The organism is Pantoea sp. E956-1 (assembly GCF_982223955.1).
Genome location: NZ_CEUYZP010000001.1, coordinates 687,475 through 797,193, shown reverse-complemented (window position 1 = coordinate 797,193; position 109,719 = coordinate 687,475). Strand labels below are relative to the sequence as shown.

Here is a 109,719-nt window from a genome sequence, read left to right as displayed (position 1 = left end):
ATAAATGGCCTTCCAGGCGTCGCTGTAACCATCCAGCGCCAGCTTCAGCATGCGGCGAATAACGCGCTGCTCGGTATGGGTAAACTCACGGCCTTCGACTTTTGTCGGAAAACGGCCGTCGCCACCAAACAGGTTGTCGACAGCGATAAACACCAGGCTCGGTGAGAACACCACCAGCGCAGTGCCGCGCAGCGGCTTCAGGTGGATCAGGTTCAGGTTAGTTGGCACCGGCAGATTGCGGGCAAACTCGTGATACGGCTGAATCTTGATCGCCCCGACGCTGATATCCGGGCTACGGCGCAGCAGGTTAAACAGCGCCATACGGAAACTACGGGCAAAACGCTCATTAATAATCTCCAGCGCCTGCAAACGCTCGCGAACCACACGGCGCTGGGTGTTCGGATCGTAAGGACGAATATCGCCTTCCGGTCCGTTTTGTTTCTTTTCTTCTTCCGCACTGCCGCTGTCGCCGTTTAAAAGGGCGTCAATTTCAGCCTGGGAGAGAATGCTATCGCCCATTGATTCACCTCAAAATGAAGGCAGTAAACAGCACATCGTTTACAGCCTGCGGAGGTTGACCTTTTACCAGCGGGGGTGTCAGCGCCTGTTTGATTTGTTCAACAAGCGCCTGCTTTCCTTGCTCTGTCGCCAGCGCCGCAGCGTTCTGACGCGAGAGCAGCAGCAGCAAACGGCTGCGCACCTCAGGCAGATAGTCATTCATCCGATGTCGGGTATCCTCATCGGCCAGACGCAGGGTAAAGCCTACGTAAAGCACGCGGTCAGGATCGTTGTCGGGATTGACCAGGTTAACCGTAAATGTATCAAGTGCAAAAAAGACCGGAGCGGGAGGCGGTTCAACTTTCGCCACCTCAGGCTTATCGCCCTCATGTTTGTTCATCATTCGCCAGACTGCATAGCCTGCCACGCTGCAAGCGGCCAGCGTCAAAATGAGCAACACTGGTATTAAGAGTTTACGTTTGCTGCCTTTTTTTGCTTTCGCGTTATCAGACATGGTGCAGTTACTTCCTGTGAATTATGGGCAAGCCTCTCGGCTCACGAGACAGATTATCCGCGTCTTAAGTCAAACCAATGGGTAGAAAAGACGCGGGTTTTACGCTTACCTTCAGCGTTTGCCGCTGTCAGGCGAAAGTGTCGACGGCGCTGTTGCCGCTAACGCGAGCCTGAAGGGCGGCGGGAACGGCGATCGGCGTAATGTCGGTGTCACTGTCCTGGGTGAGGGAGAAGCGGCCATGTTGTCCATCGCGGCGCGCCTCCTGCTGCTGCTGGAATTGCTGGCCCTGCGCGGAACTGTCACTGCTCACCTGACTCTCGCCCAGGTTGATACCGCTCTCTGCCAGCGCGCTGCGCAACTGCGGTATCGCGGCTTCCAGGGCCGATCTGACGTGGCTATGGCTGGAAACCAGACTAATTTGTGCCTGGTCGTTATCCAGTTTCAGGCTGATCTGGATAGCGCCAAGGTCTTCCGGATGTAACCGCAACTCCGCGTTCTGCTGACCGTTGCGGCTGAACATCACAATCTGCTGACTCAGCGCCTGCTGCCACTCGTCGCTGCCCAGCTGTGAGTTCAGCGTCGGCGTTGACGGGGTGCTGATGGTCGCGGAGGCGGTCACCGGCGCGGGCAGGCTGCTGGCGGTGGCGATTGGCATCGCGTTGATCGCGTTATCGCTGGCGCTGACTTTAATTGCGCCCTGGTCATCCTGCTTAACCATATTGCTCAGCGCCTGCTGGAAACTGCTGTCGAGCGTCAGGCTGCTGCTGGTCGCACTCTGCGCGGCGGTGTTGCTCTGGCTGGCGGCAGTGGTAAGGGCCGGTTTGCTCTGTGCGTCGCTTCTGACGTCAGACTTATCATCTTCACCCGGTGCGTGGCTCTGCTGCGCGCTGTTCAGCAGTTGCGTCAGCGAGGTCTGGCTTTTCCGACCGGTATCGCTCTGGACGATCATCTCGCCCGCTTCACTGCTGACAGGGTTCGATGTGGTGGCTGTGACAGCCGCCGCACCCGGTAACATGGCGAACAGCGCCTGCATATTCTGCATATCGCTGGCGCTTAAGGGTGCAACGTCCGGCTTGTCTTTATCATCGGCTGATTTTGACCCACCTTTAATATTTTCCGGTTTAAACAGGGCGGTCAGCGCAGCAGGATTATCCAGCGCCGCCATCAGTGCATTCAGCGGTGCCTTCGGGCGGGCGTCATCGGCCGTTTCTGCTTTGGCATCAGCAGATTGCGCCGCTTTTCCCTGTTGTTTAGCCAGGCCGAGTAACTGGTTTCCCAGTGCGGTCAGAAAGTCCTGCGGCAGGGCATCGGCACCCGTAGCAAGGTCAGTTGAGACTGAGGGTTCTGCGTCGGTTTTTACCGTCGCTTTCATAGCAATGTTTGGCAGCGTAATCATTCACCTCTCCTCGATGCGGCCCGTTGGGCAAATTCGTCCATCCGTTTCTGATCGAGACGGTTTTCCTGTCGTAATGCATTTTCCGCTGCGCGCGTAATCAGCGTCTGATAGGCGTTCAGCCGTTGCTGTTTGTCACGCCAGTTGATCAGCGCCTGTTCCAGCCGCTGATTCCAGTTATTGAGCTGGTTGCGGTGCTGCTCAATCGCTTTTTCCAGCGTCTGAATAAACTGGTGATAGTTAGTCCAGCGGGTGCTGGCAATACCCGACGACATGTCATCGTTGAGCTTGTTGCGATATTCGTCCTGATAATCGAGCAGCATCGTCAGCTGCTCGTTAGCGGCGTGCTGGCCGCGACGCATATCGCCTAAATAGATGGCAGCGCGTTCGAGATCCTGCTCCGCTAAGTCGCGCAGCGTATCAATGGCATTTGCAGTTTTCATTGCCGTTACCTCGCGTTAATTCGTGTGACTAGCCAAACAGCGCATGAAGATGCAGGCTGGCGTCGTCGTAATCACTGCGCTCAAAGATGCCCTGTTGCAGGAAGGCTTCCATCTGCGGATAGAGCGTGATCGCTTTATCAAGCATCGGATCACTGCCTGCGGCATAGGCACCGACGCTGACCAGATCGCGGTTACGCTGGAAGCTGGAGAGCAACTGCTTAAACTGGCGCACCCGCGCATAGTGGTTCTCATCGATCAGCGAGGTCATCGCTCGGCTGATCGAGGCTTCTATATCAATGGCCGGATAGTGACCCGCTTCGCCCAGCCGACGCGACAGCACAATGTGTCCGTCGAGAATGGCGCGCGCCGAGTCGGCGATCGGGTCCTGCTGATCGTCGCCTTCGGTCAGGACGGTATAGAAGGCGGTGATCGACCCGCCGCCGTCGATGCCGTTACCGGCACGCTCAACCAGCGCAGGCAGTTTGGCGAACACGGAAGGCGGATAGCCTTTGGTGGCCGGCGGCTCACCAATCGCCAGCGCGATCTCACGCTGCGCCATGGCGTAGCGGGTCAGGGAATCCATAATCAGCAGCACATGCTTGCCGCGGTCGCGAAAATCTTCAGCGATACGAGTGGCGTAAGCGGCACCCTGCATACGCAGCAGCGGCGAAACGTCGGCCGGAGCGGCGATCACTACCGAACGGGCGCGGCCTTCAGCGCCGAGAATGTTCTCGATAAAATCTTTTACTTCACGGCCACGTTCGCCAATCAGACCGACCACGATGACATCCGCTTTGGTGTAGCGCGCCATCATGCCAAGCAGCACGCTTTTACCCACGCCTGAACCAGCGAACAGGCCCATACGCTGCCCGCGACCGACCGTCAGCAGGGCGTTAATGGCCCGTACGCCGGTATCCAGTACGTCGGTGATCGGCGTACGCTGCAGCGGGTTAAACGGCGGGGTGTTCAGCGGCGCGCGATAGCCGGTCTCCGGAGAGGGCAGGCCGTCCAGCGGTCGCCCGCTGCCATCGAGTACGCGGCCCAGCAGTTCCGGCCCCAGCATCATCTGTTTGCCCGCCTGCGGGTTCTCTCCGTTCTGGCGCGCATAGACCCGCGCACCCGGTAAAATGCCGTCCACTTCTTCCAGTGGCATCATCAGCAGCTTCTGGCCGTTGAATCCCACCACTTCGCTTTCGATTTCACTGATGGTTTTGCCATCGTTGCGTTCGATTACGCAGGTCGCACCCAGCGGCAGCTGTAAGCCAGTCGCTTCCAGCACCAGGCCGGTAGCGCGGGTCAGACGGCCATAACGGCGCACCGGCTGCACCTGAGCAATGCGTTTCTCAAAGGCATCGAGCGAACCGAGCCAGCGATTCAGACGAGTGGTCATTACAGTTCTCCCGGTGCGGCAAGACGGCAGAGTTCCTGCCAGCGCGTCGCGACGCTGGCATCCAGATCGCCATCTTCTGCGCTGAGTTTGCAGCCGCCAGGATGCAGGGTGCTGTCAGCGATCAGCCGCCAGCCGTGCAGATCCAGCGTCGGCCCCAGGGTCTGCTCAATGCGTTGTAAGTCATCCGGGTGAACACGCAGTTGCGGTTTGCCGCTGAACATCGGCTCCTGCTGCAGTAAACCCTGAATCTGGCGCAGCAGGGCAGTGCCATCCACCGTGGTCGCCTGACCAATCACCGAACGTGCGGCTTCCAGCGCCAGCTGCATCAGACGGGCCGCAATCACGCTGTCCAGCGATTCCAGCGTGTTCTGGAACTCCGTTACCAGCTGCTGCATCCGCGCCTGAAGTGGCGCCTGCTGCTGCTGGGCGTCGGCCAGACCCTGCTGAAAACCGGCGTCGTAACCGGCTTTCTGGCCTTCGGTCACACCCTGCTGATAGCCTTCGTTGTAACCCTGGCCCTGTGCCTCTTTGCGCATCTGCTGCTGCAGGCGTTCGAGCTGCTGTTGCTGCTCATCAACGCCATCTTCAGCTTCGTAAATTTCTGGCTGCAGCTCCGCTTCAGCAGGCTCATCGAAACGGCCTAAATCAGTGGGCTGCCACAGCTGCCAGGGGCGCGCAGAAAATGCATCAGACATATGTTTCCTCGCCACCACCAATCACCATCTCGCCTGATTCGGCGAGGCGGCGTACCACCAGCAGGATCGCTTTCTGTTCGTTTTCCACTGCGGACATACGCACCGGACCACGGTTGGCCAGATCGTCGCGCAGGATATCGGCCGCACGGGCTGACATGTTTTTGAGGAACTTCTCGCGCAGTGGCTGTTCGGCCCCTTTCAGTGCAACCAGCAGCTGCTCGGACTCCACTTCCTGCAACAGACGCTGGATGCTGCGGTCGTCCACTGCCACCAGGTTTTCGAACAGGAACATCTCGTCGATAATTTTCTGCGCCAGTTCGCCATCGAAGTCGCGTACGGCTTCGATAACCGCCTCTTCCTGCTGCGTTTTCATCAGGTTGATAATCTCGGCTGCGGTTCTCACGCCGCCCATCTTCGCACGCTTGAGGTTGGTGCCATCCAGCAGGCCGTTCAGCACTTCGGTCAGTTCGGCCAGCGCGGCTGGCTGGACACCACCGAAAGTGGCGATACGCAGCATCACGTCGTGACGCAGACGCTCGTCGAACAGCGCCACAATATCGGCAGCCTGGGCACGCTTGAGGTGGACCAGGATGGTGGCGATGATCTGTGGATGCTCGTCGCGAATAAGGTCGGCAGCAGCCTGCGGCTCCATAAAGTTGAGCGTTTCCATACCGCTGGTGGTTTCGCGCGTTTCGAGAATGTCCTCCAGCAGGCTGGAGGCGCGCTCTTCGCCCAGCGCCCGGGTCAGCACCGAACGCAGGTATTCGTTGGAGTTGAGGCTCAGCGCCGCGAACTGCTCAGCATCCGCTTCGAACTCACGCAGCACTTCAGTCAGCTGCTTATGTGACACCTGACGCATATTGGCCATCGCGCCGCTCAGGTGCTGGACCTCACGCTGGTTCAGGTGTTTGAAAACTTCCGCGGCGCGCTCTTCGCCAATGGTCATCATCAGGATGGCGCTTTTTTCGGTTCCGGTCAGACTCATAGCTCTTTACTCATCCATTCGCGAATTACCAGCGCAACAACGCGCGGATCGTTTTCTGACATGTCGCGGATGCGCTGACTCAGCACTTCTGCACTCATGCGGTTGTTAGACTTACGTTCCTGATCCAGCTCATCTTTGCTGAGCTGCACATTAAAGGCTTCTTCTTCCGGCTGTTCAGTCGCACGGGCGGCAACGGCTTCCGCGGCGGCTTTCTCTGCGGCCTGCTTGCGAACCAGATGCGGACGAACCAGTTTGCGGTAGAGGATGAAGGCGACCAGGGCAATCAACAGCCACTTACCGGCATTCATCAGCTGATCAAAGAACGACTGCTGTTGCCAGAAGGGCAGATCGGTGGTCACCGGTTCAGTGGTGTTGAACTGCGAGTTCACCACGTTGATGCTGTCGCCCCGGTTCTGGGAGTAGCCCATCGCTTCGCGGGTCAGATCTTCAATCTGCTTCAGTTGCTGTTCGTTCAGCGCAACCGCTTTGCCTTTATCATCTGCACGGAAGTTCACCACGACCGCAACCGACAGACGCTGTACGTCGCCAACGTTGACTTTGGTATGACGAATGGTGCGATCCAGCTCGTAGTTCACCGTGTCGTCACGACGCGAGTTGGTCGGTCCGGCACTGGCCGCTGCGGTGCTGGTGGTCTGGTTAGCGTTATTCGCCGCGTTGTTCTGACCGTTAGCATTCTGACCATTGGCGTTCTGGCCATTGGCGGCAGTGTTGTTCGGCGTCGTCACCGGCGCAGTGTTAGCTGGCGCAGGCTGGTTAGAGAGCGCACCCGGTACGCCGCCCGGATAAGGGCTGCCTGACTGGTCGCTGGTGCTGGTCTGACGCGAACGGATTGCTGAGTTCGACGGGTTAGCGTTAGGCTGATATTTCTCGTCGGTCTGCTCGGCGGTGTCGAAGTTAATCTGCGCGGTAACCTGCGCATGCACATTGCCCTGACCGAGAATCGGATTCAGGATCGCTTCGATACGTTGCTGGTAGCGTGCTTCAACTTCAGAGGCATACTTGAGCTGCGCATCATTCAGGTCGCGACCGGCGGAATCAGAGCGGGTCAGCAGGCGACCGGTCTGATCGACCACGGTGACGTTGCCCGGCGGTAAACCGGCGACGCTGCTTGAGACCATGTGGGCGATGGCCTGAATCTGGCCTTCATCCAGCGCACGGCCAGGCTGCAGGGTTAAGGTGACAGAAGCGGATGGCGCTTTCTGCTCACGCACAAATAAGGTTGGTTTTGGCATCGCCAGATGAACACGGGCGCTTTTAACCGGGCCGAGTGATTCGATGGTACGAGCCAGTTCGCCTTCCAGCGCGCGCTGGTAGTTAACCTGCTCGCTGAACTGGCTGATACCGAACTTCTCTTTATCGAGCAGCTCAAAACCCACCGAGCCGCCTTTCGGCAGACCCTGCTGAGCCAGACGCAGACGCAGCTCATGCACGTTCGCTTCAGGCACCATCAGCGCGCCGCCATTTTCGGCGAAGCGATAAGGGATGTTCATCTGCGTCAGCTGCGTGACGATGGCACCGCCATCTTCATCTGTAAGGTTGTTATAAAGGACGCTATAGCTGGGCTGCTTCGCCCAGAGCACCATCGCGATCACTATCGCTACAACGGCGGCGGCAGCGACGATTAAAGGAATACGCGGATTTGCGCGCAGGCGAGCGAGCAGGTCACCGAAGCCTTTCTTTTCTTGTTCTGTTGTGGCGGCTGTACTCGCATTCATGACCGATTCCTGCCTGACGTAATTGACCGGGTAAGTTGAGATGGCAAAACAGACTCCCTGACCTGCGTAGATAAAATTTCCACTTCAATGCCAGGCATTATTAGGTGATAAGGAAAATTCGATGGCTGGATAAGGTAGGTTTTTTGCTGTCATTTAGCGGCTTTGTCTCATTGACAACGTGCTAACTTTTCCCCACAGAAAAAATATCATCCTCCTTTATAAGGTATCGTTCATGTCCATTCAGGCAATTGACGGCGTACTGCAGCAGCTTCAGGCGACCTCACTGCAGGCCAGCAACCGCAGCAGTGAGGCCCCTAATCAGATCGATTTCGGTGCAACTATGAAAGCGGCGCTGGATAAGATCAGCGAGACGCAGACCACCGCCCGCACCCAGGCGCAGGATTTTGAGATGGGGAAACCCGGTATCGCGCTTAATGATGTGATGGTCGATCTGCAGAAATCGTCAATCTCAATGCAGATGGGTATTCAGGTCAGGAACAAGCTAGTGTCGGCGTATAGCGAAATTATGAATATGCAGGTTTAGTGAGCTGATTCCGCTGAACAAGGCACGCCTGCGTGGAGGCGATGAGGGAGCCAGCATCAACGCCGATCACTTTGCTGAGTCTATGACCCTGTACTGGCGATAATGCAGGTGTCAATGACTATACTGCTCTTTATTACGAGCCGTGCAGCAGGGAACTCACTCTTCGGTGCAGGCGACCCGACCCCTCATCACCCATCAGCAGGACGCCAGCCCAATGCTAAAAAAACTTATCCTTATCGCATCGTTAATCAGCTTATCTCTCCCAGCCTTTGCTGCCACGCAGTGCGGGCCGTTCTCTCTTAAACCTGATAAGAGCGGCTGGTTCTCGGTGAATGGAGAACGCGCTAAAACGCAGAAAGTCACCTTTGCGAAAGAGAAGGGCGATTACGACAACGCGACGGTCAAACTGCTGGTGAAAAACAGCAAAGCGCCAGGGATGGTGGATATGGAGCTGACGAACCGTGAGGGCAAAGGGCTGTTAAGAGCTGAAATCGTCCGCACCAGCCAGAGTCAGATCCGCATACGAGGTGCCTATGATTGCGAACCGGCTAAATAGGCTGATATCTGGCTGCACACTCGTGAGCATGTCGCAGCCCTGAAACGGGCCTGATAAAAGCCTTTTGAAAGAAGAGTGAGAAAGATTGTCAGGCAAGCGCTTGTGCTCTGGCTGGCCTGACAACGTATGCCGTCTCCTGATCATCCGACCTGCATCACGCACAAGCCGACACTGCATTTAACGTGATGTTTTGCACCGCGCGATCATTGCTGAAACTGCTGTGCTGATATCTGATGCTTTTGGATCATAGTAAAATGTCGCACTGGTCTGATGATGGCTGAACTTTGCAATTTCAACCCAGGCCACGGTTTCATCATCCTGCTCAAGGTTATATCGCCTTGTGCCATCCGGCAGAGGCTCATCCTGCTCCAGATAGAGTCTATGATCCTGTGCCGCTACGCTAAGGCAGGATTCAACCTGAAAAGGATGACCGTCGAAATAAGCGGTTTTTGTTGTCGGGTGTAATCCAACCCGTCCCATATCTACGCATCCGCCCAACATACTTATGCTCAGGGCAATAATGATCTTCTTCATTAACTAAACCATCATGGTTATTTTGTAGACCAATAATATCCGGATATTGATCGTATCGCTCATTTTATTCAAAAATCTGCGCTTAATATTGCTGGCGTTACGGACTAAATGTAACATTCTGCGCAACGCATTATGATGTTAGCAACGGACAGGAACTTAGTAGCCCGCATCAGGTGACTCATGCTGCCTGCTGGTGTTAACCGTTGTCAGATGAATGTCAGGTAAATTATCATTCTAAACCGTTGCTCATTATATCTTTAGTCTGCTTTGAGACGGATGCCCGAAAATCATTGCCTGAAGCGTTTGTTAGCCAGCTTATTATAAACACGGAAAGTTTTACGCAGTATATTACACACACATCAGGTTCACTTAAAACCGGCCCAATAAAAGGCGTTATACCTCGGTTGTGTTAGGCATGTTGAGGTGTCCTGATGAAATACTTACTACTTAAGTGCCTCTGAATACTATGATTTATGACTGTTTTTTATACTACGATGAAGATATCTTGCTTGAGATGCGTCTGAACACACTTGAGCATGTTGTTGATCGGTTTGTCATTGTGGAATCACGCTATACCTTTACCGGTAGACGCCGGGAAAAGCTTCATTTTGATATTGAGAAGTTCGAACGTTTCCGCGATAAAATTATTTATATCGTTAACGATATTGCGCCCAGATTTTATCAGCAAGCCTTTAAATCGAATAGTTCTGTGGTTAATGCGGGGGAGACAGATCCCTGGGAAAATGAAGCCACTGCACGTAATCAGATTATGCAAGGGCTGGCCGGTGCGCAGGATGATGATATTGTTATTGTGTCAGACGTCGATGAAATTCCCCGACCCGAGGCGATAAAAGCATTCAGTCATCAACATCTTTGCACGACGCTACATCAGCAATATTTCAATTTTAAATTTAATGTCCGGGTTTTAAATGACGACGGCACACCGCGCTGTGCCACACTGGCTAAAATGGTGACCTGTAAAACGCTGCGAGACTTTTTTAGGGGGCAACCGGAATTGCTTCGCAATGTTAAGCGTCGTGGTACACCGATACGCGAGAACTGGTGGCGCTGGAAGTGGCTAAATTTCCGGACAAAAACCGTTAAGAATGCAGGGTGGCATTTTTCCTGGGTAATGAGCGATGAGCGCATCAGTAAAAAAATGTCTTCGATTTCTCATACCGAACGTAACTGCCCCGAATTTAACAATCCGGATCATATACGGCGCTGCGTTGAGAACAATATTGATATCTGGAACCGTCCGCGAAGGATGGAGATAGTGCCGGTGACATCCGAACATTTTCCAGCCTGGCTGGTTGAAAATCAGCACCAGCTTGCCGATCTCATTAAATCATAACGCTGATCAGCGCGCCCATCGATCGGGCGCGCCTCTCGCACATCAGCTTGCTTTATACGGATCTTTTTTATCATCCTGGCTGTCATCATTTTTGCGCGGCACTTCGCCATGATCTTTCGGCGCATCCGTGGCAGGATGATCATCTTCCTCGTAAGCATTACCAGCGTTTGGCGCGGCTTCCGGCAGGCTTTTGCTGACATCACCTTCTTTCTTACGTTCTTCATTCGTATTGTGCTTAAACATAACTCACTCCTTTTATTCCAGTCTCTTAAGTTTAGACCAGCACTGACATCCCGCATGCGAAGCGGATTAAAGATGAAAAAAAAGCCCGCCAGAGGCGGGCTAATCGGAGTTTCTCTCATACTGAACACGTCATTTTTCGATGTTTGGGTGTGTACAGCAGGTTCATGCTAACCGGGAATCCCTGATGCAGTAATGGACAAACCTGTCATGTCGCTTGCGGCAGGTCACATTCCCGTCGATAAACAGATCGATAAATAAATTCGATTGAACGGATTAACAAAAGGCATATAGTGGCCTGCGTTACCAGGAGATAGAAATTATGTTAAGAGACTATTTAAAGATTGAAGCTGAAGATCAGTTAATCGAGCAACGCTCGCTGAGCCTGAAAAATCGTGGTCAGGAAGAGGTTACCGAATGGATTATTGTAAACCGCCAGGGTGTTAAAAAAGGCGGCGTAACCCTGTTCGATAAACTCAGTACCCGCCGCTCATGGCCCGTCAATTACCGCATTATGCAGACCGATCTGCAGGGCAATGTGGTGGTGGATCAACTGACCGATGCTCTGTAGTTGCCCGGCTATAATCTCAGCCACCGTTGTACGATGAAAAGTGAACCCGCGCCAGGCGGGTTTTTTTATGGCTGGCGGTAGCGTCGCAGTTCCACCAGCGTACCAATCAGCTTCAGGCTGTCCCGGCTGGAATGCAGCTCAGGGAAGTTGATATTGACCGGTGCCAGTTCAAACTGCATGACGCCATTTTCACTGCCGCGCTGACGCCAGGTGCGTAGCAGCACGGCCTGTTGCTGCAATGCCAGTATGCAGTCGCCGGGCTGAGGTGACTGCGTGGGATCGATGATTACCACATCATTCCGCAGAATCGCGGGCGTCATCGCCTGTTCTTCCACCCGGAAGGCAAAGCTCTGCTGCGAAAGCGCCATGTCATTGTGCATCAGCAGTTCATGCCGGACGGAACCGGCCTCGCTCAGCCATTGCGGCACGTCGCGCTGTGCAAGCAGTGGGATCTGGTGCAGACCACTCCAGGCGCTTTCGCTGAAAACAGGACCATCCCCATCTATCAGAAAAGCTGGTGCGCAGCCCAGCGCTTCAGCGAGCCGCAGCAGGTTCTCACCGCGCGGCAGCGTCTCCTCTTTTTCCCATTGCGAAATCGCTACATGGGACACTTTTACCTGTTGCGCCAATTGCTTCTGCGTTAACTGCAGCGATTTACGTCGGAGTCGGATGCGGTCACCCAGCGTTTCGTTTTTCATAAGCTTGACTTTTTGGTTGAGAGTGACTTAAGTATACTTAAGCCTGGTATTTAAGCAATCTTAAATTTCATGCGGGGGACGTGGCTAAGCAGCACGCAGTAAGTTCCAGAGACCTTACCGTACAAAGGGGTGTGGCATGGAAAGTAGTCTGATTACCAGTATGGGTGCGTTAGTTCTGGGTGGGGGGGCAGCAGCACTGTTCTGGAAACCGTTATTGGCGGGAATTGCGTCAATCGTAACCAGTAATCGAGCCGGCGGCGAAATTATTACCAGCTACAAAGAGCAGGTGGTGTTGCTGAAAGAGAGCAACGTGCTGATACGGGAGGAGAACGATGAATTACGCGAACGGCACGACAGGAATCTGCGGCGTATCTCGACACTCGAAACGGATCTTCGGTTAATCAAGAATGCGGTAGGGATTTTACTGGCAATGACCGAAACCGATCAGAACGACAAATTTCGTAATGAGATTGATCGGCTTATCTCAACTCTGGAGGATCGCAGTGATGGCCACGATTAATAGCACTAAGGCACCGATGTCTTACCAGCGCAAAGTTATCCTCGGCTGCGTATTGCTAAGCTGTTCGATGATTTGCATCCTGATGACGATCATCTTTCTCTACGTCAGTAACACCGCAAACAAACGGGTCGAGGAGATCCGGGCGGATTATCGCTTAATTGCGGCGCGGCGTGATGACAGAGTGGAGCTGCTGACCGATCAGGTTGCAGCAATACAGCACAAGCTGGATGCAATACCGGATCGCATAGCCGACAAAACGGTCATAAAAGTCAAAGAGGTCGTCACTGAGAGTGAGGTACCAACCGGGAAATCCGGTCATAAACCATAACTTCCGATTATTCTTAATGCGGCTTCGCTATTATCGACTAGTTTTAAATCTCCGGGCAACATTTTGTACCTGAATGCAGGCCCGCTGATTGGCCGGTTGATGAACCGCTAAGCCTACTCACTTTGGATAAATGACCAGAAGGAAATTTAGCATGAGCGATTCAACAGAAACCAAGACCAAAACTGAATATCTGCGTGACGTGACTTCTCAGCTAAAAGAGATGCGTCACTATGCTCAGACCAACACCGAAACCCTTTCCAGCCAATGGTTAGCGTTTGACGCCGGTGAGTATAAAGACAAGACCAACGCCGACAGAATCGATGCGCTGCTAAATAAGCAGGGCAAACTGCTGGAAGATCTGGATGCCGCTATTCAGGACGTCGAGATTGAAATTAATCATAGCGAGCAGGAGAGCTAAGTCATCTCCCGCTAACTGATGTGGTGGCCGTTAAGGGATTAATCGGCCACCAGCCACATTTCCGCTTCGTCGAACATCTCTTCAACAATCCGCGCAACCGTCGCTTTATCGTTCTTACTCAAATCAGTATCAATCGCGTTACGTTCCATCGGCTTAACCTTAACTTCAATGTCAGGAAACACCCGATGCACCCGCTTTTCCAGCTCCTCACGAATCATCTCGCGGGCACCTGGTAAACCGGCAACGTTGCGCTTGTCATAAATCAACTCAACAAACATGATGGCAATCCATTCAGGGCAAAATCGCTGACATATAATACTGTAAATAAAAACAGTAGCAAGGCGGCGTGCCCGATTTCGCGTAAATTTTTATGTCGCATAAACCTCAATCTTCGACTAGCAAAATGCGCACGCATCGCGACATAATGACGGCTTACTTTTAGGAGGTCCGCGATGCGACAACTGGTAATTGATATTCTGCTAAAACTGGCAAAGATGGACGTCGATGCAAAAGAGTTGACGGCGCAACTTGAAGCGCAGTCCCTGCTTGTTGCAGCGCTGCTGGTGCAGGCGAAACAGGATAACTCGCTGACCATTTCAGAAACGGTGCAGGATGCCATTATTACTGCTTCGAAATCTTCGACCGATTTTCTGCAGTCTGATGTGGATCTGCTGCTGACGCATATTAATCGTCTGCTGGCGGTAGCAAGTTATGTTGAAGTAAAGGGTAAAGCGACAGAAGGTGAGGGGTAGGGGCGGATAAAAAATTCGCCTCTGGAGGTGGAATTGAGACAACACCTGCAGAGGCAGTGCATAAGCACTATTCGTTAAAGGACAATCACGACCTTAGTCGCACGCCGAAGTTATACACTTTCCCCCGGTTAGTACAACGTTATCTGCAGCGCCTGAACTGGTTGGAGGTGTTTTCAAAATGCAACTTCAACGCAGCCCTGATTACAGTTCGTTTTTGATGCAAAACTCTTCCCAGCTCATCCCCAGCGACTCAGCATGAGATTTGAGATAAGTCTCGATAGCCTCAGCCGCCACTGCTTTATCTGGCTCAGCGAGCTGAATAGAAAAGATCATCCCATCCAGATTCTTCTGCCGCAAAAAGGCCGCATAGATGCGTTCGGCGTGCCATTCGCGAAGCTGTCGTAGTGACAGATTAGCAGCGCGGGCGTCGCTCTCCGTTAATTCATCAAGTGCAGACTGAAAGTCGGGATGCGCGGTAAAAAACATCTCGCGCGCCTGGGCGTAGTAGGCTTCTGGCGTTTTCATATTCATATTCCTGAAAGTCTGTTGCAGCGCGTCAGTGTAGCGGGTTGTCTTCCGCTTGTCAGGCGTGACACAGGCGGGACTCAGTATCAGCTCAGCCTGTGAACTGCTCGCCAAAAACCTGACCATTGACCCCTCTGCCGGTTAAATTCTCCCGCAATCCGGGTCTGCGTGGTGTTTGAACTTCCAGATACCTTGCGTAACGCGGTGGAAAAATTATAACGTAGCCGCCATTGACGCGATCTTAGGGATTAAACATGAAAAAGTGGATGCTGATTGCCACGCTGGCACTGGGTGGCTGTGCGCAAATTAACGATTATGAAAACGCAGTACAAACGCCGGCACCCGCTGATCTGAAGGGGAACTGGCAAACCGTCGGCCCGCAGAGCAGCCTGATCAGCGATCAGGCGATAGCCAGTGTGATCATCAATGCAGATGGCAGCACACTGGATTGCCGTCAATGGCAGCGGGTAATTGCGAAGCCAGGCAAACTGACCCGGTTAAGCGGCGATTATGTCAACGTGACGCGTAAGATGCGGGTGATGCCGCTGGTAGTGAATAACGGCGAACTGAAATATGACGGTCTGACCCTGCGTAAAGTGGCGCGTCCGACTGTAGAGTGTCAGCAGGCGCTGGAAGAAGTGGCGAAGCAGCCGAAAGTCGCGGTGATTCAGAACATCGAACCGCAACTGCTGCGTACGCCGATTACAGAAAACAACGCGAAATCGTAACAGCCGATCCATAACAAAACCGCCCCGACGGGCAGAGCGCACTTCACGCTTCTGCCTGCCGGGGCGATTTTTTTACGAAGTAACTTAGTCAGCCACTGCCTTATTCTGCAACCACCCAGACGCTGACACTGCCACCGTTACAGACAAAGACCGCTGTGCCGTGCTCGTCGGCGGTAACGGTCTCTTCACGGTTACCCAGATGATCGCGCCAGACCTTGCCGGCAAAACTTTCTCCCATTGGCACACTTTTCTCACCGGCATCGCCGTTCGACATGATCACCACACAGCCTGGCTGTGTTTCGGTGCCGCTGCGGCTGAAGGCCACGCAGTTTGGGTGATCAAAATAGTCGGTCTGCACGCCCCAGCCATACTGCTGACGCGCCCGGATCAATCCTTCCAGTTCAGGGATCACCGGCATCTCGATTTTGTACTTCTCGCCGTCGCCGCCTTCATCTTCATAGGTCGCTCCGAACAGGTCGGGATAGAAAATGGTGGGCACACCCTGCTCACGCAACAGGATCAGCGCATAGGCCAGCGGTTTAAACCAGGCTTCTACCGGTGCTTCCAGCGACTGCAGCGGTTGAGTGTCGTGGTTAGCCACGATCGTCACGGCATGCCACGGATCAGCGACCACCAGCGAGTTAGTAAATATCTGGCTCATGTCGTAGGCGCTGCCTGCGGTTGAGGCCTGGTGGAAGTTCATGTGCAGTGGCGCATCAAACAGCATGGTTTTGCCTTCCACCTGATGCACATACTCCTGCAGCTTCTCCGTTTCAAACGACCAGTACTCCGCGACGATAAACATCGGCTCCTCAGCAACTTCCTGAATATGATCGATCCACTCTTTGTAGAACCATGCCGGGATATGTTTTACCGCATCGAGACGAAAGCCGGTGCAGGGCAGCTGTTCCATCACCCAGCGCGCCCAGTATTTGAGCTCTTCCCTGACCGCGTTGTTGCGGAAATCGATGTTGGCACCCATCAGATAGTCGAAATTACCCAGTTCGTTATCAACCTGGTCGTTCCAGCCTTCGGCGGTGTAGTCATTGATGATTTTGAATACGCCGTTTTCGTCCGGATTTTCGATGTGGTCTACGCCGCTAAAGCATTTGTGGTCCCAGACAAATTTTGAAAACTCCCCGGCGCGTGCCGGAAAAGTGAATTTTGTCCAGGCCTCGCACTCGACCACCTCGTCGTAGATTTCATCACGGTTATCGGGATTGACGCGGTTAACGCTGATCGCCTCTTTCTCGTCGGCACCCATTTTGTGGTTCAGCACCACATCCAGCAGCACCCCAACGTTGTGACTGCGAAGGGCTTCTGTTGCCGCCAGTAATTGCGTTTTGTCGCCATATTTGGTGGCAACACCCCCTTTCTGATCAAATTCCCCCAGGTCAAACAGATCGTAGCTGTCGTAACCGACAGAATAGCCCCCCGAACCCCCTTTGTAGCACGGTGGCAACCACGCCATGGTGATACCTATTTCGCTGAGCCAGGCCGCACGATCGGCGACTTCCGGCCACAGTTTGCTGCCATCCGGGTAATACCAATGGAAAAACTGTAATAACGTTGGGTTTTGCATGTACCACACTCCAGGGGATGATGAAAATCAAGTATGGAGTAAGCGGCAGAAAAGAGACGCCGCGCAGAAAAATAAATCTGGCGGCGTGACAGAGCAGGGGATCAGGAGAGGGTTTCGTGCGGCACCATAACAACGCCGCCTTGATTGCTATAAGCGGACATGACCGATTTCTGGCGGCTGTTCTGACCCACCAGTGAGGCCAGCTCATCCATCCTCGCCTGCAGCAGACGCTTCACTTCACTTTCGTTATCGAGAATACGGCGCAGCACCGGACGTAACTGCTCCTGAGTCTGTGCCGAGGGCGACACGGCTTCTGTCGATTGGGCTAAGTTCTGCACCGCACTGACATACTCCATCTCCCTGCTGATCAATTCATCCCATTCGCCTTGTGCTGCATGACGCAGCATTCCCTGGCTGAGATCGAGTAACTGTTGGTAAACGGTAATCAGATGCGGTGCAGTAGTCATTAAACGGCGTCCTGAATCAGGTTAGGTTGAACCACTTCTTTCCACGCGTCAGCAATGTTGCGCAGCAGGCCTTCGACCTCCTCAACCGCAGCAACATCATTGTTCAGGTTGGCATGCAACAGGCGACGCGTCATGTAGTTGTAAAGATCCAGCAGATTATCGGCCAGCTCATCACCACGGTTTTCAGTCAGGCCCTCTTTCAGGCCCGCTTCGATAATATTGATCGCTTTGGAAATGGAGCTGCCTTTGCCTGCAATATTGCCATCCTGCATAAACAGGCGGGCGCGGATTAACGCGCTCAGTGCACCGTCGAACAGCATCACAACCAGCTGCTGCTGGCTGGCGCTCATCACGGCGCTTTCTACGCCAATTTTTGCATAGGCTTTGGTGCCTGTAGCGCTGTACATGGTCACTCCTATGATTTATTAGAACTTGAGGTATCGAACTGCTGCGTCAGATACGTACTGGTCGAGTTGAGTTTACTGATGGCCAGATCCAGCTGGGTAAACTGTGTTTTATAACGTGCAATATCTGCATCAATACGATCGCTGGTCGTGTTGTAGAGGGTGGTTAAGTTGTTCAGTGTTTTACTGACGCCATCAGTAGCCGCCTGGACAATCCCTTTCGTTGCCAGCCAATCAGTCAGCTTGCTGTCGATTTTTGCTGCGATACCGGTTTTACCGTCACCAACAATCATCTCTTTCACGCCAGCCGCATCTTTGTCCAGAGCAGCAGTAACCTTGGTCGCATCCAGTTTCAATGAACCGGTTGTAGGATCAGAGGTGATGCCAATCTGACTCAGTGATTTGTAGGTGGACGAACTTTGTGCATTGGTTAGCATGCTCTTAAGCTGAGTCTGAATGGTTCGAAGCGTACTGTCACCCAAGAGCGCACCATTGCTGGAATCCTGTGAGGTTGTGTTGGTGTCAACCTTGGTATATTTAGTCAGGGTATTGAACTGATCCAGCAGCGTATTATAAGCATCGACCCAGGTGCTAAGAGCACTTGACGCTTTAGAGCTATCTTTAGTGATTGTCAGAGACTGGTCGCCCGTCGTCACTGCGGTAAGATTTAACGTTATTCCTTCCAGCGCATCACTGATCTTGTTGCTGCTGTTCTCAATATCAACGTTATTGACCGTGAGTTTGGCGTTCTGCGCCGTGACGCTTTGGGTCATCGCATTACTGCTGGCGCTGGCGTCATAGCCCACAATCCCCTGTAGCGTAGTATCGCCAGTGACAGCAATTTTCGACACCGCATTATCACTACCCGTTTCATTCGCGCTCACTGAAAGCCGGTAGCTGCCATCTGAAACTTTAATAACCGTGGCGGTCACGCCAGCATCAGCGTTATTGATAGCGTCACGCATCCCGGTCAGCGATGTCTGATCGCTGGTGAGCGTCACACTTTTACTGGTGCCATCTTTTAAGGTGATTGCAAGGCTACGGCTGGATACAGAGCTGTCACCCAACGCGGCGGTGTTGCTGCTCTGCACCGCCGAAGTAAGCACCTGCGCCTGTGCCAGCTGAGAGACGGTAATCGCATATTTACCCGCCACGGTAGTACCCGACGTGGTGGCGCTAAAGGCGCTGGAACTGCTGGTCGCGGTGGTGGCAGTAAAGAGATCGGCACTGTTCAGCTTGGTGTTAGCCGTCTGAAAGGTCGTCAGTGAACTCTTCAGCGTGGCATAGGCACTGAGCTTGGCAGTATAGGCCGTTTGCTGGGTGGATATCGGTGTGAGTGCCGTTTTTTCCGCCGTTTGCAGACTATCCAGAATGGTACTCAAATCGAGTCCTGAACCAATACCCAACGTTGAGATAGTAGCCATGTTAATTCCTTTATAAGGTCGACAGGGAAATTGATATCGGTGTTATCGGCCTTGTATAGGGAAAGTTTAACGTTATTTGCCTTAGGGTAATGAGGTAAATAAGCACTATAGAGAAGGGTAATTCAGTGACTAGAAAATTAATGAATCAGGTCTAAAGAAGTTCGGCAGGGTGGCGATAACTTAAAACGTGACAGGCTGAAACAGAAAAATTCGCCTGGTACTAAAAAAATTCTAAAGGTTGTTAAACGGCAGACGATAACAACTTTGACGGCGCTGAAGCCGGCGGGTTGAAGCCCACACCTTAACCGAAAGACTTGATTAACAGGAAAATTTATCATGGCCCAAGTCATTAATACCAACAGCCTCTCGCTGATCACTCAGAACAACATCAACAAGAACCAGTCAGCTCTGTCTACTTCAATGGAGCGTCTGTCTTCTGGTTTACGTATCAACAGCGCGAAAGATGACGCTGCTGGTCAGGCAATTGCCAACCGTTTTACCTCTAACATCAAAGGCCTGACTCAGGCTGCTCGTAACGCCAACGACGGTATCTCTGCTGCGCAGACGACTGAAGGCGCGCTGTCAGAAATCAACAACAACTTACAGCGTGTTCGTGAACTGACTGTACAGTCTCAGAACGGCACCAACTCTGATTCTGACCTGACTTCAATTCAGGATGAAATCAAGTCCCGTCTGGACGAAATCGACCGCGTATCCGGTCAGACTCAGTTCAACGGCGTGAATGTGCTGGCTCAGAACGGCACCATGAAAATCCAGGTTGGGGCAAACGACGGCGAAACCATCAGTATCGACCTGAAGAAGATTGACTCTTCAACTCTGGGTCTGAGTGGTTTTGGCGTGGATAAGAACACGCTGAAAACCAGCGATGCAATCACTCAGGTTGGCGCAAGCGGCTCACTGAAGGATGTTGACCTCTCTTCCGTCGCTACTGCACTGAAAGTCGATGCAAGCACCCTGTCACTGAAAAACGTGCAGACGTCAGCTGGCGCAGCAACCTCTACCTATGTGGTTTCTTCTGGTAGCGACAACTATGCTGTCTCTGTTGACGATGCAAGCGGCAAAGTCACGCTGAACACGACTGACATCAGCTATTCAGACAGCGACAACGGTGTGACCGCGGGTTCAATGACCGGCAAATACATCAAAGTTGGTGCTGATTCAACGGGTGCAGCTGTAGGTTACGTCACTGTACAGGGTAAAGACTATAAAACTGCTGCTGGTGCACTGACTAACACCAATGACACCACAGGTTCTCAGAACGTCGCGAGTGCTATTGGTGATATCGCATCCTCAACCAACACCAACGTTTTCACCGGTTCAGCAACAGCTGACCCACTGGCTCTGCTGGACAAAGCTATCGCCTCTGTCGATACCTTCCGTTCAAGCCTGGGTGCAGTACAGAACCGTCTGAACTCAGCGGTGACTAACCTGAACAACACGACGACAAACCTGTCATCAGCACAGTCTCGTATTCAGGATGCTGACTACGCAACTGAAGTTTCCAACATGTCTAAAGCACAGATCGTGCAGCAGGCTGGTAACTCAGTATTGTCTAAAGCGAACCAGGTTCCACAGCAGGTTCTGTCTCTGCTGCAGGGCTAATCGCCTTCGACCCCCATTCAAAACCCCGCCTCGGCGGGGTTTTTTTTATGCGTACGATTAACCTGGTTTTTAATCTTTTCTCTGCCAATCAATTTCCTCACTTTAATTTATCCTGACACTCACCCTCTTGCTTTTTAGCACCCTGGTTGAGCAGGTAAAAATGAAAAATATTACTGTTGTGGAACCGCTGTTTGTCACTGCCTTTAAATGTATTGGCAGTGAGTGTCGCGATCACTGCTGTAAAGGCTGGGATATCAATCTGGATAAGCCCACGGTCCGGCGCTATTTAAAATCCTCTCAGATTGAAATCAAAACCCTGGCGACCGAAAACATCGTCATTACCGGAAAAAGCGTCGCCAACTGGGGCACCATGAAGCTGAATTCATCTGGCAACTGTGCTTTTATGGGTGAAGACCTCCTGTGCAAAGTGCACGCCAGTCTGGGCGCTGAGGCATTGAGTCAGACCTGCTCTACCTATCCCCGTTCAGCCAGGACGTTTAAATATGAGCGGCAAAAGACGCTAGTGCTCTCCTGCCCGGAAGCCACCCGGCAGTTATTAGCCTCACCCGATGCAATGCTCTTCGAACAGACCATTCAGACCCAGCCAGAAGCCAATAAAGCCAAAGATCTTGATCAGCATAAGAAGCTGCTCAATCTGATGTGTCTCAATATTATTAAAATGAGTGGTGAGAAGCTGGATGAAGCGCTGTACGCACTGGCTACCTTTTTGCTGGCTGCTGAAAGAGTGAGTCCTGAGGAGGATTGGCTGGAAAAGATGGAGCGTCATTTTTCTGACGTGCTTGATAATCTGGCACAGGGCGAAATCAGGCGGCAGCTTGACCAGATTAACCCTGACTATAATCTGCAATGGTCTTTACTGTTGAGATTACAGACCTGGTTCGGCGCAAAGACATACAGGCGTGCCTTCCCCACCCTGGATCACTATCTGAATAAGCTAATTTATATTTTGTCTGAAGGGGCCAAAACCGATGACGTCAGTCAGCCAATGATCCGGCTGGACAACGTCTGGCAGAAGCAGGTTATGCCCTGGTTTGCTGAACGGCCGTGGATAATGAATAACTATATTCAGTACCGCATTTATGATGATTTCTTCCCTAATAACGAGAGTCGCAGCCCGTTACTGAGCCTGTATCTTCTCACGGCAGAATGGTTCCAGCTTAAGTCATTGATAGCCGCCAGCGTTGAGTTGGTCGGAACGATTGATGAAGAGGATATTATCAATATCATCTACAGCTACCACTCAATAACAAAACACAGTTCACAGTCGGTGAGTGCGTTTCTGGCAGAGATTAACAAGGTTAAGGTCAATGACGATTTGTCGCCGATATACCTGCTTAAATGAATAAAGGCTCCGCAGTGGCGGAGCCTTTATTCATTACATTCCTGAATGAGACCAGATTTTCATCGCTGGTCTGGGTTTAGCGCTCTTTTGACGCATTCCGGGTTATGCCATGGGCAGTATGCTGGTCGTTTAAGGCATATTACCTATCCGGAATACAAACCCAGCATGGAAACTTTTATCATCAATCTCGCCTCATCAACTGAGCGTCGCGCCATTATGGCGGCGCAGTGCGATGCCGCCGGTCTCGATTATGAATTTATTCAGGCCGTGAATGGCAGCCTGTTAACGGAGGCGGAGATTGCGCAGCACACCCGCACCGTTAATTATGCATTCAAGCCGGGCGAAATAGGCTGTGCGTTAAGTCACCTAACTATTTATCGCAAAATGGTGAATGAAAACATTACTCAGGCATTGATTCTGGAAGATGACGCGCTATTAACTCCGGCGCTTTCAGCGGTATTATCCAGTACGGCACTGCAGTTGCCCGATAACAGTCCGACCGTAGTGCTGTTATCTCGCGTGAATAAATATGTCAATAACGTCATTGCGGCGGTGACGGATACGGCCGCTCTCTATCCTGTCTACAGCGCCACTACCGCACATGCCTATGTGATAAATCAGCAGGCGGCTAAGCGACTTCTCAGTCTGCTCTATCCGGTCTGGATGGCAGCTGATAAATGGTGTCTGTTTCAGGAGTACGGCGCGATAAAGCTACTGGCGGTGCATCCTGCCCCGGTGTTGCTGCATGAGGTGGCGAAGCAGACCACAATCCAGCAGATCAACGATATTGCACGGCACAACCAGCGGAAACGCGACATCTGGTCTGGTTTAATGGCAGCCCGACCGATTAGCGTCAGAGTGCGTCATCGCTATCGTCGGGCTGTGGTGCCGCTGCTTCACCGCATCGTCGAGGTCAGCGCCAGTACAGACCGTTAGATGTAGCGCAGACCGCCCAGCATTGCAGTGACCGGGGCAGGGTGAGACGGATATGAGCCTGTACCCTGTCGTCCTGCCCGACTCCTGAGTTCGCACCCCGGTTACAGTTCCCCCCCGGACTGCCGATAACTCCTCACAGAACAACATCATTTTTGATTTTAACTTTGTGGAGTGTCTATGCGCTTCAATTATGACCTGTTACCGGGTGAGCGGCTGACCTTTGAAGAGATCGCCCGGCGTTATGCTCTGCAATACCCTGATGATAAAGAGCTGACGGCGCGCGCCTTGCTGAGTCCGTCAACCGGACTGCGCACGCTGAAAATCCGCGCGGTGTTCGCGCAGGAAGAGAGCAACAGTCCGCTGGAGGATCTGCTGTTCATCTCCCATGACAACGAACGTAAAAATTACCTGCGTCGCTTTGAGCACTACCTTAAGCAGAATCTCTCCTTCCTCTATTTCCGTCGCAGCGATAGCGAGAAGCGCGACAACCTGTGGAAAGTGATGGGCAGCAGCCAGGTCTTCGCGATGATCGATCCGCAATCCGCCACGGCACAGAATCTGCTGAACAGTCGCGGCTATAAACTGGTCCTGATGCATCAGGATGATGAAGACGCTTACTGGCAGCTTTTCAATCCACAGGCGGATCCCTGTTTTCCGCAGTCGCAGCGCATTCAGTTCATCGTGGTGCTGAGTACGCCGCAGCATAAAGTCCCGGCGGCAGTGATGCCGGGAACTGAGGTCGGGCGTCGTGTCAAAGCCCGGGTGCTGCAGCGCGCCAGCCAGGCGGAATTCAGCGCCGGTGTCAAAGCCCGCTACGGCGCCTGTGTGATGACCGGCACCGAGCTGACCGAACGGCATAACTGGCCGTGGGTGGAAGCCTGTCATATCGACACGCAGGAAGGGGATGACGGTGTACTGGCAGATAACAGCATCGATAACGGCCTGTTTTTACGCAGTGATTTGCAGCGGCTGTTTATTAATCGACTGATTAGCATTGATGGTGAATCGGGCGAGATTCAGGTGCATCCTGGCGAGGAGGCGCAGCAGCATCTTGCGCCCTGGTATCAGGAACTGGAAGGTCGCGTCTGCAGCCTGTGGGCTGCAGTGCCGCCCGCCACCCGGCAACGTCTGCGCGCCCGTCGTTAATCCCTGCTGAAGAGTGCAGAAGGATCTGCACTCTGACGTAACAAAAATGAAATAGCCTCGTTTTACCCCGCCTATTCAGCCAATCGAAAACGCTACAGAATTGGATAATCATGCCGATAACTTCATTAACGCAGGGTAGTCAACGTGAACGATTTCTATACCGCCGAAGGCGTGATGGACAAGCATTCGCTCTGGCAGCGCTACGTGCCGCTGGTGCGCCATGAAGCGTTGCGTCTGCAGGTTCGCCTGCCGGCCAGTGTTGAGCTTGACGACTTGCTGCAGGCGGGTGGGATAGGGCTGTTAAATGCCGTAGAGCGTTATGACGCGCTTCAGGGTACAGCCTTTACCACCTATGCCGTGCAGCGTATTCGTGGCGCCATGCTCGACGAGCTTCGTAGTCGGGACTGGGCACCGCGCAGTGTGCGTCGTAATGCACGCGAGGTGGCCGGAGCAATGCACAGAGTGGAACAGTCGCTGGGGCGTTCTGCCTCTGAGCAGGAAGTGGCGCAGCAGCTGAATGTTTCCATGGAGGAGTACCGGCAGATCCTGCTGGACACCAACAACAGTCAACTTTTCTCCTACGACGAGTATCGGGAAGAGCACGGCGACAGCGCGGAGCTGGTGACGGAAGGCCACGAAGAGGCTAATCCGCTTCATCAGTTGCTTGAAGGGAGTCTGCGTGAGCGCGTCATTGAAGCGATCGAAGCATTACCCGATCGTGAAAAGATGGTGCTGACACTGTACTACCAGGAAGAACTGAACCTGAAAGAGATTGGGGCGGTGCTTGATGTGGGTGAATCCCGTGTCAGCCAGCTGCACAGTCAGGCGATTAAACGCCTGCGTGCCCGACTTGCGGGAGCGCGCTAGCAGTATCAGTTCCTGGCGATTCAAAATTATAAAAAACCGGGGACTCAGTAATGGGAGCCAAGACCAAGGCCAGACCGTTAAGTCGTTATCTTAAAGACTATAAACACAGCCAGAGCAACTGTTCACACTGTGGCAAGGTATTAGATCGAATGGCGCTCGTTTTTCGTGGCCAGATCATCAATAAAGAGGCCATCGCTCGGATGGACCAGATGATTGATGAGCAGCTGTGGCTGAAACTTCAGCCCGAACTGACCGCGCTTTGTCGTTTTTGCAGTGATATTTTTTGTAATACCCATCCTAATTACTTCGACATAATGGCGTTTAAACAGTATCTGTTTGAACAGACAGAGATGAGCCCCAGCACGATTCGTGAATATGTGGTGCGGCTGCGTCGTCTGGATGAGATGCTGAAAGCCAGAAATTTCCCGGCCGACAGGCTTAAAGGAAATAGCTGGCATCAGTGTCTGGAAAGCGATCTGCCCGATGCCGGTAATAACAATTACCGCATCGCGCTGCGCAAGTACGATCAGTTCTTAGGCTGGCAGCAGGGTTAACCCTGATCTGCACCGATTGCTCCCCCGCGTGCCTGCGGCACGTTCCCTTTTGCCCGCCAGCCGGGTAGAAGGGAAGGGGGAGCACGGCGCTTCTTTCTCCTGTATCTTTCATTGCGCATCTGTCTCACCGCATCTGCTGACACCTGAATCAGGGTGATCCTTTTCGCATCTTCTGCAACACTGTAAGGATAAATTGAATGCCCGAACGGAGGCAGCATTGTCTTTACATCTGTTACACCAATTCCCGCGTCTTGAACTGCTGGGCGCACCCACGCCGTTAGAACATCTGCCACGGCTCTCTGACTATCTGGGTCGCGATATTTTTATTAAACGCGATGATTTCACGCCGGTGGCGATGGGCGGCAACAAGCTGCGCAAGCTGGAATTTCTGGCGGCGGACGCGCTGCGTGAAGGCGCCGATGTGCTGCTGACCGCGGGCGCAATCCAGTCTAATCATGTGCGTCAGACGGCGGCAGTCGCTGCCCGGCTTGGCCTGAAGTGCGTGGCATTGCTGGAAAACCCGATTGGCACCCACGCTGAAAATTACCTGAGCAACGGCAACCGTCTGTTACTGGATCTGATGGACGCTGAAGTGATCATGGTGGATGCGCTGAATAACCCTGCGGAACAGCTGGCTGAACAGGCCACGCGTCTGGAAGCCCAGGGTTATCGTCCTTACATCGTGCCGGTCGGCGGCTCAAATGCGCTGGGTGCACTAGGCTATGTAGAGTGCGCGCAGGAGATTGCTCATCAGAGCGAAGGTGTGATCGATTTCGCCGCCGTGGCCGTGGCCTCGGGCAGTGCCGGCACCCATGCCGGGCTGGCGGTGGGTCTGGAGCATCTGCTGCCGGAGACCGAGCTGGTGGGCGTCACCGTTTCACGCCAGGTTGAGGCGCAGTTGCCGCTGGTGGAGCGGCTGCGTCAGTCGCTGGCAGAGACGCTGGAAGTGCAGGCTAAGGCACCGATTACCCTGTGGGATGACTACTTTGCGCCACGCTACGGCGAACCCAATGATGAAGGCATGGCTGCGGTGAAACTGCTGGCGCGGCTGGAAGGGATTCTGCTGGACCCGGTTTACACCGGCAAGGCGATGGCCGGACTGCTGGATGGCGTGGGCCAGAATCGTTTCCGCCGTGAAGGTCCGTTGCTGTTTATTCATACGGGTGGCGCACCGGCGTTATTTGCTTATCATCCTTCGGTCTGAGACAAGCGAATAAAACAGTTTATACTCCGTGGGTTATCCTTCCGGACTGGCAGCGACAAGCCGTGCTGCCCTTATAAAAACACACACACAATACTGTCAATAATGGGGTGAATATGTCCTTTTCTCGTGCAGGTCGTCAGATGGTGATGGGCGTCATGGCCGTGGCGCTGATTGCTGGCGTCAACGTTAAAACCTTTGCTGCGGAAAATCTGCTGAACAAAATTAAAGAGCGCGGCACGCTGCTGGTGGGTCTGGAAGGCACCTATCCGCCATTCAGCTTCCAGGATGAAAAGGGCAAGCTGACAGGCTTTGAAGTGGAATTCGCGGAACAGCTGGCACAGCATATGGGCGTCAAGGCGAGCCTGAAACCGACCAAGTGGGATGGCATGCTGGCCTCACTCGACGCGAAGCGCATCGATGTGGTCATCAACCAGGTCACCATCTCTGATGAGCGTAAGAAGAAGTATGACTTCTACACGCCATACACGGTTTCCGGCATTCAGGCGCTGACCATGAAAGCCAATGCGAACACCATCACCAAACCTGCTGACCTGGCCGGTAAAAAGGTGGGCGTCGGTCTGGGCACCAACTACGAGCAGTGGCTGCGTGAGAATGTGAAGGGCGTGGACATCCGTACCTATGATGATGACCCGACTAAATATCAGGATCTGCGCTCTGGCCGTCTGAATGCCATTCTGGTTGACCGTCTGGCTGCGCTGGATCTGGTGAAGAAAACGGGCAATACCATGGCGGTCGCGGGTGATGCGTTCTCCCGTCAGGAATCAGGTGTGGCGGTACGAAAAGGCAACGACGACCTGCTGAAAGCGATCGACCAGGCCATTGCTGACATGCAGAAAGATGGCTCGCTGAGCAAGCTGTCTCAGAAATGGTTTGGCGCGGACGTGACGAAATAATGCAGGAAAGTCTTCAACTGGTGCTGGATTCAGCACCTTTTTTATTAAAAGGCGCGTTGTTTACGCTGCAGCTCAGCATCGGCGGCATGTTCTTTGGCCTGCTGCTGGGCTTTATTCTGGCGCTGATGCGTCTGTCGCGCTTCTGGCCGGTTCGCTGGCTGGCGCGGATCTATGTTTCGATTTTCCGTGGCACGCCGCTGATCGCCCAGCTGTTTATGATCTATTACGGTCTGCCGCAGTTTGGCATTGAACTGGATCCGATCCCCTCCGCGATGATAGGTCTTTCCCTGAATACCGCGGCTTACGCCTCAGAGTCACTGCGTGGTGCGATTTCATCGATTGAGCGCGGGCAGTGGGAAGCGGCGGCAAGTATCGGCATGACGCGCTGGCAAACCCTGCGCCGGGTGATCCTGCCCCAGGCAGCCCGCACCGCGCTGCCCCCGCTGGGCAACAGCTTTATCAGCCTGGTGAAAGATACCTCGCTGGCGGCGACCATTCAGGTGCCGGAGCTGTTCCGTCAGGCGCAGTTGATCACCTCACGCACGCTGGAAGTCTTTACCATGTATCTGGCAGCGTCGCTGATCTACTGGGTGATGGCAACGGTGTTATCTGCGTTGCAGAACCGGCTGGAACAGCATGTTAATCGTCAGGATTCGGAGTCGAAATGAGCGCCATCGAAGTCAGAAAGCTGGTGAAGTCTTTTAACGGCCAGACGGTGCTGCACGACATCGACCTTGATGTGGCCGCCGGTGAAGTGGTGGCCATTATCGGCCCCAGTGGATCAGGCAAAACCACGCTGCTGCGCAGTATCAATCTGCTGGAAGTGCCGGATAGCGGCACCATCCGGGTGGGAGAGATTACCGTTGATGCGGCGCTGGCACAGAGTAAGCAGAAAGAGCAGGTGCGTCGTCTGCGTCAGCAGGTCGGGTTTGTCTTCCAGAACTTCAATCTGTTTCCGCATCGTTCAGTGATGGAGAACATTATTGAAGGACCGGTTATCGTCAAAGGCGAAGCAAAAGCGGATGCGGTAGCCCGCGCCCGCACGCTGCTGGAGAAGGTCGGGCTGCACGGTAAAGAAGAGAGCTATCCGCGCCGTCTGTCGGGCGGGCAGCAACAGCGCGTGGCGATTGCGCGTGCGCTAGCGATGCGGCCGGAAGTGATCCTGTTCGATGAACCGACCTCGGCGCTGGATCCGGAGCTGGTAGGCGAGGTGCTTAGCACCATTCGCGCGCTGGCCGAAGAGAAACGCACCATGGTCATCGTCACGCATGAGATGAGCTTTGCCCGTGATGTGGCTGACCGCGCCATTTTTATGGATCAGGGACGGATTGTGGAGCAGGGCGAAGCGAAAGCGTTGTTCAGTAACCCTCAGCAGCCGCGTACCCGTCAATTCCTGGATAAATTTCTGAATCAGTAATCTACACTGCCTTCCCCGGAAGGCAGTTTTAACCCATTTAAAATCCTCATTTTTTAAGCTGCCACTGGCCCGGGTCACGCTAATAGCGGGTGCAGTATCATAAATAACGCTGCCGCTGTTAAACCTTTTGGCACATCTGACAAATCTTTTCTTTTCATCGGGGATATATTGGCTTTTCCCGTTGCCACTTTCTCTTAATTATATTTTCCGTATTATGAAGCAATGTTATCCTTTCCAATGGCTGCGGCACTGCTAATTAGCGCATTGCGTCGATATTAATAAGTGTAAGGAAACGTTCTGCTGAGTAAATAACTGTGGTAACAGGGCCACGCAGCGGCTTTTAAGAGTTTCGCTACATTCATCGCTGGTTCAATGGCGAATAATTGCCGGATAATCATAAAAGCAATACTGATTCCCTCGCTTTTACTTTCCAGCATTCTGACCTACACAGCAGGAGTCATTGAATGAACCAGACTAAGTCAGATCAGATATTGTGGGTCGATACCCTGAAGGGCGCCTGCATATTACTGGTGGTCCTGTACCACACGGTTTTACCCGGCTTTGAGGGGACGATGAAATATCTCTCTGCCGGATGGATCCCCGCCGAAATATGGATACAGTTTAATACGGTACTGTCGCCGCTGCGTATGCCCGCCTTTTTCTTTGTCTCGGGATTACTGGCGACCAATGGCATTCTGAACCGACCCTGGAAGCAGGTCTTTACCAGTCGCATCACCAATCTTTTTTATCTCTATATTCTGTGGGGATTTATTCAGTGGTGGTCAATTATCGGTATCTCCACTGAAATTACTGGCCAGCGTATTTCGCAGAATCTTAATGCCGCCTATGCGGGGTCGCTATTCGAGTTTCTTAAGCTGACCTTTATGGCCATGAGTACCTCGTGGTATTTGTATGGGCTGGGTCTCTATTTCCTCTGTGCCAAAGTTTTCCGTCAATATAAGCTGGTCCTGGTGGCAGTGGCGATCCTGCTGAATTATCTGGCGGCAGAAAAAGTGATCCCGTTCTGGGGACCACAGAGCCTGGCCCAATATTTTGTTTTCTTCCTGTTAGGGGCATTCTGGAGCCAGACGATGCTGCACCTGAGTGAATGGCGGCGTGAGAATCTGATGCCCTGGGCGCTACTGGCGGCAGCCGCCGGGATTCATGTGCTATTCGGTCTGGATAAGAGTCTGTTCCTGTGTGTACTGGCGGTGTTATTCAGTATCGCGGCCTGTCGCTGGCTGAATCAGCACTTCAGCATGCGCTATCTCAACTGGGTTGGCCGCAATACGCTGCAGATTTACGTTATCCACCGTATTTTTATCGAGTTTTTTGGTATGTCTGCGATTCTGTTCGCACAGCGGCATCATCTGTTCGAGCAGGCGTGGTTTTCGTTTCTCTGGGCCTGCTTCTATCCGGTGGCTATCGTGGGGCTTTGCTCGCTCTGTTCAGTGGCAATCTGGTCGCTGACCAATCGCGGTGTGGGGCAGTCGCTGTTTGTGTTCCCGACGTTAATGAAAAGGGCGCCTGGCGGCGGATGAGTATCGCTTTGCAGCAGGGGCAGCTGGCGGTACGGTTATCGCCGTAATACGCTGGCCCTGCGTAATGAAGGGCATGTAATAAACCATAAAACGGTCCGTAAGCTCATGCGGGAACAACAGCTCTCGTCAAATCTGAGAGCTTAAAAGTAAGGCAGACATGACGGAGTTCAAGGTGGGTGCCAGGAGCGGTACCTTTCTCCCGTTATAGATCTTAACAACAGCGAGATTATTGCCTGGAATATGGTGAGTATCCCGACATCGGTCTCGTGGCAAAAATGCTGGATGATGCGCTGGTCGGGCTGAGGTCTGCTGATGGCCTGATGCTTCACTCAGTTCAGGGCTGCCCATAACGAATAGCTGTGTATCAGGAAATTAAATGGCCTGAGTCCGGTACAGTACCGAACTCAGGGATCATCAACCGCCCCACAAGAAAGTGTCCAACAAATGGAGTTCACTTCATTAGCGGGTGGCTTTTTCGTTTACAGGACGTGAGATTATGCTCGATAGAAAGGATTTCAAGCAGATCATTTATCATGTGCTAAAGGTTCCGTGTAGGGACTTCGGTATAAATCGACAAAAACTTCATTTGAAGAAGGAAACGTAGCAATTGAAATAACATCATTATTTTTATAACTTCGCCAACATACAGCCTCAACATGACACGTTTTCTGAAGCTTATATCCCTTAGTTTTTAAGTAATTTTGGATCTCGATGCTATCAGATGATCCATGAAAATTTACTGAAAAAACATATGACTGCGGCCCGCTAATGTTGTTATAGCTGAATTCATAATTATTGGATATACGTGGCATTTTTTTAAGAAGTTCAGGCGTGTAATACTCGTACTCCGGTTTATCTCTCTCTGTATAATACGCACTGCTGGCAAATCCAATTTTTAGATACGGCCAGCCAAAAGCCAGTGCCACGCCAACAAGCCCCAGCACGACAGATACGGTTATAAATTTCTTCACAGTCCCATCCTGCCATTTCCTGCACCAAGAACAACAAACGTTTTGTCATGTCGGGGTAGTATTATATTCCCGGACAGAAAATCGTTGTAGGGGACAACTGTCCGCATAAATGGCGGTAGCCCCCCTTTGTATGGACGAGAGGACGGAAATTTTTTTGGATCGGGGAACAGCAAGGGCTGAAATGTATCGTTTTTCCAGCTACCAATTTTGCCGTAGTAGTCCCATCGTTTCAGGGCTTCTTCTTTACTTACAGGGCGAAGCATTCCGAAAGGGTTCTGAGCCGACACCACCCGGTAAAAACCCAGCAAATCTGAAACCAGATCTTCACCGCTTAAGCCACTGTCAGTCACCAGATTATTGGGAAATGAATCCTGAAAAGTTTCAAACTTTCGCGCCATACTCATCATCATGGCGAGTGCAATGCTCTTCTGCTCCCGGTAAGGCCGTCCGCGCCGAATACGCCACGTTATCACTTTTCCTGACCGGACCTGACCCCAGATTCCGGTCATCCCCTGAGAGTACCGAACGTCATAAAATTCCTTTTCTGAGGCTTCTCCCTGCATTATCTGAGACAGCAGATTTCTGATATCCGTTCCCTGTGCATGACCTAAGTCTACCCAGCCAAGTACCTCCGTATAAACCAATCCCCTCGGTCTGGAAGCCGCATATTGCCCATCAATAATATCTAACCGCTTACTCATCCTGAATATCCCATCCTTTTTGATTCACCGCGATTGAACATAACCCCCTTTCACAGCACCGCCTCAGACGCTCTGATCGCGCTTTTCTAATCCCCTGTTTCTCCCTTCAATCCCACCAGAAACGCGTACGAAATTTAAGCCCCATGCATGGCTATGCTCGTCATTGAATAGCTGACCGTTTCCTGCCCCTTATACCTAAAAAGCACATGAACAAAAAGTGACTTTAACGGCCCTGCACCCCTGAGCCAGGCAACTTAAGGCATAACATGAAGGTGATAGGGCATTTCCGGACGCCCGTGCCATGCCGACCTTCTGCAGTCCGATTATGCCATAGCAACAGTAAATCCGGCAGCCTGAGGAGTGCATTCAGCGGCTGGAGCGGAATAAAGAAATACTTAAAAAGCTACAGTATTGCTGATGTCGGACGCCATAAAAGCCTGACACTTATCAATCTATTAAGTCGACTATACAGTGTAAAAGAACTCTGCTCAGTACCGGGAGTGTACCGCAGCCTGTTTTTTTACCGCAAAAAATGTCGAACCTCGGTAAACCGGGAACGTAGAAGCCTGCGCACAGGAATAAAAGAACTTCATCGGGCATGCCGCAGTTCTGCCGGGGTCCGGTCGCTGGTAACCCTGATGTGTCATGAGGGTAAAGGGGTGGGACGCTATAAAGCCGGAAGACTGATGAAATGAGCCAGACTGGTCAGCAGGCCGCCAGGAATAGCGGATGAGGGATTTCAGGACGAGCGACAGGGATGTCCCGCCGTTCCGTGAGAAATCCTGAAATAGCGAAGGAACCGCGAAGCGGCGGTGAAGCAGGCCGGAGCCCGGGGGCAAGGGGGCGCGGCGAGTGGCGCCCCCTTGTCGGTCGCCTGCAGAGGCGAATCTGAAACTGCCCGGCTAACCAGGCGAACGAAACCTTCTCATAGCCCGTTCGCGCAGCGAACAACCCCCTTAAGCTTCAGCGTTACCCTATGGTCATCAGGCTCGCATTACCGCCTGCCGCAGCGGTATTTACACTCAGCGAACGCTCAATCAGCAGACGCTCCAGCAGCAGATTGGTCTCGCCGCGGGCAAAGCCCTGCACCGAGACAATCGCGCCTTCACGTGCGGCAATCTGTTCACACAGGGTACGCAGCTGATCGGCATCACCGTGATAGATGACCGCATCAAACTCTGCCGCTAACGGATCACGCGCCAGCGTGATGCGCGCTTTCACTGCATCCGGTAGCGAAGCCAGCAGGGCGCGATGCAGCTCATCATCCTGCCACAGTGCTTTACTGCCGACGCTGGTCACCGCGGCCAGCTGGATTAACGCATCCTGCTCGTTATCAGCCAGACAGAGCACCTGATCACGCGGCAACAGTGAGAAGGTATTGCGCTCGCCTGTCGGGCCTGGCAGCAGACGGACCACGCCCGCCTGGGCCAGATCGCCATAGTGCTGGCAGAGTTCAGCCAGTTCAGGCTTATCCTTAGCCCAGTTGCTGAGGGCCTGATGCGGTGCCAGCAGTGACTGACGCAGCGTGCTGTCTGCCGGGCGTTCTGCATCCTGACGATCAAAAGTCAGACGCAGTGCACTATCCGGGCGATGCGCCAGCAAGCGGTAAAGATAGAGCGGACCGCCGGCTTTCGGACCGGTGCCGGATAAGCCCTCGCCGCCAAACGGCTGTACGCCGACCACCGCGCCCACCATATTGCGGTTGACGTAGAGGTTACCGACTCGGGCGTTCGCCGTAACCTGTGCAATCGTTTCATCAATGCGGGTATGTACGCCCAGCGTCAGGCCATAGCCGGACGCATTGATCTGCTCAACCAGCTGCGGCAGGTTATTGCGGGTGAAACGCACCACGTGCAGTACCGGGCCAAAAATCTCTTTATCCAGATCGCTGACCTGACCCAGCTCAATCAGTGTCGGTTTAACAAAGGTGCCGCTATTCCACTCTTTGCTGTCCTGCGGGATATCCTGCACCGCCTGATAGACCGTGAAGCCTTTATTACGCATCGCCTGAATATGGCGATCGATATTGGCTTTCGCTTCGGCATCAATGACCGGGCCGATGTCGGTTGACAGGCGTTCAGGATTGCCCATGCGGCACTCCGCCATCGCGCCACGCAGCATCTTCAGGGTATGGTCGGCGACATCCTCCTGAATGCAGAGCAGGCGCAGGGCAGAACAGCGCTGTCCGGCACTGTCGAAGGCAGAGGCGACGATATCGATCACAACCTGCTCAGTCAGCGCAGAAGAGTCGACGATCATCGCATTCATCCCGCCGGTCTCAGCAATCAGCGGCACAGGACGACCATGCTGGTCAAGGCGACCTGCCAGATTACGCTGCAGCAGTGTCGCCACCGCCGTCGAACCGGTAAACATCACGCCACGGACCCGAACGTCACCGGTCAGCTGTGCACCAACGGTTTCACCCTGGCCAGGCAGCAGTTGCAGCACGCCTGGCGGCACACCCGCATCCAGCAGGATCTGAACCGCCTGTGCGGCGATCAGCGGTGTCTGCTCGGCCGGTTTGGCCAGCACGCTGTTGCCCGCGGCTAATGCAGCCGCAATCTGACCGGTAAAGATCGCCAGCGGGAAGTTCCATGGACTGATGCAGACCACCGGGCCCAGCGGACGATGGGTTTCGTTGTCGAAATCGTCACGCACCATTCCGGCGTAGTAATAGAGGAAATCAACCGCTTCGCGCACTTCCGCGATGGCGTTATTGTAAGTTTTGCCTGCTTCACGCACCAGGATGCCGAGCAGCTGCTGCATCTGGCCTTCCATGATCTGTGCGGCGCGTTCCAGAATGGCGGCACGCTCCTGCGGCGGTGTTGCAAACCAGATCGGCCCGCTGTTCACCGCGGCATCCAGCGCCACAGAAACGTCCTGCTCTGTGGCTTCACGGACCTGACCTACACGGTCGCCAGGCGCTGCCGGGTTCAGAATGTCGCGCAACTCGCCGGCACCCGCTTCACCGTCGATTATCGGCTCGGCCAGACAGGGCTGTGCGGCGCTGCTCAGCAGGGCGCTGGAGAGTGAGGCAAGACGATGTTCATTGGCCATATCCAGACCCGCAGAGTTAACGCGGTTATCGCCATACAGCTCGCGCGGCAGGGGGATTTTCGGATGCGGCAGACCAATGGCGCCTTCGCTGGCACCCAGCTTTTCGACGGCAGTCACCGGATCGGCCACCAGTTCATCAATCGGCAGCGAGGTGTCGGCAATGCGGTTAACAAAGGAGGTGTTGGCCCCGTTCTCCAGCAGGCGGCGCACCAGATAGGCCAGCAGGGTTTCATGGGTGCCGACCGGCGCATAGATACGGCAGGGACGGTTAAGCTTGCCGTCTGCCACTTTGCCGACCACCTGCTCATACAGCGGTTCGCCCATGCCGTGCAGGCACTGGAACTCATACTGACCCGGATAGTAGTTGTTGCCCGCCAGCTGATAAATCGCCGCCAGGGTGTGGGCGTTATGGGTGGCGAACTGCGGATAGATCAGGCTGGGCACGGCCAGCAGTTTGCGGGCGCAGGCCAGGTAAGAGATATCGGTGTAAACCTTGCGGGTGTAGACCGGATAGCCTTCCAGTCCTTCCATCTGGGCGCGTTTGATTTCGCTGTCCCAGTACGCGCCTTTCACCAGACGAATCATCAGGCGACGGCGGCTGCGCTGCGCCAGATCGATCAGCTCATCAATCACAAACGGACAGCGTTTCATGTAGGCCTGAATAACGAAACCGATGCCGTTCCAGCCTTCCAGCTCTGGCTCGAAACAGAGTTTCTCCAGCATATCCAGCGACAGTTCCAGCCGGTCCGCCTCTTCTGCATCGATGTTGATGCCGATGTCATAGGAGCGGGCCAGCAGCGTCAGCGATTTCAGAATAGGGTAGAGCTCTTCCATCACGCGCTCATACTGCGCGCGGCTGTAGCGGGGATGCAGTGCTGAGAGCTTGATGGAGATGCCGGGACCTTCATAGATGCCACGACCATTCGACGCTTTGCCAATGGCATGGATCGCCTGCTGATAAGAGAGCAGATAGGCTTTGGCATCGCCTGCGGTCAGGGCCGCTTCGCCCAGCATGTCATAGGAGTAGCGAAAGCCTTTCTCTTCCAGCTTGCGGGCGTTAGCCAGCGCTTCGGCAATGGTTTCACCGGTGACGAACTGCTCGCCCATCAGACGCATCGCCATATCCACGCCTTTGCGGATCAGCGGTTCGCCACCCTTACCGATGATGCGGTTAAGCGAGCTTGAGAGATTCGACTCGTTGTGGGTCGAGACCAGACGGCCGGTAAACAGCAGGCCCCAGGTCGCCGCGTTGACAAACAGTGACGGGCTGCGTCCCAGATGTGACTGCCAGTTGCCGTTACTGATTTTGTCACGGATCAGCGCATCGCGCGTTGGCTTATCGGGAATACGCAGCAACGCTTCGGCCAGACACATCAGCGCTACACCTTCATGGGAGGAGAGAGAGAACTCCTGCAGCAGGCTTTGCACCATGCCAGCGCGTCCGGTTGCCCCTTTCTGGTGCCGTAGCTTGTCGGCGAGCTGGTAAGCCAGCTGATGGGTTTTCTCTGCCAGCGCCGCCGGTAAGCGTGCCTGTTCCAGCATCATTGGCACCGCATCGGTCTCCGGACGACGCCATGCGGCGGTCACCGCTGAACGGGTCACTGACTGAGGTAAAATCTGCTCTGCAAAATCAAGGAACGGCTGGTGCGTCTCCTCGGGCTGGGTGTCGTCGGACTCCGCGGCTGCCTGGGCAGAAAGCGGGATCTCCGGCACGGTATCGCCGGTTTCCAGCTGGCCCAGGTAGTTAAAGATCGCCTGTTTAATCAGCCAGTGTGGCGTGCGATCAATGCGCTGCGCAGCCAGTTTGATGCGCTCGCGTGTCGCGTCATCCAGTTTTACACCCATGGTAGTTGTAGCCATGACTCCAGAGCTCCTTGATAGTGGTTCGATACGGCGTTGGCTGCACTATCACTTAAGTTGCAACTTTGTGCAACCGTGTTAAATGTGAGCCAGTTAACACCCTTTTAACGTCGACAATTGTTAAATCCCGCAATGCGGCACGGATATTGCTGCAAAATCCCCGCCAGGTTGGCAGGCCCGATGAAAAGCGGGTTTTCGACAGGTAATAGCGAGGTACAACCGGATAACTGTGAGCGAGTGCAACCTCTGAACACTTTTTCATAACCGGTTAGTGAAATCACTGTAACGCCTGTGTTAAATCCATTGTGCGCGCCACGCCTTTCCGGCAGGATACCGCGCCGCTGGGAAATGACTGACGCCCTGACGAAGAAAATCGGCCCGCTTTGCCCCGTTCCGGCAGGTGGGTAGCTGGCGATTTCTCTGGGATATCAAATAATAAGTGGAGAGACAGATGAGTGTAAGTACACCAATGCTGGTGACCTTTTTGGTTTATATTCTTGGGATGATATTAATCGGGTTTGTGGCCTGGCGCTCGACCAAAAACTTTGATGATTACATCCTCGGTGGCCGCAGTCTGGGTAGCGTGGTCACGGCACTCTCTGCCGGTGCATCAGACATGAGCGGCTGGCTGCTGATGGGCTTACCGGGTGCCATCTTTATCTCCGGTATCTCTGAAAGCTGGATTGCGATCGGTCTGACGATCGGTGCCTGGCTGAACTGGAAAATCGTGGCCGGTCGTCTGAGAGTGCAGACGGAGCACCACAACAACGCTCTGACCCTGCCGGACTTCTTCACCAGCCGCTTTGAAGACCACAGCAAAATCCTGCGCATTATCTCCGCCATTGTGATTCTGGTGTTCTTTACCATCTATTGCGCCTCGGGCGTGGTGGCCGGTGCACGTCTGTTTGAAAGCACCTTTGGTATGAGTTACCAGACCGCCCTGTGGGCGGGTGCAGCGGCGACCATTCTCTATACGCTGGTGGGCGGTTTCCTGGCGGTGAGCTGGACTGATACCGTTCAGGCGAGCCTGATGATTTTTGCGCTAATCCTGACGCCGGTGTTTGTGATTATCGCGGTCGGCGGCTGGTCTGATTCACTGGCGGTGATTGAAGCGAAAAGCCTGGAAAATCTCGACATGCTCAAGGGACTGAACTTCGTCGCGGTGATCTCCCTGCTTGGCTGGGGCCTTGGCTACTTTGGCCAGCCGCATATTCTGGCGCGCTTTATGGCAGCAGATTCGCACCGTTCAATTCGCACCGCATGTCGTATCGGTATGGCATGGATGATCCTCTGTCTGATTGGCGCGGTTGGGGTTGGCTTCTTCGGTATCGCCTACTTCCAGAACAACCCGACGCTGGCCGCAGGTGTAAATGACAATGCCGAGCGGGTCTTTATTGAGCTGGCGCGTATTCTGTTCAACCCATGGGTAGCCGGTATTCTGTTGTCAGCCATTCTGGCGGCGGTGATGTCCACGCTGAGCTGCCAGCTGCTGGTCTGTTCAAGTGCCCTGACCGAAGATCTCTATAAAGGGTTACTGCGTAAAAATGCCAGCCAGAAAGAGCTGGTATGGGTAGGGCGTCTGATGGTGTTGCTGGTGGCACTGATTGCAATCGCACTGGCGTCTGACCCGGAAAACCGGGTGCTCGGTCTGGTCAGTTACGCCTGGGCAGGTTTTGGCGCGGCCTTTGGTCCGGTGGTGCTGTTTGGTGTCTGCTGGAAGCGCATGAACCGCAACGGCGCGCTGGCGGGCATGATCATTGGCGCCTTAACGGTGCTGGTGTGGAAACAGTATGGCTGGCTGGGTCTGTACGAAATTATTCCAGGCTTCCTGTTTGCCAGCATCGCCATTGTCGTCTTCAGTCTGCTGGGACGTGAGCCCTCGGCCGAAGCGCAACAGCGCTTTGCTGCGGCAGAAGCGGAATTCCAGACGAAATAAATACCGCACGGTGTAAAAAAGCCCGCCTGCTAATCCCGGCGGGCTTTTTTGTTACAAAGATAAACCACTCAGATGCGAAATTATCTCATTCAGCAACTTGTTTTTTTCTCAGCGATAATGATAATCGGTATCGTTTACACTTTACCTGATTTTACTGTTTATTGACGCTGCTTAACATTCAAGAGGTTGGCGATGTTTGTTCCTTTTCTCATCATGCTGCGCGAAGGGCTCGAAGCCGCGCTGATAGTCAGCCTGATTGCCAGCTATCTCAAACGCACGCAGCGCACCCAATGGTTTCCCGCGATGTGGGCTGGCGTGTTTATCGCCGCCGGGCTCTGTCTGGGCCTGGGTCTGTTTATCAATGCCACCACCGGTGAGTTTCCGCAGAAAGAGCAGGAACTGTTTGAAGGCATTGTGGCGCTGATTGCTGTCGTTATCCTGACCTCAATGGTCTTCTGGATGCGCAAAGTCGCCCGCAACATCAGGGTCGAGCTTGAACAGGCGGTCGATCAGGCGCTGCAACGTTCAGGTCGCGGCGGTATGGCGCTGGTGCTGATGGTGTTTCTTGCTGTGGCACGCGAAGGGCTGGAGTCAGTGTTCTTCCTGCTGGCGGCCTTTACCCAGGATGTGGGTTATGCGCCGCCGATTGGTGCGGTGCTGGGTCTGGCAACCGCGGTCGTGCTGGGCATGTTGCTCTACTGGGGCGGCATCCGGCTTAACATGGCCCATTTCTTCCGCTGGACCAGCGTATTTATCCTGTTTGTCGCTGCGGGCCTGGCTGCAGGCGCCATTCGCGCCTTCCACGAAGCGGGCCTTTGGAATCGCTTTCAGGATGTCGCCTTCGATCTCAGCAATACCTTATCGACCCACTCGCTGTTCGGCACCCTGCTGGAAGGGATTCTGGGTTATCAGGAAGCCCCAAGCGTCAGTGAAGTGACCGTTTACTTTGCCTACCTGATCCCGGCGCTGATTTTGTTCTTTATGCCTGCGCGTCCTGCTGCGTCGGCCACGGTGTAATAAGACATTTAACGGGCGAATCTTACGCCTGCAACATGATAGGGAAAGAGAGATGACAATGCGTTTCCGCCGCAAGGCACTGCTGCTTCCTCTGCTGGCGATCTCCGCAACGGCGGCCGCGGCGGTTCCTCAGGTTACCGTCAGCGTCACCGACAAGCAGTGCGAGCCGATGAGCTTAACGGTCAAGGCCGGTAAGACCCAGTTCCTGATTAAAAACAACAGCCAGAAAGCGCTGGAGTGGGAGATTCTCAAAGGCGTGCTGGTGGTTGAAGAGCGTGAGAATATCGCGCCGGGCTTCAGTCAGAAGCTGACCGCTAATCTGGAAGCCGGCGAATATGAGATGACCTGCGGCCTGCTGAGCAATCCAAAAGGCAAGCTGATCGTGCAGGCCGGTGAGGGCGCGGCGAAAAGTGGCACCTCAGCGCGCCTGCAGCTCGAAGGCCCGATCACCGAATATAAAGCCTATGTGACCGACCAGGTGAACCAGCTGGCAAGTAACACCCAGGCCTTTACTGACGCAGTGAAAGCGGGTGACGTTGAAAAAGCCAAAGCGCTGTTTGCTCCGACCCGTCAGTATTACGAACGCATTGAACCGATTGCTGAACTTTTCTCTGATCTCGACGGCAGCATTGATGCCCGTGAAGATGACTATGAAAAGAAAGCGGCCGATCCTAAGTTCACCGGTTTCCACCGCCTGGAAAAAGCGCTGTTTGCTGATAACAGCACCAAAGGCATGGCGGACTACGCTGAGCAGCTGAATAAAGATGTGAAAGATTTGCAGGTGCGCATCAGCGAACTGGCCTTCCCGCCAGCTAAAGTGGTCGGCGGCGCAGCCGGTCTGATTGAAGAGGTCGCCTCCAGCAAAATTTCCGGTGAAGAAGATCGCTACAGCCGGACTGACCTGTGGGACTTCCAGGCAAATATTGATGGCGCGCAGAAAATCGTTGAGCTGCTGCGACCCATGGTAAGCAAAGCAAATCCGCAGTTGCTGGCAAAAGTTGACGCCAACTTCAAAAAAGTGGATGCGATCCTGAGTAAATACCGCACAAAAACCGGTTTTGAATCCTATGAGAAACTGACCAGCGCCGACCGTAACGCGCTGAAAGGACCGATTACCGCGCTGGCGGAAGATCTTTCATTACTTCGTGGCACCCTGGGTCTGGATTAATCATGAGTCGTAATAAAGATGACGCGCAGCCTGCGCGTCGTCGTTTACTAAAAGGACTGGGGCTGCTGGGCGGCGCGGCAGCGCTGGGCGGCGGTTGTCCGTTCCATGCTGCCGCTGACAGTTTTTCGCCGGGGACGGTTGCGCCGCAGGCCCGACAGCAGATGCAGCCGTTTTATGGTCAGCATCAGGCCGGTATCACGACGCCTCAGCAGGCATCGATGATGCTGGTGGCGTTTGACCTGCTCAGCAGCGATAAAACGGAGCTGGAGCGCCTGTTCCGGTTGCTGACCCAGCGTATCGCCTTTCTCACCACGGGCGGTCCGGCACCTGCGGTGACGAATCCGCAACTGCCGCCGATGGATTCCGGTATTCTTGGGGCAACTATCGCACCTGATAACCTGACAATTACCGTGTCGGTTGGCAATTCGCTGTTTGATGAACGCTTTGGTTTAGCGCCGCACAAACCGAAAAAATTGCAGCCGATGACGCGCTTCCCTAACGATTCGCTTGATGCCAGTCAGTGTCATGGCGATCTGCTGTTGCAGATCTGTGCCAACACGCAGGATACGGTGATTCATGCACTGCGGGATATCATCAAGCATACGCCTGACCTGCTTGGGGTGCGCTGGCGGCGCGAAGGCTTTATCTCTGATCACGCGGCACGCAGTCAGGGGCAGGAGACACCGATCAACCTGCTGGGCTTCAAAGATGGCACCGCCAATCCCGATACCCACAATCCTGCGCTAATGAATCAGCTACTGTGGGTGACCGCCGACCAGGGCGAACCGGCCTGGACGCGCAACGGCAGCTATCAGGCCGTACGGCTTATCCGCTTTCATGTGGAAATGTGGGACCGCACACCGCTGGGTGAGCAGCAGACCATCTTTGGGCGTGAGAAGCTGAGTGGCGCGCCACTGGGGATGCAGCATGAACATGATGTTCCGGATTACGCTCGTGACCCGGACGGCGATGTGATTGCACTGGATGCGCACATCCGTCTTGCTAATCCCCGCACGCCAGAGACCGCCAGCAGCCTGATGCTGCGACGCGGCTACAGTTACTCGGCGGGCATCTCTGCATCGGGACAGCTGGAGATGGGATTGCTGTTCGTCTGCTATCAGCACGATCTGGAACGCGGTTTCCTCACGGTGCAGCAGCGCCTGAACGGCGAAGCGCTGGAAGAATATATCCGACCTTTTGGCGGCGGTTACTTTTTCGTTTTGCCCGGTGTACCAGACGCCAGCCATTATTTAGCGCAGTCGTTGCTGGAGGCCTGATTAAATTTCAACCACGGTGGGCGTGCCTGTTCTGGTTGCCCACGTTTTACGGTTTTCGTGCTTTGCTGGCTGAGGTTAAACTGAGTTTTAGCGGTTTTTGATGTATATAAAATAAGCTAATGCGCTGTAATTAAACGCTTTTACATTTTGCCTTAAAAGAAATGCATACACGTGATTAGCAATTCTTTTGCCAGCAGGTAAAATTACTATTGCAAAGGCCCAACAAAATGGTGCACTTTATTAAACAGGCGTAATCGGATGTGTTGATGTATCACACTGGAGTTCGCGCATGGGTCGAGTCTTTAATGGAAAGCCACTGTCACTAAATAAATTGCGCCTGACCGCGAGGGCAATCCTGCCTCGTTATTTCATCCTTCCTTCAACCTATTCTTTCATCTTATCGCATCCTGATTTATCCGGTGTTCAGCAACGCTATTGTGCTGCTGCATACCCACTATCCTGTCCTGTCATGGCTCTAAAGGAAGCCAACTGAAACCTCTAAAGCGTTCACGTAATCGCAACGGGCCCACCGGCCTGACGCAGGAAATGAAACCAACTGAAAGGTGCCACTATGGGAAGACAGAAAGCAGTGATCAAAGCGCGTCGTGAAGCAAGAAGAGTGCTTCGTAGTGACTCAAGAAGTCATCGTCAGCGTGAAGAAGAGTCGGTCACTTCGCTGGTGCATATGAGTGGACTGGATGCCATTGGCATGGCGCGCGATACGCGTGACCGGTTGCCGATTGAAGCCCGTAATGAAGCTCAGGCGCACTATCTTAACGCCATAGAGAGAAAACAGCTGATCTTCGCAACCGGTGAGGCCGGGTGCGGTAAAACCTGGATCAGTGCCGCAAAAGCGGCTGAGGCCCTGATTAATAAGGATATCGACAGGATTATCGTTACGCGCCCGGTACTGCAGGCCGATGAGGATCTGGGATTCCTTCCCGGCGATATTTCTGAGAAATTCGCGCCTTATTTCCGCCCGGTTTATGACATTCTGGTTAAACGTCTTGGCGCATCCTTTATGCAGTATTGTCTGCGTCCTGAAATTGCCAAGGTAGAGATTGCACCGTTCGCCTATATGCGTGGGCGCACCTTCGAAAATGCTGTGGTAATTCTGGACGAGGCGCAGAACGTCACCGCCGCGCAGATGAAAATGTTCCTGACCCGACTGGGCGAAAACGTCACGGTCATTGTTAACGGCGATATTACCCAGTGCGATTTGCCCGCTGGGGTGCCTTCCGGTCTCGCAGACGCGCTGGCGCGTTTCGAAGAGGACGAGATGGTTGGCATTGTACGCTTCGGCAAAGAGGATTGTGTGCGTTCTGCGCTGTGTCAGCGCACCCTGCACGCGTATAGCTAGCGTTTGATTGAGTAGAAGTGTAGCGCCCAAACCCGGCTCCGGCCGGGTTTTCTTTTTATCTGGTCCGGTCTTACATTGTGCCTGAGCGGGTGTCAGATTTCAGCGTGATATTAGCAGGGCAGGTCATAAGCGACTTATGCATTGCTGACGCAGGCCAGGCAGATGATTTTGTCCCTGTCCCTACGCAAGAGGATCAATTATTTATATCTGGTTTTTACCATCTCACCACTTTCTTTCATTCGATATATTCCATCATCGGCCCAAAAAGCCATGCCTGTATTTTTACCATTTTTAACAAGCATGAAAGATTTTTTATCAATACAATTTTTTGGAGACTTCATCTCTTTGAAACAAAGCCGGTCGTAACCATCATTTTCTTTGTAACCATCTCCGAAATCCCAAAAAATGACAGTAAAAGATCCCTCTGAATTTGTTTTAGGGATACCATATTTTTCTTTTAACATATCCTTATTTTTCAGCCACCATTTTATCTTACCTTTATCAGTGAATGGAAAGGTTTTAACTAAAACAGAACTGAAGTTATCCTCCTCATGAACTGCGACGATTTCCACTGGGCGTATGTATATCCGGATAACGTAAGCGAGCGATGCACAGCAAACCAGAAGGAGGATAAAAAGCTTCTTTTTATTTCTGAACATCATTACTTTCCCCGGAAATTTCAATTGTAGCTTCAATATTCGTCATGAAAGGCTTGAAACTGAATATATTATATCTCTGGAGCAAAAACCATATACGAAAAAAACGGAACTGGCTAAACCTGAATTTTGAAATATCGTCAACGTCAAGGCCAAAGTGATCCTGAACTTTGTAATTTAAAACGGCACGGTAGCGATTGTTGTTAATCTGCAAGGATTTTATGGTGATATGCATCGCCCATGTATCGTGAACGGTTATCCCCATACCATTAAAGTTATCCTGCAGTCTGTCGAATTTTGGTAATTTACCCTGAAGGATAGCCGCTCTTATGGCAGCTTTTTCAATTGTTGGTATGTATTGCTGTTCCCAGTTAATGCTGTTTTTAAAAATATCTTCCAGCAAAAGACGAGTGCTATTTCTCGTCTTGTCATTAAGAATATGCTCCTTTAACGCCCGGTCCAACGCTGTATCACGGAAGGGTTTACCGTTACCGTTCTGCATATGTGTGATCATTTTTTCGATCAGGTGTCTATACGGCCCATATACCGAGAAAAGGCGGGATAACTGACGGAATTCATCAAACAGCATGGCGGTACACTGCTGACGGGTAATTTTCTCTCCTTCTCCACTGGAGCCGTAAAACATAGATTGGGGCTGATTAAACGGGGAGATTTTAGACAGAGTATAAGGATTGACCCTGGTTGAAACATCCACCAGGCCGTAATGAGATTTTAACTGTGCTTCGGTTAGATCGCCACAGCGCATATCACTGGCGCTGTAGTCGTCCATCCATTTTTGAGTTTTGAATATAGTACAGGGGAGCTGTAGTACGGCCATCGTGATACATTCCTTGTGTTAGCGTCCTTTGAGGTCTCCACAGGGAATAATACGCGGTGAAAGGTCAGAGTGTAAACGTTCTACGCCCCCGCCCGTAATTTTTCACCGCTTACGGGCAGGGGGATTGCGGATGCTCCACGCCCTCAGGCCATCATTAAAATGTCATGTGACACCTTTCAAATTGCCGTGATCTCTTGTGCAACAGGCAAAAAAAAGCCTGAACTTTCGTTCAGGCTCTTCTTAGAAGATGGCGGTGAGAGAGGGGTTCGAACCCTCGATACGTTGCCGTATACACACTTTCCAGGCGTGCTCCTTCAGCCACTCGGACACCTCACCAGATTTACTTCGCTGACCGCGATGGGTCAACGGGGCGGTACTATAGGGAGTCGGTTGAAAACGGTCAAGCACTATTTTTCTCTTTTGATCTATTCGCTTAAGCTCTGAACGAATCGATTTACTGCGGCATAAAACCCGCCGTTTTGTCGGCAACATCCCGCCATATTGATGAGCCCGGCAAGGTAAGTTTTATGGCAGCCAATAAACCGGGGCGGCGTTCTCACCCTCGTTACTGGTCAGACGCTGCCCCGACTGATACCGGAATCAGCTCTTCACTCTGTTAGCGAAACTTTTCCGCAGCTTCTGCAGTTTCGGTGGAATGACCGCCATGCAGTAGCCGTTGCGCTGGCCCGCACCTTCCCAGTAATCCTGATGATAAGCTTCAGCGGGATACCACTCTTTCAGCGGCTCAATGGTGGTCACCACCGGCACATCATGGTCAGCCTGAGCGCGGGCAATGGCGGCGCGTGCCTCCGCTTCCTGATCTGCATTGGCCGGGAAAATGGCGGAACGATACTGGGTGCCAATATCATTACCCTGACGGTTAAGCTGGGTCGGATCATGCGTCACAAAGCTGATATCCAGCAGATCGCCGTAGGTCACTTTCTCCGGGTCAAAGCCAATGCGGATCGCTTCTGCATGACCGGTCGCACCGCTGCAGACCTGCTCATAAGTCGGATTAGGACGGGCACCACCGGTATAACCGCTTTCCACCGACTCTACGCCGATCACATCCTTAAATACCGCTTCGGTACACCAGAAACAGCCGCCAGCGATAACTGCGTATTCGATTGCCATAATAATTTACTCCTGTCAGGTCGAAAGAGGTGAATGGGGGCGCGGAAGACCGCTTTCAACTAGATCAGCATCTCCGGTTTAAAATCGCCGCTCTTATCCAGTATTTTGTCGCTCATCACGCTGAACCGGCCTTCGCCAGTGTAGTGCAGGGTAGTGGGGTATTCCGGCTGCTCGGCAACATGCGCTTTAACAATCTCAAAAATAAACAGGTTATAGCTGGCAACCATCGAATCGTCATAAAGCTGACACTCAAAGCTGGCAAAACATTCGGCAATCATCGGCGCGCCAACCACCTGAGCCGGTTCCGGCGTCAGGCCAAATGCCTCAAACTTATCAATGCTGTCGCCGTGGCTGTTGCCGATTGCCACAACTTCGTCAATCAGCGAGGCAGAAGGAATATTCAGCACGCACTGACCGCTATTGCGGATCAGTTCATGGCTGTGGTTCATACCGGCAATCATGCAGCCGACCAGTGACGGAGAAAACTCCAGCACCGTGTGCCAGCCGAGCGTCATGATGTCATGTTGATCTTTATACTGCGAACTGAGCAGCAGCACCGGTCCGGGTTCAAGGTATTTGCGGGCTTTGCTGACCGGAAAAGCATATTTGTGCATGCGTTGGCTCATGGCGTAACTCCTGTAACGGAACGTAGCCATTAAGTGTAGAGCACCGGGCGGATGCAGCAGGCGTGTCAGCGGGCAGAAATGCGAGGTAGATGGCGGCGTCCGGCAGCGCAGACATTTTTAGCGGCAGTATCGCGAGCTTAAGGTTTCCTTAATATGCAATCGCGATACTGCCTGCTTTAACTGAGGATGATGCTATGAAAACTGCTCCTGTTGCTCTGCCTGTGACTGTTCCGCGTCCGATGAGTGAATATGCTGCACTGCTGATTGCCGCAGCCACGGTCGTTCTGTTCCTGTCAGCCTGGTTTGCTGCTTAAAACTTCACCACGGCACGGCAACCGCTTCGGTCGCGTCGGTTCTCTAAGAAAAACTGAAACCGGTGTAACTGGACGATACGGCTGACGATGCTCAGCCCGAGTCCGATACCGCCGTAGCGACTGTCCATGCGGATAAACGCTTTACTCAGCTCGCCACTTTTACTCTCATCAATTCCCGGACCCTGATCTTCCACCACCAGCATGGGCTGGGGAGTTAATACCAGCTGCACACTGATGGTGCTGTTATCCGGGCTGTAGCGATGGGCGTTCTCCACCAGGTTACGCAACAACATCTTCAGCAGCGTGGCATCACCGCGCACAAACTGCTCCTGCGGCAGATCGAGGAGCAGCATCTGCTGATGCGCCTCCAGCATGATACTCAGCTCTGCCTCCATCGGCAGGATCACATCTTCAATCAGCCCGACGTTCTGATAAGTGCCAGAGGTAAAGGACTGTCCGGCTCGCGCCAGATTCAGCAGTTGCGACACACTGTGCGTCATCTGATCCAGGCGCTGCACCAGCGGCTGAACTTTGACATCGCTGTTACGTTCGATTAACTCCAGATGCAGCCGTAATCCCGCCAGCGGCGTGCGCAGCTCATGCGCCACGTCAGCAGTGAACAATCGTTCACGCTCCAGACTGCTATTCAGACGCGCGACCAGCTGGTTTATCGCCTGCGTAACTGCATCGATCTCCTGGACCTGACTGTGGCAGGCGATGGGATCAAGATTTTCTTCGCTGCGACTCTCCAGTTCACGCTGCAGCTGATAAAGCGGCCGGGTAATCCATTTCACCGCCTGATAGCAAAGCAGCAGCGTCAGGGTGATCATCACCAGACTGGGCAACGCCAGGCTGGCTACCGCTTCATGCACTTCACGCTTCACGTGACTGTCCATGTTGCGCTTCTGCAACTGCGCTTCTACCAGAAACTGAATCTGCTCTTTGCTCTCATGCCATAGCCAGACCACGCTGATCACCTGGAAAACCAGCAGGATCAGACCAATGGTCAGGATAAGGCGAAAGCGCATACTGCGATGATCGAAACGTCTTATCATGTTGCCTCACGAACGCCATCCTGCGTCACCAGCGCATAGCCAAAACCGCGCACGGTGCGGATAGCGCTTTTACCAATCTTGTCGCGCAGATTATGGATATGCACCTCCAGAGTATTCGTAGAGGGCTCGGTCTCCCAGTTATAGATATCCTGGTAGAGAATTTCACGGTGGACCGGATTCCCGGCTTTGAGCATCAGCCGTGACAGAATCGCAAACTCTTTGGGTGTCAGCTCCAGCAGCACGTCGCTGAGCGTGATCTGGCGATGAGTCATATCCAGCGCCAGCGTACCCACTCTGACCTGGCTGTCGCCCTGATTGACGTGGCGGCGGATCAGCGCGCGGATCCGCGCCAGCAACTCATCCAGCGAGAACGGTTTGATCAGATAGTCGTCCGCGCCTGCGTCGAGTCCGGCAATGCGTTCGCTGATGGTGTCGCGCGCGGTCAGGATCAGCACCGGCGTCATCTTCTTCTGCCGCCGCAGTCGTATCAGAAAATGCAGTCCATCTTCGTCCGGCAGGCCAAGATCCAGCACCACCAGACTGTAGAGGCCGCTGGCAAAATGCGCTTCAGCGTCCCGCACCCGGGTGACGCCATCACAGACATAGCCTTCACCTTCCAGCGCCAGCATCAGACCCTGTAGCAGCAAGGCATCATCTTCAACAATCAGTATTTTCATTAGGGTTGGCTCCGACACGACGTCAAAATATCATCCGCAGGCACATATTCGTGGGTCGCCGTGCCGGCTAATCCCAGCATGGTTGAAAACAGATTATCCTGTGAAAAATCGTCTGTCGCCGCCAGTTTATTCAGGCACCCGCGATTAACCGCATAACGTTTCTGATAATCATCGGATAGCCAGATTAGCAACGGCACATGTTTCTGGGTGTCCGGCGCGATAGCATAGGGCAGGCCATGCAGGTAAGCACCATTTTCACCCAGCGATTCGCCGTGGTCAGACAGATAGACCAGGCTGGTGGTGAAGCGGTCCTGATGCGCACGCAGTACGTTAATGGCTTTATCAACGATGTGATCCACATTGACCAGTGTGTTGTCATAGGTGTTGATCAGCTGTTGTTGCGAACAGTCCTGAATCTGGTTGGTGTCGCAGGTTGGTTCAAACTGACGAAACTGTGGCGGATAACGATGGCTGTAAGTCGGACCATGACTGCCAATGGTGTGCAGCACAATCACCGCGTTGCCTTTTAACTGGTCGATGTAATCATCCAGCCCGTGGAACAGCACGTCATCATAACACTCACCATCAATACACATGCCGGGCAGGTTCAGGCTGGTCATGTCCTGATGCGGAACGCGATCGCAGGCACCTTTGCACCCCCCATCATTCTCATTCCACAACACGCTGATCCCGGCGCGCTGAATAATATCCAGCAACCCCTCCTGATGCGCGGCCAGCACATCATCATAGTGGGCGCGCGGCATATTGGAAAACATGCAGGGTACGGAAACTGCCGTCGCCGTGCCGCACGAAGTGGTGTGCGGGAAATAGATCACATCATCTTTCGCCAGCAAGGGATTGGTCAGACGACCGTAACCGCCCAGCGAGAAGTTTTGCGCACGTGAGGTTTCGCCCAGCACCAGAATCGTCAGATTCGGCTTGCCACCATTCCGGCTGGGCTGCAGGTGCGCATCTTCACCAATGCGTATCAGCGGCGCGTTCTGTAACTGCTCATGCTTATACCAGGAGAGCGTCGCCGCGATGCTGTTAGAGGGGCTGAGCGCTTTTACCAGCTCGCGGTTGTTGCGGAACAGCGAGGCGTAATCTTTATAGAAGAGCAGGGCAACCAGCGCAATCAGCGCTGCTGACAGCAATACGCTGAGCAGTCGCGCCAGCACGCCGCGCCACTGCTGCTTTTTGATTCGCGGCCAGAACAGCAGCAACGCCATCAGCACGCCCGAGGTGAGCAGGGTTACGAGCAGCTGTGGCGTAATCAGCGCAAAGGATTCCGAGGCGGTGGTATCCATCATGTTGGTGATCATTGAGCGATCGACCACGATGTTATAGGTGTGAATAAAAAACTGTGCCGAGGCGGAGAGCAGAATAAACAGCGCGGCCAGCAGCCGATCCAGCCAGATAAACGAGGCCAGCGTAATCACGATATTGATCACGCTAAAGGCGACCAGTGGCATCGATAAAAACACCAGCGTGGTGTGCAGGTCGTTCAGCGGCATTACCGCCAGCACCTGACGGTAATAAACAATATTAAGGAAAACCGCGATGTAAATCGCAGCCAGAATCAGCAACGTAAGGCGGCTAATCAGCGGCCTCTTCAGGGTAAGCGCCATGTGAGCAGGAACCAGAGTAATAAAAGTGTCATGAGAGTGCGCTTCCTATATTAGGAATACCTTAAGACGCTTAAGCTTTGGGAAGTGTTGACGGTATCGGGAGCGGTACCTGTGCGACTCCAGTCAACAGCGGATCGCATCCGGCCTGCTCATCTCAAGCACCGCAGAACGAAAGGGCGCTTTTCTGCTGACTTAACCGCAGCGGCTGGCATGAAAACTGCATCTTTCTGGCATAACCCGTGTTAATGACTACACTTATTGTGAAGATGTTCTCAGTTAGCCAGTATTGTCAGCAATGCGTTTGCAAGTTTGAGGAGAGTGGCCTATCCAGTTACCGCGTTTTATCCCTCAATCACCGCTTTATCAGAATTTCCCGCTTGCTGACCTGACCGTGTCAGGACATTCTTGTTTTAACTCAATGTATTATTAAAATTGGATTTTCAGGAGAAGTAACGTGACTCAAGCGGCAGATACCCATGCCAGGTACCCGACATTAAGCAGCGGGCAGTACGCCTTCTTTTTTGATGTCGACGGCACGCTGGCAGCGATACAGGCCCGTCCCGAAGCGGTATTTATTCCTGAGCAGGTCATTGCACAATTGCAACAGCTCTCTGCACTCTCTCAAGGCGCACTTGCGCTGGTTTCCGGCAGACCCATAGAACAACTTGATGCGCTGGCCGCTCCCTGGTGCGGCCCGGCTGCGGGCGTGCATGGAGCTGAGCGCCGCAATGCAGAAGGGAGTCTGCAATGCATCAGCCTGCCGGTTGAGGTGGAACAACCACTCAGAAGGGAATTGCAGGATGCCATGGCATCCTGGCCGGGCACCCAGCTGGAGGTAAAAGGCATGGCCTTTGCACTGCACTACCGCCAGGCGATGCAGCATGAGCAGGATGTGATGCGACTGGCCGAACAGTCAGTGAAGCGTTTCCCAGGTCTGGCGCTTCAGCCGGGAAAATGTGTGGTAGAGATTAAACCAGCAGGAATCGATAAAGGCGCCGCAATTGACGATTTTATGCAGCAGCCCCCTTTTGCCGGACGTACGCCAGTCTTTATTGGCGACGATTTGACGGATGAGAAGGGCTTTCTGGCCGTAAACGCACGTCAGGGCATCTCCATTAAAGTCGGGGAAGGTCCTACCCAGGCCCATTATCGGCTTCATGATGTCGATGCGGTTTACGGCTGGCTGGAAAGAACATTATTACTATCAGAACAAGACAACGTCGGTAAGGAGTTTAGGTTATGAGTCGTTTAGTGGTTGTATCTAACCGTGTCGCCATGCCAGATGGGTCTAAAACCAGCGCTGGCGGCCTGGCCGTCGGGATTCTCGATGCACTGAAAAGCACCGGTGGATTGTGGTTCGGCTGGAACGGGGAAATCAGCGAGTATACAGGCGAAGAGGTAGAAGACGTCACGGTTCAGGAACATGAAGGTATTGAGTATGCCTCGTTCCCGCTGAGCCAGAACGATTACGATCTTTATTATTGCCAGTTCTCAAACACCGTAATCTGGCCCGCCTTCCATTATCGCCTCGATCTGGTGCAGTTCCAGCGAGAAGCCTGGGAAGGGTATTGCGACGTTAATGATGCGGTAGCACAGCGTTTAAAACCGCTGATCAAGCCTGACGATATTGTCTGGATCCACGATTACCACTTTTTACCGTTTGCTGCCGCGTTACGTCGGGCAGGCATTAATAACCGTATCGGTTTCTTCCTGCATATTCCGTTCCCGACGCCTGAAATATTTAATGCGCTGCCGCCGCACAAAGAGTTGCTGGAAATGCTGTGCGAATATGACCTGCTGGGTTTCCAGACCGAATCGGATAGGGTGGCCTTCCTCGACAGCGTCAGCCAGCTTACGCAGCTGCAGAATAAGGGCGACAAAAAACATCGCGCCTTTGGCAACACCTTTATGACTGAGGTTTATCCCATCGGGATTGAGCCAGACAGTATTAAAGAGATGGCCGAAGGGCCGCTGCCGCCGAAAATGGCCGCCATGAAGAAAGAGCTGGGCGATGCACGCAATATTATTGCCTGCGAACGTCTCGACTATTCCAAAGGTCTGCCTGAGCGTTTTCTTGCTTATGAAGCACTGCTTGAAAACTTCCCGCAGCATCGCGGTAAAATCCGCTACTCGCAGATCGCGCCGACTTCGCGTGGCGATGTGCAGGCGTATCAGGATATCCGTCATCAGCTGGAGACGGAAGCAGGGCGCATCAACGGTAAATACGGTACGCTGGGCTGGACCCCGCTCTACTACCTTAACCAGCATTTTGATCGTCGCCTGCTGATGAAAATCTTCCGCCTGACCGATGTCGGTCTGGTGACGCCGTTGCGTGACGGTATGAACCTGGTGGCGAAAGAGTACGTGGCAGCACAGGACCCGGACGATCCGGGGGTACTGGTACTGTCGCGCTTTGCGGGTGCCGCTAACGAGCTTACCTCAGCGCTGATTGTGAATCCGTATGACCGTGATGAAGTGGCCGCTGCGCTGGATAAAGCGATTACCATGCCGCGTACCGAAAGGATTTCACGCTACAACGATATGATGGCGGTATTGCGCAAAAATGATATTACCGCCTGGCGTGAAGGCTTCCTGAAAGACCTGGAGCGCATTGATCCGCGTAGTGTTGACCATAACACCGCCAATAAGGTTGCGACCTTCCCAAAACTCGCCTGATCAGAGTTCCGGTCCAGGGATGAAAGCAGCGACACCCGAACAGGGGTATCGCTGCTTTTTTTTCGGCCCAGCTCACAGAAAACTCGCCTGCTATCTGTTAACGACCATGTCCTGAGATTCCTCGCTGAAAACATCGGTGGCCGCGCGTAGTGGCCCGATAAATGCAGGGAAGCCCGCCAGCCCCGTCAAATCAGCCCCTGCCGCTTTATTTACCTTCTTTACTCAAGTTTCTCTACAGACTGCCGATAGTCATAGTGCCCACGCATAACCTGTCGTTAATTCATTCAACTTTCTTATATAAATCCCTGTTACATCAGGTATCTGCATCTGAACACCTCGCGGTCACTGTTAACACGAGGTTGCAAGAAACCTTTCCTGCTGCCGTATAAATCTTAACGATTTCATTACTCACCCTCTGCGATACTTCCCCTAAGTAATTAATTTAACAGCAAATAACCACACCGGTTGGTAGCATAATATGCTGATAACCTTTATTCGGGTGGTTCTAAATAGTGTGTTAAAACGATTAACACCCGATATTCATTCCGGAACGCTCAAAGCGTCGAATAGCGATGCTTTTACCCCCTATTAAACCTTTCTCAGGACCAATTGGACTTAAAATTGCGCTATTTTGTTCAAAAAACGACCAGTCATTAAATAATGGTAAAGGGTTTCTGAAGAAATTTGCGTTAAAAGTGTGATCTGCGTCACACTTTATCTAAAATTTCACATGGCTGTCGTTGTATGTCGAAATCAGACGATATAGATTTGCGTTGTTTTCGGAATAGTCCTAAAAAATGTAAGAAGACGTCACGGAAGATGTCCAGAACTCGAAAATAGAATGGCATGGATTTTCGACCTTCAGTGGGTCTGAAACCCACACAAAAATGGAAGGCGAAAACGGTGACATTAAAGTTACGTGAAGTTTTTTTTGCCATCTTTTGATTTAATAAACAGCAGCTCGAACCGCAGAGTTTACTCTGCGATACAGTTACGTCGCATCTCTCAGGATGGAAAAATAATGGGCACCTCTGAAGTACTGAAACATATTTACGATCTCAACTTGTCTTATTTACTGCTTGCACAGCGTTTAATTAACCAGGATAAAGCTTCTGCAATGTTTCGCCTCGGAATTGACGAGAAAATGGCGAATGCATTATCTGAATTAACATTGCCTGAAATGGTAAAAATGGCGGAAACCAATCAACTGGTTTGCCAGTTTCGTTTTACCGACAGCGGTACTATTAATCGCCTGACGCAGGAATCACGCGTGGATGATTTACAGCAAATCCATACCGGTATTTTATTATCAAGCCGTTTACTGCGTAACGCGTCTAAAGATGATGTGCCTGCTAAAAAGAGAGCAATGTCATGAGTGAGAAAAGTATTGTTCAGGAAGCACGTGATATTCAACTCGCGATGGAGTTGATCACATTAGGTGCACGCTTACAGATGCTCGAGAGCGAAACTCAGCTGAGCCGCGGTCGTCTGATCAAGCTCTATAAAGAATTACGTGGCAGTCCGCCACCGAAAGGTATGCTGCCGTTCTCCACGGACTGGTTTATGACGTGGGAGCAAAACATTCATGCTTCTATGTTCTGTAACGCCTGGAAGTTTTTACTGAAAACCGGTTTATGCAGCGGCGTCGATGCCGTGATTAAAGCCTACCGCCTGTATCTTGAACAGTGTCCTCAATCGGACGAGGGCCCGCTGTTGGCGCTGACTCGTGCCTGGACCCTGGTCCGATTCGTTGATAGCGGCATGCTTGAACTGACAGATTGCAAAAGCTGCAACGGCAGCTTTATTAACCATGCGCATCAGCCTGTTGGTAGCTTTACCTGCAGCCTGTGCCAGCCACCATCACGTGCCGTAAAAAGACGTAAACTTTCTGCAGAACCTGCCGATATGTTTCCACAACTGCTGGATGAACAGGTTAAACACGCCGTTTAAGTTTGTTCGCACTGTGGAAGCCATCCAGCAGCGGTTAATACCGCTGCTTTTTTTTTGCTTGCGGTTCAGAAATAACAACTGCGGCTTTATGGCTTAACTTCCACCAACACGTTACGGACGTAAGGATTTTTTGTGCTGATAATTATAGGTTACCTGATTGTTTTAGGCTCCGTGTTGGGCGGATATGCGCTGGTAGGTGGCCATCTGGGCGCGCTTTATCAGCCAGCCGAATTATTAATGATCGGCGGTGCGGGTGCCGGTGCTTTTTTAGTCGGCAATAACGGTAAGTCGATTAAAAAAACGCTGAAGGCGCTGCCAAAGTTATTTCGCGGCTCCAAGTACAACAAAGCGGTTTACATGGATTTGATGGCGCTGCTTTATCGCCTGATGGCGAAGTCGCGTCAGCAGGGCATGTTATCGCTGGAACGCGATATTGAAGATCCCAGCCAGAGTGAAATTTTTGCTAATTATCCCCGCATTCTTGCCGATAAACAGTTAGTGGATTTTATTACTGACTATTTGCGCCTGATGGTCAGCGGCAACATGAACGCCTTTGAAATCGAAGCGTTGATGGATGAAGAGATTGAGACCTACGAACACGAGTGTGACGTACCAGCGCAAAGTATTGCTGCAGTGGGCGATGGTCTTCCTGCATTCGGTATCGTCGCCGCGGTAATGGGCGTGGTCCATGCACTGGCTTCGGCCGATCGACCGGCCGCTGAACTCGGTGCGCTGGTCGCACATGCCATGGTGGGCACCTTCCTGGGCATCTTGCTGGCGTACGGGTTTGTCTCTCCACTCTCGTCGGTACTGCGTCAGAAGTGTGCGGAAACCACCAAGATGATGCAGTGCATTAAGGTGACATTGCTGTCGAGCCTGAACGGATACGCGCCGCAGATTGCGGTGGAGTTTGGTCGTAAGACGCTCTATTCCGCCGAGCGTCCGTCGTTCAGCGAACTGGAAGAGCATGTACGTAACGCCAAGAACCCGGCTAAACAGACTTCAGACGAGGCTTCATGAAACACGGCAATCGCCCAATTGTGCTGATCAAAAAGCGCAAACATAAAGGCCATGAAGGCAGCCACGGATCGTGGAAGATTGCCTACGCCGACTTTATGACGGCGATGATGGCCTTTTTTATGGTGATGTGGCTGCTCTCAATCGCCAACCCGCAGGAGCTGGTGCAGATAGCAGACTACTTCAAAACACCGCTGAAGGTAGCGATTACCGGCGGGGCGCGCAGCAGCGACAGCGAGAGCCCGATCCCCGGCGGCGGTGATGATCCAACGAAAAAAATTGGCGAAGTGAACAAAGTCGTCGATATGGATGCCCAGAAACGCAAGCTGGATGAGATTCGCCTTAACCGTTTGCGTGAAAAGCTCGACCAGCTGATCGAAGCGGATCCGCGCCTGAAAGCGCTGCGCCCGCATCTGATCATCAACATGGTGGAAGAGGGGCTGCGTATTCAGATTATCGACAGCCAGAATCGCCCGATGTTTAAGACCGGTCGGGCCGAGGTCGAGCCCTACATGCGCGATATTCTGCGAGCAATAGCGCCAATCCTTAACGACATTCCGAACCGCATGAGCCTGGCCGGACATACCGATGATTTTCAGTATGCCAGCGGTGATAAAGGCTACAGCAACTGGGAATTGTCCACAGACCGTGCTAACGCCTCACGCCGTGAACTGGTGATGGGCGGCTTAGACAGCGGCAAAATTTTACGGGTGTTAGGTATGGCCGACACCATGCGCCTGAAAAATCGTGGCGGTAATGACGCCGTTAACCGCCGCATCAGCCTGCTGGTGTTGAACCACGATACCGAAGCGGCAATAGAAAAAGAGAACGCAGAAAGTGATGCCGTCCAGATCAGCGATCCGGCGGCCATTGAACAGATTACCGCACCTGCAACACCAGGCGGCGCGGTGAATACAGCAGCCCCCTCACAGCCGAGGTGATTCCCGTGAGTATGGACATCAGCGATTTTTACCAGACGTTTTTTGATGAAGCCGATGAGCTATTAGCGGATATGGAACAACACCTGTTGGGCTTAGACCCGCAGGAGCCAGATTCGGAACAGCTTAACGCCATCTTCCGTGCCGCTCACTCCATTAAGGGTGGGGCCGGAACCTTTGGTTTTACGGTATTACAGGAAACGACTCATATCCTGGAAAACATTCTGGATGGTGCTCGTCGCGGCGAGATGCAGCTCAGCACCGACATCATCAACCTGTTTTTGGAAACCAAAGATATTATGCAGGAACAGCTCGATGCTTATAAAACCGCGCAGGAGCCTAACGCGGAAAGCTTCAAATATATCTGTGAAGCGCTGCGCCAGCTGGCGCTAGAGGCCAAAGGTCTGCCGGTTGATGTTCCGGCCAGTGTTGCCACTGCCAGCGCAGAACCGGCCAGCACCAGCGGCCTGCGTGTACAGCTGATCGATCTCAAAGAGAAAGAGGTCGATCTGATGCTGGAAGAGATGAGTAATCTCGGCACCCTGACCAACGTACAGAAGGGCAGCACCACGCTGGATGTCTGCATTGATGGCGTCGGTAAAGATGACATCGTGGCGGTGCTCTGCTTCGTCATCGACGAAGCACAGATCCGCTTCCCGGCAGCTGACGAAATCGTTGTCGCGCCAGTTGCTGTTGCTGCCGAGGCCGCACCAGTAGCGGAAGACGTTCACACCGCCACCGTCACCGAACTGCCGGTGGCCGCAGTGAAGCGTGAAAGTAAGCGCGTCGCGGCACCTGCCAAATCGAGTGAATCCACCAGCATCCGTGTTGCGGTGGAGAAAGTCGATCAGCTGATTAACCTGGTGGGTGAACTGGTCATTACCCAGTCAATGCTCGCTCAGCGTTCCGGCGAACTCGATCCGGTCGCGCACGGCGACCTGCTGAATAGCATGGGTCAGCTGGAGCGTAACGCCCGCGATCTGCAGGAATCGGTGATGTCGATTCGTATGATGCCAATGGAATATGTCTTCAGCCGCTTCCCGCGTCTGGTGCGTGACCTGGCCAGTAAACTCGGTAAAGAGGTCGAACTGACGCTGCTGGGCAGCTCAACCGAACTCGATAAGAGCCTGATTGAACGCATCATCGATCCCTTAACGCACCTGGTGCGTAACAGTCTTGACCACGGTATCGAAACGCCAGAGAAACGTCTGGTGGCCGGTAAAGTGGCAACCGGTAACCTGACGCTTTCAGCTGAACATCAGGGCGGCAACATCTGCATCGAAGTGTCTGATGATGGTGCCGGTCTGAACCGTGAACGTATTCTGGCTAAAGCCCTCTCATCGGGCCTGCCGGTCCACGAGAACATGAGCGACGAAGAGGTCGGCATGCTGATCTTCGCACCAGGCTTCTCCACCGCAGAGCAGGTGACGGATGTTTCAGGACGCGGCGTCGGTATGGACGTGGTGAAACGAAATATTCAGGAGATGGGCGGTCACGTCGAAATCGCTTCGAAGCAGGGCAAAGGCACCACCATTCGTATCCTGCTGCCGCTGACGCTGGCCATCCTTGATGGGATGTCCGTTCGTGTGGCCGATGAAGTCTTTATTCTGCCGCTGAATGCGGTAATGGAATCGCTGCAACCGCGCGCCGAAGAGCTGAAACCGCTGGCCGGTGGCGAGTGCGTGCTGGAAGTGCGTGGCGAATATCTGCCTCTGGTCGAACTGTGGAACGTCTTTGATGTGCAGGATGCCAAAACCGAGGCCACTCAGGGCATCGTGGTGATCCTGCAAAGCGCGGGCAAACGCTACGCGCTACTGGTCGATCAGCTGATTGGCCAGCATCAGGTGGTGGTGAAGAACCTGGAAAGTAACTATCGCAAAGTGCCGGGCATCTCCGCCGCCACCATTCTTGGCGATGGTAGCGTGGCGCTGATTGTTGATGTTTCAGCACTGCAATCACTTAACCGTGAAAAACGTGTGGCTGGCGCTGCCGCCTGATTGATAACGAAAGGGTAAATAACATGAATGGAATGGCAACCGTGACAAAAATCGCTGGCGAAACTGTGGGTCAGGAGTTTCTGGTCTTCACGCTGGGCGACGAAGAGTACGGCATCGATATCCTCAAAGTTCAGGAAATTCGCGGGTACGATCAGGTAACACGTATCGCAAATACCCCTGAATTTATTCGCGGCGTCACTAACCTGCGCGGCGTGATCGTGCCGATTATCGATCTGCGCGTGAAGTTTGCGCAGCCCGATGTTGAGTACAATGAAAACACCGTGGTTATCGTGCTGAATCTGGAAAATCGTGTGGTCGGTATCGTGGTTGACGGCGTCTCTGATGTGCTGTCGCTGACCCAGGATCAGATCCGCCCTTCACCGGAGTTCGCAGTGACCATGTCTACCGAGTACCTGACCGGTCTGGGTGCGCTGGGCGATCGCATGCTGATTCTGGTCGACATTGAGAAGCTGCTGAGCAGCGACGAGATGGCGCTGGTCGATAACCTGCGTAGCGCGTAATTGAATCATCACGGGCCAGTTATCGCTGGCCCGTGATAGTTCATCGGCGTCACAATCCTTTTAAGTTCATATAATAAAGCTGCATTCCACTCTAATTTCCCGCTGCCATCTGCCGATAATCCCTCTGTCACTTTAATTACCTACTTTCTTCAGGGTTACTCATGTTAACGAAAATCCGTGTTGTCACCAGCCTGTTACTGGTGTTGCTGGTGTTTGGGCTGTTACAGGCCTTCTCCGGTTCTGTTTTCTACTCAGCATTAAGCCACGACAAGCAAAGCTTCGCTGTGGCGCAGCTGGCGACCCGGAATATCCAGGCGCTTAACGACGCTTATCTGAGCCTCAACCAGAGCCGTGTACTGCTGACCCGCATTCAACTGCGTCTTGCTACCAGCAAACTGGAGGGCAAAACGGCGGATGTCGCTGGGCTGTTTGATGAAAGCAAAGAGTTTCAGCAGGCGGCTGCGCAGTTTTATCAGACGTTCAGACAGATCCCTGACACACCTGGCCTGAATAAGCCGTTAAACGATCGGCTTGAACAGTTTTATGATGCCTATGCGCTGGCGCTAAACGATCTTCATTCCGCATTGCGGGCAAACGACGCCACTGCTGCCGGCAAGGCGCCGGTCGCCCCCAGCCAGAGTGCGTTTCTTAGCGTCTATGAGGAGTGGCGAGCCGATCAGAACCGGCTGACCAATCTTGGCGTTCAGGAAAACAGTTCTGCTTACAGCCGTATGATGTGGGTGCTGGGCGCTATTATGGCGGCAGTGGTTGCCGTGATCGTACTCTGCTGGTTTGGCCTGCGCAAAATCGTGATGACGCCCCTGAACAGCAGCATTAATCACATTCAGCATATCGCCCAGGGCGATTTAACCCAGCCAATCGTGGTGGAAGGGCGCAACGAGATGACTCAGCTGGCGGCCAGTCTGCATGACATGCAGCAGTCGCTGGTGCGCACGGTGACCCATGTGCGTGACGGATCGGATGCGATTTTCACCGGTGCCAGCGAGATCTCTGCCGGAAACAATGATCTTTCTGCCCGCACAGAACAGCAGGCGGCATCACTGGAGCAGACGGCGGCCAGCATGGAGCAGCTCACTGCCACGGTGAAACAGAACGCCGAAAATGCACGCCAGGCGTCACAGCTGGCACTCAGCGCCTCAGAAACCGCAGAAAAAGGTGGCAGCGTGGTGGCGGGTGTCGTGAAAACCATGAGCGAAATCGCCGGCAGCTCGAAGAAGATTGCCGATATCACCAGCGTGATTGATGGCATTGCTTTCCAGACCAATATTCTGGCGCTTAACGCCGCCGTTGAAGCGGCACGCGCCGGCGAGCAGGGACGCGGTTTTGCCGTGGTCGCGGGCGAGGTGCGTAATCTGGCACAGCGCAGCGCCCAGGCGGCAAAAGAGATCAAAGGACTGATCGATGACTCAGTAAGCCGGGTCAATGTCGGTTCGCAACTGGTCGGTACCGCCGGGGAAACCATGAGCGATATCGTCAGTGCGGTCACGCGCGTCACCGACATCATGGGCGAAATTGCCTCGGCGTCAGACGAGCAGAGTCGCGGTATCGATCAGGTCGGGCAGGCGGTCACCGAGATGGATCGTGTTACCCAGCAGAACGCCTCGCTGGTGGAAGAGTCCGCTGCGGCAGCCGCCTCGCTGGAAGATCAGGCCAGCCGGTTAAGTCAGTCAGTGTCGGTCTTCAAAATTCAACGCGGCGCGTTGCAGCAGACGCTGACAAAGCATCTGCCAATTGCTGCGCCTGCCACAACGGCTATGGCACCACGCAAAGCCCTGACAGCGCCGGTCAGTGATACTCACTGGGAAACCTTCTGATGTCACGCTGCGCATCCTGCGGGATGCGCAGCAACCCCCCTGCGATTCCTCTGCGTAAAGCCAAACTCAGCAGCTCATGCTGGTGAAAATAATTACAAAAGCCACTTCTCTCCTGAAAGCGCTGAAAAGCGTTAATTAATCCTGCCACATCGCCGATATAGCCGCTGCACCTAAATTAACCTGCAGGGGAACATGATGTTAAAAAAAATAAAAGTGGTGACCAGTTTAATCGCAGTCCTGGTTATCTTTGGCGCGCTCCAGTTAGTCGCTGGCAGCCTTTTCTGGTCAGCCCTAAATAAAGACAAAGAGTCCTTTGCGCTATCGCAGGTCTCTAATCGCAATGTCACTGAGATGACTGACGCCTATATTTCACTGAACAACAGCCGTACCACGCTGAACCGCGGCATGCTGCGCTTACAGACCAGCATGGCCTCGCAGATGAACGGCGGTCAGCTTGATGAGCTGATCAACAAAGCCAATAAGCAGTTAGTGGAAGCCGAGCGCCACTTTAAAATCTATAAACATCTGCCAACCACGGCAGGTCTTGACGAAACGATGGGCGACACGCTTGAAGCCGATTACGCTAACTACGAAAACGGCCTGAAAGCGATGGTAAAAAGTCTGCAGGCGCGTGACCTGGAAGGGATGTTCAAACAGAACATTGAGCAGAAACAGGTCGCGATGCAGGTGAGTTACAACAAATGGCGTGCGCGTCAGACCGAGCTTTCCGATCAGGGAATGGCGCAGAACCAGAAAGCCTTTAAACAGATGATGTGGCTGCTGGCCGCGATTGGTGTTGCGGTGCTTGCAGTGATTATTACCTGCTGGTTTGGCCTGCGGCAGGTGTTAATTCAGCCGCTGCAACAGCTGCTGGCACAGATTCGCGCTATCGCCTCCGGCGATTTGACCCAGCCGATTGTGGTTGAGGGGCGTAATGAGATGAGCCAGCTGGCAGCAGGCATCCATGAGATGCAGCAGTCGCTGGTGATGACGGTAGGGAATGTGCGTGACGGCTCTGATGCCATCTTTACCGGTGCCAGCGAAATCGCCGCCGGTAACAACGACCTGTCGGCCCGAACCGAAGAGCAGGCCGCTTCGCTGGAGCAGACCGCCGCCAGCATGGAGCAGCTCACCGCCACGGTGAAGCAGAATGCTGACAACGCCCGTCAGGCATCCCAGCTGGCGCTGACCGCCTCCGAAACCGCGCAGCAGGGCGGTAAAGTGGTGAATGGCGTGGTCACCACCATGAAAGAGATTGCCGGCAGCTCGAAGAAGATCGCAGACATCATCAGCGTGATCGACGGCATCGCCTTCCAGACCAACATCCTGGCGCTGAATGCGGCGGTTGAAGCGGCACGAGCCGGTGAACAGGGTCGCGGTTTTGCGGTAGTGGCCGGTGAAGTGCGCAGTCTGGCCCAGCGCAGCGCCCAGGCCGCGAAAGAGATTAAAGGCCTTATTGAAGACTCGGTGTCACGCGTCAAAAGCGGTTCACTGCAGGTTGAAAGCGCCGGCAGCACCATGAATGAGATCGTGGGAGCGGTGACCCGCGTGACTGACATCATGGGTGAAATCGCCTCGGCGTCCGATGAGCAGAGCCGCGGTATTGAACAGGTTGGTCTGGCCGTCACGGAGATGGATCGCGTGACCCAGCAGAACGCCTCGCTGGTTGAGGAGTCAGCCGCCGCGGCGGCCGCGCTGGAGCAGCAGGCCCGCGTCCTGACCCAGGCCGTCTCCGTTTTCAAAATTTCCCGCGCCTGATTTCCCGCCTTTCACCATGGCAGCGGCGTAAAGCCGCTGCCATGCATAAAGTTCCCCCCGACCCCGCCGATAAATAAACACGAATCGCCAACCAATGAGGTGTTTATGTTTAGTCGTGTACGAGTCGTTTCCGGCCTGCTATGTGTGCTGGCGCTGTTTGCGCTGCTGCAGCTGTTTTCCGGCGGAATGTTTTTCAAAACTGTCAGTTCAGATAAAGAGAATTTTGCCTACAACCAGCGCCTGAATACTTTGCAACAGGCGATGGGCACCTCATGGGTTTCGCTGGTTAAGGCGCGCAACACCCTTAACCGCGCCGGTATCCGTTTTCTGCAGGATGCACAGATGTCGGGATCGGGTGCCAGCGTGAAAGAGCTGGTCGCACTGGCGGGCGAGGAGCTGAAGCAGGCTGAAGTCAGCTATCAGATATTCAACGATAACCTGTCAGAGCAGGGTAAAACGGCCGAAAACGTCCTGGCATTACAGGCCAACTACAAGGCCTATCACGATGCGCTGGCGGAACTGATGGTCTTCTTTACCGCCGGCAACTTCAAAGGTTTCGTGGATCAGCCGACCCAGAGCTACCAGGACAAGTTCCAGAAAGATTACAGCGAGTGGCTTGAGCACAATAAAGCGCTGTCTCAGCAGGGTGTGGAAGCCAACCAGAAGGCTTATGACCGCTCCATCACGATTGTTATCGCCACGCTGGCAGTGACCTTGCTGATGATTATCCTGGTGTGGAATGTGATGCGCTCGGTGCTGATCCGTCCGCTGCGTCAGAGCATTGAGCATATCCAGCACATCGCACGGGGCGATCTGACCCAGCCAGTTGAGATTAGCGTGCGTAACGAAATCGGCGAGTTACTGACGTCGCTGCAGCACATGCAGCAGGAGCTGGTCCGTACCGTGCGTACCGTACGAGACGGCTCTGATGCCATCTATACCGGTGCCAGCGAAATCTCCATCGGCAATAACGATCTCTCTTCGCGTACCGAACAGCAGGCCGCTTCGCTGGAGCAGACCGCTGCCAGCATGGAGCAGCTCACCGCGACCGTGAAGCAGAATGCCGAAAACGCCCGTCAGGCGTCCAAGCTGGCGCTGACTGCCTCAGAAACCGCGCAGCAGGGCGGCAAAGTGGTGGATGGCGTGGTCACCACCATGAAAGAAATTGCGGGCAGTTCCAAGAAGATTGCCGATATCACCAGTGTGATTGATGGCATCGCCTTCCAGACCAACATTCTGGCGCTGAATGCGGCCGTTGAAGCGGCGCGTGCCGGTGAACAGGGTCGCGGCTTTGCGGTCGTTGCCGGTGAAGTGCGCAGCCTGGCGCAGCGCAGCGCCCAGGCCGCCAAAGAGATTAAAGGTCTGATTGAAGATTCGGTTAGCCGCGTTAATACCGGCTCGGTGCTGGTAGAGCGCGCCGGTGACACCATGAGCAACATCGTCAGCGCGGTCACCCGCGTCACCGACATCATGGGTGAGATCGCCTCAGCGTCGGACGAGCAGAGCCGTGGCATTGACCAGGTGGGCCTTGCGGTGACCGAGATGGATCGCGTCACCCAGCAGAACGCCTCACTGGTCGAAGAGTCAGCGGCAGCGGCTGCAGCGCTCGAAGATCAGGCAAGTCACTTAAAACAAGCGGTATCAGTGTTCAATATTGGTAAAGAATTTGTCGCTCAGGCCGTTAACAAGACAACGGCGATGAAAACTCTCCACTCAGATGCACCGTTAGCCGTTGGTCGTTCGCCTGCTACCCGCAGCGACGACAACTGGGAAACCTTTTAATCGCCCGTGGCCCGGCCGCTATTGAGCCGCCGGGCATCGCAGCAGACAGTTAATGTATTTAGTTCGGGCCAGGTGCAGAGATGAAAAAATCGACAATTTTAGATCAAAATGAGACGACAACGCTGCTGTCGCAGATGGTGCAGCGTTTACCGCTCTCCGATACGCATTTTCGTCGTATCAGCCAGCTGATCTATCAGCGTGCCGGTATCGTACTGGCCGATCACAAGCGTGAGATGGTTTACAACCGTCTGGTTCGTCGCCTGCGTACGCTGAACATCGATGATTTCGGTCGCTACCTGGCGCTGCTGGAATCCGATCCGAACAGTGCCGAGTGGCAGGCGTTTATCAATGCCCTGACCACTAACCTGACCGCGTTCTTCCGCGAAGCGCATCACTTCCCGATTCTGGCGGAGCATGCACGTAAGCGACAGGGCAACTTCAGCGTCTGGAGTACCGCAGCGTCAACCGGCGAAGAGCCTTATTCCATCGCCATGACGCTGGCGGAAGCACTGGGTACCGGACCGGGCAAGTTCCAGGTTCATGCCAGCGATATCGACACCCAGGTGCTGGAAAAAGCGGTGGCGGGTGTTTATCGCCAGGAGGAGCTGCGCACGCTGTCACCCGCGCAAATGCAGCGCTACTTCCTGCGCGGCACCGGTCCTCATGCCGGTATGGTGCGGGCGCGTCCCGAGCTGACCAATATGGTCACTTACGCGCAGCTTAACCTGCTGGCCAATGACTGGGCACTGCCGGGTCAGTTCGACGCTATTTTCTGTCGCAACGTGATGATCTATTTCGATAAAGAGACGCAGGAGAAGATTCTGCGTCGGTTTGTCCCGCTTCTGAAGCCGGGCGGCATTCTGTTCGCCGGTCACTCAGAAAACTTCAGTCAGATCAGTAAAGAGTTCTGGCTGCGCGGGCAAACCGTCTATGGACTGACGAAGGAAAGATGATGAGCAAAATCACCGTGATGTGCGTAGATGACTCTGCGCTGATGCGGCAGTTGATGACAGAAATCATCAACAGCCATCCGGATATGGAGATGGTCGCTACGGCGCCCGATCCGCTGGTCGCCCGCGATTTGATTAAGCAGTTCAATCCGCAGGTGCTGACGCTGGATGTGGAAATGCCGCGCATGGATGGCCTCGATTTCCTGGAAAAACTGATGCGGTTACGGCCAATGCCGGTGGTGATGGTTTCATCGCTGACCGGGAAAGGCTCTGAAATTACCCTGCGCGCGCTGGAGCTGGGAGCGGTGGATTTTGTCACCAAACCCCAGCTCGGTATCCGCGAAGGGATGCTGTCCTACAGCCAGATGATTGGCGACAAAATTCGTGCAGCCTCCCGTGCCCGACTGCACAACCGTGCAGCGATGCCGGTGCCGGCGACGCTGAAAGCGGGTCCGCTGCTGAGTAGTGAGAAGCTGATTGCGATTGGCTCCTCAACCGGCGGCACCGAGGCCATTCGCCATGTGCTGCAGCCGTTACCGGCCACCAGCCCGGCACTGCTGATTACCCAGCATATGCCGCCAGGCTTTACCCGCTCTTTTGCCGAACGTCTGAACAAGCTATGTCAGATCACGGTGAAAGAAGCTGAAGATGGTGAGCGTATTCTGCCGGGCCATGCCTACATCGCGCCAGGCGCAATGCACATGGAGCTGGCCCGAAGTGGCGCCAACTATGTGGTGAAACTGAATGAAGGGCCACCGGTTAACCGGCACAAACCCTCTGTGGATGTGCTGTTTAAATCGGTGGCAACTTATGCCGGACGAAATGCGGTGGGGGTCATCCTCACCGGCATGGGCAACGACGGTGCCGCCGGGATGCTGGAAATGCATCGGGCAGGCGCCTGGACTATCGCCCAGAACGAAGCCAGTTGTGTGGTATTTGGCATGCCGCGTGAGGCCATTGCCACAGGCGGTGTGAGCGAAGTCGTGGATTTAAGCAACATCAGCCAGCACATGCTGGCGAAAATTAGCGCCGGACAGGCATTGCGTATTTAACAGGCCCGTCCCGCCGGGCGAGACAACTCAGGAGTAGATATGGCTGATAAAAACATGCGCTTTTTGGTAGTAGACGACTTCAATACGATGCGTCGTATTGTGCGTAACCTGCTGAAAGAGCTGGGCTTCAATAACGTAGAAGAAGCGGAAGATGGTGTGGATGCCCTCGGCAAACTGAAAGCGGGTGGTTTCGACTTCGTGATTTCCGACTGGAACATGCCAAACATGGATGGCCTGCAGCTGCTGCAGACCATTCGTGCCGACGCGGCAATGAGTTCCCTGCCGGTGTTGATGGTGACCGCGGAAGCGAAGAAAGAGAACATTATCGCCGCCGCCCAGGCCGGTGCCAGCGGATACGTCGTGAAGCCATTCACTGCGGCAACCCTGGAAGAAAAGCTGGGTAAAATTTTCGAAAAACTGGGCATGTAAGGGGATGTGATGAGCGACTTTCCGAAACCAACTGAGGATGCCGCGGCACACGACATCATTTCACGTATTGGCTCTCTGACACGCATGCTGCGCGACAGCCTGCGCGAGCTGGGGCTGGATAAAGCCATAGCCGATGCGGCTGAAGCCATTCCTGATGCCCGCGACCGTCTGGATTATGTTGTGCAGATGACGGCGCAGGCCGCCGACCGTGCGTTGAACTGTGTTGAAGCAGCACAACCCCATCAGGATAAGATGGAAGCCGGGGCAACCCAGCTGAAAGGGCGTTGGGATGAGTGGTTTGAGAACCCGATTGAACTGGGTGATGCGCGGGAGTTGGTGACGGATACGCGCGCATTCCTCACCGCCGTGCCAGAGCATACCGCCTTTACCAACAAGCAGCTGCTTGAAATCATGATGGCGCAGGATTTCCAGGACCTGACCGGTCAGGTGATCAAGCGCATGATGGATGTGATCCAGGAAATTGAGCGCCAGCTGTTAATGGTGCTGCTGGAGAATATGCCAGAAGTCAGCGCTGAGAAGCGTCAGGAAGGCACCAGCCTGCTGAACGGGCCGCAGATTCACGCCGATGCACCGGGCGTGGTGGCGAACCAGGATCAGGTTGATGATCTGCTGGACAGCTTAGGGTTCTGACCCGGTTTCGTCCGCCAGCGGGCGGGCGAATCCGCTGCAGGTTATAATAAACAGGGTCACCTTCGGGTGGCCCCGTTCCGCATTGTCAGACCCATCCCCGAAAGAACGCCTGTTTTCTCCATCTTATCTCCGCTTTAACTTAAGCCAGATTTGGCATCCTATGCTCAGAATTCCTGCCAACCGAGGTTTGTCGTGGCTGAAGATAGCGACGAAGACAAAACAGAATCGCCCACGGCCCACCGACTTGAGAAAGCGCGTGAAGAGGGCCAGATTCCGCGTTCGCGCGAACTGACATCCGTACTGATGCTGCTGGCCGGCATCATGATCCTGTGGATGGGTGGCAACATGATGGCGCACCGGCTGGCGGCGATGGTCGCCACCGGACTCCGTTTTGATCACGGCATGGTCAGAGATGACAAAATTATCGTCAGCCACATCGGCAGCCTGATCACGCAGGCACTGATGGCGCTGCTGCCATTGATGGGCGGTCTGGTGCTGGTGGCAATCGCCGCGCCCATGCTGCTGGGCGGTATCGTTTTCAGCGGTAAATCGATCAAGTTCGACCTGAAGAAGATGAGCCCGATGGCTGGGTTCAAGCGAATGTTTGCGGCGCAGGCCTGGACGGAACTGTTTAAAGGCATCCTCAAGACCATCTTAGTAGGCTCGGTGGGCTGGTGGTACATCTGGAGCCACTGGCCCGAGATGCTGCGGCTGATCAGCGAAGCGCCCGTCACCGCGCTGATTCACGGCATGGAGATGATCGCGGTCTGCTGTTCACTGGTGATGCTGGGGCTGATCCCGATGGTCGGGTATGACGTCTTCTGGCAGCTGCACAGCCACTTTAAAAAGCTGAAGATGTCGATGCAGGAGATCCGCGACGAGCATAAGCAGCAGGAAGGCGACCCGCACGTTAAAGGGCGCATCCGCCAGCAGATGCGTGCCGCAGCACGACGCCGAATGATGGCGGATGTGCCGAAAGCCGATGTTATCGTCACTAACCCGACGCACTACTCGGTGGCACTGCAGTACAACGAGAAGAAGATGAGTGCGCCGAAAGTGGTGGCGAAAGGCGCAGGTGAGATCGCCCTGAGAATTCGTGAACTGGCTGCCGAACACCGCATCCCGGTTCTGGAAGCACCGCCGCTGGCGCGTGCGTTATACCGACATACTGAAATTGGTCAGCATATTCCTGGCGCGCTCTATGCCGCCGTGGCCGAGGTGCTGGCGTGGGTCTGGCAGTCGCGTCGCTGGAAGCGCGAAGGCGGCCTGATCCCAACCAAACCAAAAGACCTGCCGGTTCCGGCAGAGATGGACTTTGCAGGAGAGAGCAAAAACGATGGCTAATAACCTGGCCGCAAAACTACGTTTACCGGGCAACTTTAAAGATATGCAGTGGCAGGTGCTGGCCGGGCCGGTACTGATCCTGATGATCCTGTCGATGATGGTTCTGCCATTACCGCCGTTCATCCTTGATCTGCTGTTCACCTTTAACATTGCGCTGTCAATCATGGTCCTGCTGGTGGCAATGTTCACGCAGCGAACCCTGGAGTTTGCGGCGTTCCCGACCATTCTGCTGTTCTCTACCTTGCTACGTCTGGCGCTGAACGTGGCTTCAACCCGTATCATCCTGATGGAAGGACATACGGGTGCTGCCGCGGCAGGGCAGGTGGTTGAAGCGTTCGGTCACTTCCTGGTGGGCGGTAACTTCGCCATCGGTATCGTGGTGTTTATCATCCTCGTCATCATCAACTTTATGGTTATCACCAAAGGTGCCGGTCGTATCGCCGAAGTGGGCGCGCGCTTTGTGCTGGACGGGATGCCCGGTAAGCAGATGGCGATCGATGCCGACCTCAACGCCGGTCTGATCGGTGAAGATGACGCCAAACGTCGCCGTGCCGAAGTGACCCAGGAAGCGGACTTCTACGGTTCGATGGACGGTGCCAGTAAGTTCGTTCGTGGTGATGCCGTCGCCGGTATTATGATCATGGTGATCAACGTCATTGGCGGCCTGCTGGTGGGCGTGGTGCAGCACGGTATGGATGTGGGTCATGCCGCAGAGACCTATACGCTTCTGACCATCGGTGATGGTCTGGTCGCGCAGATTCCGGCGCTGGTTATCTCTACCGCAGCCGGTGTTATCGTGACGCGCGTTGCCACCGATCAGGATGTCGGCGAGCAGATGGTCACCCAGCTGTTCAAAGATCCGCGCGTGCTGATGCTCAGCGCCGGGGTGATTGGTCTGCTGGGTCTGGTGCCTGGCATGCCGAACTTCGTCTTCCTGCTGTTCACCGCCGCCTTACTGGGTCTGGCCTGGTGGCTGCGTGGCCGCGAAATGCAGCCGAAGAAGAAAGTGGAAGTCACAGGCGGCATCGCCAAAACGGCAGACACGCCAGCCGCCACCGAAGCGTCGTGGACCGATGTGCAGCTGGAAGATACGCTGGGCATGGAAGTGGGCTATCGTCTGATTCCGATGGTCGATCATCAGCAAAATGGTGAACTGCTGGGACGTATCCGCAGCATCCGTAAGAAAGTCGCTCAGGATGTCGGTTTCCTGCCGCCGGTGGTGCATATCCGCGACAACATGGAGCTGCCACCGGCACGCTATCGCATCCTGATGAAAGGGGTGGAGATTGGCAGCGGTGATGCTTATCCTGGCCGCTGGATGGCGATTAACCCGGGCACGGCTGCCGGAAGTCTGCCAGGCGAAGCGACCGTTGATCCCGCCTTTGGACTGGCAGCAGTCTGGATTGATAGTGCGCTGAAAGAGCAGGCACAGATTCAGGGCTTTACCGTGGTTGAAGCCAGTACCGTGGTAGCAACTCACCTTAACCATCTGATTGGCCAGTTCGCCAGCGAGCTGTTTGGTCGTCAGGAAGCGCAGCAGCTGCTGGATCGTGTGACTCAGGAGATGCCGAAGCTGACCGAAGATCTGGTGCCGGGTGTGATCTCGCTGACCACCCTGCACAAGGTGCTGCAGAACCTGCTGGTGGAGCGGGTGTCGATTCGCGATATGCGCACCATTATCGAAACGCTGGCGGAACATGCGCCGGTGCAGAGCGATCCGCAGGAGCTGACCAGCGTGGTGCGTGTGGCGCTGGGCCGTGCAATTACTCAGCAGTGGTTCCCGGGGAATGACGAAGTGCAGGTTATCGGGCTTGATTCCACGCTGGAGCGCCTGCTGTTACAGGCATTGCAGGGCGGTGGCGGACTGGAGCCGGGTCTGGCCGATCGGCTGTTAAGTCAGGCACAGGCGGCGTTGCAGCGTCAGGAGATGCTGGGCGCGCCGCCGGTGCTGCTGGTCAATCATCCGCTGCGTGCGCTGCTGGCGCGCTTCCTGCGCCGCAATCTGCCACAGCTGGTGGTGCTCTCTAATCTGGAGCTGAGCGACAACCGCCAGATCCGTATGACTGCCACCATCGGAGGCAAATAATGCGCTGGCTGGTGATGGCATTCGTGATGCTGCCACTGATGGCGCAGGCGGCCGGTGGTGCCTGGAGTGCTTCGGCCAATGGGCCGCTGCTGGCGAACCGAGGCAGCTGGCAACGGGCGCAGCCGCTGACGCCGCCCGCCGACATTGGCGGGGAGGTTAGCGTTGTTAACTGGCGTTATCAGCTGAGCAGACCGGCCCCGTCCGGCCTGCAGGTGCGGCTGTGCGGCGAACAGCGCTGCACTTCCCTGGAGGGGGCCAGCGGCACCACGCGCGGGCTGGCACATCTGAGCGCCGGTGAGACTTTGCACATGGTGTTTGGTTTTGCCGGGAGCGGGGCGCTACCACCCGGATTGCGGGTGGTGAGCAGTGAAGTGATGGTCAATTACGAGTAAGGGTATCGTTGCTGAATTGACTAGCGCACCGATGCACAGTGCGCAAGTGCATAGTTTGTGTTCAGGCGTTAACCCCCTTCATTCCCTCCTCAGAGTAGCGACCGCCTTTAACCTCAATCTGCTGATGCACAGCGTTCAGCATCCCGATATCGTCCTCTTCGAGCTCGATATCTGCGGCCTGCGCGTTTTCAGTAAGGTAAGCGATCTGTTTGGTGCCTGGTATCGGCACAATTTTTTCATACTGTGCCAGTAGCCAGGCCAGTGCAATCTGCCCGGTGGTGGCGTGATATTTCTCAGCCAGTGGTGTCACCGCGTTAAGAAGCTGCAGATTGTGATCGATATTTTCCTGCCGGAAACGGTCATTATTTTTGCGGAAATCACCCTCGGCAAAATCGCTGTTTTTACGGTATTTACCCGTCAGGAATCCTCTGCCCAGCGGCGAATAGGGCACCAGTCCGATACCGAGCTTTTTCACTGTCGGCAGAATTTCTTCTTCGATGTCACGCGTCCAGAGTGAATACTCCGTCTGCAGCGCGGCCAGCGGATGGATCGCCTGCGCCCGATTCAGCGTTGAAGCCGACGCTTCACACAGCCCAATCCGGGCGATCTTTCCCTCCTGTACCAGACGGCTGAGACACTGCATGCTCTCCTCAATCGGTGTCTCCGGACTGACCCGGTGCAGATAAAAGAGATCGATACGCTCCACACCCAGCCGTTTCAGTGATGCATGGCAGCAGCGGGTAATGTAGTCCGGCTGATTGTTGATGGTGCGGGCATAGGCCGCATCCGCCGGACGCTCAATGCCACATTTGGTGGCCACGGTGAACTTCAGCCGTTCGGCCCGATTAAGCCCGGCAAGAAACTGGCCTATCAACTGCTCGTTGTGACCGCGACCGTAAAGATCGGCGGTATCGATAAAGGTGATATCCAGATCGCGCAGCTGGCTGAGCAGTTGCAGGGAATGACGGTCATCGGTCTGACCATAAAATTCGCTGAGCCCCATCGCGCCATAGCCGATGGCGCTGACGTCCAGACCCTGAGTTAACGTTCGCTTTTTCATTGTCGCTCCTCGTATGTGAGACGCGATTGTTTCACTCCGCGTGAAAGCAATGAATTGCTCTTTCCGTCATGCAAAAAAGGTATCAGGCGAATGAAAGGGCTTCAGACATACATCCGGCATGTCGCTACAGTAAGCTCACAGCAGCAGGCTGAGCGGGGATTAAGAAAGAAGAAGAGGGGAGATGCTTCGCTGCGTTTCAGCGGCGCGGCATCATGCAGACGCTATCGCTTCTCCGGGATGAGAGAGTGCTCTCAGCGCATTGAGAACCGCCTCATTTTTTTCATCGGCGCGAACCGCCGCGTAAACATCAATCGCCAGCGGCTGTGTCGCATCTTCTGTCAGCGGGCGGTAACAGAGACCTGCCTGATTAAAGGTGCATTTTGACTGCGGCATCAGGGCGAACCCTTTTCCTCTGGCGATGTGCGACAGCATCAGCAGGGAATCGTCCGGCTCTCTCACCCGTTTCAGCGTGACGCTGAGTGTGGCAAAGTAGCGCTCGCATTTATCGTAAAACAGCGGATTGGCGCTGCGGGCAAACCAGAACAGCGGCAGATCGGCCAGCGCTTCCAGCGAGACCCGTTCCGCCACACTGGCAGGGTGCGCCGACGGTATGGCAATCAGCAGCGGCTCACGGTAAACCCAGGCGTACTGAACGGAGTCTTCCGCATCCGACCCCTTTTCGCCGGTGAGTATTAAATCCAGACTGTTTTTGGCCAGGCTTTGCAAAAGCTGAGGGGAGGTCAGGCGGGGCATCTCCATCTCGTCGCTGGCATGAAAAGCGGCGAGCTGCCGGTTAAGCGGCGCGATCAGTTCAAAATTCAGCGTGCGGGTGAGCCCGATACGTAGCCGGGCCGCGGCGGGCTGCGCATCCTGCTTCAGGACACTCAGCGCAGTCAGGATCGCTTCCGCTTTTGCGACCAGCGCACGGCCAGAATCGGTGAGCGCTACCTCATGGGTCGTGCGGCTGAACAGCGTGTGGCCCAGCAGATCTTCCAGACTCTGAATCTGACGGGTAAGCGGCGGTTGGGTCATGCTGAGACGTTCTGCGGCCCGGCGAAAATTAAGCTCGTGCGCAACAGCCAGGAAGCACTGCAACTGTTTTATGGTGGGAAGGTGGCTGCTGATGAGGTGCGCGGCTACAGACATAACACCATCCTGCTGCGAAGATTTGGGGGATCAGAGCGGATATACGAATTCATTAACGGAGAGGGAAACCCCTCTCCGTTTCAGAGATTACATGCGCTCGACGGTGTCGATGCCCAGCGTATCCAGACCCTGCTTCAGCGTTTTCGCGGTCAGCGCGGCCAGCTGCAGTCGGCTCAGACGGGTTGTGTCTGATTCTGCGGTGAGAATCGGGCAGTGTTCGTAGAAGCCGGAGAACAGCCCGGCCAGATCGTAGAGATAGGCACACATCACGTGTGGCGTGCCGTCACGAGCAACCTGCGTAATAACCTCTTCAAACTGCAGCAGACGGGTAGCCAGCTGCGCTTCACGCTCTTCACTGATCACAATCGCTGCATCCAGCGAATCGGCATCAATACCTGCCTTGCGGAACACGGAGAGTACGCGGGTGTAGGCATACTGCATGTAAGGCGCAGTGTTGCCTTCGAACGCCAGCATGTTGTCCCAGTCGAAGATGTAATCGGTGGTGCGGCTTTTTGACAGGTCGGCGTATTTTACCGCGCTGATGCCAACCACTTCCGCCAGCGTTTTCACTTCCGCTTCGCTCATCTCCGGGTTCTTCTCACGCACCAGCGTGTAAGCACGCTGATAGGCTTCATCCAGCAGATCGGAGAGCTTGATAGTGCCGCCGCTGCGGGTCTTGAACGGACGGCCATCTTTGCCCAGCATCATGCCGAACGCATGGTGCTCCAGTGGAACAGATTCCGGCACATAACCCGCTTTACGAACGATGGTCCAGGCCTGAACCAGATGCTGATGCTGACGTGAGTCGATGTAATAGAGCACGCGATCGGCTTTCAGCGTTTCGTAACGATATTTCGCACAGGCGATATCGGTGGTGGTGTAGAGGTAGCCGCCATCTTTTTTCTGGATGATGACGCCCATCGGTTCCCCCTCTTTGTTCTGGAATTCATCCAGGAACACCACGGTCGCGCCTTCACTCTCTACCGCTAAGCCTTTCTGTTTCAGATCGGAGACGATGCCAGGCAGCATATCGTTATAGAGACTTTCACCCATGACATCGTTGCGCGTCAGGGTGACGTTCATGCGGTCATAGATTTTCTGGTTCTGACTCATGGTGATGTCGACCAGCTTCTTCCACATCTGGCGGCAATAGTCATCGCCGCCCTGTAATTTCACCACATAACTGCGCGCGCGCTCGGCAAACTCAGGATCTTCATCATAGGTGCGCTTGGCTTCACGGTAGAAGGCTTCGAGATCGGCCAGCGCCATCTCTGCATGATCTTCATTCTGCTGCTTTTCCAGGAACGCGATCAGCATACCGAACTGCGTTCCCCAGTCGCCAACGTGGTTCGCACGGATCACGTTATGGCCGAGAAACTCCAGCGTACGCACCGCTGCATCACCAATGATGGTGGAGCGGACGTGGCCCACATGCATCTCTTTCGCAACGTTAGGCGCAGAGTAGTCAACCACGATAGTCTGGGGTTCGGCCAGCTGCACGCCGAGGCGCGGCAGACGCAGCGCTTCCCGTGCATGACTGGCCAGCCAGTTGTGGTCAAGGAAGATATTGATGAAGCCCGGCCCGGCAATTTCGACTTTGCTGGCGATGCCAGTCAGGTCGAGGTGCTGAATCACCGTTTCCGCTAATTGTCGCGGTGCCTGTCCCAGCTTTTTCGCCACGGCCATAATGCCGTTGGCCTGATAGTCTCCAAACTGAACCCGGGCAGATTGACGAACCTGAGGTTCGCAATCGGCGGGTGCGCCGGCTAAAACCATTGCCTGACTGACTTTTGCGGAAAGAAGTGCCTGAATATTCACCGAGTTACCTTCATGTGCTGAGCAACGCCCGGACCAAAAAGCCGGGCTGTCATCATCTTGCCTGAGCGCATCGCGTCACGGAGAGGCAGAAACGGATGGGGCAGACAAAACGGAAAAAAATGAGGGGAAAAGTATACGTGAAATGTCAGTGGGCGTCAGCAGTTGGATGAAGCGGGGAAACAGAGCTGAATAAGATGTTTCCCAGAGGCATTAACGACGTCGCAGATGACGGCGTGGGTTCTTTACGCTTTTATCTTCACGCACCTTCCAATGGCGGGAGATTGCAAATCCCATCAGTGCGATCAGGACAGCGACAACGATGAGCATAGACATAGAGCCATTCCTTTTGGTTGTGTTAGGTCAAATTTATAGGAAGGCGGGATGGGCTGCAATTGTTTACCCTTCAAATGAGAGTTATCTTATTGTATTAAAGAAGTTGATTAAAATCATTTAGTTAACATGCTTTCATCAAGGAACTCATGGACCTAAACAGGAGATAAATCCGAAATGAAAGATGTTATTATAAGGTTTTGCGTTAAATTTCGGGCCAAATAAGATGAATCTGATCATTATGTGATGCTCAGCACGCGGCGCGCAGTAAGCCAGGCGGGTTATAAATGCCAGACAAATTGAGAGGAATTGGGGTAGTGAAGAGATCTTTTCCGGCAGAATTGGATGATTTAAAGACAGATTTAGAACGTTTTGAAGAATCGTTGCAATATTTTGCGCAGCGGCTCGGTTTGCGCCTTAACGATCTGGAAATGGACCATATCGCGGTGCGTTGCCATCAGGACGCCACGGCGATGCGCTGGCAGCAAGGTTTGCAGCAGATGGGCACGCAGTTTTCCGCAGCGATGATCAACGGCAGGCAGATTTGCCTGTTTAAACTCCATGATCCGCTGGTTGTCGCAGGCAGGCTGATTGATGTGGTCGAACTGCCCTGGCCGGGTGAAAAGCGTTATCGCCATGAAGGCTGGGAGCATATTGAGGTAGTGCTTCGCGGCGATCATCAGACGCTGGGCGTGCGCGCGATGGCCTTGCTGTCAGATGAGGCACTGACGCAGCCGGGTATATCATTTAAAACCAGCTCACCGCAGGGCGAGAATGAGCGCCTGCCCAATCCGACCCTGGCGGTAACGGATGGGCAGACGACAATTAAGTTTCATCCATGGCGACTGGAGGAAATTGTCGCCAGCGAGCAGAACTAAAGGCGGGCGGCTAACGCACGCTTCAGGCGCGCAACGGCTTCATCCAGTAGCGCGCGGGTACAGCCGAAATTGAGCCGGACAAACTGGTCATTGCCGAACTCACGTCCGGCGGTTAAGCCCAGCCCGTGCTTTTCAAAATAGAGCGCCGGGCTGGCCACTCCCAGCGCGCTGGCGTCGATCCAGGCCAGGTAGGTCGCTTCCGGCGAGGCGAGTGACAGGCCGGCCATCTTGTTGACCTGTGACACCAGCCAGTCACGGTTACTGCGCAGATAGGCATTCTGCGCATTCAGCCAGGGCTCACCCTCGCGCCATGCCGCTGCGGCTGCGGTGAGTGCCAGAATGTCAACATCCGGCACAATGCCGCGGCGAAACCGGTTAAAGCGCGCGCGTAGCCCGGCATCAGGAATGATGGCGATGGAAGCCCCCAGACCGGCAATATTAAAGGACTTTGAGGGCGACATCAGCGTTACGCTACGCTGGGCTGCATCTTCGCTCAGTGAAGCAAAGGGGATGTGCTTAACGCCTGGCTCCAGCAGCAGATCGCTGTGGATCTCGTCGGAACAGACAATCAAATCGTGCTTCTGCGCAAATGCCAGCTGCGCCTGCAGTTCCTCGCGGCGGTAGACGGTGCCGCCCGGATTCTGCGGGTTGCACAGCATTAACAGCCGCGCTTTATCGTCCAGCTGACCTTCCGGCGCATCCAGATCCAGTAGCCAGCGTCCCTCTTGCAGCGTCAGCGGCAGCGTGATCTGACCGCGCTCTGCCAGTTTTGCTGCACCGCGAAACGGCGGATAGATGGGTGTTGGCGCAATCGTCAGCTCGTCAGGCGCGGTAAAAGCGCGCACTGCGAGATTCAGCCCGCTCACGACACCCGGTAAAACCACAATCCATTCCGGATTAACGTGCCACTGATAGCGTGAGGCGAGCCAGGCTATCGCGCTATCGATAAATTCAACCGGCGTGTCGCCATAGCCAAAAATCCCATGTTCGGCACGGGTTTTAATCGCATCGATGACGCAGTCAGGCGATCGGAAATCGGTATCTGCCACCCACATTGGCAGAATGTCCTGGTCCGCATATTTGTTCCATTTAAGGCTATCGCTGTGACGACGGTCTATCCGTTGGTCGAAATTGAATGCCATAGTTAACTTTCCCGGTAAACTCATTCCAGCAGCCAGACTAACTGATGAATCTGCCTTGAACCAGAGTCATGTAAAGGAGAAAAGAATGACCACACTGGAAATTTGCTGCTATGGCGTGGATTGCGCTGTGACCGCACAACAGGCCGGCGCCGATCGGGTTGAGCTCTGTGCCGCACCGCGTGAAGGCGGCCTGACCCCGTCGGCGGGGATGCTGAATGCCGCCCGGCAAGACGTTTCGATTCCGGTTCATCCTATTGTCCGGCCACGTGGTGGCGATTTTTGTTACACCGCACGCGAATTTGAAGCGATGAAATCGGATGTGGCGTTAATTCGTGAACTCGGTTTTCCCGGTCTGGTCATTGGGATGCTGGATGAAGATGCTCACATTCATCATGGTCAGATGCGGCAGGTTATGGCGCTGTGCGATGGCCTGGCCGTAACCTTTCATCGCGCCTTCGATCTCTGTCACAGCCCGAAGCGTGCGCTGGAAGAGTTAACGGATTTAGGCGTGGCACGCATCCTGACATCCGGTCAGCAGCAGAGCGCTGAAAACGGAATTGCATTACTCAGGGAACTAAATGAGGCCAGTACGGGTCCTATTATTATGGCGGGTGCCGGGGTACGCCTTAGCAACCTGCAAAAGTTTCTCGACCTGGGGATTGATGAAGTTCACAGCTCGGCCAGCCGCCTTGTCGCGTCGCCGATGCGCTACCGCAAAGCGGGGGTCTCCATGTGTTCAGAAGCCGAGACTGACGAGTTCAGCCGCTACTGTGTAGACGGCGATGTGGTTGAGGCGATGAAAAGCGTGATGCAGATGAGCACCGTTCGGGTCGCCTGAACAACAACAGATTTTGCCGCGCAGCACGCCGATCATTGACGTGGTGTTTGCAAGTACCAAACCCCAGTATGCTTGCTGGGGTTCTTTTTATCTAAAACAACAGCTTAAGCAGAAAAGGGATCCTCAGGGGTTCCCGAGCCATGCGAAAATAGCGCATGAATAGCGTGTAATCAACAGGTATGTGCATTCTTTGGTTGGGCGTATTAGCGAAAAGATAAGGGCCTTTCGGCCCTTTTTTGTTACTGATGAGAGTGTGAGGCGGCGTGTAGTTCCCGGCTGGCCTTGCGCTGGACATCAATGTAATCAGCCAGGTCTGCAATATGAACCATGCGCGGGGCTTTCTGGCTGTCTGCCGTTCTAAAGGTAGGGATAGGAAGTTTGTTATCCGCCGCCTTTCTTTCGGCTGTAGTGGCTTTCATCCCGAAATATTTTTCGCAAACCTGGCTTAGCGGCACGGTCGCGGTTTCGTACTCAGCCATCAACAAAAACATCGTGTTCATTTAACTGTCCCCTCATCGAATGCTGCTGCGTGAGATTTTTCACAGACGTTCACACCACCCATTACCATCAGATACACGATCATCGCTGCTCTTAGCGGATTTTTGTGACGAGCTGCTGCGCCGCTTTCGTGTCTCGCTTCCCACGTTGTTTTTGATGCCGGCACAATGGCGATCCGGTTACGGACGATAATCTGAAAGCCATCCTCAGCCTTGCTGACCGGAAAGAAGCCAAACTTGTGGCCGATGCTGCCAAAGCTCCGTGTGTACTGCGCACCCTTTGGGTTATGCGGGTGGATCTCCACTTCATACTTTGGATTTTCTAACCTGCAGACCAGCACACTAATTTCACCGTCTGTCAGCTTGCTGTAATTTCTTTGTGTTGGTTTCATCACACCGCTCCTATTGCCTGTTGCACCACCCGATGCCCGCGCTTGCGCAGCTTCTTTTTTGCCTCGATCTTCACTGGCGCCACTTTTGGTGCTGGCGGTCGGGCAGGGCTTAGCCCGTTACGCATATAGCGCTTCTGGTTCATCTGCCACACGATGCGCTGTGAGTGGTCGCACCCGTCATCGATTCTTACGCTGGCCTGCACCAGCGCGTCATTGAGGTCTGCCATGTCACGCTGCGTCATTGGTCACCACCTTCACGTATCCTGCTGCAAGCATCTCTATTGCAGCGCTGGCTGCCGTTGTTCCTTCTGACATTACTGCTTCGCAAACAAATTCGTTTAATTCCTCTTTGAGAACATCTCCATAATCTTTTGGCCATACTTCCCATGGCATATCAGCTCCGTGGCAGCCACTGACTATCGCAAGTGTCAGCTCAACTTCCTCTTCAACTGAACGGGCAGGACGACGATAACCAGCAGCCCATACAGCATCGGTAACCTCGCTAGGGTCGACGCCTGCCGCTTTAATAACCTGTGCCAGTGCGAATACATTTTGCTGAGTCATTTTGCAGCCTCGCTGGTGGCCGCGCGATATGCACGCAGCCCACGTTTAATCGGTCCGCTGATTACCGTTTTACGGATGAAGATGCCTGAAGTTCTTGCGGCCACATCAGCGGAGAGGAGCGCAGCATCTACTGCCCGATTGTGGCGGCGATACTCCAGCAGACTGCTGGTGATAGTCAGCGTTGCCACGGCGCCCTTATCGATAAATTCAAATTTCATCAACCAGCTCCTTTTTAATCATCGCATCAACCACATCCTGCCCGCCCAGAGCCTGGACCATTTCACCGTAGCGATTAAAGCAGGCATTCATCCACCGGATACCTCGCGGCTTAAGCTTTGGCACCGTTCCCCAGTCAACAAAATCGGAGTTTTTGCGTGCTGCATAAGTATCCATATCCAGTAGGGTGATATAGCGGTTGCGGCGCTCCCGGATAGTCATGCTTTTTTCAGCAAGGTGAGTATCAATAAAAGCCTGCACCGCGTGCTGGCTCAGCGAAATATCTCCAAACTGATGACGGTACACAGGGCGACGGTGCATACTTACCAGGTGAAACAGGTAAGCATCAGCCAGCCACTGCAAAGCCTGCTGGTGGCTTTGCTGCAGATTCTTGCTGTATGAGTGGGTTTCACGCTTTGGCACGGTTAACCTCCGGTGTATAGATCGCCTTGTCATGGCTGTACTCACCATTCCATGTTTTCTTCATAGGCAATTCGCCCTTCATATAAAGCTGATAAAGTCGGTGGCAACCGCCTTCCAGAAGGACAGGGGAAAAGCGAGTGAAAGTTTCCATGCCGTGCGGTGTGACTTGAGTTTTATCCTCGGTCAGATACTTATCCCGCGCATAGCTAGCCACGCGCCACCGAGGGTCTTTCTCTGGATCACGCTGCTCGCTGTAAACCCAGTCACGCCCAAACGCCCACCACATCATTTTGCTGACGTTGACGCCGTTAAGTCCTTTGCAGAACGCCGGGATCGTCATGCCTTTAGTGAAGTGCTTTTCAAGGCTGCCGACAGTGGCAGTAAGCAACTGGTTTTCACCGGTCAGGCGCTGATTATCCTCTGAGTAATTCATCAGAAGCCCGCGAAGTGTTGCTGGGTCGCTCAGCATTCGCATAGCATCAACAGGGGCAGGGCTCTGCATGTCCTCCAGTTTATCGACGAGGGAGCGACGCACAGCTTTTGACTCACGCGCGGCCACGCGAAGCGCCTGTTTAATTTGCATGTCGATAACTTCGGTCGGGCGCCCACCGTTTGTGCCTGAGGGTTTTACGAAAGTTTCGTAATACTCACCTTCCAGCTCATCTTTGATGCGAGCCACAAAGTCATTGTTACGGATCGGCTTCTCGCCATTTGACTCACGGGCATCATTCACCATTTGCAGCAGGTACTGACTGTCGATAGTCAGAGCAGAAGCAGGCGATACAGAGAGCGGCTGAGCCAGGGTGATTCCTTTTTTCATAGTCATCATTTTCCCTCAGTGCATAACCGGCATGGCAGGCATGCCATTCGTGTTCAATTCTTCAATAAAGTCATCGTGCAGCATGTTTAAACCTGTTCTACCCATTTCAGAGATTCTGAATCCGCGCTGAGGGCACATCGTCAACATTTGCTTGTACATCTGGAGTAACAGAGGCAGGCCTTTTTTAACGCCGTATTTCGCTACAGCTGGCATCTCCATGCTGGTGATAAGAGCAACGCGCACTGGACCAGGATAGATGCTCATGCTGCCTTTCACGCCCCGGTAAATGACCGCCTGATCAAAACCGCCATCCACGCTTTGAACGTCGACGGTGCCATTCTTCGCTTTCTCTTCAATGATGAAGGTGGCGACAACCAACCAGCGCCAGATGACGATCTCTTTTTCTACTGAAAGGCTCAACCAGCCTGCTGCCATGGCATCCTGAATGCAGGACAAAACATGAAGACCATCAGAGATAGGCTTGTCGTATTTCCCCGCGTCCAGATGCCTGATAGCTCCTGAAAACCCTATCGTTCTGTTGCCGAAACTCACGCCTGATGGCGTGGCAACTGCTGATGCGATATTTTGCATGGTCACTTCCTCAGTAGGGCTTCTGGTTGAGCAGGCTTGCGATTCTGCTGGTGGCTGCGTCATATCCTTTCTGCCACTTTGCGATTTCACGGCGGCGGGCCATCAGCTTCTGAACTCGGCGATAGGTGCGGTGATGTGCATTCCAGTAGCGCTCAGTCAGCTCACCATGCTTATGCGCCAGAACACCTTCATCTTCATTCCACACCTTCCGCATCTGTCCGTGCGTCGGAATGCCTGCCTTATCGAAGGTGCCGGTCACCATGAAATGCACCAGGTTGTTGAGAGCGGCGCTGCGACCAAGAAAGCGCCGGCGGCGTCCGTGACGTGTCACGACATACACAGTCGATTGCACCTGGCAGAATGCGGCATCAGCACCTGACAATCTTTTAGATACCTGAATCATTTTCCATCCTTAGCGGCGTTGTACCGCTCATGCGTCATTAACTGCCAGTCTTTGCCGCCGTTCTGCGAAAGCAGGCGCCAGCGAGGGTTAACCTTCAGGCTCAGATAGCCGGTGCCATGTATGCGGCAAGGGAAGATGCGGCGCTGGCGGTACTGCGCCAGCTTCCGCGCGGCCTGCTCTACAACCCATTCAGGGGTGCGGAGGGCAGTCAACGTCATTTCACACCCCGCTGACTGAATGCCTGTTCGACCAGGTTGGAAATCAGTTCCTCCATAAAACCCTCACCGATGTGCGATAGCTTTCCGGATTTAATCTTCACGCAGTCGCCATAGGTATCAGCTATTTCCCGGTCAGCAGCATCACCGGGGGTAACTTTTCTAACCGCCGATTCAAATAATTTAATCAGCGCTTTATTCAGGATTTCAGCATCCAGCTGGACGGTAGTAATTGAGCCGTCCGGTAATTTGGCGGTGGTCATCATCACGCCGGTTTTAGCAACTTTATTTGCCAGATAAATATTCACCAGACGGGTGCGGTTAATTTCAACGATGCTTGGCATTATTTATAGCCTCCATATCCTGACGTTTTTCTTCTTCATTAAGGAACAGGTGCAACTTGGCAGCCATGTTATATGTGAGACCAACCACGGGATCGTTTACAGGCAGACCACTTCCGGTACCGCGTTCGAATAACAATTCGAGTACTGCAGTAAGCTGACTGGCAAGCTCAGAGGCTTCACAAATAATTAGCTCATTACTTTTCATTACTTCACCCCGTAAGCAGCGTTGAGGAAGAGAATAGCCAGATGCCACTGGCCGCTGTCCCGCATCATCAAAGCCTGACGAAACTTTTCTTTATTAATTGAAGGAGACATCAGCGCCCAGCCTCGACGTTAACGGCAGTTCGCTCCACCATGAATGCCAGCTCCTGAATTAGGGAGTGGAAGCGACCTGCCACATTGGGATCTACCTGCGCCATAGGCTTGTAGAGCACGGCCATGAACTCCTGCTGAAGCTGATCTGCATAGCCAAGAGCGGCTTTTGATGTATCAGCTGCACTTGAAATACGTACGCCTGCGCTTTTTTCAGGATCTGCAACAGCGCCTTTAGGTAATGCCATCAATTTATTCATGCTCAGCCTCTAATCACTTTAAGGATGTGTTTAGCCCCAGCGCAGGCGCTGTAATTTATAATCAGATTGATTAATTCAGAAGGTAATGCAGTTTTGGATTTTCCTTAATGATCTGCATGGCTTGATCATTAATTTCATTTTTATTAGCCCAGGCGCAGACGAGGTAAGCAAGCTTCTCTTTGCGAAGATAAAGAGCATAGATAAAATCATTTATGCAATTGCACTGAACTTGAATATTAAAATCAGAATTAGTTTTAAAAAAACTTGGGAACAGGCCTTTGTTATCCACAATAGGAAAATCAAAGTATTTTCCAGGTGCAATGCGCACTGATGCTGACTCACAGTTAATAATTTCACTTGATGGTGTTTTCATCTCAAAGGCTCCGTTGTTTGCCGATGAGTTAAAGGTAATGCACTTTAGATGCACATGCAATACATAAAGTTATATTTTATTGCGTTCATGCATGATCTATATGATTTAAATAATAATTTTTCGAATTTATCTTATGCAATATTGCAATCTTGATCGAGGGGCGAAAAAAAACCAGGCTGAAAAGCCTGGCTTGTCTTTTGGGTCGCTGTCTCACCAAAGCGTGGAGGTCATAAACACCCGGCCAACCACATCGAATTCGCCTAGTTTTGCTTCTTCATCTGGGTGATTTGCGGTATTGAAACTTCTGATGCTTACCAGATCAGGTGATGTGCGGTAAAGCTGCCTGAGCCGTTTCCAACCATTTTGACTTATGACATAGATTTTGCCGTCAATTATTTTTTTATTATTACAGTCAATGAACACCCTTGAACCGTCTGGTATGAATGGATCCATACTATCTCCGGAATGCAAGAAGCATACGACTCCACTTCCATCAACCCTCGCGCCTGCCTGAGATAAGACATCCTTTTTTACGCGTAAAAACATGAAATTACTTTCGCCGTGACTGATTTTCCCATCATCAGGAACGGAGTCTATATCGTTTAAGTAAGGAACATCAGCTTCGCTTAAATCAAGGGGCTTGCTATGGTCCCATGGCTCCTGCTGGTTCAGGTTCTCATTTCTGGAGTCAAAGTATGTATCAGGATGATATACCGGCTCCCTCTCTTGTTGCATGCCGCCAACACCATCTACAAGCCACCCAGGACTTACCGAAAGAACTCGAGCAATATCGGTTATCTTTCGGCTGGAAGTAGTCTTGCCCGTAACCAATCGGTTAATCGCTGGTTGTGATACGTCAACAAGCTGAGCAAGCTGAGCCTGAGTAATTCCAGCGTTTTTCATAGCCTCTTTGAGGCGGTCTGCTAATGATTTCATACAAGCCAACATATACCTAAAGTTATAATCAGGCAAATACATTAAGTTATTGCACAAAGTTATACAAGTGATATTATCTGCACATCACGATATAACTTTTGGTAATTTCAATGCTTAATAAGCACATCAAGATTGCTGTTGAAGAAGTTGGAGGTCAGGCTGCGCTTGCCAGAGCGTGCGGCGTATCTCAGCCAGCAGTTTTCCGCTGGTTAAATGGGCGGCGAGTAAAGGCTGATTACGTCATGGACATTGTTAATGCCTCCAACGGAAAGGTTCAACCACATGAATTGCGTCCTGATCTCCCGACGCTGTTTCCGCACCCATCAGGTTCAGACAATGCAGCAGATTAACTCTTTTCAGCACATGGACCGCGCCTACCGTGATCCGCGAGGTGTTCTGGTGCATGTCACTGGCTACGACCGCGAGAATCAGCAAGTAATCTTCACCCGCCCCGGCTACGAGCATGAATGCATGCGACCAGTCTGGCAGTTCCAGCAGCTTTTCAGGAGGGTCTCAGAATGAGTATGGAGTTGATGGTTAAAGCCATGAAGCTCAAGGTCGGAAACCCGCTGCGTAAGCTGGTGCTGCTTAAGCTCGCTGACAATGCCAATGACCAAGGTGAATGCTGGCCTTCATATCAGCATATTGCTGACCAGTGTGAAATCGGAAGATCGACTGTTAAAGGTCATGTTCGTGCACTGGAGGAAATGGGGATGCTACGCCGGGAATATCGTCGCAAGGGCGAGCTGAATCAGTCCAATTTATTCCATTTGCGGCTTGATGAAAAAGAATACAAAGAGCCTTCAAAGGGTGGGGCAGGAGCTGACCTAGGTCAGCAGATGACTGAGGTGGGGCAGCAGGTGCCCGAGGGTGGGGCAGGAGCTGACCTAGGGGGTGGGGCAGGAGCTGACCCCAGAATCAGTCACTCCTTAGAACCAGTCATTGAACCAGTCAATGAACCTAAATCTATTGGCACATCGGCTAAAGCCGCTGAGCCGTCACATAATGCTAAGCAGGATTATTCACCTGAGTTTGAAGAAGCCTGGCAGGCATACCCTAAGCGTGCTGGTGGTAATCCCAAGCCATCTGCATGGAAAAGCTGGTCAGCGCGTATCCGTGAGGGCGTTAAACCCGCTGATATGCAGGCAGGCGTAAAACGTTATGCAAACTACGTCACTGCCACCGGTAAGGCCAACAGCGAATACGTGAAGCAGGCTGCGACGTTCTTTGGTCCTGATCACCACTTTGCCGAAAGCTGGGATGCACCTGCTAGCCAGCAGCGCAGCACACCAGCACAGAGTCGCCACAGCGGTTTCTCAGAACGCGACTACGGCACCACCATCACACCTTCCTGGGCTAAAGGAGCAGCAGAATGAGCCATCAGATTAATGGGCGTAACAGCCAGATTCAGTCACTGAGAACCACTATCTCCACGCTTCGGGAAGAGCTGAGATTTGCTGGTGGAACGGTCTCTCCAATGGATCGCTGCTTTGACCATCAAGAAGCCGTTGCAGGAACCTGTGAGACACACGGTAATTTTCATCAGCAGCGCATCTGGACTAAATACAGCGGTCGCGTGGCTGAAAAGTTTTCCCGCTGCCCTGACTGCATCACGGCAGAGATGGAAGCGGCACAGAACAGCCTGAACAGCATCCAGGCAGAAAAACTGACTGAAATGGCGAATATTCCTGAACGCTTTGCTGGCTGCAGCTTTGAAAACTACCAGGCCGTGAATAAAGCCGCTCAGAACAACCTGACTATTCTTCGCGGCTATGCCAGTGCTTGGCCCCAGATGTACGAAGCCGGGACCAGCCTGATTCTGACGGGTAGACCAGGTACCGGTAAGAACCACCTGGCGGTTGCGCTGGCGAAAAGCATTATCGAGAAACATCATGCATCGGTATTACTGACCTCTGTCATGCGCATCATCCGTGCCGTTCGGAGTACATGGGAGAAGGGAAGCGAACGCAGCGAAGAGGATGTCATCGCGCTTTATACCGGAATGGATCTGCTGATTATCGATGAGGTCGGGATTCAGTACGGTTCTGAGTCAGAGATGATCATCCTGTTCGACATCATGAACACCCGTTACGAACGCATGCTGCCAACGGTACTCATCAGCAATCTTTCGCTGCCTCAGATTTCCCTGGTTATCGGTGACCGCCTGACAGACCGCATGGTTGAGGGTGGCGGGGCAACGCTGGTATTTGACTGGCCCAGCTATCGCAGCCAGAAGGGAGCGCCAGCAGTATGAGTGATGCACAGTGGCGTGATCAGGACATGGAAGCGGCGGTGCTCGGGGCGATGTTTCTGCGTGGCGCTGAGGCTGAGGTGATGGAGGTTATCTCCTCGCTGCCGGACACGGCGTTTAACTTCCAGCAGTACCGTGAAATATACCGGGCGATCACCGCTCAGGCGCGCGGCAAAGGTGTTATCGACCCGATCCTGATTGGTGAGCAACTTCCTCAGCACCAGGCGCTTATCGATGAGACCGGACGCATTGCGTGGGCGAAGTCGTCACTCAAGTCATACTCACAGCAACTGGTTCGCAACGCAGCGCTTCGTGATGCTTTTCAGGCCCTAACTGGCGCTCTTAACAGCCTCCAGAAAGCACCTAACAGCGATGCGGGGATTCGCATTCTGGAAGAGGTGAAAGCAGCCGTGGGGGCGATACAGACGGAATCTGATGCCATCCGTCCCGTTTCAATCGACGAGCTGCTTCCGACCATCATCAACCGGATTGATGAGCGGATGGCGTCCGACAGTGCCGGCCGTTCGGTTATGACCGGGATCGCGGAACTGGATGAGGTTACTGGCGGCTTTGACCAGACTGACCTGATTCTGCTGGCGGCGCGGCCATCGATGGGGAAAACGGAAATGATTCTGGATATCACCGAAAACCTGACCGCCAGCGGCGCCGGGGTGCTGTTCTTCAGCATGGAAATGAGTGACATCCAGATCGCAGAGCGTCACGTTGCAGCGGCGGGCGGTATCTCAGCCTCACGCCTCAAATCACCGGACCAACTGAAAGACGAAGACTGGGCGAGAATAAGCAACGGCATCGGGCAGATGACCGGGCGCAATATCTGGATCGTCGACGCTAACAACCTGACCGTTGACCAGATACAACACATCGCAACTCGACACATTCAGCAGCACCCGGAGACTGCGCTGGTGGCTATCGACTATCTGCGCCTGATTAAGTTGCAGAGCGCCAGCCGTCACGATCTGGCTGTGGGCGAGGTATCAAAGGGACTGAAGTCGCTGGCTAAAGCTAACCGTGTGCCGGTGGTGGCACTCAGCCAGCTTTCTCGCAGCGTGGAGAGTCGCCCGAACAAACGCCCGGTAAACGCTGACCTTAAGGACTCAGGCGAAATCGAAGCCGACGCTGACATCATCATGATGTTGTACCGGGATGAGGTTTATAACCCGGAGTCGCCAGCCGCGGGCATTGCTGAAATCAACATCACCAAGAACCGTAACGGGCCACTGGGTACCGTTTATCGCCGGTTCTGGAACGGCCATTTCCACCATATCGACCAGGAAGAAGCCCGCGCCCGCAGCACGGAACGGGAAGAATCACACACTGGCAACAAGCGTTATTCGAAGGGGCGTGCAGCGTGAAAATTGAATCAGCATTGAAGTATTTCAATCCGAAAAGCCAGAGCTTCACCGACTCTTCGCGCGCAACAGGAAGCGAATCACTGACCGGAACCGATCTGATGGGTGCCATCGGCTTCTGCCAGTCAAAATCGCCTTTCGGCATTTCTGCAGTGATGGCAAAGACGGGCAACAGTGAGCAGGATACCATCAGGACGGTTCAGCAGCTGATGCAGTACGCTAACCGCACCGCGCCAAAGCTGCTCCGTAAAGCGGCTGGCTCAAAGCTGGGGAGCTGCCTGGTCATTCTGTCGAAGCTGGCATTTGATGAGTACGTCCGTTCAGCTGCCACCACTGAGTCGTGCGATCACTGCAACGGCACCGGCTTCATTGAATCAGAAACGGAAGTGGTTAAGTATGCCGGAAAATTCAACGAGTCAGGCGAGCAGGTGATTGCTCCACGCACTGAGAAGCAGATGGTCAGGACGAAGTGCCAGACTTGCGAAGGGAAGGGGCGCATTTCATCGCGCTGTCGTTGCAATGGAACGGGTCGGGTGCGTGATTTGGCGGAATCAACCCGCAGAGGCGCGCCGGTTGATAAAGAGTGTGAGCGCTGCACCGGTCGTGGTTATCGCCGCATGCCATCCAGCACAGCGTTCAGGGCGATTAACGTGCTGGTGCCGGACCTGACTCAGTCCTCATGGTCGCGTAACTGGAAGCCGTTTTTCGAAAAGCTAGTGGCGAAGTGTGAGATCGAAGAGAGTCACGCAGACGCAATGTTTAGAAACGTAACAAAATAATTGACTTTGCATAAAACTGGCGTATTCTAGCCAAATAGTGGCAGACCTCTAGCCATGCAACCACATCAAAATGAGCCTCAGCATTGCTGGGGCTTTTTTTATGGCAGCCGCATAAAGAGACTGCCTTAAATTTATTTTTTAAGCGCCATGAACCATGAGCGCCCCGCGGATTCAGTGACCAAAACCCTGACAGGTGATTTGACTGATTCAGCTAAAATTTTTGCCTCATTTCTTACTTCAGAAACTGTTAAATTTTTCTGTGTCACATATTCGGCATCAATTAATTTGAACATTTCTCCAGTATTGCTTTCGATTTCTCTTGAATAACCATGCGCTTCCATTTTCTCATGTAGATTTTCATAGTCGTTGCCATCTGCATTTCTTAGTTCAATTCTTACTGTAAAATCAGCCATGCACTCACTCCATTCATAAGTTGATTTAATACATTACCAGATTAATCTGAGTTTGGATCGTTGGTGCCTGACAAGATTTCAGGTAAGTAAAAATTAAAAATTCTCGAACTCGCTCCGGCGGGTTTTTTCATTTCAGCGCCCAATGGATTTCCTCACACTTCATCCTGTGTCTTTTACGCGGGCGCTCTTTTATTCCCACAGCACACGGCCGGTTCATCCGGGCAACGCCGGAGACGGCCATGAACAGCAGACACTTATCTTCATCACCTGACGGGCGAGGTCAGGCATGAATGAAAGCTTATTTACGAGCATTGGCGCATTACTTCTCGGTGGCGGTGCAGTAGCACTGTTCTGGAAGCCGCTTATTGCCGGTATCACCTCCATCGTTACCAACAATCGCGCCAGTGGCGACATCATCACCGGCTACAAAGAGCAGGTACAGCTTCTTAAGGAAAGTAACGCATTGCTCCGTGAAGAAAACGATGAGCTGCGTGACCGCCATGACCGGAACCTGCGCCGCATATCAACTCTTGAAACTGACCTGCGCCTGATTAAAAACGCGCTTGGCATTCTCCTGGCAATGTCGGAATCGAATGTTCCTTCAGGTGATGCGAGGTTCAGGACAGAAGTAAACAGGCTGATCGCCACACTGGAGGACGACAGCAATGGCTCAAAACAACGACAAGATTAAGCACAAGCGCAACATCATCATCGGGTCACTGATGCTGCTGATGAGCGTCCTGTGCATCGTAATGACCATCATGTTCATTTACGTGAGCAACAGCGCCAATGAGCGCATTGATGGCATTCGTGAGGATTACCGCAAAGTAGCTGACCGGCGAGACGCCAAAGTTGCCCGGCTGGCGCAACAGGTTTCAGAGCTTCAGGCTCAAATGGCTACGCTTCCAGAGAAGACCGCCCAGAAGACAGCTGACCAGGTTAACCAGGTAGTGAAAGAGGATGAGGGCAAATGACGAAAGACGAAATTTTTAGCGCCATCCTCGGCAAAGAAGGGGGTTACGTTAATAACCCAGCAGACAAAGGCGGCCCTACCAACTGGGGCATCACTCAGGCTGTCGCCAGGGCGCACGGTTACACCGGTGACATGAAAGACCTCACCCGTTCTCAGGCTCTGAATATTCTTGAATCAGATTACTGGGTCGGCCCGAGATTCGACCAGGTCTCTCAGGTCAATAATGCGATCGCTGTAGAGCTAACCGACACCGGCGTAAACATGGGGCCATCGGTTGCCGCAAAGTTTCTTCAGCGTTCCCTGAACGTGTTCAACAATCAGGGCAAGCTTTATCCCGATATCGTGGCAGACGGTCAGATTGGCCCGCGCACTATCACTGCACTGCGATCATTCCTTTCGGCCCGCAGCCGGGATGGTGAGAAGGTGATGCTAAAGGCGCTAAACAGCCTGCAGGGCGCTCGGTACATTGAGCTGGCAGAGTCCAGAGTAGCTAACGAGACGTTCGCATACGGCTGGTTTGAGAGGGTGGAAATCTGATGGCGCTGGCAGACATTGTTAAAAGCGTTGGCGACGGAAAGCAAAGCCTGAGTAAGTGGACGCAGCTGATCGCCTTCATTGTGAGTTCCGGCGTTATTGCATGGTACGGCTACAAGCTGGAACTGAGTGAATGGATGTTCACTGCTTACTTCGGTGTTGCCGTTGGTGCCAACATCATCAACAAGAAGATTGCCACCGACAAAGACATTCAGCAGCAGAAGCTGGATGCAGGAATTGACCCGGGAGCTAAGCCATGAGCATTGAATTCATCCTCGGCATTATCGGCGTCATTGCTGCAGCTATTATGACGGCATTCGGCATTGGCCACTCTAAAGGCAAGGCGAAAGCAGAAGTCTCAGCAACTGAGCGAGAAACCAAAGCCGCCATCGCGTCAGAGCAGGCAGTGGCTACCCGCCAGACCGAAACCGCCAAAGAGGCATCCGATGTTCAAAACACTGTTACCCGCATGTCTGATGGTGATGTTGATGACGAGTTGCGCAGAGAATGGATCAACAAGGGTTGAGGTAGTCGATACCGCCTGCGCCTGGGTGAAGCCCATTCTCGTTACCGAAGCCGACATTATGACGATGGATGACCGTACCAAGCGCGCCATCCTCGCGCATAACAAGACGTGGAAAGCCAACTGCGGAACGGTGACCCAATGAGTGGGTACTCAATCTACAACATCCTCTCTGGTGCCTGCATAGGCGCACTGGTAATGACGTGGATAGGCTTCTGGATTCACCAGCGGCAGGAGATAGGCACCTGCCACCACAACCTTTGAGCCACTGGCATTTGCTGGTGGTTTTTTATTTTGTGCTGAAAACTGCATTCACTGAGTTCAATTTTCAGCATAAACACAATGAATCATCGGTTGGCGGTCTCACCATTACCGAGGGTTAAACACGTCAAGCCAGCAGGAAACTCTAATGAGCCAAAAAATTATCATTCTATCGGGCGCAGCCAGCGATGTGCTCTATGCACTTTTCACTCGGGGCGCCCTCGCATCTGGTGACCTGCCATCGAAATCAGGAGCATCCGAACTCCGTGAGGCTGGACTAGCAGACACTCGTTCGGTTGCTGCTAAGCGCCAGGCCGAAGAGCACTTCACGTTCCTGACTGCGGAAGGGCAGAAGTTTGCCATCCAGCATCTGGTAGAAACAGACTTCGGTCGCAAGAGTATTAATTACCACGGTGCGATTAACTTGAGCATTAGTGTTGATGCAGACACCTTGCTGAAAGAGCTGAGCATCATTGTCGAAAGGCTTGAGAAAATTAATGATCCTGAACAATTGAGACAGCAGGTTCAGAAAACTATTGCAGAACGCCTGAATAAAGAGCTTAAGCCGGGTGGATTGCTTCACAAACGATAACCTCCTTCGGGAGGTTTTTTATTGGGGTCAATATGGACGTTATGATTGATGGTGTGCGGTACGCGCCGGTAACTGAGCGAGCTTCGAATATTGGTATCGCCATCAGCACACATAACCGCCATGACGTCATATCCGGCGCACTGGATCACCAACTGAAGTTTCTGCCAGCCGGTGCGCTGGTGGTCGTTATTGATGATGGTTCAGCAAAACCAGTGACAGCGCCTGAAGGTGTCCGGGTTATTCGGCATGACGTATCACGCGGTATCGTGGCCGCTAAGAATACCAGCCTTGAGATACTGATTGATGCCGGGTGTGAGCACCTCTTCTTGTGGGACGATGATGCCTGGCCGATTGCTGGTGGTTGGGAACGACCTTACATTGAATCGCCTGAGCCACACCTGGCTTACCAGTTTCAGGACTTTGCAACCGGACAAAAGCTTAACGACATTGCGGTGCTGTATCGGGATGACCGGCATGTAGCTTACACCGGCCAGCGTGGCGTAATGCTGTATTACCACCGCAGCGCGATTGAGACGGTCGGCGGTTTTGATCCCATCTACCAGCGAGGCATGTATGAGCACTCTGATTTGGCGCTGCGCATCCACAATGCAGGATTAACCAGCTGGGCGTTCGCTGATGTAGTCGGTTCTGAAAAACTTATTTACTCGCTCGATGAGCACCAGGCGGTTGAGCGGTCAGTTCCTAAGCCTGATCGTGAAGCACAGGTTAAGCGCAATGTGACCATCCACAACGAGCGCCGTAACAACGGGTACACCGGATATGCGGAATACCGGCAGCAGCGCAATGTGGTGATTACCACTTTACTAACAAGCCAGCCAGACCCGCAGCGCAGTACAAAGTTGGTGGCATCGCCTGAGCTACTGGATAAGTGGGCATCGTCTCTGAAAGGCAGCCATGGGATTGTGCTCACCGATGAGCTGACTACCGCACCTGCAGGGGCTTCGCTGGTAGCCGTCCCTGATGTGAACATGAACGTCTACTTCCGGCGTTGGCTACATATCTGGCAGCACCTTCGCGATCACCCTGAATATCACTTCGTCTGGTGTACCGATGGCACTGACGTTGAGATGCTGCGAGAGCCGTGGGGAGATATGGAAGATGGCAGGATTTACGCTGGCTCTGAACCGAAGACGTATGCTGACCCATGGGCCACACAGTCTCACCCTGAAGCTATCTATAGGGCGTTTATCACTGAGCATCGGAATGATGTGATGCTCAATGCCGGGTTGCTGGGAGGTTCGCGGGATGACGTTATGGCAATCGCGCATGGCATCGTACGCCTCTACTACCACATTGAATCGCTGCGCTTCTGGGGGCAGGAATCATCGGCCTCTGCTGTTGGTGACATGATGGCATTCGGTATCGTTGCCCACCGTTACAGCGACAGGCTGGTTACCGGCCCCAGCGTGCACACAGTATTTAAGTCAGATGGAATCGGTAAGGAGTTTGCCTGGTGGAAACACAAATAAAGTTTGTGGTGGTAGGGCACCACTCACGCAGGTATCAGGCAGAACAGTTGGCAAAGTCGCTTAACGCACACCGTCTCATGGATGAGGGGCAGCATGGTGCGAACTGGAACCATCGCCGGGCTATTGAGTGGGCCAGTCAGCAGCAATGCCGGGTAGTGATACTGGAGGATGATGCGGTTCTGGTTAACGGCTTCACTGAGAAGGTAACAGCCTGGCTCAGCCGGTTCCCCGATGAGTTGCTGTCTTTCTATCTGGGCACCGGCAGACCGCCTCAGTATCAGAACGAGATTGCCGGAATGCTGGTGGAAGCTGACCGAATAAACGGCGATTACATAGCCATGAGCAAGCTCATTCACGGCGTCTGCTATAGCCTGCCAGTGAATAAAGTGCAGCAGGTTTTAGGCAGATGGAATCAAGCGCTCGCTGCTGATTATGCAGTAGGTGATGCATATGGAAGCCGCGTTATCTATCCGTGTTACTCGCTGGTGGATCACGCTGACACGCCCACAGTTGAGCGACACCCGGACAATGAACCGAGGACAGAGCGTCGCAGGGCATGGAGGCTGGCATGATTAAAGAACCTCGCGTTTATGGCAGCAGATGGGATAAAGCACGCCTTAGATTCCTGCAGCAGCATCCGCTATGTGCGATGTGCGAGCAGCAGGGACGTATCACAGCGGCCACAGTTGTTGACCATATCGAACCCCACAAACTCAAAGATGCGCTGAAGTCTGGCAATCCGCTGGCGATATCGAAAGCACAGCACCTGTTCTGGAGTAAAGAGAACTGGCAGCCACTGTGCAAAGCGCATCACGACTCAACCAAACAGAGAATGGAGAAGAGCGGCACAGTCATTGGCTGCGATGCCAGCGGCTACCCACTCGACCCCGCATCTCACTGGAGCAGGTAATGACACAAGACCAACAGACGATCCTGATGTTCAAAGGACTCATTGCTTCATTGCCTGAAGAGAGTCAGGCGAAAGTTAAGCAGGCTGAAAAAGTAATTCGTCAGCTCCTGACAGACTACCCCGATGGAGAGGCGACGATTGCCCTTGGTCTGGTTGGTGCCGAATTGCAATGCGATGGCCCCGAACATGTAACCAAGTGAAACCATTTCAGTCGCAGCAACCTCAAATGATAATGGGTATCAATACCATCTCTCAAGTGAGAATGAATTTCATCTCGGCGGAATCAAACGAGAACCATTATCATCTTTGGGGTGGGGGGGGGGAGGGTAAATCTTCAGGCCCTTTCGCTTAAATGACCGCCGCCAAAGTTTGATTTTAACGCTAACCCGATTTTTTCAGTTTTAAAGGTGTTGACATATGGCACAAAAAAGAACCCGCTCCGACAGTTCGTCGGCAGCAGTTCAGGCCATGCAGAATGCAACCGAGGACACCATCCAGCCCCCGGTTCATGCGGGTCTGGAGAAAAAAGCCGAACCTTTCTGGCATGACAATATCCGTTCAAAAGCTTTGGACAGCTGGACGCCTGCAGACCTGCTGGCAGCCGCTGAGCTTGCCAATAATCAGCTCTATATCACCGTTTTACGCCGGGATTTGCGCAAAGAAGAGCGCATACGTGGCGAAGAGCGGAATGAGGGTCTGATAAAGGATTTGAGAAAGCAGATAACGGAACTGCAGCGCACCATTCTTGCGCAGCGCCGGGATTTGCAGATTCACTCTCATGCCACGAACGGGGAGAGCCGTGACCAGAAGAAACGTAATCAGAACGACCGCGCTGCCCGCAGCACCAAAACCGAACATGAAAATCAGGATGACAACCTGATCGCCTTCCCTAAGCACGGATAACAGCCTATGACGACGCGAGGTGAGCGTGTAATAGCGTTCATTGAGCGCTTTTGCATTGTGCCTGAAGGTAAGCTGCTTGGTCAGCCAATGAAGCTCGACCCTTTTCAAAAAGATTTCATCCTGGCGGTTTACGACAACATTGCCGGGACAGACATGGCGATCCTCAGCATTGCCCGTAAAAACGGTAAGACCGGTCTTATTGCCGGAATCCTGCTGGCTCATCTTGTCGGACCGGAGGCAGTGCAGAACACGCAGATTGTCAGTGGTGCATTAAGCCGTGAGCAGGCGGCCATTGTTTTTAACCTCGCCGTGAAGATGGTCAACCTGAATCCAAAACTTCAGGAAATCGTTCATATCACCCCGAGCGGTAAAAAGCTGATCGGGCTTCCCTGCAATGTCGAATACAAAGCGCTGTCCGCTGAGGGGAAAACTACGCACGGTCTGTCACCCATCCTGGCAATTCTCGATGAAACCGGACAGGTGCGTGGGCCGCAGGATGATTTTATAGATGCGATAACTACGGCGCAGGGTGCGCATGAAAGCCCGTTGCTGATTGTCATCAGTACGCAGGCGGCAAATGATGCTGATCTGCTGAGCATATGGATAGACGATGCGGTGAAATCGAAAGACCCGCATATCGTCTGCCACGTTTATGAAGCGCCAAAAGAGGCGGATATCAGTAAGCGCGAGAGCTGGCTTGCGGCAAACCCGGCGCTTGGAACCTTCAGGTCTGAAAAAGACATGTCGCGCCAGGCTGAAAAGGCCGGACGAATGCCCAGCTTTGAAAACACCTTCCGCAACCTGAACCTTAATCAGCGCGTATCAACGGTATCGCCATTTATTTCCCGTAACGTGTGGGAGTTGTGCGGAAACGAGCCGGTAAACACGCCGCGTAAATGGTATGCGGGGCTGGACCTGTCAGCGCGGAATGATTTAACCGCCTTCGTGGTGGCCGGTGAAGGTGAAGACGGAATCTGGGACTTTTTCCCGTTCTTCTGGACGCCAGAAAAAACACTCAGCGAACGAACCAAAACGGATCGCGCACCCTATGACGTATGGGTGCGTGAGGGACTATTGCGGACAACGCCAGGCGCATCGGTTGACTACGCCTTTGTGGTTAATGACATAGCCGAAATTATCGCGGATTTCGATCTCACCTCTCTTGCCTTCGACCGATGGCGTATTGACCAGTTCAGAAAAGATGCTGATGCCATTGGCCTTTCACTGCCACTGGTCGAGTTCGGTCAGGGATTCAAGGATATGGGGCCAGCGGTTGATACGCTGGAGTCTCTGATGCTGAACGGGCGCGTCAGGCACGGCATGCATCCGGTACTGACAATGTGCGCAGTGAATGCCGTTGTGGTGAAGGACGCTGCAGGTAACCGCAAGCTTGATAAATCCAAAGCAACAGGCCGCATTGATGGCATGGTCGCAATGACCATGTCCGTAGGTGCGGCAAACGGGGAGGTCACTGCGCAGGGTGGTGACTTTGAAGACTTTATTTTCAGACCGCTGAGCATGTGATGGAAGAACCCAAATATACGATTGACCTGCGGACCAACAACGGGCTGTGGGCAAAGCTACAGTCATGGTTCGTCGGCGGACGCTTAGTCACCCCCGGGCAGGGCTCGCAGTCGGGGCCGGTTTCCGCCTCCGGCCACCTGGGTGATTCTGCTGTTAACGATGAGCGAATTTTACAGATATCCACTGTATGGCGCTGTGTGAGCCTCATTTCCACGCTGACCGCCTGCCTGCCCCTTGATGTGTTTGAAACCGATAAAGAAAACAACCGCTCCAAGGTTGATATGACCAATCCTTTAGCACGACTGCTGAGGTATTCCCCTAACCAGTACATGACCGCTCAGGAGTTCAGAGAGGCCATGACCATGCAGCTTTGTTTTTACGGAAACGCCTATGCACTGGTTGAGAGGAATGGCGCGGGTGATGTCATCAGCCTGCTGCCCCTGCAGTCTGCCAACATGGATGTGCGGATGGATGGCAAAAGGCTGGTCTATCGCTATCAGCGTGACGGCAGCTACGCGGACTTTGCGCAAAAAGAAATCTTTCATCTTAAAGGGTTCGGCTTCACTGGCCTGACAGGGCTGTCACCTATCGCATTTGCCTGCAAATCTGCGGGCGTTGCGGTGGCGATGGAAGATCAGCAGCGCGATTTTTTCGCAAACGGGGCCAAATCACCTCAGATTCTATCAACCGGCGAAAAGGTTTTGACCGAAGCGCAGCGATCGCAGGTTGAAGAAAACTTCAGAGAGATAGCGGGTGGGCCCGTTAAAAAGCGCCTCTGGATTCTGGAGGCGGGTTTTTCAACATCGGCTATCGGTGTGACGCCCCAGGATGCCGAAATGATGGCTTCACGAAAGTTTCAGGTCAGCGAGCTGGCCCGCTTCTTTGGCGTGCCACCGCACCTTGTCGGAGATGTTGAGAAGTCAACGAGCTGGGGAACAGGCATTGAACAGCAGAACCTCGGTTTTCTTCAGTACACTCTTCAGCCCTATATCTCACGCTGGGAGAACAGCATACAGCGCTGGCTGATCCCCCCTGCCAATGTCGGCCGGTACCATGCTGAACACAACCTCGATGGACTCCTGCGCGGCGATTCCGCTTCCCGTGCTGCCTTTATGAAAGCAATGGGTGAGGCAGGGCTCAGAACGATTAACGAGATGCGGCGGACAGACAACATGCCGCCTCTGCCGGGTGGTGATGTGGCGATGCGCCAGGCGCAGTACGTGCCAATTACTGATTTAGGAACCAACAAAGAGTCCCGCGATGTCGGGGCTTAATTTTTATGGGGGCCGTGATGCCTGAGATCGTAAAAACGCTTTCGTTTGATGAAACGGAAATCAAGTTTACCGGCGACGGCAAGCAGGGGATTTTCGAGGGTTACGCGTCCGTTTTCAATAACACGGATTCAGACGGCGACATTATTCTGCCCGGCGCGTTTAAAAGTGCACTGTCCAGCCAGACGCGAAAAGTAGCCATGTTTTTCAATCATAAAACATGGGAACTGCCTGTCGGGAAGTGGGACAGCATTGCCGAAGATGAAAAAGGTCTGTATGTGCGGGGACAGCTTACGCCCGGTCACAGCGGTGCAACTGACCTTCGCGCGGCCATGCAGCATGGCACGGTGGAGGGGATGTCGGTTGGCTTCTCAGTCAATAAAGACGATTACTCGGTCGGTACCAGCGGTCGAATCTTCAAAAACATCCCGCTTCTGCGTGAAATCAGCGTCTGCACCTTCCCTGCCAATGAGCTTGCCGGTGTGGCAGCCATGAAAAGTGTGGACGGTATTGAAACCATTCGTGATGTGGAGAGCTGGCTGAGGGATTCAGTCGGCCTGACCAAATCACAGGCAGTAGGGTTTATATCCCGGTTTAAGTCAGCAATTCGGAGCGAGTCCGAGGATGACGCGAACAAAACGCAAATCAGTGCTCTTTTAGAGAGCATCAAATCATTCCCCTCTCATTTAGGTAAATAACATGTCCGAACTTGCACAAATTCAGAAAGCCATCGAAGACTCACAGTCAAAAATGACCCAGCTTTTCGATGCGCAGAAAGCAGAAATCGAAAGCACCGGTAAAGTGTCAAAGCAGCTGCAGGATGACCTGGCGAAGGTAAACGAAGAGCTGCAGAAATCCGGCACCCGTCTCTTCGATCTGGAGCAGAAACTGGCCTCCGGCGCGGAAAATCCGGGCGAGAAAAAATCGTTCTCCGAGCGTGCTGCTGAAGAGCTGCAGAAGTCCTGGAACGGCAGCAAAGGCAGTTTTGAGGCTAAAACCTTTAATAAATCGCTGGGCAGCGATGCAGGTTCTGCCGGTAGCCTGATCCAGCCGATGCAGGTGCCTGGCATCATCATGCCGGGCCTGCGCCGCCTGACCATTCGTGACCTGCTGGCGCAGGGCCGCATCTCCAGTAACTCACTGGAGTATGTGCGTGAAGAGGTGTTCACCAACAATGCTGATATCGTGGCAGAGAAGGCGCTGAAGCCTGAGTCTGATATCACCTTCAGCAAGCAGACAGCCAATGTTAAAACCATTGCGCACTGGGTACAGGCATCGCGTCAGGTGATGGATGATGCGCCAATGCTGCAGTCATACGTCAATAATCGCCTGATGTACGGTCTGGCGCTGAAAGAAGAAGGCCAGCTGCTGAACGGCGACGGCTCAGGCGATAACTTGGAAGGCCTGAACAAAGTAGCATCGGCGTATGACACCTCGCTTAATGCCAGTGGCGACACACGCGCTGACATCATCGCGCACGCCATCTATCAGGTGACTGAGTCAGAGTTCAGCGCGTCAGGCATCGTGCTTAACCCGCGTGACTGGCACAACATCGCGCTGCTCAAGGATGGCGAAGGCCGCTATATCTTTGGTGGTCCGCAGGCATTTACCAGCAACATCATGTGGGGTCTGCCGGTTGTGCCAACCAAAGCGCAGGCTGCCGGCACCTTCACGGTGGGCGGCTTCGACATGGCCTCTCAGGTCTGGGATCGCATGGATGCAACGGTGGAAGTCAGCCGTGAGGACCGCGATAACTTCGTGAAAAACATGCTGACAATCCTGTGTGAAGAGCGTCTGGCTCTGGCTCACTATCGCCCGACAGCGATCATCAAAGGCAGCTTTGCTGCAGGCTCATGATAAGGGGGAGCGGGGAAACCCGCTCTTTTAACGTATGGCGATTGATGTTCTTCAGGTTGTGAGCTTAAACCTGCTAAAGCAGCAGGTTGAATTTGATGGTGATGACCGTGACGAGCTGATCACGCTTTATGCTCAGTCAGCCTTTGATTACTGTGTGCGCTGGTGCGATGAGCCGTCCTGGAAGGTGCCGTCAGATATTCCTGCAGCTATTAAGGGGGCCATTCTGCTGGTGTTCGCTGATATGTTCGAACACCGAACAGCACAGGGTGAAGTTCAGCTTTATGAAAACGCTGCAGCTGAGCGAATGATGTTCATTCACCGAAACTGGCGCGGAAAAGAGGATGCCGATCCTCAAAGGGGTAGCTGATGGAACCCGGTCGATTAAGGCACCGTGTGCGCATTGAGGTAAAAAGCGCCGACCGGGATGATCACGGGCAGCCGGTAGGGTGGAAAGAAGTTGCGCAAAATGTGCCTGCTGATATTCGTTCAGTTACCGGACGTGACTTTATCAGCGGTAATGCTGAGCGGTCATCTGTCACGACCAAAATCTACATGCGCTACCGCGAAGATATCCGGGCAACGACAACAAGGATTGTGGAGGTAACCGGCAGAGGAAAAGGCCGGGTCTTTACAGTTACTGCACCGCTTCCGACGCGGGACCGTCGCAACATTGAGGTGCTGTGTACAGAGGATTTCAGCCATGTTCAGTGAACTGAAAAGCGAAATTGAAAATCTTCTGGGCATTAATGTTTATCCGCTGATAGGACCACAGACTGAAGCAGATTTCGTCACACTCCAGCTGGTCAGCGATCCGAATATTGAGTCCGGGACAATCCGCACACGGCTGGTTGCCGCACGCTTCCAGCTCAGCTTTATTTCATCTGCATATCGGAACAATGAGGAAAGGGATAACCGTTTATGGACGCTGTGGCGTGATATCACCCACGGCTCCGTTGGCGGCTACCCCGTTCAGTATGTTGAACGGGGCGGCCTGTCCGAAAGTTTTGATGCGGATGACGGCGGGAAGTACCGCCGTGCGCGTGACTATATTTTTTACTGCCCGGAGGTCGCAACATGATCAGGATGGAGGTTACCGGGCTTGATGAGCTTGAGCGCCAGCTTATTGCCCTGGGCGAAAAGGCCGGGACAAAGGTTCTGCGCGAGGCTGGCAGGGCTGCGCTTGAAATCGTGGAACAGGATATGAAAGAGCATGCGGGTTATGACGCGTCAGCGAAAGGGCCGCATATGCGTGACTCTATCAAAATCCGTTCAACAACCCGGACTACAGGTAACGCCGTTGTCGTGCTGCGGGTCGGTCCGAGTAAGCAGCATTACATCAAGGCACTGGCTCAGGAGTTCGGAACGGTTAAGCAGATTCCTGATCCCTTCATTCGTCCGGCGCTGGATTACAACAAATCCCGCGTTCTCCGAATCCTCGCGGTAGAAATACGGGACCGCATTCAAAACAACGGGTAGCAGTCGCTACCAACTTCAAAGAGAGAGAAAGTCATGGCTGATAAAACTTCGCCAGAATACGCGATGCTGCCTGCAGGAACCGTAGTGAAATGGGGGCCATCCGGTGCCGCTGTCTCAGCGATGAAGCCGCTGATTAACTGTAAGGCGCTGGGCGCTACCGGCCAGACCGGCAGCTTCGTGGACTGCACCACGCTGATTGATAAGAGCAAACAGTTTATTTCTGACCTGCCGGAAGGCCCGGAAAAATCGCTGGGCTTCATTGATGATCCTGCTAATACCGATTTTGCAGACTTCCTGAATGCCGCGCAAAACCGCCAGACGGTCCAGTTCTACGTTGAACTGCCCAACGGGCGCACAGCCAACATGGTACTGGCGCTGTCCGGCTGGCAGATGAATGAAATCACCGCGCCAGCAAGTGAGGTAATTCAGATTACCGTTCAGGGTAAACAGAACAACATCGAGTGGGGCGTAGTCGCAGGCTCCTGATTTCCATCAGCCACGCCGTCTGAATGGCGGCTTTTACCACCTTGCGGGATCAAATAATGTCCGAGAAAAAATTCAGTGCGGCCACGTTAAAGTCAGTTCTGCTACAGCCTAAGTCTACCGCCATCAAAACAGAACTGCTGGGCGCTCAGGTATACATCCGCCGCCGTACTGCCGGTGAGCTTATCCGCTACGAGGAAGAGCTTGATGCGGCGCAGGCGTCCGGCAGTATCCGTGCAATTTCAGAAATGAGCGTCCAGCTGGTTCTCGACAGCCTAGTTAATCCTGATGGTTCAGCCATCAAGCCTGAACTGCTTCCGACTGCAGCAGAGCTGCTGGATGCTCACGATAACCCGGCGCTGATGTCCGCCATTGAACGCGTCAAAACGCATGCCATTGGTAAACTGGACGCCGCCGAAAAAAACTGACCGGCTCGTCATGGCTTCAGCTGATCTTCTGGCTGGCTGACAGGTGGGGTGAGCCTGACCCGTCAGTCATAGCCGCATTACCGTGCGATACGCTGAACCACTGGCGAGCTTACTTTCTTCAGCAGGGCATCCTGACCCGCTCCGAAGCACAATCCGCAAACTCCGCAAACGACACCAGGCAGAGCACACCCACGCACAGCGTGGATCAGCAGTGTGACGCCGTAATGAGGGCGTTAATGTAATGGCTGACGTAGCATCGCTGGCGGTAGGGTTACACCTCAACGCCGCAAATTTTAAAAGCCAGCTCGTCGGCGCCTACGGCGATGCCGGTAAACAGTCCCGCCAGTTCAACAGACAGGCGCAGGATGATGCGAAAAAAACGGAAGAGGCTTACGGGCGCGTAAATTCTGCCGTTCGCGGACTGGCCGGGCGGATCGCCGGGCTGGCTGGCGTAGGGCTGTCACTGGGTACGATTATCCAGACATCGCGGCAGTATTCTCAGGCGCTGTCTGACCTGTCATCCATTACCGGCGCAACCGGTAATAAGTTGCGTGATCTGGATGCAGCGGCTCAGCAGATGGGGCGCACTACCGAGTACAGCGCCAGCCAGGCTGTTGAGGCGCTGAAGCTGATGGCGTCAGCAAAACCGGAGTTGCTTGATACGGCTGATGGTTTGCAAAAGGCGACCAATAGCGCACTGCTGCTGGCTCAGGCGGGCGGCAGCACGCTGCCGGATGCCACCAGAACGCTGGCGCTGTCACTGAATCAGTTCGGTGCCGGTGCTGAGCAGGCCGACCGTTATATAAACGTCCTGGCAGCCGGTGCAAAATTTGGTGCATCCGAAATTAACGATACTGCCGCCGCGATTAAAAATGGTGGCGTGGCCGCAGCACAGGCTGGTATCGGGTTTGAAACGCTGAATGCCGCCATTCAGGTGCTGGCGTCGCGTGAAATTAAAGGGGGTGAAGCGGGCACGGCGCTGCGCAACATCATCCTCAGCCTTGAAAAAGGCACAGATAAAACGCTCAAACCGTCCGTTGTAGGGCTCAGTAAGGCGCTGGAAAATCTGGCGGGAAAAAACCTTTCAACCGCGCAGGCCGTAAAACTGTTTGGCGTTGAGAACATCAACGCCGCGTCTATCCTGACGGGCAATCGCGGCAAAATTGATGATCTGACCAAATCCCTTACCGGAACGCAGACGGCGCATGAACAGGCGGCGATAAGGGTGAACAACCTGAACGGCGATCTTATGGGGCTGACCAGCGCCTTTGAAGGACTGATCCTCAAAGTGGGTCAGTCTGGCAATGGCCCTTTGCGTTCCGGTGTTCAGACTATTACGGAGTCGGTTAACGCACTAGCCGACAACTTCAATACCGTTGCCTCAGTCGCGCTCTATACGCTGATTCCGGTTATCTCAACCAAACTGACAGCCGGGCTCAGGGAAAGCGTGACATCCTGGACTGCTAACGAAATGGCAGTCAGGAGAAACGCATTACAGCAGGCCGAAATTGCCAAGCAGACTATTGCAGCGGCACAGGCCACGCGGTCACAGGCTCAGGAAGAGGCCCGTTATCTTGGTACGCGCACAGCGGCAAACGCGGCAGCGGGCATTAATGTTGGCTATCAGAAAGAGCAGGTTGCGCTAAGTCGCACAATCAGAGAGTCGAGAATCGCTGAAGCAGCGGCCACTGAGCGGCTTGCCGCGGCTAATTCACAACTTTCCCTCAGTGCGAGGGCGGCATCGGTTGCTTCCGGGCTGGCGCGTGGCGCACTCTCACTCATTGGTGGTCCCGTAGGTGCAGCCATGCTGGCAGGTTCTGCTGTGCTTTATTTCCATGAGCAGGCCAAGCAGGCCCGGCAGTCAGCTCTGGATCTGAAAGGCGCGGTAGTTGAGACCACAGCGGCATTGATGCAGCTCTCAGATGTGAAATTGTCGGTTAAATTAGACGATTACACTGAGCAGTTGAACAACATCAACACGCAGCGTGAAAAAGTGAAAGATGAGCTGTCACGTTACAGCGACACGCGGATCAGCCTTGCTAAAAGCCGTGAAGGTTCATCGCTTGGATTTCTTTTCCCCTCTGCTGAAACTCTTGAAAAAGAAAAGCGTCAGCTAAAGGGACAGCTCGAAGACCTTGATTCAGCGGCATCAACAGCCAGAGATAACATCACTAACGCAACTAATGCCCGTTTCCTTGTGAAAACAGGCGTTGCTGACCGGGCTAAAAATCTTCAAAGCGATATTCAGGCGGCGACAGCTGCAGCAGCTGAGGCCGGTAAAGGCGCATCGCCGTGGGGCGGAGAGGACCCGGCTAAAGCTGACAAGAAAGGCGCTCAGGCGCTGAAGCAGTTTACTGCGCTGCGTAACGAGATTGAACAGGCGCATGCCTCAAGCCTGGAAAAAATCAATCTTCAGGAAAAAGTATCGCAGGAAAAAATCCTGAAGGATGCCAAAGCTGCTGGTGTGAGTCAGGCGGAGGTGCAGCGTGTACTGACACTGAATGCGGCTAATTATCAGCGCCAGCGTCAGGAACTGGCCGAGCAGTACTCACCCGCTAAAGCCATTATCCGTCAGGAGTCCGAAGCCAGCCGCAACCTGAAAGAGCTGTATGACGCCCGCCTGGTCACTGAGCAGGAGTACCAGTCAGCCCGCATTACGCTGGCAAACGATTCAGCTCAGAAGATGATTCAGGCGCAGGCCAGCCAGGCTGCCGCGCCAAAGATCAACATAGCCGGAGAAGTTGATCCGGTTGCGCAGCTTCAGAATCAGCTGGTGCAGCAGCAGAGCCTTTATACTGCTTACTATGAAAATAGCAGGCTGAATAAGGATCAGTATGAAGCGCTGATGCAGAAGTCATCACGGGATTCGGCAGACGCTCAGTATCAGGCTGCGCTCAATCTGTATGCCGGGCAGAGCACACTGAATAAAGGGATCGTGAGCCTGGCTGAAACGGCGGCGGAGAGAACGACTAACTCCCTGACCGGTTTGCTTACCGGCACGCAGTCTTTCCGGGAAAGCATTTCAAATCTGTTTGCCTCGCTGGCGCAGAGCGTTATCAAAAGCCTGATTGAAATGACCGCGCAGGCACTGCTGACTAAAACAGTGCTGTCATCCTTTATGAGTTTTGGCGGTGCTGCAGTCGGCGCTGCCGGAGCAGCGGGAGCCGGTGCCGCCGCGTCTGCCGGGAGTACCGGCGCAATGGGGATGAGTACCAGCTTTCAGGCATACGATGGCGGCGGATTCACCGGGACCGGTGGCAAATATGACCCGGCTGGCGTGGTTCACAAGGGTGAGTTCGTCTTTACCAAAGAGGCCACCGAGCGTATTGGCGTTGAAAATCTTTACGGGATGATGCGCGGGTATGCCAGCGGCGGGCTGGTCGACACCCCCACGGAGCGACCCGCTGCGCTGCCCGGCAGTGGCCGCGCGGGTGGCAATACCATTATTCAGGTAGATGCCCCGGTAACGATCATGCAGGAAAGCGGGGCCGGTGACGCATCCGCTACGGGAACCTCGGCGGCAGCCTCACAGCTCAAATCTATCGTGCAGCAGACGATAACGGACAGGCTGAAGAAGGAAATCTCACCGGGCGGAATTCTTTATAGCGGTCGGAGCTGATTATGGCGACAGATACATTTACCTGGGCGACGCGCATTCAGGCGAGCGAACAGCTCAGCGTTTCCACCATTCAGGCGCAGTACGGCGATGGTTACAAGCAGGTTGCCGGGAAAGGGATCAACGATGCTGCTGAAAGCTGGTCGCTGAGCTGTAACGGTCAGGTCCCCGTTATGGCGTCTGTCCGGGCGTTCCTGAAAACCCACGTCACCACCTCATTCTGGTGGACAAATCCATGGGGCGAGAAAAAACTGTATCGGGTGAAAGCAGATTCGATTAATCCGAAGTTTATCAACGGCGAATTTGCCGAGATCAGCTTTACCTTCGAACAGGCTTTCGCACCGTGACATGTCACGACAGCAACAGGGCGCTTATGCGCCCTTTTTTATTGGGTGAAAAATGAGTTTCAACCAGGACATTCAGGCGCTGGAGCCGGGGAGTCTGGTCCAGCTGATAGAGATTGACGGTGCCGCATTCGGTCTGGATACCGTGCTGCGCTTTCATGCCTACAACCTTCCGACCGAAGGCTGGAAGTCTTTTGCAGCGGAAAACCTGCCATCAATCATCTGGCAGGGCAATGAGTACGATCCTCACCCGTATGAGTTGACCGGCATGGAGATGAGCAGTACGGGTTCACAGCCGACGCCAAAGCTTTCAGTCGGCAACGTAGGCAACTATGTCACGGCACTCTGCCTGCAGTTTGACGACATGGTTAAGGCGAAGGTCCGTATTCATACCACGCTGGCAAAGTATCTTGATGAGGCAAACTGGACGGCAGGCAACCCCAACGCCAATCCGCAGGAAGAGCGGGTACAGCTGTTTTATGTGAATGCGAAAACGTCCGAGACACGCGCGCAGGTGGATTTTGAACTCTGCTCTCCCTTTGACATTCAGAGTCTGCAGCTGCCTTCACGTCAGATTACGCCGGTATGCACTTGGTGCATGCGTGGCTGGTATCGCACCGGCACCGGGTGTGATTACGCGGGCAACCGGTACTTTGCGAAAGATGGCACGCCCACGAATGACCCATCTAAAGATGTTTGTGGTGGGCGAATGGCAGACTGCAAAGCACGCTTTGGTGACGATCAGCCACTGCCTTTTGGCGGGTTCCCGGCTGCAAACCTTCAGGGCAAATAACCATGCGCAAAAAAATTCTTGAGGCAATCCGTGAGCACGTTGCCGCCGAATACCCGAAAGAAGCTTGCGGTCTGGTCATCCAGTCTGGCCGGACGCAGAACTACATCCCCTGCAGGAATATCGCTGAAACGCCCACAGAGCATTTCACGCTGTCGCCGGAGGATAAGCGGGCAGCGGAAGCGCAGGGTGACATTCTGATGGTCATCCATTCTCACCCGGACGTGCCGCAGCTTATCCCGTCAGAACGTGACCGGGTTCAGTGCGACTTTTCCGGCGTGGAGTGGGGGATCATGTCGTGGCCGGATGGCGACTTCTGCACTATCAGCCCGCGCATTGATCGCGACTATACAGGCCGCCCCTGGCTGATTGGCGGTAATGACTGCTGGACACTCATCATGGACTACTACCAGCGTGAGCACGGCATCACTCTGAAAAACTGGTCTGTTGATTATGAGTGGTGGGTGGACGGCAAAGAAAATCTGTATGACGACAACTGGCAGTCAGAGGGGTTTGTGGAGATTGAACCAGCGGAAATGCGTGAAGGTGACATGATCATGATGCGCATCAGCGCCCCGGTAACGAACCACGCCGCAATCTATCTGGGTAACAATATCATTCTTCATCATAACGCCGGGAGCCTGTCTACGCGGGTACCTTATGGCGAATACTGGCGTAACCGTACTGTGCGCATCGTGCGCCGAAAGGAGCTGATGGATGCTTAAAACCATGCGACTTAAAGGCCGGATGGCAAAAATGTTTGGTCAGGCTCACCAGTTTCACGTCGCTGATTTGCGGGAGCTGCTGCGTGCGATGTGCTCACAGGTGCCGGGGTTCAAAAAGTATGTGTCGAATG

126 protein-coding genes, 1 tRNA gene and 1 pseudogene (2 of these 128 cut by a window edge) are annotated in these 109,719 nt (G+C 53.7%); 78 read left to right on the top strand and 50 right to left on the bottom strand.

Features of this window, described 5'->3' with window-relative positions:
- From fliM to fliF, 8 genes are all read right to left on the bottom strand, one after another.
- Positions 1–519 carry the 5' portion of a flagellar motor switch protein FliM gene (gene fliM / locus AC0T7J_RS04010; RefSeq protein WP_003854473.1) on the bottom strand. The gene continues 489 nt to the left of window position 1, outside the view, so the window shows 519 of its 1,008 coding nt (coding positions 1–519); the start codon lies at positions 517–519; the stop codon falls past the left edge of the window.
- Between the two features lie 4 nt (positions 520–523).
- The gene (fliL, locus tag AC0T7J_RS04005; protein ID WP_473792308.1) at positions 524–1,012 is read right to left on the bottom strand and encodes a flagellar basal body-associated protein FliL; all 489 of its coding nucleotides are present in this window, start codon (positions 1,010–1,012) and stop codon (positions 524–526) included.
- A gap of 127 nt (positions 1,013–1,139) precedes the next feature.
- Positions 1,140–2,408, bottom strand: coding sequence for a flagellar hook-length control protein FliK (locus AC0T7J_RS04000; protein WP_473792306.1), 1,269 nt, complete (start codon positions 2,406–2,408; stop codon positions 1,140–1,142).
- Entirely contained in the window at positions 2,405–2,848 is a 444-nt protein-coding gene (gene fliJ / locus AC0T7J_RS03995) for a flagellar export protein FliJ (protein WP_003854478.1), read from the bottom strand. Before fliJ ends, AC0T7J_RS04000 begins: the two co-directional genes overlap by 4 nt.
- 28 nt (positions 2,849–2,876) lie before the next feature.
- A complete protein-coding gene (gene fliI / locus AC0T7J_RS03990) occupies positions 2,877–4,238 on the bottom strand; it encodes a flagellar protein export ATPase FliI (RefSeq protein WP_473792304.1) in 1,362 nt (453 codons plus the stop codon).
- Positions 4,238–4,933: a flagellar assembly protein FliH gene (gene fliH, locus AC0T7J_RS03985; protein WP_473792302.1), complete on the bottom strand. Its 696-nt coding sequence runs from the start codon at positions 4,931–4,933 to the stop codon at positions 4,238–4,240. The genes fliI and fliH overlap by 1 nt, the downstream gene beginning before the upstream one ends.
- Positions 4,926–5,918 (bottom strand): flagellar motor switch protein FliG, encoded by a 993-nt coding sequence (gene fliG / locus AC0T7J_RS03980; protein WP_003854483.1) that lies wholly within the window; start codon positions 5,916–5,918, stop codon positions 4,926–4,928. Before fliG ends, fliH begins: the two co-directional genes overlap by 8 nt.
- Positions 5,915–7,654, bottom strand: a complete 1,740-nt coding sequence (gene fliF, locus AC0T7J_RS03975; RefSeq protein WP_263054084.1) for a flagellar basal-body MS-ring/collar protein FliF — start codon at positions 7,652–7,654, stop codon at positions 5,915–5,917. Before fliF ends, fliG begins: the two co-directional genes overlap by 4 nt.
- 232 nt (positions 7,655–7,886) lie before the next feature.
- Here fliF and fliE point away from each other — a divergent pair, with 232 nt between their 5' ends.
- Together fliE and AC0T7J_RS03965 are read left to right on the top strand one after the other, a co-directional pair.
- Positions 7,887–8,198: a flagellar hook-basal body complex protein FliE gene (gene fliE / locus AC0T7J_RS03970; protein ID WP_003854485.1), complete on the top strand. Its 312-nt coding sequence runs from the start codon at positions 7,887–7,889 to the stop codon at positions 8,196–8,198.
- 214 nt (positions 8,199–8,412) lie between these two features.
- Complete coding sequence (locus AC0T7J_RS03965) at positions 8,413–8,754, top strand: hypothetical protein (protein WP_031593409.1); 342 nt, start codon at positions 8,413–8,415, stop codon at positions 8,752–8,754.
- A gap of 177 nt (positions 8,755–8,931) precedes the next feature.
- On the opposite strand, the gene AC0T7J_RS03960 is transcribed toward AC0T7J_RS03965, so the two are convergent.
- A complete protein-coding gene (locus AC0T7J_RS03960) occupies positions 8,932–9,288 on the bottom strand; it encodes a hypothetical protein (protein ID WP_473792299.1) in 357 nt (118 codons plus the stop codon).
- 466 nt (positions 9,289–9,754) lie between these two features.
- Here AC0T7J_RS03960 and AC0T7J_RS03955 point away from each other — a divergent pair, with 466 nt between their 5' ends.
- Positions 9,755–10,642: a glycosyltransferase family 17 protein gene (locus AC0T7J_RS03955; RefSeq protein ID WP_473792297.1), complete on the top strand. Its 888-nt coding sequence runs from the start codon at positions 9,755–9,757 to the stop codon at positions 10,640–10,642.
- 42 nt (positions 10,643–10,684) lie between these two features.
- On the opposite strand, the gene AC0T7J_RS03950 is transcribed toward AC0T7J_RS03955, so the two are convergent.
- Entirely contained in the window at positions 10,685–10,885 is a 201-nt protein-coding gene (locus AC0T7J_RS03950) for a hypothetical protein (protein WP_010247636.1), read from the bottom strand.
- Between the two features lie 319 nt (positions 10,886–11,204).
- Between AC0T7J_RS03950 and AC0T7J_RS03945 the strand changes: the two genes are divergently transcribed.
- Positions 11,205–11,453, top strand: a complete 249-nt coding sequence (locus tag AC0T7J_RS03945; RefSeq protein ID WP_031593414.1) for a hypothetical protein — start codon at positions 11,205–11,207, stop codon at positions 11,451–11,453.
- Between the two features lie 65 nt (positions 11,454–11,518).
- Here the strand turns inward: AC0T7J_RS03945 and AC0T7J_RS03940 are convergent, their stop codons facing one another.
- Positions 11,519–12,151, bottom strand: a complete 633-nt coding sequence (locus AC0T7J_RS03940) for a helix-turn-helix domain-containing protein (protein ID WP_473792295.1) — start codon at positions 12,149–12,151, stop codon at positions 11,519–11,521.
- Positions 12,152–12,287: 136 nt separating this feature from the next.
- Between AC0T7J_RS03940 and AC0T7J_RS03935 the strand changes: the two genes are divergently transcribed.
- From AC0T7J_RS03935 to AC0T7J_RS03925, 3 genes are all read left to right on the top strand, one after another.
- Positions 12,288–12,671, top strand: a complete 384-nt coding sequence (locus AC0T7J_RS03935; protein WP_031593416.1) for a hypothetical protein — start codon at positions 12,288–12,290, stop codon at positions 12,669–12,671.
- Positions 12,658–12,999, top strand: a complete 342-nt coding sequence (locus tag AC0T7J_RS03930) for a hypothetical protein (protein WP_473792293.1) — start codon at positions 12,658–12,660, stop codon at positions 12,997–12,999. Before AC0T7J_RS03935 ends, AC0T7J_RS03930 begins: the two co-directional genes overlap by 14 nt.
- A 151-nt stretch (positions 13,000–13,150) precedes the next feature.
- The gene (locus tag AC0T7J_RS03925) at positions 13,151–13,417 is read left to right on the top strand and encodes a hypothetical protein (protein ID WP_473792291.1); all 267 of its coding nucleotides are present in this window, start codon (positions 13,151–13,153) and stop codon (positions 13,415–13,417) included.
- Between the two features lie 38 nt (positions 13,418–13,455).
- Here the strand turns inward: AC0T7J_RS03925 and AC0T7J_RS03920 are convergent, their stop codons facing one another.
- Positions 13,456–13,695 (bottom strand): DinI-like family protein, encoded by a 240-nt coding sequence (locus tag AC0T7J_RS03920; protein WP_003854508.1) that lies wholly within the window; start codon positions 13,693–13,695, stop codon positions 13,456–13,458.
- A gap of 174 nt (positions 13,696–13,869) precedes the next feature.
- Between AC0T7J_RS03920 and iraP the strand changes: the two genes are divergently transcribed.
- Positions 13,870–14,169 carry an anti-adapter protein IraP gene (gene iraP / locus AC0T7J_RS03915; protein ID WP_031593419.1) on the top strand — a complete coding sequence of 100 codons (300 nt, stop codon included), beginning with the start codon at positions 13,870–13,872 and terminating at the stop codon, positions 14,167–14,169.
- A 201-nt stretch (positions 14,170–14,370) separates the two neighbouring features.
- Here iraP and AC0T7J_RS03910 read toward each other — a convergent pair whose 3' ends face one another.
- Entirely contained in the window at positions 14,371–14,694 is a 324-nt protein-coding gene (locus tag AC0T7J_RS03910; RefSeq protein ID WP_008926858.1) for a DUF6388 family protein, read from the bottom strand.
- 254 nt (positions 14,695–14,948) lie between these two features.
- Here AC0T7J_RS03910 and yedD point away from each other — a divergent pair, with 254 nt between their 5' ends.
- On the top strand, positions 14,949–15,422 hold the full coding sequence (gene yedD, locus AC0T7J_RS03905) for a lipoprotein YedD (RefSeq protein ID WP_473792288.1): 474 nt from the start codon (positions 14,949–14,951) through the stop codon (positions 15,420–15,422).
- Between the two features lie 100 nt (positions 15,423–15,522).
- Here the strand turns inward: yedD and amyA are convergent, their stop codons facing one another.
- The 4 genes from amyA to fliD all read right to left on the bottom strand — a co-directional run bounded on the left by amyA (position 15,523) and on the right by fliD (position 19,299).
- Positions 15,523–17,004 (bottom strand): alpha-amylase, encoded by a 1,482-nt coding sequence (gene amyA / locus AC0T7J_RS03900; RefSeq protein WP_473792286.1) that lies wholly within the window; start codon positions 17,002–17,004, stop codon positions 15,523–15,525.
- 101 nt (positions 17,005–17,105) lie between these two features.
- A complete protein-coding gene (fliT, locus tag AC0T7J_RS03895) occupies positions 17,106–17,471 on the bottom strand; it encodes a flagella biosynthesis regulatory protein FliT (RefSeq protein WP_191922912.1) in 366 nt (121 codons plus the stop codon).
- Positions 17,471–17,878, bottom strand: a complete 408-nt coding sequence (fliS, locus tag AC0T7J_RS03890; protein WP_031593422.1) for a flagellar export chaperone FliS — start codon at positions 17,876–17,878, stop codon at positions 17,471–17,473. The genes fliT and fliS overlap by 1 nt, the downstream gene beginning before the upstream one ends.
- Positions 17,879–17,886: 8 nt before the next feature.
- Positions 17,887–19,299, bottom strand: a complete 1,413-nt coding sequence (fliD, locus tag AC0T7J_RS03885) for a flagellar filament capping protein FliD (protein ID WP_473792284.1) — start codon at positions 19,297–19,299, stop codon at positions 17,887–17,889.
- Positions 19,300–19,635: 336 nt separating this feature from the next.
- Between fliD and AC0T7J_RS03880 the strand changes: the two genes are divergently transcribed.
- The 12 genes and pseudogenes from AC0T7J_RS03880 to AC0T7J_RS03825 form a co-directional block, all read left to right on the top strand.
- Positions 19,636–20,922: a FliC/FljB family flagellin gene (locus tag AC0T7J_RS03880; protein ID WP_033783361.1), complete on the top strand. Its 1,287-nt coding sequence runs from the start codon at positions 19,636–19,638 to the stop codon at positions 20,920–20,922.
- 160 nt (positions 20,923–21,082) lie between these two features.
- A complete protein-coding gene (gene fliB / locus AC0T7J_RS03875; RefSeq protein ID WP_473792282.1) occupies positions 21,083–22,285 on the top strand; it encodes a flagellin lysine-N-methylase in 1,203 nt (400 codons plus the stop codon).
- 165 nt (positions 22,286–22,450) lie between these two features.
- Positions 22,451–23,221: a glycosyltransferase family 25 protein gene (locus AC0T7J_RS03870; RefSeq protein WP_031593426.1), complete on the top strand. Its 771-nt coding sequence runs from the start codon at positions 22,451–22,453 to the stop codon at positions 23,219–23,221.
- A 177-nt stretch (positions 23,222–23,398) separates the two neighbouring features.
- A complete protein-coding gene (locus tag AC0T7J_RS03865) occupies positions 23,399–24,367 on the top strand; it encodes an HNH endonuclease signature motif containing protein (RefSeq protein ID WP_039388751.1) in 969 nt (322 codons plus the stop codon).
- Between the two features lie 144 nt (positions 24,368–24,511).
- Complete coding sequence (locus AC0T7J_RS03860) at positions 24,512–25,234, top strand: RNA polymerase sigma factor FliA (protein WP_003854529.1); 723 nt, start codon at positions 24,512–24,514, stop codon at positions 25,232–25,234.
- Positions 25,235–25,284: 50 nt separating this feature from the next.
- On the top strand, positions 25,285–25,788 hold the full coding sequence (gene fliZ, locus AC0T7J_RS03855) for a flagella biosynthesis regulatory protein FliZ (protein ID WP_473792280.1): 504 nt from the start codon (positions 25,285–25,287) through the stop codon (positions 25,786–25,788).
- Positions 25,789–26,005: 217 nt separating this feature from the next.
- Complete coding sequence (locus tag AC0T7J_RS03850; RefSeq protein ID WP_473792278.1) at positions 26,006–26,992, top strand: D-cysteine desulfhydrase; 987 nt, start codon at positions 26,006–26,008, stop codon at positions 26,990–26,992.
- A gap of 113 nt (positions 26,993–27,105) precedes the next feature.
- Positions 27,106–27,906 carry a cystine ABC transporter substrate-binding protein gene (gene tcyJ, locus AC0T7J_RS03845; RefSeq protein WP_473792276.1) on the top strand — a complete coding sequence of 267 codons (801 nt, stop codon included), beginning with the start codon at positions 27,106–27,108 and terminating at the stop codon, positions 27,904–27,906.
- Entirely contained in the window at positions 27,906–28,574 is a 669-nt protein-coding gene (gene tcyL / locus AC0T7J_RS03840; protein ID WP_003854540.1) for a cystine ABC transporter permease, read from the top strand. The genes tcyJ and tcyL overlap by 1 nt, the downstream gene beginning before the upstream one ends.
- Positions 28,571–29,323, top strand: a complete 753-nt coding sequence (tcyN, locus tag AC0T7J_RS03835) for an L-cystine ABC transporter ATP-binding protein TcyN (protein ID WP_010247571.1) — start codon at positions 28,571–28,573, stop codon at positions 29,321–29,323. The genes tcyL and tcyN overlap by 4 nt, the downstream gene beginning before the upstream one ends.
- Before the next feature lie 464 nt (positions 29,324–29,787).
- The gene (locus AC0T7J_RS03830) at positions 29,788–30,864 is read left to right on the top strand and encodes an acyltransferase family protein (protein ID WP_473792274.1); all 1,077 of its coding nucleotides are present in this window, start codon (positions 29,788–29,790) and stop codon (positions 30,862–30,864) included.
- A gap of 27 nt (positions 30,865–30,891) precedes the next feature.
- Positions 30,892–31,205 (top strand): annotated as a pseudogene (locus AC0T7J_RS03825) (IS3 family transposase); the annotation flags it as partial.
- Between the two features lie 183 nt (positions 31,206–31,388).
- On the opposite strand, the gene AC0T7J_RS03820 reads toward AC0T7J_RS03825, so the two are convergent.
- The 3 genes from AC0T7J_RS03820 to putA form a co-directional block, all read right to left on the bottom strand.
- A complete protein-coding gene (locus tag AC0T7J_RS03820; RefSeq protein ID WP_473792272.1) occupies positions 31,389–31,835 on the bottom strand; it encodes a hypothetical protein in 447 nt (148 codons plus the stop codon).
- Positions 31,832–32,536 carry a hypothetical protein gene (locus AC0T7J_RS03815; protein WP_473792270.1) on the bottom strand — a complete coding sequence of 235 codons (705 nt, stop codon included), beginning with the start codon at positions 32,534–32,536 and terminating at the stop codon, positions 31,832–31,834. Before AC0T7J_RS03815 ends, AC0T7J_RS03820 begins: the two co-directional genes overlap by 4 nt.
- Positions 32,537–33,505: 969 nt before the next feature.
- On the bottom strand, positions 33,506–37,453 hold the full coding sequence (gene putA / locus AC0T7J_RS03810; protein WP_473792268.1) for a trifunctional transcriptional regulator/proline dehydrogenase/L-glutamate gamma-semialdehyde dehydrogenase: 3,948 nt from the start codon (positions 37,451–37,453) through the stop codon (positions 33,506–33,508).
- 451 nt (positions 37,454–37,904) lie between these two features.
- On the opposite strand from putA, the gene putP reads away from it, so the two are divergent.
- The 5 genes from putP (at position 37,905) to phoH (ending at position 44,211) form a co-directional block, all read left to right on the top strand.
- Positions 37,905–39,389: a sodium/proline symporter PutP gene (gene putP / locus AC0T7J_RS03805; RefSeq protein ID WP_473792266.1), complete on the top strand. Its 1,485-nt coding sequence runs from the start codon at positions 37,905–37,907 to the stop codon at positions 39,387–39,389.
- A 192-nt stretch (positions 39,390–39,581) separates the two neighbouring features.
- Positions 39,582–40,406, top strand: a complete 825-nt coding sequence (gene efeU / locus AC0T7J_RS03800) for an iron uptake transporter permease EfeU (RefSeq protein WP_473792264.1) — start codon at positions 39,582–39,584, stop codon at positions 40,404–40,406.
- A gap of 52 nt (positions 40,407–40,458) precedes the next feature.
- The gene (gene efeO, locus AC0T7J_RS03795; RefSeq protein WP_473792262.1) at positions 40,459–41,574 is read left to right on the top strand and encodes an iron uptake system protein EfeO; all 1,116 of its coding nucleotides are present in this window, start codon (positions 40,459–40,461) and stop codon (positions 41,572–41,574) included.
- A gap of 2 nt (positions 41,575–41,576) precedes the next feature.
- Positions 41,577–42,851, top strand: coding sequence for an iron uptake transporter deferrochelatase/peroxidase subunit (gene efeB / locus AC0T7J_RS03790; protein WP_473792260.1), 1,275 nt, complete (start codon positions 41,577–41,579; stop codon positions 42,849–42,851).
- Between the two features lie 571 nt (positions 42,852–43,422).
- Positions 43,423–44,211, top strand: a complete 789-nt coding sequence (gene phoH, locus AC0T7J_RS03785; protein WP_010258505.1) for a phosphate starvation-inducible protein PhoH — start codon at positions 43,423–43,425, stop codon at positions 44,209–44,211.
- Between the two features lie 197 nt (positions 44,212–44,408).
- On the opposite strand, the gene AC0T7J_RS03780 is transcribed toward phoH, so the two are convergent.
- From AC0T7J_RS03780 to eptA, 8 genes are all read right to left on the bottom strand, one after another.
- Positions 44,409–44,873 carry a DUF943 family protein gene (locus tag AC0T7J_RS03780; protein WP_473792258.1) on the bottom strand — a complete coding sequence of 155 codons (465 nt, stop codon included), beginning with the start codon at positions 44,871–44,873 and terminating at the stop codon, positions 44,409–44,411.
- Entirely contained in the window at positions 44,857–45,705 is an 849-nt protein-coding gene (locus tag AC0T7J_RS03775; protein WP_473792256.1) for a YPO3983 family protein, read from the bottom strand. Before AC0T7J_RS03775 ends, AC0T7J_RS03780 begins: the two co-directional genes overlap by 17 nt.
- A gap of 248 nt (positions 45,706–45,953) precedes the next feature.
- Positions 45,954–46,041: transfer RNA gene (locus AC0T7J_RS03770), tRNA-Ser, on the bottom strand.
- 264 nt (positions 46,042–46,305) lie between these two features.
- Complete coding sequence (gene msrA / locus AC0T7J_RS03765) at positions 46,306–46,839, bottom strand: peptide-methionine (S)-S-oxide reductase MsrA (RefSeq protein ID WP_473792254.1); 534 nt, start codon at positions 46,837–46,839, stop codon at positions 46,306–46,308.
- A gap of 59 nt (positions 46,840–46,898) precedes the next feature.
- Positions 46,899–47,465, bottom strand: coding sequence for a flavin reductase family protein (locus AC0T7J_RS03760; RefSeq protein ID WP_346440763.1), 567 nt, complete (start codon positions 47,463–47,465; stop codon positions 46,899–46,901).
- A 310-nt stretch (positions 47,466–47,775) separates the two neighbouring features.
- A complete protein-coding gene (pmrB, locus tag AC0T7J_RS03755; protein ID WP_473792252.1) occupies positions 47,776–48,834 on the bottom strand; it encodes a two-component system sensor histidine kinase PmrB in 1,059 nt (352 codons plus the stop codon).
- Complete coding sequence (gene pmrA / locus AC0T7J_RS03750) at positions 48,831–49,511, bottom strand: two-component system response regulator PmrA (protein WP_473792250.1); 681 nt, start codon at positions 49,509–49,511, stop codon at positions 48,831–48,833. The genes pmrB and pmrA overlap by 4 nt, the downstream gene beginning before the upstream one ends.
- Positions 49,511–51,139, bottom strand: a complete 1,629-nt coding sequence (gene eptA / locus AC0T7J_RS03745; protein WP_473792248.1) for a phosphoethanolamine transferase EptA — start codon at positions 51,137–51,139, stop codon at positions 49,511–49,513. Before eptA ends, pmrA begins: the two co-directional genes overlap by 1 nt.
- Before the next feature lie 454 nt (positions 51,140–51,593).
- Between eptA and otsB the strand changes: the two genes are divergently transcribed.
- The 18 genes from otsB to flhE all read left to right on the top strand — a co-directional run bounded on the left by otsB (position 51,594) and on the right by flhE (position 72,517).
- On the top strand, positions 51,594–52,382 hold the full coding sequence (gene otsB, locus AC0T7J_RS03740; RefSeq protein WP_473792246.1) for a trehalose-phosphatase: 789 nt from the start codon (positions 51,594–51,596) through the stop codon (positions 52,380–52,382).
- Positions 52,379–53,815, top strand: coding sequence for an alpha,alpha-trehalose-phosphate synthase (gene otsA / locus AC0T7J_RS03735; protein WP_473792244.1), 1,437 nt, complete (start codon positions 52,379–52,381; stop codon positions 53,813–53,815). The genes otsB and otsA overlap by 4 nt, the downstream gene beginning before the upstream one ends.
- A 1,021-nt stretch (positions 53,816–54,836) precedes the next feature.
- Positions 54,837–55,190, top strand: a complete 354-nt coding sequence (gene flhD / locus AC0T7J_RS03730) for a flagellar transcriptional regulator FlhD (RefSeq protein ID WP_473792242.1) — start codon at positions 54,837–54,839, stop codon at positions 55,188–55,190.
- On the top strand, positions 55,187–55,765 hold the full coding sequence (gene flhC / locus AC0T7J_RS03725; RefSeq protein WP_473792240.1) for a flagellar transcriptional regulator FlhC: 579 nt from the start codon (positions 55,187–55,189) through the stop codon (positions 55,763–55,765). Before flhD ends, flhC begins: the two co-directional genes overlap by 4 nt.
- 132 nt (positions 55,766–55,897) lie before the next feature.
- A complete protein-coding gene (motA, locus tag AC0T7J_RS03720; RefSeq protein ID WP_003849139.1) occupies positions 55,898–56,785 on the top strand; it encodes a flagellar motor stator protein MotA in 888 nt (295 codons plus the stop codon).
- Positions 56,782–57,723 (top strand): flagellar motor protein MotB, encoded by a 942-nt coding sequence (gene motB / locus AC0T7J_RS03715; RefSeq protein ID WP_031591453.1) that lies wholly within the window; start codon positions 56,782–56,784, stop codon positions 57,721–57,723. Before motA ends, motB begins: the two co-directional genes overlap by 4 nt.
- An 11-nt stretch (positions 57,724–57,734) precedes the next feature.
- On the top strand, positions 57,735–59,717 hold the full coding sequence (gene cheA, locus AC0T7J_RS03710; protein ID WP_473793175.1) for a chemotaxis protein CheA: 1,983 nt from the start codon (positions 57,735–57,737) through the stop codon (positions 59,715–59,717).
- A gap of 23 nt (positions 59,718–59,740) precedes the next feature.
- Positions 59,741–60,238, top strand: coding sequence for a chemotaxis protein CheW (gene cheW / locus AC0T7J_RS03705; protein WP_010258541.1), 498 nt, complete (start codon positions 59,741–59,743; stop codon positions 60,236–60,238).
- Between the two features lie 161 nt (positions 60,239–60,399).
- Complete coding sequence (locus AC0T7J_RS03700) at positions 60,400–62,073, top strand: methyl-accepting chemotaxis protein (RefSeq protein ID WP_473792238.1); 1,674 nt, start codon at positions 60,400–60,402, stop codon at positions 62,071–62,073.
- Between the two features lie 195 nt (positions 62,074–62,268).
- Positions 62,269–63,831, top strand: a complete 1,563-nt coding sequence (locus AC0T7J_RS03695; protein ID WP_473793174.1) for a methyl-accepting chemotaxis protein — start codon at positions 62,269–62,271, stop codon at positions 63,829–63,831.
- A 105-nt stretch (positions 63,832–63,936) separates the two neighbouring features.
- Positions 63,937–65,613, top strand: a complete 1,677-nt coding sequence (locus tag AC0T7J_RS03690; protein WP_473792236.1) for a methyl-accepting chemotaxis protein — start codon at positions 63,937–63,939, stop codon at positions 65,611–65,613.
- Between the two features lie 80 nt (positions 65,614–65,693).
- Positions 65,694–66,566, top strand: coding sequence for a protein-glutamate O-methyltransferase CheR (gene cheR / locus AC0T7J_RS03685; protein WP_010258551.1), 873 nt, complete (start codon positions 65,694–65,696; stop codon positions 66,564–66,566).
- Entirely contained in the window at positions 66,566–67,615 is a 1,050-nt protein-coding gene (locus tag AC0T7J_RS03680) for a protein-glutamate methylesterase/protein-glutamine glutaminase (protein WP_010258555.1), read from the top strand. The genes cheR and AC0T7J_RS03680 overlap by 1 nt, the downstream gene beginning before the upstream one ends.
- 39 nt (positions 67,616–67,654) lie before the next feature.
- Positions 67,655–68,044, top strand: coding sequence for a chemotaxis response regulator CheY (gene cheY, locus AC0T7J_RS03675; protein ID WP_010258559.1), 390 nt, complete (start codon positions 67,655–67,657; stop codon positions 68,042–68,044).
- A 9-nt stretch (positions 68,045–68,053) separates the two neighbouring features.
- Positions 68,054–68,695, top strand: coding sequence for a protein phosphatase CheZ (cheZ, locus tag AC0T7J_RS03670; protein WP_003849160.1), 642 nt, complete (start codon positions 68,054–68,056; stop codon positions 68,693–68,695).
- Positions 68,696–68,887: 192 nt separating this feature from the next.
- The gene (gene flhB, locus AC0T7J_RS03665; protein WP_031591448.1) at positions 68,888–70,039 is read left to right on the top strand and encodes a flagellar biosynthesis protein FlhB; all 1,152 of its coding nucleotides are present in this window, start codon (positions 68,888–68,890) and stop codon (positions 70,037–70,039) included.
- Positions 70,032–72,125, top strand: coding sequence for a flagellar biosynthesis protein FlhA (flhA, locus tag AC0T7J_RS03660; RefSeq protein ID WP_010670817.1), 2,094 nt, complete (start codon positions 70,032–70,034; stop codon positions 72,123–72,125). The genes flhB and flhA overlap by 8 nt, the downstream gene beginning before the upstream one ends.
- Positions 72,125–72,517, top strand: coding sequence for a flagellar protein FlhE (gene flhE, locus AC0T7J_RS03655; RefSeq protein WP_031591447.1), 393 nt, complete (start codon positions 72,125–72,127; stop codon positions 72,515–72,517). Before flhA ends, flhE begins: the two co-directional genes overlap by 1 nt.
- Positions 72,518–72,578: 61 nt before the next feature.
- Here flhE and AC0T7J_RS03650 read toward each other — a convergent pair whose 3' ends face one another.
- From AC0T7J_RS03650 to AC0T7J_RS03635, 4 genes are all read right to left on the bottom strand, one after another.
- Complete coding sequence (locus tag AC0T7J_RS03650; protein WP_473792233.1) at positions 72,579–73,577, bottom strand: aldo/keto reductase; 999 nt, start codon at positions 73,575–73,577, stop codon at positions 72,579–72,581.
- Positions 73,578–73,787: 210 nt separating this feature from the next.
- On the bottom strand, positions 73,788–74,723 hold the full coding sequence (locus AC0T7J_RS03645) for a LysR substrate-binding domain-containing protein (protein ID WP_473792232.1): 936 nt from the start codon (positions 74,721–74,723) through the stop codon (positions 73,788–73,790).
- Positions 74,724–74,810: 87 nt separating this feature from the next.
- Positions 74,811–76,541: an arginine--tRNA ligase gene (gene argS / locus AC0T7J_RS03640; RefSeq protein ID WP_473792230.1), complete on the bottom strand. Its 1,731-nt coding sequence runs from the start codon at positions 76,539–76,541 to the stop codon at positions 74,811–74,813.
- Positions 76,542–76,751: 210 nt separating this feature from the next.
- On the bottom strand, positions 76,752–76,874 hold the full coding sequence (locus AC0T7J_RS03635; RefSeq protein ID WP_009089698.1) for a hypothetical protein: 123 nt from the start codon (positions 76,872–76,874) through the stop codon (positions 76,752–76,754).
- A 284-nt stretch (positions 76,875–77,158) separates the two neighbouring features.
- Between AC0T7J_RS03635 and AC0T7J_RS03630 the strand changes: the two genes are divergently transcribed.
- Positions 77,159–77,749, top strand: coding sequence for a VOC family protein (locus tag AC0T7J_RS03630; protein WP_473792228.1), 591 nt, complete (start codon positions 77,159–77,161; stop codon positions 77,747–77,749).
- On the opposite strand, the gene AC0T7J_RS03625 is transcribed toward AC0T7J_RS03630, so the two are convergent.
- Complete coding sequence (locus tag AC0T7J_RS03625) at positions 77,746–78,891, bottom strand: MalY/PatB family protein (RefSeq protein ID WP_473792226.1); 1,146 nt, start codon at positions 78,889–78,891, stop codon at positions 77,746–77,748. The two genes, AC0T7J_RS03630 and AC0T7J_RS03625, sit on opposite strands and share 4 nt — an antisense overlap.
- A gap of 85 nt (positions 78,892–78,976) precedes the next feature.
- Here AC0T7J_RS03625 and cutC point away from each other — a divergent pair, with 85 nt between their 5' ends.
- Positions 78,977–79,729, top strand: a complete 753-nt coding sequence (cutC, locus tag AC0T7J_RS03620) for a copper homeostasis protein CutC (protein WP_473792225.1) — start codon at positions 78,977–78,979, stop codon at positions 79,727–79,729.
- Positions 79,730–79,968: 239 nt separating this feature from the next.
- Here the strand turns inward: cutC and AC0T7J_RS03615 are convergent, their stop codons facing one another.
- From AC0T7J_RS03615 to AC0T7J_RS03545, 15 genes are all read right to left on the bottom strand, one after another.
- The gene (locus AC0T7J_RS03615) at positions 79,969–80,229 is read right to left on the bottom strand and encodes a pyocin activator PrtN family protein (RefSeq protein ID WP_473792223.1); all 261 of its coding nucleotides are present in this window, start codon (positions 80,227–80,229) and stop codon (positions 79,969–79,971) included.
- Positions 80,226–80,618 (bottom strand): phage protein NinX family protein, encoded by a 393-nt coding sequence (locus tag AC0T7J_RS03610; protein WP_473792221.1) that lies wholly within the window; start codon positions 80,616–80,618, stop codon positions 80,226–80,228. Before AC0T7J_RS03610 ends, AC0T7J_RS03615 begins: the two co-directional genes overlap by 4 nt.
- Entirely contained in the window at positions 80,618–80,860 is a 243-nt protein-coding gene (locus AC0T7J_RS03605) for a hypothetical protein (RefSeq protein ID WP_473792219.1), read from the bottom strand. Before AC0T7J_RS03605 ends, AC0T7J_RS03610 begins: the two co-directional genes overlap by 1 nt.
- Positions 80,847–81,182 (bottom strand): hypothetical protein, encoded by a 336-nt coding sequence (locus tag AC0T7J_RS03600; RefSeq protein ID WP_473792217.1) that lies wholly within the window; start codon positions 81,180–81,182, stop codon positions 80,847–80,849. The genes AC0T7J_RS03605 and AC0T7J_RS03600 overlap by 14 nt, the downstream gene beginning before the upstream one ends.
- Positions 81,179–81,400, bottom strand: coding sequence for a hypothetical protein (locus AC0T7J_RS03595; protein WP_473792215.1), 222 nt, complete (start codon positions 81,398–81,400; stop codon positions 81,179–81,181). The genes AC0T7J_RS03600 and AC0T7J_RS03595 overlap by 4 nt, the downstream gene beginning before the upstream one ends.
- A complete protein-coding gene (locus AC0T7J_RS03590; protein WP_473792213.1) occupies positions 81,390–81,821 on the bottom strand; it encodes a hypothetical protein in 432 nt (143 codons plus the stop codon). The genes AC0T7J_RS03595 and AC0T7J_RS03590 overlap by 11 nt, the downstream gene beginning before the upstream one ends.
- Entirely contained in the window at positions 81,808–82,641 is an 834-nt protein-coding gene (locus AC0T7J_RS03585; RefSeq protein WP_473792212.1) for a hypothetical protein, read from the bottom strand. Before AC0T7J_RS03585 ends, AC0T7J_RS03590 begins: the two co-directional genes overlap by 14 nt.
- A 15-nt stretch (positions 82,642–82,656) precedes the next feature.
- A complete protein-coding gene (locus AC0T7J_RS03580) occupies positions 82,657–83,232 on the bottom strand; it encodes a hypothetical protein (RefSeq protein ID WP_473792210.1) in 576 nt (191 codons plus the stop codon).
- A gap of 10 nt (positions 83,233–83,242) precedes the next feature.
- Positions 83,243–83,635, bottom strand: a complete 393-nt coding sequence (locus AC0T7J_RS03575) for a hypothetical protein (RefSeq protein ID WP_473792209.1) — start codon at positions 83,633–83,635, stop codon at positions 83,243–83,245.
- Positions 83,632–83,853 (bottom strand): ParE family toxin-like protein, encoded by a 222-nt coding sequence (locus tag AC0T7J_RS03570; RefSeq protein ID WP_473792207.1) that lies wholly within the window; start codon positions 83,851–83,853, stop codon positions 83,632–83,634. The genes AC0T7J_RS03575 and AC0T7J_RS03570 overlap by 4 nt, the downstream gene beginning before the upstream one ends.
- A complete protein-coding gene (locus AC0T7J_RS03565) occupies positions 83,850–84,194 on the bottom strand; it encodes a hypothetical protein (RefSeq protein WP_473792206.1) in 345 nt (114 codons plus the stop codon). The genes AC0T7J_RS03570 and AC0T7J_RS03565 overlap by 4 nt, the downstream gene beginning before the upstream one ends.
- Positions 84,178–84,399 (bottom strand): hypothetical protein, encoded by a 222-nt coding sequence (locus AC0T7J_RS03560; protein ID WP_473792204.1) that lies wholly within the window; start codon positions 84,397–84,399, stop codon positions 84,178–84,180. The genes AC0T7J_RS03565 and AC0T7J_RS03560 overlap by 17 nt, the downstream gene beginning before the upstream one ends.
- Before the next feature lie 109 nt (positions 84,400–84,508).
- On the bottom strand, positions 84,509–84,766 hold the full coding sequence (locus AC0T7J_RS03555; protein WP_473792202.1) for a hypothetical protein: 258 nt from the start codon (positions 84,764–84,766) through the stop codon (positions 84,509–84,511).
- 70 nt (positions 84,767–84,836) lie between these two features.
- Positions 84,837–85,139 carry a hypothetical protein gene (locus AC0T7J_RS03550; protein WP_473792200.1) on the bottom strand — a complete coding sequence of 101 codons (303 nt, stop codon included), beginning with the start codon at positions 85,137–85,139 and terminating at the stop codon, positions 84,837–84,839.
- Positions 85,140–85,349: 210 nt separating this feature from the next.
- A complete protein-coding gene (locus AC0T7J_RS03545; protein WP_473792198.1) occupies positions 85,350–86,075 on the bottom strand; it encodes an XRE family transcriptional regulator in 726 nt (241 codons plus the stop codon).
- A gap of 110 nt (positions 86,076–86,185) precedes the next feature.
- On the opposite strand from AC0T7J_RS03545, the gene AC0T7J_RS03540 reads away from it, so the two are divergent.
- From AC0T7J_RS03540 to AC0T7J_RS03515, 6 genes are read left to right on the top strand one after another with little or no spacing between them, the layout of a single operon-like run.
- On the top strand, positions 86,186–86,425 hold the full coding sequence (locus AC0T7J_RS03540) for a helix-turn-helix domain-containing protein (protein ID WP_473792196.1): 240 nt from the start codon (positions 86,186–86,188) through the stop codon (positions 86,423–86,425).
- Positions 86,412–86,597 (top strand): DUF4222 domain-containing protein, encoded by a 186-nt coding sequence (locus tag AC0T7J_RS03535; RefSeq protein ID WP_473792194.1) that lies wholly within the window; start codon positions 86,412–86,414, stop codon positions 86,595–86,597. Before AC0T7J_RS03540 ends, AC0T7J_RS03535 begins: the two co-directional genes overlap by 14 nt.
- Positions 86,594–87,451: a helix-turn-helix domain-containing protein gene (locus AC0T7J_RS03530; protein WP_473792192.1), complete on the top strand. Its 858-nt coding sequence runs from the start codon at positions 86,594–86,596 to the stop codon at positions 87,449–87,451. The genes AC0T7J_RS03535 and AC0T7J_RS03530 overlap by 4 nt, the downstream gene beginning before the upstream one ends.
- Positions 87,448–88,329 (top strand): ATP-binding protein, encoded by an 882-nt coding sequence (locus tag AC0T7J_RS03525; RefSeq protein ID WP_473792190.1) that lies wholly within the window; start codon positions 87,448–87,450, stop codon positions 88,327–88,329. The genes AC0T7J_RS03530 and AC0T7J_RS03525 overlap by 4 nt, the downstream gene beginning before the upstream one ends.
- Positions 88,326–89,699, top strand: a complete 1,374-nt coding sequence (locus AC0T7J_RS03520) for a replicative DNA helicase (RefSeq protein ID WP_473792188.1) — start codon at positions 88,326–88,328, stop codon at positions 89,697–89,699. Before AC0T7J_RS03525 ends, AC0T7J_RS03520 begins: the two co-directional genes overlap by 4 nt.
- Positions 89,696–90,475 carry an antitermination protein Q gene (locus tag AC0T7J_RS03515; RefSeq protein WP_473792186.1) on the top strand — a complete coding sequence of 260 codons (780 nt, stop codon included), beginning with the start codon at positions 89,696–89,698 and terminating at the stop codon, positions 90,473–90,475. The genes AC0T7J_RS03520 and AC0T7J_RS03515 overlap by 4 nt, the downstream gene beginning before the upstream one ends.
- A 131-nt stretch (positions 90,476–90,606) precedes the next feature.
- On the opposite strand, the gene AC0T7J_RS03510 is transcribed toward AC0T7J_RS03515, so the two are convergent.
- Positions 90,607–90,888 (bottom strand): hypothetical protein, encoded by a 282-nt coding sequence (locus AC0T7J_RS03510; protein ID WP_473792185.1) that lies wholly within the window; start codon positions 90,886–90,888, stop codon positions 90,607–90,609.
- Positions 90,889–91,174: 286 nt separating this feature from the next.
- Here AC0T7J_RS03510 and AC0T7J_RS03505 point away from each other — a divergent pair, with 286 nt between their 5' ends.
- Genes AC0T7J_RS03505 through AC0T7J_RS03485 form a run of 5 tightly spaced genes read left to right on the top strand, consistent with a single transcriptional unit; the run spans position 91,175 to position 92,921 of the window.
- Positions 91,175–91,579, top strand: coding sequence for a hypothetical protein (locus AC0T7J_RS03505; RefSeq protein WP_406548701.1), 405 nt, complete (start codon positions 91,175–91,177; stop codon positions 91,577–91,579).
- Positions 91,554–91,862, top strand: a complete 309-nt coding sequence (locus AC0T7J_RS03500) for a hypothetical protein (RefSeq protein WP_473792183.1) — start codon at positions 91,554–91,556, stop codon at positions 91,860–91,862. Before AC0T7J_RS03505 ends, AC0T7J_RS03500 begins: the two co-directional genes overlap by 26 nt.
- A complete protein-coding gene (locus AC0T7J_RS03495; RefSeq protein WP_473792181.1) occupies positions 91,859–92,398 on the top strand; it encodes a glycoside hydrolase family 108 protein in 540 nt (179 codons plus the stop codon). Before AC0T7J_RS03500 ends, AC0T7J_RS03495 begins: the two co-directional genes overlap by 4 nt.
- Entirely contained in the window at positions 92,398–92,655 is a 258-nt protein-coding gene (locus AC0T7J_RS03490; protein ID WP_473792179.1) for a hypothetical protein, read from the top strand. Before AC0T7J_RS03495 ends, AC0T7J_RS03490 begins: the two co-directional genes overlap by 1 nt.
- Complete coding sequence (locus tag AC0T7J_RS03485; protein ID WP_473792177.1) at positions 92,652–92,921, top strand: hypothetical protein; 270 nt, start codon at positions 92,652–92,654, stop codon at positions 92,919–92,921. Before AC0T7J_RS03490 ends, AC0T7J_RS03485 begins: the two co-directional genes overlap by 4 nt.
- 150 nt (positions 92,922–93,071) lie before the next feature.
- Here the strand turns inward: AC0T7J_RS03485 and AC0T7J_RS03480 are convergent, their stop codons facing one another.
- Entirely contained in the window at positions 93,072–93,230 is a 159-nt protein-coding gene (locus tag AC0T7J_RS03480; protein ID WP_473792175.1) for a hypothetical protein, read from the bottom strand.
- Positions 93,231–93,327: 97 nt separating this feature from the next.
- Here AC0T7J_RS03480 and AC0T7J_RS03475 point away from each other — a divergent pair, with 97 nt between their 5' ends.
- From AC0T7J_RS03475 to AC0T7J_RS03375, 21 genes are all read left to right on the top strand, one after another.
- Entirely contained in the window at positions 93,328–93,771 is a 444-nt protein-coding gene (locus AC0T7J_RS03475; protein WP_473792173.1) for a hypothetical protein, read from the top strand.
- A gap of 32 nt (positions 93,772–93,803) precedes the next feature.
- Positions 93,804–95,261: a glycosyltransferase family 2 protein gene (locus tag AC0T7J_RS03470; RefSeq protein WP_473792171.1), complete on the top strand. Its 1,458-nt coding sequence runs from the start codon at positions 93,804–93,806 to the stop codon at positions 95,259–95,261.
- Positions 95,243–95,833: a hypothetical protein gene (locus AC0T7J_RS03465; protein ID WP_473793172.1), complete on the top strand. Its 591-nt coding sequence runs from the start codon at positions 95,243–95,245 to the stop codon at positions 95,831–95,833. Before AC0T7J_RS03470 ends, AC0T7J_RS03465 begins: the two co-directional genes overlap by 19 nt.
- On the top strand, positions 95,830–96,171 hold the full coding sequence (locus tag AC0T7J_RS03460; RefSeq protein WP_473792169.1) for an HNH endonuclease signature motif containing protein: 342 nt from the start codon (positions 95,830–95,832) through the stop codon (positions 96,169–96,171). The genes AC0T7J_RS03465 and AC0T7J_RS03460 overlap by 4 nt, the downstream gene beginning before the upstream one ends.
- Positions 96,171–96,371 (top strand): hypothetical protein, encoded by a 201-nt coding sequence (locus AC0T7J_RS03455; protein ID WP_473792167.1) that lies wholly within the window; start codon positions 96,171–96,173, stop codon positions 96,369–96,371. The genes AC0T7J_RS03460 and AC0T7J_RS03455 overlap by 1 nt, the downstream gene beginning before the upstream one ends.
- A 217-nt stretch (positions 96,372–96,588) precedes the next feature.
- A complete protein-coding gene (locus AC0T7J_RS03450) occupies positions 96,589–97,074 on the top strand; it encodes a terminase (protein ID WP_473792165.1) in 486 nt (161 codons plus the stop codon).
- A gap of 6 nt (positions 97,075–97,080) precedes the next feature.
- Positions 97,081–98,598: a terminase large subunit gene (locus tag AC0T7J_RS03445; protein WP_473792164.1), complete on the top strand. Its 1,518-nt coding sequence runs from the start codon at positions 97,081–97,083 to the stop codon at positions 98,596–98,598.
- A complete protein-coding gene (locus AC0T7J_RS03440; protein WP_473792162.1) occupies positions 98,598–99,872 on the top strand; it encodes a phage portal protein in 1,275 nt (424 codons plus the stop codon). The genes AC0T7J_RS03445 and AC0T7J_RS03440 overlap by 1 nt, the downstream gene beginning before the upstream one ends.
- A 17-nt stretch (positions 99,873–99,889) precedes the next feature.
- A complete protein-coding gene (locus AC0T7J_RS03435) occupies positions 99,890–100,567 on the top strand; it encodes an HK97 family phage prohead protease (RefSeq protein WP_010245165.1) in 678 nt (225 codons plus the stop codon).
- Position 100,568: 1 nt separating this feature from the next.
- Positions 100,569–101,726, top strand: a complete 1,158-nt coding sequence (locus AC0T7J_RS03430) for a phage major capsid protein (RefSeq protein ID WP_473792161.1) — start codon at positions 100,569–100,571, stop codon at positions 101,724–101,726.
- Positions 101,727–101,760: 34 nt separating this feature from the next.
- On the top strand, positions 101,761–102,093 hold the full coding sequence (locus tag AC0T7J_RS03425) for a head-tail connector protein (RefSeq protein ID WP_010245159.1): 333 nt from the start codon (positions 101,761–101,763) through the stop codon (positions 102,091–102,093).
- The gene (locus AC0T7J_RS03420) at positions 102,093–102,437 is read left to right on the top strand and encodes a phage head closure protein (protein ID WP_473792159.1); all 345 of its coding nucleotides are present in this window, start codon (positions 102,093–102,095) and stop codon (positions 102,435–102,437) included. The genes AC0T7J_RS03425 and AC0T7J_RS03420 overlap by 1 nt, the downstream gene beginning before the upstream one ends.
- Complete coding sequence (locus tag AC0T7J_RS03415; RefSeq protein WP_473792157.1) at positions 102,427–102,804, top strand: hypothetical protein; 378 nt, start codon at positions 102,427–102,429, stop codon at positions 102,802–102,804. The genes AC0T7J_RS03420 and AC0T7J_RS03415 overlap by 11 nt, the downstream gene beginning before the upstream one ends.
- The gene (locus AC0T7J_RS03410) at positions 102,801–103,202 is read left to right on the top strand and encodes an HK97-gp10 family putative phage morphogenesis protein (RefSeq protein WP_473792155.1); all 402 of its coding nucleotides are present in this window, start codon (positions 102,801–102,803) and stop codon (positions 103,200–103,202) included. The genes AC0T7J_RS03415 and AC0T7J_RS03410 overlap by 4 nt, the downstream gene beginning before the upstream one ends.
- Before the next feature lie 33 nt (positions 103,203–103,235).
- Positions 103,236–103,688 carry a phage tail protein gene (locus AC0T7J_RS03405; protein WP_191939812.1) on the top strand — a complete coding sequence of 151 codons (453 nt, stop codon included), beginning with the start codon at positions 103,236–103,238 and terminating at the stop codon, positions 103,686–103,688.
- A 56-nt stretch (positions 103,689–103,744) separates the two neighbouring features.
- Entirely contained in the window at positions 103,745–104,113 is a 369-nt protein-coding gene (locus AC0T7J_RS03400) for a phage tail protein (protein ID WP_473792153.1), read from the top strand.
- Between the two features lie 241 nt (positions 104,114–104,354).
- Positions 104,355–107,732 (top strand): phage tail tape measure protein, encoded by a 3,378-nt coding sequence (locus AC0T7J_RS03395; protein WP_473792151.1) that lies wholly within the window; start codon positions 104,355–104,357, stop codon positions 107,730–107,732.
- A 2-nt stretch (positions 107,733–107,734) separates the two neighbouring features.
- Entirely contained in the window at positions 107,735–108,076 is a 342-nt protein-coding gene (locus tag AC0T7J_RS03390) for a phage tail protein (RefSeq protein WP_473792150.1), read from the top strand.
- Between the two features lie 52 nt (positions 108,077–108,128).
- Positions 108,129–108,866 carry a phage minor tail protein L gene (locus tag AC0T7J_RS03385; protein WP_473792149.1) on the top strand — a complete coding sequence of 246 codons (738 nt, stop codon included), beginning with the start codon at positions 108,129–108,131 and terminating at the stop codon, positions 108,864–108,866.
- A gap of 2 nt (positions 108,867–108,868) precedes the next feature.
- Positions 108,869–109,588 (top strand): C40 family peptidase, encoded by a 720-nt coding sequence (locus AC0T7J_RS03380; RefSeq protein ID WP_473792147.1) that lies wholly within the window; start codon positions 108,869–108,871, stop codon positions 109,586–109,588.
- Positions 109,581–109,719, top strand: partial view of a tail assembly protein gene (locus AC0T7J_RS03375; RefSeq protein WP_473792146.1) — the 5' end (the start) only. Its footprint extends 485 nt past the window's final position; 139 of the gene's 624 nt are visible here — the first part of the coding sequence; the start codon lies at positions 109,581–109,583; the stop codon falls past the right edge of the window. Before AC0T7J_RS03380 ends, AC0T7J_RS03375 begins: the two co-directional genes overlap by 8 nt.

What these genes read in the sequence shown, in the direction of transcription:
- phoH (WP_010258505.1), top strand. Translation starts at nt 43,423, where the DNA reads ATGGGAAGACAGAAAGCAGTGATCAAAGCGCGTCGTGAAGCAAGAAGA.
- motB (WP_031591453.1), top strand. Translation starts at nt 56,782, where the DNA reads ATGAAACACGGCAATCGCCCAATTGTGCTGATCAAAAAGCGCAAACAT.
- AC0T7J_RS03935 (WP_031593416.1), top strand. Translation starts at nt 12,288, where the DNA reads ATGGAAAGTAGTCTGATTACCAGTATGGGTGCGTTAGTTCTGGGTGGG.
- fliL (WP_473792308.1), bottom strand. Translation starts at nt 1,012, where the DNA reads ATGTCTGATAACGCGAAAGCAAAAAAAGGCAGCAAACGTAAACTCTTA.
- AC0T7J_RS03650 (WP_473792233.1), bottom strand. Translation starts at nt 73,577, where the DNA reads ATGAAAAAGCGAACGTTAACTCAGGGTCTGGACGTCAGCGCCATCGGC.
- AC0T7J_RS03520 (WP_473792188.1), top strand. Translation starts at nt 88,326, where the DNA reads ATGAGTGATGCACAGTGGCGTGATCAGGACATGGAAGCGGCGGTGCTC.
- fliF (WP_263054084.1), bottom strand. Translation starts at nt 7,654, where the DNA reads ATGAATGCGAGTACAGCCGCCACAACAGAACAAGAAAAGAAAGGCTTC.
- AC0T7J_RS03930 (WP_473792293.1), top strand. Translation starts at nt 12,658, where the DNA reads ATGGCCACGATTAATAGCACTAAGGCACCGATGTCTTACCAGCGCAAA.
- AC0T7J_RS03965 (WP_031593409.1), top strand. Translation starts at nt 8,413, where the DNA reads ATGCTAAAAAAACTTATCCTTATCGCATCGTTAATCAGCTTATCTCTC.
- AC0T7J_RS03910 (WP_008926858.1), bottom strand. Translation starts at nt 14,694, where the DNA reads ATGAAAACGCCAGAAGCCTACTACGCCCAGGCGCGCGAGATGTTTTTT.
- AC0T7J_RS03565 (WP_473792206.1), bottom strand. Translation starts at nt 84,194, where the DNA reads ATGCCAAGCATCGTTGAAATTAACCGCACCCGTCTGGTGAATATTTAT.
- AC0T7J_RS03625 (WP_473792226.1), bottom strand. Translation starts at nt 78,891, where the DNA reads ATGGCATTCAATTTCGACCAACGGATAGACCGTCGTCACAGCGATAGC.
- fliD (WP_473792284.1), bottom strand. Translation starts at nt 19,299, where the DNA reads ATGGCTACTATCTCAACGTTGGGTATTGGTTCAGGACTCGATTTGAGT.
- efeU (WP_473792264.1), top strand. Translation starts at nt 39,582, where the DNA reads ATGTTTGTTCCTTTTCTCATCATGCTGCGCGAAGGGCTCGAAGCCGCG.
- fliJ (WP_003854478.1), bottom strand. Translation starts at nt 2,848, where the DNA reads ATGAAAACTGCAAATGCCATTGATACGCTGCGCGACTTAGCGGAGCAG.
- fliZ (WP_473792280.1), top strand. Translation starts at nt 25,285, where the DNA reads ATGGGAGCCAAGACCAAGGCCAGACCGTTAAGTCGTTATCTTAAAGAC.
- AC0T7J_RS03550 (WP_473792200.1), bottom strand. Translation starts at nt 85,139, where the DNA reads ATGAAAACACCATCAAGTGAAATTATTAACTGTGAGTCAGCATCAGTG.
- fliT (WP_191922912.1), bottom strand. Translation starts at nt 17,471, where the DNA reads ATGACTACTGCACCGCATCTGATTACCGTTTACCAACAGTTACTCGAT.
- AC0T7J_RS03435 (WP_010245165.1), top strand. Translation starts at nt 99,890, where the DNA reads ATGCCTGAGATCGTAAAAACGCTTTCGTTTGATGAAACGGAAATCAAG.
- AC0T7J_RS03570 (WP_473792207.1), bottom strand. Translation starts at nt 83,853, where the DNA reads ATGACGTTGACTGCCCTCCGCACCCCTGAATGGGTTGTAGAGCAGGCC.
- AC0T7J_RS03425 (WP_010245159.1), top strand. Translation starts at nt 101,761, where the DNA reads ATGGCGATTGATGTTCTTCAGGTTGTGAGCTTAAACCTGCTAAAGCAG.
- AC0T7J_RS03555 (WP_473792202.1), bottom strand. Translation starts at nt 84,766, where the DNA reads ATGAATAAATTGATGGCATTACCTAAAGGCGCTGTTGCAGATCCTGAA.
- AC0T7J_RS03600 (WP_473792217.1), bottom strand. Translation starts at nt 81,182, where the DNA reads ATGACTCAGCAAAATGTATTCGCACTGGCACAGGTTATTAAAGCGGCA.
- fliE (WP_003854485.1), top strand. Translation starts at nt 7,887, where the DNA reads ATGTCCATTCAGGCAATTGACGGCGTACTGCAGCAGCTTCAGGCGACC.
- AC0T7J_RS03385 (WP_473792149.1), top strand. Translation starts at nt 108,129, where the DNA reads ATGAGTTTCAACCAGGACATTCAGGCGCTGGAGCCGGGGAGTCTGGTC.
- AC0T7J_RS03870 (WP_031593426.1), top strand. Translation starts at nt 22,451, where the DNA reads ATGGAAACTTTTATCATCAATCTCGCCTCATCAACTGAGCGTCGCGCC.
- AC0T7J_RS03695 (WP_473793174.1), top strand. Translation starts at nt 62,269, where the DNA reads ATGTTAAAAAAAATAAAAGTGGTGACCAGTTTAATCGCAGTCCTGGTT.
- AC0T7J_RS03420 (WP_473792159.1), top strand. Translation starts at nt 102,093, where the DNA reads ATGGAACCCGGTCGATTAAGGCACCGTGTGCGCATTGAGGTAAAAAGC.
- AC0T7J_RS03780 (WP_473792258.1), bottom strand. Translation starts at nt 44,873, where the DNA reads ATGATGTTCAGAAATAAAAAGAAGCTTTTTATCCTCCTTCTGGTTTGC.
- AC0T7J_RS03575 (WP_473792209.1), bottom strand. Translation starts at nt 83,635, where the DNA reads ATGATTCAGGTATCTAAAAGATTGTCAGGTGCTGATGCCGCATTCTGC.
- AC0T7J_RS03480 (WP_473792175.1), bottom strand. Translation starts at nt 93,230, where the DNA reads ATGCAGTTTTCAGCACAAAATAAAAAACCACCAGCAAATGCCAGTGGC.
- fliI (WP_473792304.1), bottom strand. Translation starts at nt 4,238, where the DNA reads ATGACCACTCGTCTGAATCGCTGGCTCGGTTCGCTCGATGCCTTTGAG.
- flhA (WP_010670817.1), top strand. Translation starts at nt 70,032, where the DNA reads ATGGCTAATAACCTGGCCGCAAAACTACGTTTACCGGGCAACTTTAAA.
- AC0T7J_RS03505 (WP_406548701.1), top strand. Translation starts at nt 91,175, where the DNA reads ATGAATGAAAGCTTATTTACGAGCATTGGCGCATTACTTCTCGGTGGC.
- AC0T7J_RS03560 (WP_473792204.1), bottom strand. Translation starts at nt 84,399, where the DNA reads ATGAAAAGTAATGAGCTAATTATTTGTGAAGCCTCTGAGCTTGCCAGT.
- AC0T7J_RS03925 (WP_473792291.1), top strand. Translation starts at nt 13,151, where the DNA reads ATGAGCGATTCAACAGAAACCAAGACCAAAACTGAATATCTGCGTGAC.
- cheY (WP_010258559.1), top strand. Translation starts at nt 67,655, where the DNA reads ATGGCTGATAAAAACATGCGCTTTTTGGTAGTAGACGACTTCAATACG.
- AC0T7J_RS03450 (WP_473792165.1), top strand. Translation starts at nt 96,589, where the DNA reads ATGGCACAAAAAAGAACCCGCTCCGACAGTTCGTCGGCAGCAGTTCAG.
- flhD (WP_473792242.1), top strand. Translation starts at nt 54,837, where the DNA reads ATGGGCACCTCTGAAGTACTGAAACATATTTACGATCTCAACTTGTCT.
- AC0T7J_RS03530 (WP_473792192.1), top strand. Translation starts at nt 86,594, where the DNA reads ATGAGTATGGAGTTGATGGTTAAAGCCATGAAGCTCAAGGTCGGAAAC.
- AC0T7J_RS03440 (WP_473792162.1), top strand. Translation starts at nt 98,598, where the DNA reads ATGGAAGAACCCAAATATACGATTGACCTGCGGACCAACAACGGGCTG.
- AC0T7J_RS03945 (WP_031593414.1), top strand. Translation starts at nt 11,205, where the DNA reads ATGTTAAGAGACTATTTAAAGATTGAAGCTGAAGATCAGTTAATCGAG.
- AC0T7J_RS03380 (WP_473792147.1), top strand. Translation starts at nt 108,869, where the DNA reads ATGCGCAAAAAAATTCTTGAGGCAATCCGTGAGCACGTTGCCGCCGAA.
- AC0T7J_RS03630 (WP_473792228.1), top strand. Translation starts at nt 77,159, where the DNA reads ATGCCAGACAAATTGAGAGGAATTGGGGTAGTGAAGAGATCTTTTCCG.
- AC0T7J_RS03585 (WP_473792212.1), bottom strand. Translation starts at nt 82,641, where the DNA reads ATGAAAAAAGGAATCACCCTGGCTCAGCCGCTCTCTGTATCGCCTGCT.
- fliB (WP_473792282.1), top strand. Translation starts at nt 21,083, where the DNA reads ATGAAAAATATTACTGTTGTGGAACCGCTGTTTGTCACTGCCTTTAAA.
- efeB (WP_473792260.1), top strand. Translation starts at nt 41,577, where the DNA reads ATGAGTCGTAATAAAGATGACGCGCAGCCTGCGCGTCGTCGTTTACTA.
- cheW (WP_010258541.1), top strand. Translation starts at nt 59,741, where the DNA reads ATGAATGGAATGGCAACCGTGACAAAAATCGCTGGCGAAACTGTGGGT.
- AC0T7J_RS03580 (WP_473792210.1), bottom strand. Translation starts at nt 83,232, where the DNA reads ATGCAAAATATCGCATCAGCAGTTGCCACGCCATCAGGCGTGAGTTTC.
- AC0T7J_RS03455 (WP_473792167.1), top strand. Translation starts at nt 96,171, where the DNA reads ATGACACAAGACCAACAGACGATCCTGATGTTCAAAGGACTCATTGCT.
- AC0T7J_RS04000 (WP_473792306.1), bottom strand. Translation starts at nt 2,408, where the DNA reads ATGATTACGCTGCCAAACATTGCTATGAAAGCGACGGTAAAAACCGAC.
- AC0T7J_RS03430 (WP_473792161.1), top strand. Translation starts at nt 100,569, where the DNA reads ATGTCCGAACTTGCACAAATTCAGAAAGCCATCGAAGACTCACAGTCA.
- AC0T7J_RS03940 (WP_473792295.1), bottom strand. Translation starts at nt 12,151, where the DNA reads ATGAAAAACGAAACGCTGGGTGACCGCATCCGACTCCGACGTAAATCG.
- AC0T7J_RS03460 (WP_473792169.1), top strand. Translation starts at nt 95,830, where the DNA reads ATGATTAAAGAACCTCGCGTTTATGGCAGCAGATGGGATAAAGCACGC.
- msrA (WP_473792254.1), bottom strand. Translation starts at nt 46,839, where the DNA reads ATGGCAATCGAATACGCAGTTATCGCTGGCGGCTGTTTCTGGTGTACC.
- AC0T7J_RS03395 (WP_473792151.1), top strand. Translation starts at nt 104,355, where the DNA reads ATGGCTGACGTAGCATCGCTGGCGGTAGGGTTACACCTCAACGCCGCA.
- AC0T7J_RS03830 (WP_473792274.1), top strand. Translation starts at nt 29,788, where the DNA reads ATGAACCAGACTAAGTCAGATCAGATATTGTGGGTCGATACCCTGAAG.
- AC0T7J_RS03495 (WP_473792181.1), top strand. Translation starts at nt 91,859, where the DNA reads ATGACGAAAGACGAAATTTTTAGCGCCATCCTCGGCAAAGAAGGGGGT.
- AC0T7J_RS03605 (WP_473792219.1), bottom strand. Translation starts at nt 80,860, where the DNA reads ATGACGCAGCGTGACATGGCAGACCTCAATGACGCGCTGGTGCAGGCC.
- AC0T7J_RS03950 (WP_010247636.1), bottom strand. Translation starts at nt 10,885, where the DNA reads ATGTTTAAGCACAATACGAATGAAGAACGTAAGAAAGAAGGTGATGTC.
- AC0T7J_RS03445 (WP_473792164.1), top strand. Translation starts at nt 97,081, where the DNA reads ATGACGACGCGAGGTGAGCGTGTAATAGCGTTCATTGAGCGCTTTTGC.
- fliG (WP_003854483.1), bottom strand. Translation starts at nt 5,918, where the DNA reads ATGAGTCTGACCGGAACCGAAAAAAGCGCCATCCTGATGATGACCATT.
- fliH (WP_473792302.1), bottom strand. Translation starts at nt 4,933, where the DNA reads ATGTCTGATGCATTTTCTGCGCGCCCCTGGCAGCTGTGGCAGCCCACT.
- putP (WP_473792266.1), top strand. Translation starts at nt 37,905, where the DNA reads ATGAGTGTAAGTACACCAATGCTGGTGACCTTTTTGGTTTATATTCTT.
- cheR (WP_010258551.1), top strand. Translation starts at nt 65,694, where the DNA reads ATGAAAAAATCGACAATTTTAGATCAAAATGAGACGACAACGCTGCTG.
- AC0T7J_RS03815 (WP_473792270.1), bottom strand. Translation starts at nt 32,536, where the DNA reads ATGAGTAAGCGGTTAGATATTATTGATGGGCAATATGCGGCTTCCAGA.
- AC0T7J_RS03615 (WP_473792223.1), bottom strand. Translation starts at nt 80,229, where the DNA reads ATGAACACGATGTTTTTGTTGATGGCTGAGTACGAAACCGCGACCGTG.
- iraP (WP_031593419.1), top strand. Translation starts at nt 13,870, where the DNA reads ATGCGACAACTGGTAATTGATATTCTGCTAAAACTGGCAAAGATGGAC.
- AC0T7J_RS03490 (WP_473792179.1), top strand. Translation starts at nt 92,398, where the DNA reads ATGGCGCTGGCAGACATTGTTAAAAGCGTTGGCGACGGAAAGCAAAGC.
- AC0T7J_RS03635 (WP_009089698.1), bottom strand. Translation starts at nt 76,874, where the DNA reads ATGTCTATGCTCATCGTTGTCGCTGTCCTGATCGCACTGATGGGATTT.
- cutC (WP_473792225.1), top strand. Translation starts at nt 78,977, where the DNA reads ATGACCACACTGGAAATTTGCTGCTATGGCGTGGATTGCGCTGTGACC.
- AC0T7J_RS03475 (WP_473792173.1), top strand. Translation starts at nt 93,328, where the DNA reads ATGAGCCAAAAAATTATCATTCTATCGGGCGCAGCCAGCGATGTGCTC.
- AC0T7J_RS03595 (WP_473792215.1), bottom strand. Translation starts at nt 81,400, where the DNA reads ATGAAATTTGAATTTATCGATAAGGGCGCCGTGGCAACGCTGACTATC.
- AC0T7J_RS03610 (WP_473792221.1), bottom strand. Translation starts at nt 80,618, where the DNA reads ATGAAACCAACACAAAGAAATTACAGCAAGCTGACAGACGGTGAAATT.
- yedD (WP_473792288.1), top strand. Translation starts at nt 14,949, where the DNA reads ATGAAAAAGTGGATGCTGATTGCCACGCTGGCACTGGGTGGCTGTGCG.
- otsA (WP_473792244.1), top strand. Translation starts at nt 52,379, where the DNA reads ATGAGTCGTTTAGTGGTTGTATCTAACCGTGTCGCCATGCCAGATGGG.
- pmrA (WP_473792250.1), bottom strand. Translation starts at nt 49,511, where the DNA reads ATGAAAATACTGATTGTTGAAGATGATGCCTTGCTGCTACAGGGTCTG.
- pmrB (WP_473792252.1), bottom strand. Translation starts at nt 48,834, where the DNA reads ATGATAAGACGTTTCGATCATCGCAGTATGCGCTTTCGCCTTATCCTG.
- AC0T7J_RS03645 (WP_473792232.1), bottom strand. Translation starts at nt 74,723, where the DNA reads ATGTCTGTAGCCGCGCACCTCATCAGCAGCCACCTTCCCACCATAAAA.
- AC0T7J_RS03775 (WP_473792256.1), bottom strand. Translation starts at nt 45,705, where the DNA reads ATGGCCGTACTACAGCTCCCCTGTACTATATTCAAAACTCAAAAATGG.
- AC0T7J_RS03410 (WP_473792155.1), top strand. Translation starts at nt 102,801, where the DNA reads ATGATCAGGATGGAGGTTACCGGGCTTGATGAGCTTGAGCGCCAGCTT.
- AC0T7J_RS03545 (WP_473792198.1), bottom strand. Translation starts at nt 86,075, where the DNA reads ATGAAATCATTAGCAGACCGCCTCAAAGAGGCTATGAAAAACGCTGGA.
- AC0T7J_RS03390 (WP_473792150.1), top strand. Translation starts at nt 107,735, where the DNA reads ATGGCGACAGATACATTTACCTGGGCGACGCGCATTCAGGCGAGCGAA.
- AC0T7J_RS03415 (WP_473792157.1), top strand. Translation starts at nt 102,427, where the DNA reads ATGTTCAGTGAACTGAAAAGCGAAATTGAAAATCTTCTGGGCATTAAT.
- tcyL (WP_003854540.1), top strand. Translation starts at nt 27,906, where the DNA reads ATGCAGGAAAGTCTTCAACTGGTGCTGGATTCAGCACCTTTTTTATTA.
- AC0T7J_RS03535 (WP_473792194.1), top strand. Translation starts at nt 86,412, where the DNA reads ATGCAGCAGATTAACTCTTTTCAGCACATGGACCGCGCCTACCGTGAT.
- AC0T7J_RS03680 (WP_010258555.1), top strand. Translation starts at nt 66,566, where the DNA reads ATGAGCAAAATCACCGTGATGTGCGTAGATGACTCTGCGCTGATGCGG.
- cheA (WP_473793175.1), top strand. Translation starts at nt 57,735, where the DNA reads ATGGACATCAGCGATTTTTACCAGACGTTTTTTGATGAAGCCGATGAG.
- eptA (WP_473792248.1), bottom strand. Translation starts at nt 51,139, where the DNA reads ATGGCGCTTACCCTGAAGAGGCCGCTGATTAGCCGCCTTACGTTGCTG.
- AC0T7J_RS03405 (WP_191939812.1), top strand. Translation starts at nt 103,236, where the DNA reads ATGGCTGATAAAACTTCGCCAGAATACGCGATGCTGCCTGCAGGAACC.
- AC0T7J_RS03880 (WP_033783361.1), top strand. Translation starts at nt 19,636, where the DNA reads ATGGCCCAAGTCATTAATACCAACAGCCTCTCGCTGATCACTCAGAAC.
- AC0T7J_RS03920 (WP_003854508.1), bottom strand. Translation starts at nt 13,695, where the DNA reads ATGTTTGTTGAGTTGATTTATGACAAGCGCAACGTTGCCGGTTTACCA.
- AC0T7J_RS03540 (WP_473792196.1), top strand. Translation starts at nt 86,186, where the DNA reads ATGCTTAATAAGCACATCAAGATTGCTGTTGAAGAAGTTGGAGGTCAG.
- efeO (WP_473792262.1), top strand. Translation starts at nt 40,459, where the DNA reads ATGACAATGCGTTTCCGCCGCAAGGCACTGCTGCTTCCTCTGCTGGCG.
- AC0T7J_RS03960 (WP_473792299.1), bottom strand. Translation starts at nt 9,288, where the DNA reads ATGAAGAAGATCATTATTGCCCTGAGCATAAGTATGTTGGGCGGATGC.
- AC0T7J_RS03485 (WP_473792177.1), top strand. Translation starts at nt 92,652, where the DNA reads ATGAGCATTGAATTCATCCTCGGCATTATCGGCGTCATTGCTGCAGCT.
- putA (WP_473792268.1), bottom strand. Translation starts at nt 37,453, where the DNA reads ATGGCTACAACTACCATGGGTGTAAAACTGGATGACGCGACACGCGAG.
- AC0T7J_RS03865 (WP_039388751.1), top strand. Translation starts at nt 23,399, where the DNA reads ATGCGCTTCAATTATGACCTGTTACCGGGTGAGCGGCTGACCTTTGAA.
- AC0T7J_RS03700 (WP_473792238.1), top strand. Translation starts at nt 60,400, where the DNA reads ATGTTAACGAAAATCCGTGTTGTCACCAGCCTGTTACTGGTGTTGCTG.
- flhE (WP_031591447.1), top strand. Translation starts at nt 72,125, where the DNA reads ATGCGCTGGCTGGTGATGGCATTCGTGATGCTGCCACTGATGGCGCAG.
- cheZ (WP_003849160.1), top strand. Translation starts at nt 68,054, where the DNA reads ATGAGCGACTTTCCGAAACCAACTGAGGATGCCGCGGCACACGACATC.
- AC0T7J_RS03500 (WP_473792183.1), top strand. Translation starts at nt 91,554, where the DNA reads ATGGCTCAAAACAACGACAAGATTAAGCACAAGCGCAACATCATCATC.
- AC0T7J_RS03400 (WP_473792153.1), top strand. Translation starts at nt 103,745, where the DNA reads ATGTCCGAGAAAAAATTCAGTGCGGCCACGTTAAAGTCAGTTCTGCTA.
- tcyJ (WP_473792276.1), top strand. Translation starts at nt 27,106, where the DNA reads ATGTCCTTTTCTCGTGCAGGTCGTCAGATGGTGATGGGCGTCATGGCC.
- tcyN (WP_010247571.1), top strand. Translation starts at nt 28,571, where the DNA reads ATGAGCGCCATCGAAGTCAGAAAGCTGGTGAAGTCTTTTAACGGCCAG.
- AC0T7J_RS03760 (WP_346440763.1), bottom strand. Translation starts at nt 47,465, where the DNA reads ATGAGCCAACGCATGCACAAATATGCTTTTCCGGTCAGCAAAGCCCGC.
- AC0T7J_RS03955 (WP_473792297.1), top strand. Translation starts at nt 9,755, where the DNA reads ATGATTTATGACTGTTTTTTATACTACGATGAAGATATCTTGCTTGAG.
- AC0T7J_RS03470 (WP_473792171.1), top strand. Translation starts at nt 93,804, where the DNA reads ATGGACGTTATGATTGATGGTGTGCGGTACGCGCCGGTAACTGAGCGA.
- fliS (WP_031593422.1), bottom strand. Translation starts at nt 17,878, where the DNA reads ATGTACAGCGCTACAGGCACCAAAGCCTATGCAAAAATTGGCGTAGAA.
- amyA (WP_473792286.1), bottom strand. Translation starts at nt 17,004, where the DNA reads ATGCAAAACCCAACGTTATTACAGTTTTTCCATTGGTATTACCCGGAT.
- AC0T7J_RS03510 (WP_473792185.1), bottom strand. Translation starts at nt 90,888, where the DNA reads ATGGCTGATTTTACAGTAAGAATTGAACTAAGAAATGCAGATGGCAAC.
- AC0T7J_RS03690 (WP_473792236.1), top strand. Translation starts at nt 63,937, where the DNA reads ATGTTTAGTCGTGTACGAGTCGTTTCCGGCCTGCTATGTGTGCTGGCG.
- flhC (WP_473792240.1), top strand. Translation starts at nt 55,187, where the DNA reads ATGAGTGAGAAAAGTATTGTTCAGGAAGCACGTGATATTCAACTCGCG.
- AC0T7J_RS03525 (WP_473792190.1), top strand. Translation starts at nt 87,448, where the DNA reads ATGAGCCATCAGATTAATGGGCGTAACAGCCAGATTCAGTCACTGAGA.